81 protein-coding genes and 1 pseudogene (1 of these 82 running past the window's edge) are annotated in these 90,859 nt (G+C 61.0%); 37 read left to right on the top strand and 45 right to left on the bottom strand.

Translation table 11 applies throughout. The features are described 5' to 3' along the window. Positions 1-128 precede the first annotated feature (128 nt). The 5 genes from N1078_RS05365 to N1078_RS05345 all read right to left on the bottom strand — a co-directional run bounded on the left by N1078_RS05365 (position 129) and on the right by N1078_RS05345 (position 3,928). Complete coding sequence (locus tag N1078_RS05365) at positions 129-1,472, bottom strand: DUF1329 domain-containing protein (RefSeq protein ID WP_274087166.1); 1,344 nt, start codon at positions 1,470-1,472, stop codon at positions 129-131. 180 nt (positions 1,473-1,652) lie between these two features. Beyond that, positions 1,653-2,372, bottom strand: a complete 720-nt coding sequence (trmB, locus tag N1078_RS05360; RefSeq protein WP_274087165.1) for a tRNA (guanosine(46)-N7)-methyltransferase TrmB — start codon at positions 2,370-2,372, stop codon at positions 1,653-1,655. A gap of 20 nt (positions 2,373-2,392) precedes the next feature. Beyond that, positions 2,393-3,187, bottom strand: coding sequence for a thiazole synthase (locus N1078_RS05355; protein ID WP_274087164.1), 795 nt, complete (start codon positions 3,185-3,187; stop codon positions 2,393-2,395). Between the two features lie 52 nt (positions 3,188-3,239). Next, the gene (gene thiS, locus N1078_RS05350; RefSeq protein WP_274087163.1) at positions 3,240-3,440 is read right to left on the bottom strand and encodes a sulfur carrier protein ThiS; all 201 of its coding nucleotides are present in this window, start codon (positions 3,438-3,440) and stop codon (positions 3,240-3,242) included. Positions 3,441-3,541: 101 nt separating this feature from the next. Continuing rightward, positions 3,542-3,928 carry a DUF423 domain-containing protein gene (locus N1078_RS05345; protein ID WP_274087162.1) on the bottom strand — a complete coding sequence of 129 codons (387 nt, stop codon included), beginning with the start codon at positions 3,926-3,928 and terminating at the stop codon, positions 3,542-3,544. A 67-nt stretch (positions 3,929-3,995) separates the two neighbouring features. Here N1078_RS05345 and mtgA point away from each other — a divergent pair, with 67 nt between their 5' ends. After that, a complete protein-coding gene (mtgA, locus tag N1078_RS05340; RefSeq protein WP_274087176.1) occupies positions 3,996-4,736 on the top strand; it encodes a monofunctional biosynthetic peptidoglycan transglycosylase in 741 nt (246 codons plus the stop codon). Here the strand turns inward: mtgA and N1078_RS05335 are convergent, their stop codons facing one another. The 5 genes from N1078_RS05335 to ftsY form a co-directional block, all read right to left on the bottom strand. Next, positions 4,737-5,348 (bottom strand): hypothetical protein, encoded by a 612-nt coding sequence (locus N1078_RS05335; protein ID WP_274087161.1) that lies wholly within the window; start codon positions 5,346-5,348, stop codon positions 4,737-4,739. It lies immediately after the preceding gene. Between the two features lie 135 nt (positions 5,349-5,483). Next, on the bottom strand, positions 5,484-6,338 hold the full coding sequence (gene rpoH / locus N1078_RS05330) for an RNA polymerase sigma factor RpoH (protein WP_274087160.1): 855 nt from the start codon (positions 6,336-6,338) through the stop codon (positions 5,484-5,486). 113 nt (positions 6,339-6,451) lie between these two features. Beyond that, the gene (ftsX, locus tag N1078_RS05325) at positions 6,452-7,468 is read right to left on the bottom strand and encodes a permease-like cell division protein FtsX (protein ID WP_274087159.1); all 1,017 of its coding nucleotides are present in this window, start codon (positions 7,466-7,468) and stop codon (positions 6,452-6,454) included. Beyond that, positions 7,465-8,133 carry a cell division ATP-binding protein FtsE gene (gene ftsE, locus N1078_RS05320; protein WP_274087158.1) on the bottom strand — a complete coding sequence of 223 codons (669 nt, stop codon included), beginning with the start codon at positions 8,131-8,133 and terminating at the stop codon, positions 7,465-7,467. Before ftsE ends, ftsX begins: the two co-directional genes overlap by 4 nt. A 1-nt stretch (position 8,134) precedes the next feature. Next, positions 8,135-9,574, bottom strand: a complete 1,440-nt coding sequence (gene ftsY, locus N1078_RS05315) for a signal recognition particle-docking protein FtsY (RefSeq protein WP_274087157.1) — start codon at positions 9,572-9,574, stop codon at positions 8,135-8,137. 205 nt (positions 9,575-9,779) lie between these two features. Between ftsY and N1078_RS05310 the strand changes: the two genes are divergently transcribed. The 4 genes from N1078_RS05310 to N1078_RS05295 all read left to right on the top strand — a co-directional run bounded on the left by N1078_RS05310 (position 9,780) and on the right by N1078_RS05295 (position 14,369). Further along, positions 9,780-11,135, top strand: coding sequence for a M16 family metallopeptidase (locus tag N1078_RS05310; protein ID WP_274087156.1), 1,356 nt, complete (start codon positions 9,780-9,782; stop codon positions 11,133-11,135). Continuing rightward, positions 11,128-12,609 (top strand): M16 family metallopeptidase, encoded by a 1,482-nt coding sequence (locus N1078_RS05305; protein WP_274087155.1) that lies wholly within the window; start codon positions 11,128-11,130, stop codon positions 12,607-12,609. Before N1078_RS05310 ends, N1078_RS05305 begins: the two co-directional genes overlap by 8 nt. Next, positions 12,609-13,214: a 16S rRNA (guanine(966)-N(2))-methyltransferase RsmD gene (rsmD, locus tag N1078_RS05300; protein WP_274087154.1), complete on the top strand. Its 606-nt coding sequence runs from the start codon at positions 12,609-12,611 to the stop codon at positions 13,212-13,214. Before N1078_RS05305 ends, rsmD begins: the two co-directional genes overlap by 1 nt. Before the next feature lie 159 nt (positions 13,215-13,373). Beyond that, positions 13,374-14,369, top strand: coding sequence for a hydrolase (locus N1078_RS05295; protein ID WP_274087153.1), 996 nt, complete (start codon positions 13,374-13,376; stop codon positions 14,367-14,369). A gap of 176 nt (positions 14,370-14,545) precedes the next feature. On the opposite strand, the gene N1078_RS05290 is transcribed toward N1078_RS05295, so the two are convergent. Beyond that, complete coding sequence (locus tag N1078_RS05290; RefSeq protein WP_274087152.1) at positions 14,546-15,205, bottom strand: TetR/AcrR family transcriptional regulator; 660 nt, start codon at positions 15,203-15,205, stop codon at positions 14,546-14,548. 233 nt (positions 15,206-15,438) lie between these two features. Between N1078_RS05290 and N1078_RS05285 the strand changes: the two genes are divergently transcribed. The 7 genes from N1078_RS05285 (at position 15,439) to N1078_RS05255 (ending at position 22,461) form a co-directional block, all read left to right on the top strand. After that, on the top strand, positions 15,439-16,881 hold the full coding sequence (locus N1078_RS05285) for a coniferyl aldehyde dehydrogenase (RefSeq protein WP_274087175.1): 1,443 nt from the start codon (positions 15,439-15,441) through the stop codon (positions 16,879-16,881). Positions 16,882-16,945: 64 nt separating this feature from the next. Next, the gene (locus N1078_RS05280; RefSeq protein WP_274087151.1) at positions 16,946-17,494 is read left to right on the top strand and encodes a twin-arginine translocation pathway signal protein; all 549 of its coding nucleotides are present in this window, start codon (positions 16,946-16,948) and stop codon (positions 17,492-17,494) included. Positions 17,495-17,584: 90 nt separating this feature from the next. Continuing rightward, the gene (locus tag N1078_RS05275; RefSeq protein WP_274087150.1) at positions 17,585-19,180 is read left to right on the top strand and encodes a GMC family oxidoreductase; all 1,596 of its coding nucleotides are present in this window, start codon (positions 17,585-17,587) and stop codon (positions 19,178-19,180) included. Positions 19,181-19,302: 122 nt separating this feature from the next. After that, positions 19,303-19,782: a pantetheine-phosphate adenylyltransferase gene (gene coaD / locus N1078_RS05270; RefSeq protein WP_274087149.1), complete on the top strand. Its 480-nt coding sequence runs from the start codon at positions 19,303-19,305 to the stop codon at positions 19,780-19,782. A 113-nt stretch (positions 19,783-19,895) separates the two neighbouring features. Beyond that, positions 19,896-20,147 (top strand): YfhL family 4Fe-4S dicluster ferredoxin, encoded by a 252-nt coding sequence (locus N1078_RS05265; RefSeq protein WP_136663464.1) that lies wholly within the window; start codon positions 19,896-19,898, stop codon positions 20,145-20,147. Continuing rightward, positions 20,144-21,856 carry a gamma-glutamyltransferase gene (ggt, locus tag N1078_RS05260; protein ID WP_274087148.1) on the top strand — a complete coding sequence of 571 codons (1,713 nt, stop codon included), beginning with the start codon at positions 20,144-20,146 and terminating at the stop codon, positions 21,854-21,856. The genes N1078_RS05265 and ggt overlap by 4 nt, the downstream gene beginning before the upstream one ends. 293 nt (positions 21,857-22,149) lie before the next feature. Continuing rightward, entirely contained in the window at positions 22,150-22,461 is a 312-nt protein-coding gene (locus N1078_RS05255) for a TRL-like family protein (RefSeq protein ID WP_274087147.1), read from the top strand. A 70-nt stretch (positions 22,462-22,531) separates the two neighbouring features. On the opposite strand, the gene N1078_RS05250 is transcribed toward N1078_RS05255, so the two are convergent. From N1078_RS05250 to N1078_RS05235, 4 genes are all read right to left on the bottom strand, one after another. Then, on the bottom strand, positions 22,532-22,870 hold the full coding sequence (locus N1078_RS05250; RefSeq protein WP_274087146.1) for a multidrug transporter: 339 nt from the start codon (positions 22,868-22,870) through the stop codon (positions 22,532-22,534). A gap of 76 nt (positions 22,871-22,946) precedes the next feature. Beyond that, a complete protein-coding gene (locus N1078_RS05245) occupies positions 22,947-23,525 on the bottom strand; it encodes a lysophospholipid acyltransferase family protein (RefSeq protein ID WP_274087145.1) in 579 nt (192 codons plus the stop codon). A gap of 85 nt (positions 23,526-23,610) precedes the next feature. Continuing rightward, a complete protein-coding gene (mutM, locus tag N1078_RS05240) occupies positions 23,611-24,423 on the bottom strand; it encodes a bifunctional DNA-formamidopyrimidine glycosylase/DNA-(apurinic or apyrimidinic site) lyase (protein ID WP_274087144.1) in 813 nt (270 codons plus the stop codon). Positions 24,424-24,495: 72 nt separating this feature from the next. After that, complete coding sequence (locus tag N1078_RS05235) at positions 24,496-25,308, bottom strand: HDOD domain-containing protein (protein ID WP_274087174.1); 813 nt, start codon at positions 25,306-25,308, stop codon at positions 24,496-24,498. 236 nt (positions 25,309-25,544) lie between these two features. Between N1078_RS05235 and N1078_RS05230 the strand changes: the two genes are divergently transcribed. From N1078_RS05230 to N1078_RS05200, 7 genes are all read left to right on the top strand, one after another. Then, positions 25,545-26,741: a class I SAM-dependent rRNA methyltransferase gene (locus N1078_RS05230; RefSeq protein ID WP_274087143.1), complete on the top strand. Its 1,197-nt coding sequence runs from the start codon at positions 25,545-25,547 to the stop codon at positions 26,739-26,741. 315 nt (positions 26,742-27,056) lie between these two features. Continuing rightward, entirely contained in the window at positions 27,057-28,172 is a 1,116-nt protein-coding gene (locus N1078_RS05225) for an ABC transporter ATP-binding protein (RefSeq protein ID WP_274087142.1), read from the top strand. A gap of 26 nt (positions 28,173-28,198) precedes the next feature. Then, entirely contained in the window at positions 28,199-29,272 is a 1,074-nt protein-coding gene (locus tag N1078_RS05220) for an ABC transporter substrate-binding protein (RefSeq protein ID WP_274087141.1), read from the top strand. A gap of 65 nt (positions 29,273-29,337) precedes the next feature. Next, positions 29,338-30,570 (top strand): ABC transporter permease, encoded by a 1,233-nt coding sequence (locus tag N1078_RS05215; RefSeq protein ID WP_274087140.1) that lies wholly within the window; start codon positions 29,338-29,340, stop codon positions 30,568-30,570. Positions 30,571-30,576: 6 nt separating this feature from the next. Beyond that, entirely contained in the window at positions 30,577-31,434 is an 858-nt protein-coding gene (locus tag N1078_RS05210) for an ABC transporter permease (protein WP_274087139.1), read from the top strand. A gap of 250 nt (positions 31,435-31,684) precedes the next feature. After that, complete coding sequence (gene ilvD / locus N1078_RS05205) at positions 31,685-33,532, top strand: dihydroxy-acid dehydratase (protein WP_274087138.1); 1,848 nt, start codon at positions 31,685-31,687, stop codon at positions 33,530-33,532. 140 nt (positions 33,533-33,672) lie between these two features. Next, positions 33,673-35,040: a nucleobase:cation symporter-2 family protein gene (locus tag N1078_RS05200; protein ID WP_274087137.1), complete on the top strand. Its 1,368-nt coding sequence runs from the start codon at positions 33,673-33,675 to the stop codon at positions 35,038-35,040. An 81-nt stretch (positions 35,041-35,121) separates the two neighbouring features. Here the strand turns inward: N1078_RS05200 and N1078_RS05195 are convergent, their stop codons facing one another. Then, complete coding sequence (locus N1078_RS05195) at positions 35,122-35,634, bottom strand: dihydrofolate reductase (RefSeq protein WP_443218086.1); 513 nt, start codon at positions 35,632-35,634, stop codon at positions 35,122-35,124. 57 nt (positions 35,635-35,691) lie between these two features. Beyond that, a complete protein-coding gene (locus N1078_RS05190; RefSeq protein WP_274087136.1) occupies positions 35,692-36,858 on the bottom strand; it encodes a GGDEF domain-containing protein in 1,167 nt (388 codons plus the stop codon). A 171-nt stretch (positions 36,859-37,029) separates the two neighbouring features. Between N1078_RS05190 and N1078_RS05185 the strand changes: the two genes are divergently transcribed. After that, on the top strand, positions 37,030-38,424 hold the full coding sequence (locus N1078_RS05185; RefSeq protein ID WP_274087135.1) for a DUF2868 domain-containing protein: 1,395 nt from the start codon (positions 37,030-37,032) through the stop codon (positions 38,422-38,424). Then, the gene (locus N1078_RS05180) at positions 38,417-39,793 is read left to right on the top strand and encodes a DUF3482 domain-containing protein (RefSeq protein ID WP_274087134.1); all 1,377 of its coding nucleotides are present in this window, start codon (positions 38,417-38,419) and stop codon (positions 39,791-39,793) included. Before N1078_RS05185 ends, N1078_RS05180 begins: the two co-directional genes overlap by 8 nt. 10 nt (positions 39,794-39,803) lie before the next feature. Here N1078_RS05180 and N1078_RS05175 read toward each other — a convergent pair whose 3' ends face one another. From N1078_RS05175 to N1078_RS05160, 4 genes are all read right to left on the bottom strand, one after another. After that, complete coding sequence (locus N1078_RS05175; protein WP_274087133.1) at positions 39,804-40,871, bottom strand: transporter substrate-binding domain-containing protein; 1,068 nt, start codon at positions 40,869-40,871, stop codon at positions 39,804-39,806. 61 nt (positions 40,872-40,932) lie between these two features. Further along, complete coding sequence (locus N1078_RS05170) at positions 40,933-41,727, bottom strand: thymidylate synthase (RefSeq protein WP_274087132.1); 795 nt, start codon at positions 41,725-41,727, stop codon at positions 40,933-40,935. Then, the gene (lgt, locus tag N1078_RS05165) at positions 41,727-42,527 is read right to left on the bottom strand and encodes a prolipoprotein diacylglyceryl transferase (protein WP_274087131.1); all 801 of its coding nucleotides are present in this window, start codon (positions 42,525-42,527) and stop codon (positions 41,727-41,729) included. Before lgt ends, N1078_RS05170 begins: the two co-directional genes overlap by 1 nt. A gap of 9 nt (positions 42,528-42,536) precedes the next feature. Beyond that, positions 42,537-43,319, bottom strand: a complete 783-nt coding sequence (locus N1078_RS05160) for a sulfite exporter TauE/SafE family protein (RefSeq protein WP_274087130.1) — start codon at positions 43,317-43,319, stop codon at positions 42,537-42,539. A 121-nt stretch (positions 43,320-43,440) separates the two neighbouring features. Between N1078_RS05160 and N1078_RS05155 the strand changes: the two genes are divergently transcribed. Together N1078_RS05155 and N1078_RS05150 are read left to right on the top strand one after the other, a co-directional pair. After that, complete coding sequence (locus tag N1078_RS05155) at positions 43,441-43,809, top strand: hypothetical protein (protein WP_274087129.1); 369 nt, start codon at positions 43,441-43,443, stop codon at positions 43,807-43,809. A 3-nt stretch (positions 43,810-43,812) separates the two neighbouring features. Continuing rightward, positions 43,813-44,559, top strand: a complete 747-nt coding sequence (locus tag N1078_RS05150; protein WP_274087128.1) for an NRDE family protein — start codon at positions 43,813-43,815, stop codon at positions 44,557-44,559. Between the two features lie 24 nt (positions 44,560-44,583). On the opposite strand, the gene ptsP is transcribed toward N1078_RS05150, so the two are convergent. Continuing rightward, on the bottom strand, positions 44,584-46,863 hold the full coding sequence (gene ptsP / locus N1078_RS05145; RefSeq protein WP_274087127.1) for a phosphoenolpyruvate--protein phosphotransferase: 2,280 nt from the start codon (positions 46,861-46,863) through the stop codon (positions 44,584-44,586). An 18-nt stretch (positions 46,864-46,881) separates the two neighbouring features. Next, positions 46,882-47,361, bottom strand: a complete 480-nt coding sequence (locus tag N1078_RS05140; RefSeq protein WP_274087126.1) for an RNA pyrophosphohydrolase — start codon at positions 47,359-47,361, stop codon at positions 46,882-46,884. Between the two features lie 143 nt (positions 47,362-47,504). Here N1078_RS05140 and N1078_RS05135 point away from each other — a divergent pair, with 143 nt between their 5' ends. After that, positions 47,505-48,158 carry an HAD family hydrolase gene (locus tag N1078_RS05135; RefSeq protein ID WP_274087125.1) on the top strand — a complete coding sequence of 218 codons (654 nt, stop codon included), beginning with the start codon at positions 47,505-47,507 and terminating at the stop codon, positions 48,156-48,158. 104 nt (positions 48,159-48,262) lie between these two features. Here N1078_RS05135 and N1078_RS05130 read toward each other — a convergent pair whose 3' ends face one another. Beyond that, entirely contained in the window at positions 48,263-48,703 is a 441-nt protein-coding gene (locus N1078_RS05130; protein WP_274087124.1) for a DUF2269 family protein, read from the bottom strand. An 18-nt stretch (positions 48,704-48,721) separates the two neighbouring features. After that, on the bottom strand, positions 48,722-50,236 hold the full coding sequence (gene ilvA, locus N1078_RS05125) for a threonine ammonia-lyase, biosynthetic (protein ID WP_411912022.1): 1,515 nt from the start codon (positions 50,234-50,236) through the stop codon (positions 48,722-48,724). Positions 50,237-50,389: 153 nt separating this feature from the next. Between ilvA and rpiA the strand changes: the two genes are divergently transcribed. Together rpiA and N1078_RS05115 are read left to right on the top strand one after the other, a co-directional pair. Beyond that, on the top strand, positions 50,390-51,067 hold the full coding sequence (gene rpiA / locus N1078_RS05120; RefSeq protein WP_274087122.1) for a ribose-5-phosphate isomerase RpiA: 678 nt from the start codon (positions 50,390-50,392) through the stop codon (positions 51,065-51,067). A 204-nt stretch (positions 51,068-51,271) separates the two neighbouring features. Then, on the top strand, positions 51,272-53,056 hold the full coding sequence (locus N1078_RS05115; protein WP_274087121.1) for a GspE/PulE family protein: 1,785 nt from the start codon (positions 51,272-51,274) through the stop codon (positions 53,054-53,056). A gap of 16 nt (positions 53,057-53,072) precedes the next feature. Here the strand turns inward: N1078_RS05115 and N1078_RS05110 are convergent, their stop codons facing one another. After that, a complete protein-coding gene (locus tag N1078_RS05110) occupies positions 53,073-53,792 on the bottom strand; it encodes a murein L,D-transpeptidase catalytic domain family protein (protein ID WP_443218085.1) in 720 nt (239 codons plus the stop codon). 106 nt (positions 53,793-53,898) lie between these two features. Between N1078_RS05110 and N1078_RS05105 the strand changes: the two genes are divergently transcribed. From N1078_RS05105 to N1078_RS05095, 3 genes are all read left to right on the top strand, one after another. Continuing rightward, positions 53,899-55,473 (top strand): L,D-transpeptidase family protein, encoded by a 1,575-nt coding sequence (locus N1078_RS05105; RefSeq protein ID WP_274087119.1) that lies wholly within the window; start codon positions 53,899-53,901, stop codon positions 55,471-55,473. Between the two features lie 115 nt (positions 55,474-55,588). Continuing rightward, positions 55,589-56,509: an SPFH domain-containing protein gene (locus N1078_RS05100; protein ID WP_274087118.1), complete on the top strand. Its 921-nt coding sequence runs from the start codon at positions 55,589-55,591 to the stop codon at positions 56,507-56,509. 3 nt (positions 56,510-56,512) lie between these two features. Next, positions 56,513-56,968, top strand: a complete 456-nt coding sequence (locus N1078_RS05095) for an NfeD family protein (RefSeq protein ID WP_274087117.1) — start codon at positions 56,513-56,515, stop codon at positions 56,966-56,968. Positions 56,969-57,018: 50 nt separating this feature from the next. Here the strand turns inward: N1078_RS05095 and N1078_RS05090 are convergent, their stop codons facing one another. From N1078_RS05090 to N1078_RS05045, 10 genes and pseudogenes are all read right to left on the bottom strand, one after another. Beyond that, positions 57,019-57,924, bottom strand: a complete 906-nt coding sequence (locus tag N1078_RS05090; RefSeq protein WP_274087116.1) for an amino acid ABC transporter substrate-binding protein — start codon at positions 57,922-57,924, stop codon at positions 57,019-57,021. A gap of 35 nt (positions 57,925-57,959) precedes the next feature. Next, positions 57,960-59,288, bottom strand: a complete 1,329-nt coding sequence (gene potE, locus N1078_RS05085; RefSeq protein ID WP_274087115.1) for a putrescine-ornithine antiporter — start codon at positions 59,286-59,288, stop codon at positions 57,960-57,962. 82 nt (positions 59,289-59,370) lie between these two features. After that, complete coding sequence (locus N1078_RS05080; RefSeq protein WP_274087114.1) at positions 59,371-61,671, bottom strand: Orn/Lys/Arg decarboxylase N-terminal domain-containing protein; 2,301 nt, start codon at positions 61,669-61,671, stop codon at positions 59,371-59,373. Between the two features lie 78 nt (positions 61,672-61,749). Further along, on the bottom strand, positions 61,750-63,636 hold the full coding sequence (locus N1078_RS05075; RefSeq protein WP_274087113.1) for an arginine decarboxylase: 1,887 nt from the start codon (positions 63,634-63,636) through the stop codon (positions 61,750-61,752). A 43-nt stretch (positions 63,637-63,679) separates the two neighbouring features. Beyond that, positions 63,680-63,976 (bottom strand): annotated as a pseudogene (locus N1078_RS05070) (Orn/Lys/Arg decarboxylase N-terminal domain-containing protein); the annotation flags it as partial. 396 nt (positions 63,977-64,372) lie between these two features. Continuing rightward, entirely contained in the window at positions 64,373-64,762 is a 390-nt protein-coding gene (gene gcvH, locus N1078_RS05065) for a glycine cleavage system protein GcvH (protein WP_274087112.1), read from the bottom strand. A gap of 142 nt (positions 64,763-64,904) precedes the next feature. Beyond that, positions 64,905-65,987 carry a glycine cleavage system aminomethyltransferase GcvT gene (gene gcvT, locus N1078_RS05060; RefSeq protein WP_274087111.1) on the bottom strand — a complete coding sequence of 361 codons (1,083 nt, stop codon included), beginning with the start codon at positions 65,985-65,987 and terminating at the stop codon, positions 64,905-64,907. Between the two features lie 193 nt (positions 65,988-66,180). Next, complete coding sequence (locus tag N1078_RS05055; protein ID WP_274087110.1) at positions 66,181-67,797, bottom strand: ABC transporter permease; 1,617 nt, start codon at positions 67,795-67,797, stop codon at positions 66,181-66,183. Positions 67,798-67,893: 96 nt separating this feature from the next. Further along, the gene (locus tag N1078_RS05050; RefSeq protein ID WP_274087109.1) at positions 67,894-68,895 is read right to left on the bottom strand and encodes an extracellular solute-binding protein; all 1,002 of its coding nucleotides are present in this window, start codon (positions 68,893-68,895) and stop codon (positions 67,894-67,896) included. 179 nt (positions 68,896-69,074) lie between these two features. After that, positions 69,075-70,724, bottom strand: a complete 1,650-nt coding sequence (locus tag N1078_RS05045; protein WP_274087108.1) for an acyl-CoA synthetase — start codon at positions 70,722-70,724, stop codon at positions 69,075-69,077. 242 nt (positions 70,725-70,966) lie between these two features. Here N1078_RS05045 and N1078_RS05040 point away from each other — a divergent pair, with 242 nt between their 5' ends. Beyond that, on the top strand, positions 70,967-72,877 hold the full coding sequence (locus tag N1078_RS05040) for a beta-ketoacyl synthase (protein WP_274087107.1): 1,911 nt from the start codon (positions 70,967-70,969) through the stop codon (positions 72,875-72,877). A gap of 121 nt (positions 72,878-72,998) precedes the next feature. Here N1078_RS05040 and cysQ read toward each other — a convergent pair whose 3' ends face one another. Beyond that, positions 72,999-73,820, bottom strand: coding sequence for a 3'(2'),5'-bisphosphate nucleotidase CysQ (gene cysQ / locus N1078_RS05035; protein ID WP_274087106.1), 822 nt, complete (start codon positions 73,818-73,820; stop codon positions 72,999-73,001). Next, a complete protein-coding gene (nudE, locus tag N1078_RS05030; RefSeq protein ID WP_274087105.1) occupies positions 73,817-74,383 on the bottom strand; it encodes an ADP compounds hydrolase NudE in 567 nt (188 codons plus the stop codon). The genes cysQ and nudE overlap by 4 nt, the downstream gene beginning before the upstream one ends. 1,102 nt (positions 74,384-75,485) lie before the next feature. On the opposite strand from nudE, the gene ltrA reads away from it, so the two are divergent. Continuing rightward, positions 75,486-77,225 carry a group II intron reverse transcriptase/maturase gene (gene ltrA / locus N1078_RS05025; RefSeq protein ID WP_274087104.1) on the top strand — a complete coding sequence of 580 codons (1,740 nt, stop codon included), beginning with the start codon at positions 75,486-75,488 and terminating at the stop codon, positions 77,223-77,225. Positions 77,226-77,435: 210 nt separating this feature from the next. Then, positions 77,436-78,098: a GMP/IMP nucleotidase gene (gene yrfG / locus N1078_RS05020; protein WP_274087103.1), complete on the top strand. Its 663-nt coding sequence runs from the start codon at positions 77,436-77,438 to the stop codon at positions 78,096-78,098. A 45-nt stretch (positions 78,099-78,143) separates the two neighbouring features. Here the strand turns inward: yrfG and lysM are convergent, their stop codons facing one another. After that, positions 78,144-78,581, bottom strand: coding sequence for a peptidoglycan-binding protein LysM (gene lysM, locus N1078_RS05015; protein WP_160013665.1), 438 nt, complete (start codon positions 78,579-78,581; stop codon positions 78,144-78,146). 165 nt (positions 78,582-78,746) lie between these two features. On the opposite strand from lysM, the gene N1078_RS05010 reads away from it, so the two are divergent. The 4 genes from N1078_RS05010 (at position 78,747) to N1078_RS04995 (ending at position 83,522) form a co-directional block, all read left to right on the top strand. Continuing rightward, on the top strand, positions 78,747-79,640 hold the full coding sequence (locus N1078_RS05010) for a LysR family transcriptional regulator (protein ID WP_274087102.1): 894 nt from the start codon (positions 78,747-78,749) through the stop codon (positions 79,638-79,640). A gap of 175 nt (positions 79,641-79,815) precedes the next feature. Next, positions 79,816-80,610 carry a formate dehydrogenase accessory sulfurtransferase FdhD gene (fdhD, locus tag N1078_RS05005; protein ID WP_274087101.1) on the top strand — a complete coding sequence of 265 codons (795 nt, stop codon included), beginning with the start codon at positions 79,816-79,818 and terminating at the stop codon, positions 80,608-80,610. Continuing rightward, positions 80,607-82,928, top strand: a complete 2,322-nt coding sequence (locus tag N1078_RS05000) for an FdhF/YdeP family oxidoreductase (protein ID WP_274087100.1) — start codon at positions 80,607-80,609, stop codon at positions 82,926-82,928. Before fdhD ends, N1078_RS05000 begins: the two co-directional genes overlap by 4 nt. A gap of 147 nt (positions 82,929-83,075) precedes the next feature. Beyond that, positions 83,076-83,522 (top strand): glycine zipper domain-containing protein, encoded by a 447-nt coding sequence (locus tag N1078_RS04995; protein WP_274087099.1) that lies wholly within the window; start codon positions 83,076-83,078, stop codon positions 83,520-83,522. Between the two features lie 108 nt (positions 83,523-83,630). Here N1078_RS04995 and N1078_RS04990 read toward each other — a convergent pair whose 3' ends face one another. From N1078_RS04990 to N1078_RS04975, 4 genes are all read right to left on the bottom strand, one after another. After that, a complete protein-coding gene (locus N1078_RS04990; protein WP_274087098.1) occupies positions 83,631-84,074 on the bottom strand; it encodes an acyl-CoA thioesterase in 444 nt (147 codons plus the stop codon). Positions 84,075-84,234: 160 nt separating this feature from the next. Beyond that, a complete protein-coding gene (locus N1078_RS04985; protein ID WP_274087097.1) occupies positions 84,235-85,398 on the bottom strand; it encodes an iron-containing alcohol dehydrogenase in 1,164 nt (387 codons plus the stop codon). Between the two features lie 55 nt (positions 85,399-85,453). Continuing rightward, complete coding sequence (locus N1078_RS04980) at positions 85,454-87,214, bottom strand: acyl-CoA dehydrogenase C-terminal domain-containing protein (RefSeq protein ID WP_274087096.1); 1,761 nt, start codon at positions 87,212-87,214, stop codon at positions 85,454-85,456. After that, a complete protein-coding gene (locus N1078_RS04975; protein WP_274087095.1) occupies positions 87,211-88,449 on the bottom strand; it encodes a 3-hydroxyacyl-CoA dehydrogenase in 1,239 nt (412 codons plus the stop codon). The genes N1078_RS04980 and N1078_RS04975 overlap by 4 nt, the downstream gene beginning before the upstream one ends. 120 nt (positions 88,450-88,569) lie before the next feature. On the opposite strand from N1078_RS04975, the gene N1078_RS04970 reads away from it, so the two are divergent. Then, positions 88,570-89,472 (top strand): LysR family transcriptional regulator, encoded by a 903-nt coding sequence (locus N1078_RS04970; RefSeq protein WP_274087094.1) that lies wholly within the window; start codon positions 88,570-88,572, stop codon positions 89,470-89,472. Positions 89,473-89,573: 101 nt separating this feature from the next. Here the strand turns inward: N1078_RS04970 and N1078_RS04965 are convergent, their stop codons facing one another. Beyond that, the gene (locus N1078_RS04965; protein WP_274087093.1) at positions 89,574-89,744 is read right to left on the bottom strand and encodes a hypothetical protein; all 171 of its coding nucleotides are present in this window, start codon (positions 89,742-89,744) and stop codon (positions 89,574-89,576) included. 176 nt (positions 89,745-89,920) lie between these two features. After that, on the bottom strand, positions 89,921-90,859 hold the 3' portion of the coding sequence (locus tag N1078_RS04960) for a flavin-containing monooxygenase (protein WP_274087092.1). The gene runs 552 nt beyond the window's last position; only the last 939 of its 1,491 coding nucleotides appear in the window; its start codon lies off the right edge, out of view; its stop codon occupies positions 89,921-89,923.

Here is a 90,859-nt window from a genome sequence, read left to right as displayed (position 1 = left end):
TCCAAGTCGCCAGGCTCACCACCACAGTGAACCCGACAGCGCCAGTCACGGCGCTACGCGCCATGCCTGGCGCACCATAAAAAAGCCGCCCAACAAGGGCGGCTTTGCGCTATTGCCAGGGCGTCGGCTCAGTTGCCTTCGCGGCGCAGCGCTTGTGGGGTGAAATCGCGCGGCGTCAGCTTGGCGTTGAAGTTGTACATCGGCTCGTTGTTATCCATGCCGTCGACGAAGTAACGCTCGCCTTTGAAGTCGTAGATGGTTTCCAAGGTGCTGCCGAACATCGGCACGTCGTAGTAGCTGATCGGGTGGCTTTCCTGCACGCCACTCAGCTCACCGCTCTTGTCATACAAATCGACGGCAAGCACCTGCCAGCTGTCCTCGTCGATATAGAAACGACGCTTGGCGTACGGATGGCTGAAGCCTTTACGCAGCTGGGCGTCAACTATCCACACGCGGTGCAACTCGTAACGCAACAGGTCAGGGTTAACGGTGTTGCGCCGCAGGATATTGTCGTAAGGGATGCCCTTCTGGTGGACGGCATAGCTGTTGTACGGCACCAGTTTTTCTTGCTTGCCGACCAGCGTCCACTCGTAGCGATCCGGCGCACCGTTGTAGGCATCGACCACGTCGGCAGTGGCCATGCCGTTGGTGTCAGGCTGCAGGGTGTCATAGGCCAGCATCGGCAAGCGGCGCACGCGGCGCTCGCCACGGTTGAAGCGCCAGGCTTTACGGATCGCCAGCACCTGATCGAGGGTTTCCTGCACCACCAGTGCCGAGCCAGACAGCTTGGCCGGCGCGACCACCTTGTACTTGTAGTAGAACAGGGTGTTATCCAGGTCCTGTGGCGTGACGCCTTCACGACCGTAGAGGAAGTAAATATCACGCTCCAGCTTGAGCAGGTTGTAAGCACCGTTGGACAGCACGGCCGCCTGGTTGGTGACAAAGCTGATCTGGTCGCCACGGTAACGCATGATGTGGTTCCAGATGGCTTCCTGGCCGGTTTTCGGCAGCGGGAAAGGAATCCCGGCCGCCACACCATCGACCCCATTACCGCCGGAAATCAGCTCAGCAGCCTGCGCGTTGAAGCGCGTGGCGTCATAGATGCGTTGCGGTGCGGCGGCACTGCGATGGGTCGGAAACACCCGCAGGAAGTACTCGGGGTTCTTTTCCAGTAATACCTGCAAGCCTGCCGGCAGCAGCGCCTGATATTGCGCCAGGTTCTGGCTGTTGACCTGGTACAGCACGGGGTCGCTGCTGAAAGGATCAGGGTGATGCATGCCCGGCTGATAGTTGGCTGGCGGCTGCGCCACGCCACCGTTCCAGGCCGGAATAGTGCCGGCGGCATTACCCGCGCGCTCACCGCCCAGCGGGGTCAGGTCCTGGCCCAGACGGGTGGCCTGGGCACTGTCGACCTTGGCCTGTGCCTGCAGCGTGCAGGCTGCCAGTAGCAGAATTGTAAATACTCTCAACACAGCGATCTCCTCGCAGCCTGGCCAGTGGCAGGGCTGCTGTTGTTATGGCTCGGGCAATCCTGCCCAGGTGTATGTGCTGTTTTAGTGAGGAGCCGTCCTGGCGAATGTCGGATTATTCCGATCTAGTGCAATCATCCTTGGCTTATGGTCTTGCAGCGCTGGCGCTCCAGCGCGGGGGCATCAGCTGATGCGTTGGAACTTCAAATCCCACACGCCATGCCCGAGGCGCTCGCCGCGGCGTTCGAATTTTGTGGTCGGGCGCTCTGTCGGGCGCGGCACATACTGGCCATCTTCAGCCAGGTTCTGATAGCCGGGGGCGGCACTCATCACCTCGAGCATGTATTCGGCATAGGGCTGCCAATCGGTGGCCATGTGCAACACACCGCCGACCTTGAGCTTTTGCCGCACCAGCTCAGCAAACGCCGGCTGAACGATCCGACGCTTGTTATGTTTGGCCTTGTGCCATGGGTCCGGAAAGAACAGCAGCACGCGGTCAAGGCTGGCATCGGCCACACAGTCACGCAGCACTTCCATGGCATCGCAGCTGTATACGCGCATGTTGTCGAGGTTCTGCGTCATCAGGCCGTTGAGCAGCGCACCAACGCCGGGGCGGTGCACCTCGACCCCGATAAAGTCCTGCTCGGGCGCAGCAGCGGCCATTTCCAGGGTCGAGTGGCCCATGCCAAAGCCGATCTCAAAGGTGCGTGGTGCACTGCGACCGAACACCTGATCAAAGTCGCGCAGGCCATCCTCCAGTTGCAGGCCGAATTTCGGCCAGCCTTGATCAAGGCCACGCTGCTGACCTTCAGTCATGCGCCCGGCACGCATCACGAAACTTTTGATCGCGCGATGCTTGGAGGTGTCTGCAGCCGGCTCGGGCTGTTGTGGCAAATCAGTCATGCTGTGCTCTTAGGATGCGTTTACTTGATCAGGCCACCCAGCGGCGACGAGGCGCTGGCATAGAGTTTCTTCGGCATGCGTCCGGCCAGATAGGCCATACGTCCGGCGATGATGGCGTGCTTCATCGCCTCGCCCATCAAAATTGGGTGCTGTGCATTGGCAATCGCGCTGTTCATCAATACCGCCTCGCAGCCCAGCTCCATGGCAATGGCCGCATCCGAAGCCGTGCCCACGCCGGCATCAACCAGCACCGGCACCGTGGCCTCTTCGAGGATGATGCGCAGGTTGTACGGGTTGCAGATGCCCAGACCGGTGCCGATCAAACCGGCTAGCGGCATCACCGCGATGCAGCCCATGGCCGCCAGTTCGCGGGCAATGATCGGGTCATCGCTGGTGTAGACCATTACGTCGAAACCATCCTTGACCAGCACTTCGGCGGCCTTGAGGGTTTCGATCACGTTAGGGAACAGGGTCTTCTGGTCGGCCAGCACTTCCAGCTTGACCAGCTTGTGGCCGTCGAGCAGTTCGCGGGCCAGGCGGCAGGTGCGCACCGCTTCAACGGCGTCGTAGCAACCGGCAGTGTTCGGCAGGATGGTGTAGCGCTCGGGGCTGATCACATCCAGCAGGTTCGGCTCGCCCGGGTTCTGCCCGATATTGGTACGGCGCACCGCCACGGTAACGATCTCGGCACCCGAGGCTTCAATGGCCAGACGGGTTTCTTCGAGGTCTTTGTACTTGCCGGTCCCGACCAGCAGGCGCGATTGGTAGGTACGGCCCGCCAGGGTGAAAGGCTTGTCGTTAGGAACGTGGCTCATGGGTAATCCTCTTGAAGTGGGTGGGTAGTCATCAGGCAGCTGGCTAGCGGCCTCAACCACCACCAATGGCATGCACCACTTCAACCTGATCACCTTCACGCAGGGCGGTGGTGAGGTGCTGGCTGCGCGGCACGATATCCAGATTGAGCTCTACCGCGACGCGGCGGCCGGCCAGATCCAGACGCTCGATCAACCCACCGACGGTTGCGCCGTCGGGCAATTCGAATGGTTCACCGTTTAACAGAATACGCATGACGGCTCGCTCCCAACGGGAAAAGGGCCGGCATTCTAGCCTGATCACCGGCGTTGACCAAGGCTAAAGGCGGCTGCCCGTCACGCTTTCTGACTTACGGGTCAGCGCTCACCGCGCCCCGGCAGCTGCCAGGCAGCAACACCCAGACACGCCCAACCGGAGAGAAATGCTACGCCGCCCAAGGGGGTAACCATGCCCAACGCACTGATACCACTCAAGGTCAGCGCATAAAGGCTGCCAGAGAACAGCAGGGTACCGAGAGCAAATAAGCTGCCCGCACAGCTGACCAGGCGCGACGGGCGCAGCAAGGCCAGCAGGCCGACGCCAAACAGCGCCAAGGCGTGCACTAACTGATACTGCGTGCCTGTCTGGAACACCGCGAGGTACGCTGGCGTCAGCTGACTCTTCAAGCCATGCGCCGCAAAAGCGCCCAGGGCTACACCGGTAAAGCCGGTACACGCAGACAGTAATAACCACAGACGCGCCATGCATCACTCCAGCGATAAAGACAAGGCTGGCTATAATGGCCGGCAAATTCGTCCTGGCCAAGCACGCATGGTTCGCTCCCTCTTCCGCCGACTGCTCAAACTCCTGCTCTGGTTGATGATCGCCTCGGTATTGCTGGTGCTATTGCTGCGCTGGGTGCCACCACCCGGCACCGCCCTGATGGTCGAGCGCAAGGTCGAGTCCTGGCTCAACGATCAGCCCATCGACCTGCAGCGCAGCTGGCGGCCCTGGAGTGAACTGCCGGATGACCTGAAGATGGCGGTGATCGCCGGCGAGGACCAAAAGTTTGCCGAGCACTGGGGCTTCGACATCGCCGCCATCCAGGCCGCGTTGGCGCACAATCAGCAAGGCGGCTCACTGCGTGGCGCCAGCACCCTCAGCCAACAAGTGGCGAAAAACCTGTTCCTCTGGTCCGGCCGCAGTTGGCTGCGCAAGGGCATCGAGGTGTGGTTCACCGGGTTGGTCGAACTGCTTTGGCCAAAGCAGCGGATTCTTGAGGTGTATCTTAATAGCGTTGAATGGGGTGACGGGGTATTCGGTGCCGAGGCCGCGGCGCGGCATCACTTCAACATCGGTGCCCCTTATCTGTCACGCCAGCAGGCCAGCTTGCTCGCCGCAGTACTGCCCAACCCGCGCGAATGGAGCGCTGGCCGACCCAGCGCCCACGTCAGCCGCCGCGCCAGCTGGATTCGCCAACAAATGCGCCAGCTGGGCGGCAACCATTACCTCAATCGCTTACAACCAAACCGTCCCGACTGGTTACGTGAGTGGCTCCCCAGCGGGTTCTAACTAACGCTGCTTGAGTAGATGGCGCGGTACGGCGTAGAGAAAATACAGCTCGCCATCCTGCAGGTGCGCGGTCATGCCCAACTCGGGATAGACCCAAGCCTGCCCCTCGGCCAGCTCCAGCGTCAGGCGCGGCTGGCCGATACTGGCCGCTAGCCGCGCTGCATCCAGCGGCGCAGGCGGCAACAGGGTCAGCGCAATAATCGGCCGATTGGCCAAGGACACCAGCAGCTGACTGCCCAGTGGCTGCGCCTTATCCGTCGGTTTTAGCCCAGCGGCCGCCAGCAAGCTCTCGCGCTCAGCGTCCTCAAGCCCCACCTCCGCCTCCAGCGACCAGGCTTCATTGCCATCCTGCAACTCACCGCGATAGAGCAGGCGCGCACCATCCAGGTTGGGCTGCAGCCACAGCTCGCCCTCGAGAGCATCACGCAGGTGCACCACGCTCAGCCGATCATCGGCCAGGGGCGTCAGCACCTCGGTTTGCCATTGCGCCAGCCAGGGCAAAGGTTGCGCGGCCGGCTGCGGACGCATCAGCCATGCGCCCCAGGCAAAGAACATGGCTGCAACGACAGTAACGATCAGCCAGTGCAACGGCCGCAATGGGGGGAATTTCATTGAGTTTTCCTTGACCATAAAAAATCGCCGGGAGCGATTTTTAACGTCGCATAGCGACGGCCCGAAGGGTGGCCGCCAGGGATGGCAGGCCATAAAAAAGCCGCACCTAGGTGCGGCTTTTGACAGTAGCGCGATTTACGCGGCGATCGAACCCTTGAGCTTGTTCATCGCGTTTTTTTCCAGCTGACGAATGCGCTCGGCCGACACGTTGTACTTGGCCGCCAAGTCATGCAGCGTGGCCTTCTCTTCAGCCAGCCAGCGCTGGTAAAGGATGTCACGGCTGCGCTCGTCCAAGCCTTCCAGCGCTTCGTGCAGATTGGCACTTGAGCTGTCGGTCCAGTCGGAGTCCTCCAACTGCCGCGCCGGGTCGTAGCGGTTATCTTCCAGGTAATTAGCCGGCGACTTGAACGCGCTTTCGTCATCCGCCTCGGCAGCCGGATCGAAGGCCATGTCATGCCCAGTCAGGCGGCTTTCCATCTCGCGTACTTCGCGCGGTTCCACGCCCAGGCTTTCGGCCACGGCATGCACTTCATCGTTGTTCAGCCAGGCCAAACGCTTCTTCTGGCTGCGCAGGTTGAAGAACAGCTTGCGCTGCGCCTTGGTGGTGGCAACTTTGACAATGCGCCAGTTGCGCAGGATGAATTCGTGAATCTCGGCGCGGATCCAGTGCACGGCGAACGACACCAGGCGCACACCCATTTCCGGGTTGAAGCGCTTGACCGCCTTCATCAGGCCAACGTTACCTTCCTGAATCAGGTCAGCCTGGGCCAAGCCGTAACCGGAGTAGCTGCGGGCGATGTGCACCACAAAGCGCAGGTGCGCCAAAACCATTTGCCGGGCGGCTTCAAGGTCTTGGTTGTAGAAGAGATTTTCCGCCAGCTCACGCTCCTGCTCGGGGGTCAACAGCGGGATGCCGTTTACCGCATGCACGTAAGCCTCCAGGTTGGCACCCGGAACCAGAGCATGAACAGGTTGCATAGAAGTGGACATTTGGATCCTCCTACTTACGAAATCGTGTGGCAGTCTAGCACCGCTCAATAAGACGTTGGGCCTATCTACAAGTTCCCTTACACATAGTCAATATCAAGCAAAACAATAACTTACTACCTTGGAGCCAGCTCGTTCAAGTGCCTTGCTACAGCCAGCCAGGCGCCAATATAGCCCAACAGTACCGCGCCGAGCAGTAGGGATAGACCATCGGCCATCGGCACGCCATCCAGAGCGAAGTCGCTGCCGTACAAACCCGCCAGACGCACCACGGCGTCGTTCAGCCAGCCCAGGCCATAAGCCAGCAGCAACCACGCCAGCAGCCCAGCGCCTAAACCGTAGAGCGTACCCATATAAAGAAAGGGCCGACGCACATAGCTGTCGGTACCGCCGACCAGCTTGATCACTTCGATCTCGGTGCGGCGATTTTCGATATGCAGACGAATGGTATTGCCGATCACCAGCAGCAGCGCCAGAACCAACAGCAGGGTCAAACCGAAGACAAAACGTTCGCCCAGCTTAAGCATCGCGCTCAACCGCTCGACCCAGAGCAGATCCAACTGCGCTTGCTGCACGCGCGGCAACTCGGCCAGACGCAAGCGCAAGGCCTCCAGGGCAACTTTGTCGACTTCCTGCGGGGTGACCACAATCACCCCCGGCAGCGGGTTATCCGGTAGCTCTTTCAGCGCCTCGCCCAACCCCGACTGTTGCTGAAACTCGGCAAGTGCCTGCTCACGGCTGATCCACTCCGCTTCCGCCACATCATCCATCTCGGCGATTTGCTCGCGTAGCGCCTGCCCCTGAGACTCAGTGGCATCAATCTGTAAAAACAGGGAAATCTGCGCCGCACGTTGCCAGGACACACCCAAGCGCTCGACGTTATCCAGCAGCAAAGCCAGGCCCATGGGCAGGCTCAAGGCTACGGCCATGACCAGACAGGTGAAGAAGCTGCCAATCGGCTGTTTGCCCAGCCGGCGCAGGCTGTCGACCAGGCTGGCGCGGTGGCTTTCCAGCCAGGCATGTAACTGATGGGAAAAGCTCGGGCCGTCATCCGGGGTTGGCGGCTCGGTCTTTTTCGCCGCCGCGCCAACGCGCTGCGCCGGTTGCGGCGGTGGCATACGGGTGGCGCTCATGCCGCCTCCCCGTCGCCGATCAGGCGGCCGCGTTGCAGGGTCAACATACGGTGGCGCATGCGGGCAATCAGCGCCAAATCGTGACTGGCAATCAGCACCGTGGTACCCAGGCGGTTGATGTCTTCAAACACACCCATGATCTCGGCCGCAAGACGCGGGTCAAGGTTGCCGGTGGGTTCGTCCGCCAACAACAAGGCCGGACGGTGAACCACCGCGCGAGCAATACCGACACGCTGCTGCTGACCGGTGGACAGGTCGCCGGGGAATTGCTCGGCTTTGTCCGCCAGCGATACGCGCTCCAGGGCGGTGCGCACACGGCTGCCGATTTCGTCCTTGGACAAGCCCAGAATCTGCAAAGGCAGCGCTACGTTGTCGAACACACTGCGATCGAAGAGCAATTGGTGATTCTGGAACACCACACCAATCTGCCGGCGCAGAAAGGGAATCTGCGCATTGGTGATATGCGACAAATCCTGCCCGGCCAGCAGCAATTTGCCGCTACTTGGCCGTTCCATCGCCAGCAGCAGGCGCAGCAAGGTACTTTTGCCCGCGCCGGAGTGGCCAGTGACGAACAAAAACTCGCCACGGCGCACATGGAAACTTAGTTCGTGCAGCCCGACGTGGCCGTTGGGGTAGCGTTTACCGACCTGCTCGAATTTGATCATCCTATTTCTCCGCGAACAGCGCCTGAACGAAGGCTTCGGCCTCGAAGGTACGCAGGTCGTCGATGCCCTCGCCGACGCCGATATAGCGAATCGGCAGGGCGAACTGCTTGGCTAGGGCGAAAATCACCCCGCCCTTGGCGGTGCCGTCCAGTTTGGTCAGGGCCAGGCCGGTGAGGCTGACGGTCTGGTTGAACTGCTTGGCCTGATTGATCGCGTTCTGCCCAGTGCCGGCATCCAGCACCAGCAATACCTCGTGCGGCGCGGTGTCATCCAGTTTGCCGATCACCCGGCGCACCTTCTTCAACTCTTCCATCAGGTTATCTTTGGTGTGCAGACGCCCAGCGGTGTCGGCAATCAGTACATCCATCCCGCGCGATTTCGCCGCTTGCACAGCATCAAAGATCACCGAGGCCGAGTCAGCGCCGGTGTGCTGGGCGATCACCGCGATCTGGTTGCGCTCGCCCCACACCTGCAGCTGCTCGACAGCTGCAGCGCGGAAGGTGTCGCCAGCGGCCAGCATGACCTTCTTGCCATCCTGCTGGAGTTTTTTCGCCAGTTTGCCGATGGTGGTGGTCTTACCCGCACCATTCACGCCGACCACCAGAATCACGTAGGGCTGCTTGCTGCTGTCGATCTTCAGCGGCTGCTCGACCGGTTTGAGCAGCGTGGTCAACTCTTCCTGCAAGGCTTTATAGAGCGCGCCACTGTCGGCCAGCTCCTTGCGTGCCACGCGCTTGGTCAGGTTCTGCACAATCGCGGTGGTGGCCTCGACGCCAACGTCGGCGGTTAGCAGGCGGGTTTCGATGTCTTCCAGCAGGTCATCGTCGATGACTTTCTTGCCAAGGAACAGGCTGGCCATGCCTTCGCCGAGGCTGGCACTGGTTTTCGACAAGCCTTGCTTGAGGCGCTCAAGGAAACCGGCACGGTTTTCTTCCGGGTTCTTGGCTGCCACCTCGACCTTGACCGGCTCAACCACCGGGACCTGAACCGGGGCTGGTGGCTCAACGATCGGCTCAACCACCACCGGCGGCTCAACATGGGCATGCAGCACTTCGCTGCCGGCATTGATACGGAAGCGTGACGGCCGTGGCACCGGGCTCGCCTCGCCGGCTTCAGGCTGTGCCGCTACGGCAGGCGCGACCTGCTCAACCGGAGCAACCGGAGCAACCGGAGCAACCGGAGCAGGCTGTGGCTCAGCCACTGGCGTGTCGAGTGGTTTTACCGCGGGCACTGGCGCGTCGTTGACGGGCTCAGCCGGTGCAGGGGCGGCAACCTCGGGAGCAACCGGAGTAGCCGGTTGTTCGCTAACCGGTGCGGGTTGCGGTGCCGGGCTGGCCGGCGCTTGCGGCTTTTTACGCAGCCAGCCGAACAGGTCTTTCTTCTCCGCTGGCTTGGCGCCAGAAGGAGCGGGGGTCTTCTTGTCGTCGTTGGAACCAAACATGGAGGACGGCTATCTCAAAGGAGCGACGCGCGCAGCAACAGGCTCTGAAGGCATTACTCACGCAGCATTAAAAGCTGAAGAGTGTACGCAGTAACAATCAGATGCCTGAGTAGGCGTGGTCGTCAGTAAAACGGATGCGTATCCTAGCACCTCCGCGCCCGCCGACGCTAAGACCAAGCGGGCCCGTCCGACAGGTCGAGAATCTATGTCAATAATTGCCCAACGCACTGCCGCTTTATTGCTGGGCGTGCTCTGTACGCCGCTGCTGGCCTTTGCCGCCGCGCCGCAACCCACCCATGAATTCAGCCTGGATAACGGCCTCAAGGTCATCGTGCGCGAAGATCATCGCGCCCCGGTGGTGGTCTCCCAGCTCTGGTACAAGGTCGGCTCCAGCTACGAGACGCCCGGCCAGACCGGCTTGTCCCATGCCCTCGAACACATGATGTTCAAGGGCAGCCGCAAGCTCGGCCCCGGCGAAGCCTCACGCATCCTGCGTGAACTGGGCGCAGAGGAAAACGCCTTCACCAGCGACGATTACACCGCCTATTACCAAGTGCTGGCCCGCGACCGGCTGGCCATCGCCCTGGAGCTGGAAGCCGACCGTCTGGCCAGCCTCAAGCTGCCGGCCGACGAGTTCGCCAAAGAAATCGAGGTCATCAAGGAAGAGCGCCGCCTGCGCACCGACGACAAGCCGTCGAGCCTGGCCTACGAGCGCTTCAAGGCCATGGCCTACCCCGCCAGCGGTTATCACACGCCGACCATCGGCTGGATGGCCGACCTTGAGCGCATGACCGTCGAGGAGCTGCGCGCCTGGTACGAAGCCTGGTACGCGCCAAACAACGCCACCCTAGTGGTGGTGGGCGACGTCAGCGTCGCCGAGGTGAAAATCCTCGCCGAACGCTATTTCGGCGCCATCCCCAAGCGCACCGTGCCCACCGCCAAGGCGCCGCGTGAACTGGCCGCGCCGGGCGAACGACGCATCACCCTGCACCTGAAAACCCAGCTGCCGAGCCTGATGATGGGCTTCAACGTACCGGGCCTGGCCACCGCCGAACAGCCGCGTCAGGTGCACGCCCTGCGCCTCGCCGCCGCCCTGCTCGATGGCGGCTACAGCGCTCGCCTGCCGACCCGCCTAGAAAGAGGTGAGGAACTGGTATCCGGCGCGTCTGCCTGGTACGACGGCTTCTCCCGCGGCGACAGCCTGTTCATTCTTTCCGCCACGCCCAACGTGCAGACCGGTAAGACCCTGGAGCAAGTGGAAGCCGGCCTGTGGCGTGAGCTGGAGGATTTGAAGAACACCCCACCGAGCGCCGAGGAACTGGCCCGCGTAAGGGCGCAAGTGATTGCTGGGCTGGTCTACGAGCGCGACTCCATCACCAGCCAGGCCACCGCCATTGGCCAGCTGGAAACCGTCGGCCTGTCGTGGAAACTGATCGATCAGGAGCTGGCTGAACTGGAAGCCGTCACCCCAGCCGACATCCAACAAGCCGCCAGCACCTTCTTTACCCGCGACCGCCTAAGCGTCGCCCATGTTCTACCTGAGGAGAAGGGCAATGAGTGAGCGCAACGGCCTACGTTACGGCCTGCTCGGCCTGGCGCTACTGATATTGCTGGCGCTGCTGGCCCTGGTGATCAACCGCCCGGATAGCAGCCCAACACCCGCTGCGGCCGTCGAGTCGGACAGCATTGAGTCCCTGGCTGCGCTGGGTGACCAGGCGCCAAGTCGCCGCGACCTGAACATCCAGACCTGGCAAACCGCCGAAGGCGCCAAGGTGCTGTTCGTTGAAGCCCGCGAGCTGCCGATGTTCGACCTGCAACTGACCTTTGCCGCCGGCAGCAGCCATGACGACGGCATCGCCGGCTTGGCCATGCTGACCAATGCCATGCTAAACGAAGGCGTACCGGGTAAGGATGTTGGCGCGATTGCCGCAGGCTTCGAAAACCTCGGCGCCAACTTTGGCAACGGTGCTTACCGCGACATGGCCATTACCAGCTTGCGCAGCCTCAGCGCTGCGGACAAACGCGAACCGGCCATGCAGCTGTTCAATCAGGTCATCGGCCAGCCGACCTTCCCCGAAGACTCGCTGGCGCGGATCAAGAACCAGCTACTGGCTGGCTTCGAATACCAGAAGCAGAACCCCGGCAAACTGGCCAGCCTGGCACTGTTCGAGCGGCTGTACGGCACGCACCCTTACGCGCATCCCAGCGACGGCAATGCCGAGTCGATTCCGGCGATCAGCCGTGAACAGCTGCAAGCCTTCCACGCCAAAGCCTACACCGCCAATAACGCGATCATCGCGCTGGTTGGTGACCTCTCGCGCAGTGATGCCGAAGCTCTAGCCAATGCGGTGTCCGCCGCCCTGCCAGAAGGCCCGGCGCTGCCACGCATCGCCCAACCGCAAGAACCCAAGGCCGGCCTGCAGCACATCGAGTTCCCCTCGAACCAGACCCACCTGATGATCGCCCAGCTCGGCATCGACCGCCGCGATCCGGACTACGCCGCGCTTTACCTGGGTAACCAGGTATTCGGCGGCGGTGGTTTCGGCACGCGCCTGATGACCGAAGTGCGCGAGAAACGCGGCCTGACCTACGGCGTCTACTCAGGCTTCAGCGCCATGCAGGCGCGCGGCCCATTTATGATCAACCTGCAGACCCGCGCCGAACTCAGCGATGGCACCCTGCAACTGGTCAAAAGCATGTTGGCCGACTTTATCGCCAATGGCCCGACCGCCGACGAGCTGAACAACGCCAAGCGCGAGCTGGCCGGCAGCTTCCCGCTGTCCACCGCCAGTAACGCCGCCATCGTCGGCCAGCTGGGTTCGATGGGGTTCTACGACTTGCCGCTGAGCTACCTGGAAGACTTTATGCGCGACGTGCAGGCGCTGGACGTGGCGCAGGTCAAAACGGCCATGGCCAGACACCTCGACCCAGAAGCCCTGGTGATCGTCACCGCTGGCCCGACGGTCGCGCAAAAAGAACTGCCGCCGCCCACCGACACCCCCGCCGAGCAACCTTCAGCAGTACCGGAGCATTAATGAGCAAGCGACCCAAGCCGCCGAAAGCCAACCCCGCCCATAGTGGCGATGGCCAGCTGCGCATCATCGGCGGGCGATGGCGCTCGCGCCAGTTCAACTTCCCCATGGCTGCCGGGCTGCGGCCAACGCCGAACCGGGTGCGCGAGACCCTGTTCAACTGGCTGGCGCCCTACGTTGAAGGGGCCAAGGTGCTCGACCTGTTCGCCGGTAGCGGCGCGCTGTTCCTCGAAGCGCTGTCGCGCGGTGCCGGCAGCGCCCTGGCGCTGGACCTTAACCCAGCCGCCATCAACAGCCTGCGCAGCCACCTGCATACGCTGAACTGCGACAACGGCCAACTGCAACAGATCAATGCCCTGCTCTTCCTGCAAAACCCGGCTACGGCGCCGTTTGACCTGGTATTCCTCGACCCGCCGTTCAACCAGGACCTGTTGCTTCCGGCCTGCCAGGCCCTTGAAAACAACGGCTGGCTGGCCGCAGATGCCTGGGTCTATACCGAGAGCGAAAACGCCCCGTCCAGCCTCGGCATGCCCGGCAACTGGCGCTTACACCGCGAACAAAAGGCCGGGCAGGTGTATTACGCACTGTGGCAGCGCACCGCCGCCTAGCGCTTTTGTAGGGTGGGTTAGCCTACAGCGCAACCCACCTGGCTCTAGACCACGCGGCATAGCCGCCTTGGTCGGCTATGCCATTCAGCCGCTGCATTTAGCTTCCGTTTCACCGCCTCAAGCCCTAGCCTGAGGGCTTACCCGCCTGATACCGCAACCATGAAAACGTCCTTCAAACCTGCTTGGTGGCTGCCCGGCCCGCACCTGCAAACGCTGTGGAACCCGATGTGTCGCCAACCCGCGAAACTGGCGCGCACACGCGAACGGTTATGGCTGGAGGATGGCGACTTTCTCGATCTGGACTGGCACGGCCCACATGAAGCCAGCACCCCGCGGGTGTTGGTGCTGCATGGCCTGACCGGCTCATCCGACTCGCTGTATGTGCTGGGCTTGCAGCAGCAACTGGCAGCTCAGGGCTGGGCCAGCGTGGCGCTGAACTGGCGCGGCTGCTCAGGCGAGCCGAACCTGCTGGCCCGTGGTTATCACTCCGGCGCCAGTGAGGATTTGGCGGAAACCGTGCGTCACCTGCGCGCCCAGCGGCCGATGGCGCCGCTGTATGCGGTGGGTTATTCGCTAGGCGGCAATGTGCTGCTCAAATATCTGGGGGAAACCGGCGCCGACAGCCAGTTGCAGGGCGCAGCGGCAGTCTCGGTGCCGTTTCGTCTGGATCAGTGCGCTGACCGCATCGGCATGGGCTTTTCTCGGGTCTACCAAAGCCACTTTATGCGCGAGATGGTCGCCTACGTGAAAGACAAGCAGCGCCTGTTCGCTCACCAAGGCATGAGTGATCGCCTGTCCACCCTGGAGAAGCTCGGCCCGTTGGACAATATGCGCACTTTCTGGGACTTCGACGGCCGCATCACCGCACCGCTGCATGGCTACGCCGATGCCGAGGACTACTACCGCCGCGCGTCCAGCCGCTACTTCCTTGGCCGGATCGAGACGCCCACGCTGATTATCCAGGCCGCCGACGACCCCTTCGTATTTGCCCATAGCCTGCCGGAAGTAACTGAACTGTCGCCGAGCATCCAGTTCGAGCTACACGCCCACGGCGGCCACGTCGGTTTTGTCGAAGGCAGCCTGGGTAAGCCGGGTTATTACCTGGAGCGACGCATTCCGCAGTGGCTGACCGCACAGGCGGCCAAGCCACTGTAGGGTGGGTTAGCCACGCAGGAAGCCAGCCCCGACAAGCGAAGCGGGTTTGGCGCGCGGCGTAACCCACCAGGCGCAATCCCAGCCACCGCGATGGTGGGTTACACCGCGCGCAAAGGCAGCAGTATCAAAATAGATCGTGGCAATGCGCGGCTAACCCACCCTACGCCAGTTGCAACTCAGCTTACCTGTTCAAGCGGCACATGCAGCTTGGAGTACAACGCCTCCACAGCCTCACGTGCTTGCGGGGCGGTGTAGCCGCCTTCCAGCGCCAGCACCTGATAGATGCCACGGCGCAGCATGTCCTCACTGAGGTCGCCTGGGTTACCGCGTGTGGTGCAGAGGAAGCGCACCCAGGAGGTCATGATGATCCAGCTATTAAGGGTTAACGCTTCGATCTGCGACGCATCCATCAGCAAGATGCCGGCCTCGACAAAGCCCTGATAAATCCCCTGCGCCTGCGCCAAGCAGCGCTGGGCAAATTGCCGGTAGCGCTCAGCCAACGCCGCATCGCTTTCCAGCAAATGCTCAAGGTCGCGGTGCAAAAACCGGTAATGCCACATGGCCGCGAGCAGCGCCTCCAGGTAGAAGGTCTTGTCCTGCACGGTTAGCGCCCGACCTTCCGGACGACGCAGGAAGATATCCACCTGGCTTTCATACAGGGCGAACAGTTCGGCGATGATCGCCTGCTTATTGCGGAAGTGGTAATACAGATTGCCCGGTGAAATCCCTAGGTGCGCCGCGATGTGGTTCGTGCTGACGCTGCGCTCGCCCTGAGCGTTAAACAGCGCCAGGCTCTCTTGAATGATGCGTTCGCGGGTTTTAAGTGGGGCTGACATAACGGCTCGTTCTCAATTCAAAGCCCGGCAAAAGTACACGTTCAACCGCACAAAGAGCTACCCAGCGCCGAGCCAGATCAAGCACTTACACGCCACTGGAATGCGCCAACCGGTTGATCGTGTCCTGCGATTTGACAGATTAGAGCAATTGCTCTAAAAATCCAGCATCCCTTTTCCGCAGTGGTCTCAGTCATCTGATGCACTGCATTGCCGGAACGCCAAGGAGCAGCATGATGGTCGCCGACGTCTCTTACCTCGAACAAAGCCTGCACAACAGCCAACAGCAGATCAGCCAGCTGGAGAGCAGCTTTACCCGTCAGCGCCAGGCATACAACGCCAACCCAATGCCCTCGGCGGAGCAACGCATGCAGTGGCTCAACGCGCTGCGCGAGCTGCTCAGCAACGAGCGGGACGCGTTGATCAGCGCCATCAGCCAGGACTTCAGCAACCGCAGCGCCGATGAAACCCTGCTCGCCGAGCTGATGCCCAGCCTGCATGGAATCCACTACGCGACCAAACGCATCAAAAAATGGATGAAACCGTCACGGCGCAGCGTCGGCATGCAATTTATGCCCGCTGCCGCCAAGGTGATCTATCAACCGCTGGGCGTGGTTGGGGTGATCGTGCCGTGGAACTACCCGCTGTTTCTCGCCGTCGGCCCGCTGGTAGGTGCGCTGTCGGCCGGTAACCGGGTGATGATCAAGATGAGCGAGTCGACCCCGGCCACCTCGCAACTGGTCAAGGATCTGCTGGCCAAGGTCTTCCCCGAGGATCTGGTCACCGTGGTACTGGGTGAGGCGGAAGTGGGCATGGCCTTCTCCAAACTGCCGTTCGACCACCTGCTGTTCACCGGTGCCACCAGCATCGGCAAACACGTGATGCGCGCCGCCGCCGACAACCTCACGCCGGTCACGCTGGAGTTGGGCGGCAAGTCGCCGGCCATTGTCTCCGCCGACGTACCGCTGAGTGACGCCGCCGAACGCATCGCCTTCGGCAAGACCATGAACGCCGGTCAAACCTGCGTCGCCCCGGATTATGTGCTGGTGCCGAAGGACCGCGTGGATGGCTTTGTAGAGGCTTACCGCCACGCGGTGCAAAGCTTCTTCCCGACGCTGGCGGACAACCCGGACTACACCGCCATCATCAACGAGCGCCAGCATCAGCGCCTCAACAGCTACCTGCAGGACGCCGAAAGCAGGGGCGCGACTGTTATCTCGCTGTACCCAGAAGCCCAGGGCCGGCGCATGCCACAGGCCGTACTGCTGAATGTGACGGATGAAATGAAGGTGATGCAGGACGAGATCTTCGGCCCGCTGCTGCCGATCATCCCGTACGACAAGCTGGAAGACGCCTTTGCCTATATCAACCAGCGCGACCGGCCGCTGGCGCTGTACTACTTCGGTTACGACAAGGGCGAGCAGCAACGTGTCCTGCACGAAACCCATTCGGGCGGCGTATGCATCAACGACACCCTGCTGCACGTGGCCCAGGACGATATGCCGTTCGGCGGCGTCGGCCCGTCCGGCATGGGCCATTACCACGGCCATGAAGGCTTCCTCACCTTCAGCAAGGCCAAGGGGGTGTTTATCAAGCAGCGCTTTAACGCCGCCAAAACGATCTACCCACCCTATGGCAAAACCCTGCAAAAACTGATCTATAAGCTGTTCGTACGCTGACCTGATCCGGGCGGGCTCAGTCGCACTGCGCCCGCCCACAGCCTGATTCGGTGATAACAATAAAATGCACACCACCCGCACACTTGAAGCACCTAACCTGTCACGCCGCAGCCTGCTCAAGGTGGGCCTACTGGGCACCGCCCTGCTCGGCACGGCGGGCCTGACCGCCACCCTCAGCGGCTGCTCGGCCAGCACACCAAAAGCCGGTTTTGCGGTGCTGCGCGAAACCGACCTGCCCTTCCTGCAGGCGCTGATCCCGGTGCTGCTCGCGGGCGCGGTGCCCCAAGCGCAGATGCCGCAGGCCATCAGCGGCACCCTGGAGAACCTCGACTACAGCCTCAATCACCTATCGCCCGAACTGCTCAAGCTGACCGTGCAGCTGTTCGATGTGCTGGCCCTGCCCATCACCCGCGGCCCACTGACCGGGGTTTGGGGCAGTTGGCAGAACGCCTCGGCCGCCGATATACAGGCGTTTCTTGAGCGCTGGCAAAACAGCTCGCTGGCGCTGCTGCAAATGGGCCACGCCTCGCTGTTGCAGTTAGTCATGATGAGTTGGTACAGCCGCGCCGAGTCGTGGGCGCACTGCGGCTACCCCGGCCCGCCAACTGTTTGACCTCGACCTACTGCGCCTCGGCCAGGCCGCGAGATCGTCAATAAGCGGAACCACTGGACGCTAATAAGAATTCGCCTGAGAGCACCTCAAATGCCCGTACCCGATAGTTTCAAAGAAGGCCTGGCCCGTGGCTGGAAGACCTACAACGGTTCGCAGCTAGACAACGACCTAACCCTCGAAGCGGACGTCGCCATCGTCGGCAGCGGCGCGGGCGGCGGCACTTCGGCTGAAATACTCAGCGCTGCCGGCTTCAAGGTGCTGCTGATCGAAGAAGGCCCGCTGAAAACCAGTGACGACTTCAAGATGCTCGAAGACAAGGCCTATGCTGAGCTGTACCAGGAAGGTATCGGGCGCATGAGCAAGGATGGCGCGATCACCATCATGCAAGGCCGTGCAGTCGGTGGCACCACCCTGATCAACTGGACCTCAAGTTTTCGCACGCCCACGCCGACCCTGGAACACTGGGCCAAGGAGCATGGCGTCCAAGGCCACAGCGCCGAAGACATGGCGCCCTGGTTTGCGCAGATGGAACAACGCCTGGGCGTCGCCCCCTGGGCCGTGCCGCCGAACGCCAACAACGCAGTGATCAGCAGCGGCTGTGAAAAGCTCGCCTATGAATGGCAGGTCATTCCGCGCAATGTGCGCGGCTGCTGGAACCTCGGCTACTGCGGCATGGGCTGCCCAACCAACGCCAAGCAGTCGATGCTGGTTACCACCATCCCGGCGACCCTGGATAAAGGCGGCGAGCTGCTCTACCTGGCGCGCGCCGAACGTTTGCTGCTGGATGGCGACACAGTCACGGGCATCGAATGCCTGGGCATGGACGCGCGCAGTGTCGCGCCCAATGGCCGCCGCATTACCGTTAAGGCCAAGCACTACGTGCTGTCAGGCGGTGGTATCAATACGCCGGGCATTCTCTTGCGCTCGGGTGCTCCCGACCCGCATCAGCGCACCGGCAAACGCACCTATCTGCACCTGGTGAACTTCTCTGCTGCGCAGTTCGAACAGGTGATTAATCCGTTCTATGGCGCGCCGCAGTCAATCTATTCCGACCACTTCCAGTGGGATGACGGCGCAGCAGGGCGCCTCTCCTACAAGCTCGAAGTGCCACCGCTGCAACCCGCCATCACCGCCACGATGCTGGGGCGCTTTGGCATCGACAATGCCATGCGCATGGATCAGCTGCCCCACACCAACGTGATGCTGGCGTTGATGCGCGATGGTTTTCACCCAGACAGCGCCGAAGGCAAAGTTGAGTTGCGCGGCGATGGTAGCCCGGTGCTCGACTACCAGATGACCGATTACACCTGGGACGGCATACGCCGCGCCTTCCATACCATGGCCGACATCCAGTTTGCCGCAGGGGCCAAAGCGGTGCTGCCGCTGCACGCCGATGCCGGCTATGTGAAGACCCTGGCGGAGGCGAAAAGCCTGATCGACAGCCTTAGCCTTGAGCTGTATCGCACGCGCCTGGGCAGCGCCCACGTGATGGGCGGTTGTGCCATGGGTGAAGACCCACAAAAGGCGGTGACCGATAGCCTTGGTCGCCATCACCAACTGAGTAACCTGTCGATCCATGACGGCTCGTTGTTCCCCACCAGTATCGGCGCCAACCCACAGCTGTCGATCTACGGCCTGACCGCCAAACTCGCGACAAAACTCGCCGAACGCCTCAAGCACGCCTGATAACAGGGTATTCACGGGCCATTCTGCGCCCGTGAATCACGGCGATCCGCCGTGCCCGACTTGGCCACGGTGAAGCGCTGCGCTACCATCCGTCTCCCCAACGAACCCGCCAGGACGTCACGATGAATCGAGTGTTATACCCAGGCACCTTCGACCCCATCACCAAGGGGCACGGCGACTTGGTCGAGCGCGCGGCACGGCTGTTCGACAGCGTGATCATTGCAGTCGCCGCCAGCCCGAAGAAGAACCCGCTGTTCAGCCTGGAACAACGCGTCGAACTGGCCCGGGAAGTGACCAAGCACCTGCCCAACGTTGAAGTAGTGGGTTTCTCAACCCTGCTGGCGCACTTCGCCAAGGAACAGGGCGCGAATGTATTTCTGCGCGGCCTGCGCGCGGTGTCCGACTTCGAATACGAGTTCCAACTGGCCAATATGAACCGCCAGCTGGCCCCTGACGTGGAAAGCCTGTTCCTAACCCCGTCAGAAAAGTACTCGTTTATCTCCTCAACCCTGGTGCGTGAGATCGCCACGCTGGGCGGCGACATCTCCAACTTCGTGCACCCGGCGGTGGCCGCTGCGCTGACTGAACGCTTCAAGCGCTGAGCCATTACCGCAAGGCCGCGTGCATGCGCGGCCATGATGCGGCACAATTTGCGCCAACGTCTTTCTGTACACATCTAGGCTGCGCCACCGGTTTGCAGCGGGAGTGGTTACACATGTCACTGATCATCACCGACGACTGCATCAACTGCGACGTCTGCGAACCCGAGTGCCCTAACGCGGCCATTTCCCAGGGCGAAGAAATCTACGAAATCGACCCCAACCTGTGTACGGAATGCGTCGGCCATTACGATGAACCGCAATGCCAGCAGGTCTGTCCGGTCGATTGCATCCCGCTCGATGAGAACAATGTCGAGAGCAAGGATGATTTGATGCAGAAGTACCTGATCATTACCGGTAAAGCATGAGCACCGGCCGCCTGATCCGCGGCCATCTCCCCTGGCGCGCCCTGTTCGGTGCGCTTGCCCTACTCTGCGCCCTTGAACTGCATGCCGCCGCACTGCCCGAGCGCATTGCGGTTGCCACGGCGCACCCCGCCGCTACCGTCGCGGGCCAGGAAACCCTGGCACTGGGCGGCAATGCCTTCGATGCGGCCGTCGCCATCAGCGCCGCTCTCGCGGTAGTCGAGCCCTACGGCTCAGGGCTGGGCGGCGGCGGTTTCTTTTTATTGCGCGAAGCCGGCGCATCACCCACCTATCGCTTCCTTGATGCCCGCGAGCGTGCGCCACTGGCGGCCCATGCCGACCTTTATAAAGTCGATGGTGAAGTCCACAAACAGCTGTCGCTGAACGGCGCACTGGCGGCTGCCATTCCCGGCTTGCCGGCGGCGTTGGTGCAACTGGCAGAGCGTTTCGGCCGCCTACCACTGCGTGACTCGCTGGCCCCGGCTATTCGCCTGGCCCGCAGCGGTGTCAGTATCGACCGGGTTTACCGTGAGCGCGCGGGCTGGCGCCTTGAGGCCATGCGCAGTGATGCAGAAACCGCGCGGCTGTTCCTCGAAAAAGGCGACATACCGGAACAATTCAGCCTACTGCGCCAACCCGAACTGGCCCTGACACTGGAGCAACTGGCCGCACAGGGTCATCAAGGCTTTTACGGCGGCAAGGTCGCCGAAACACTCGTCCAGGCGGTACAGGCGGCAGGTGGCATCTGGTCGCTCAAAGACTTGGCCGAGTACCGTATCGTTGAGCGCCAGCCGTTGCGCGTCCAGCTTGATCAAGGCCGCGAGCTGATCAGCGCACCGCCACCGTCAGCGGGCGGCATTGCCTTGGGGCAAAGCCTGCTGATGCTGCAGCAACTGCCCTGGCAGCAGGTCGATGCCGTGCAGCGCACCCACCTCGTGGTCGAGACCTTGCGCCGTGCTTACCGCGACCGAGGCCTGCTCGGCGATCCCGACTTTGTGAACAACCCAGCCGCCCAACTGCTTGCACCTGACTACCTAAAGCAGCTGACCAGCAGCATCGACCCGCAACACGCCACACCAAGCGACAGCCTGCCACCGAGCAGAGCCTGGAAAGAAGGTGATCACACCACCCACTTCACCGTACTCGACACCGAGGGCAATGCCGTCGCCGCCACACTGTCGGTCAACCTGCCCTTCGGCGCCGCCTTTACCGTGCCCGGCACCGGCGTATTGCTGAACAACGAAATGGATGACTTTGCCGCCGACATACAAGGCAGTAACGCCTACGGCCTGAGCGGTAGCCAGGCCAACAGCATTGCCGCCGGCAAACGGCCCCTGTCGAGCATGAGCCCGAGCTTTATCGAAAGCCCTGAGGATTTCGCCAGCTTCGGCACGCCAGGCGGCAGCCGGATTCCCAGCATGGTGCTGCTGGCGATGCTCGAGTACCTAGATCAACAACCCATCGACCGCTGGCCCAGTGTCGCGCGCTACCACCATCAGTTCCGCCCAGACCTGATCGAGCACGAGCCAGACACATTCAGCGCAGCACAACGCGCGGCGCTAAACGCACTGGGGCATCAATTGAAATCGACGGAGCGGCAGTACGGGAATCAGCAGGTGCTGTTCTGGGACAAACAAGGCGGGAGGGTTGAGGCGGCCAGTGACCCGAGAGGTATCGGTGCGGCGGTAGTCAAACCAGCCGTACCGCAGTAATTCGCTTACTGCTGGCGTTCACTTAAATCACACCTGGCCGCCAGCCCGAATCGGTAGCCAGGCGTGGTCAAGGCTATTAAAAATATTCACCATATTTAAAAAACGCATATATCCACCTCAAAAATATAGAGACAGCATTAAACCAAACGTTTCACAGACGGTACGTGTGTGGGACACGCATCAAAATAGGCTAGCGCACGAGTATAAATAATCGCTGATTTTTTGAGCGTGATAATATTGCCAACGGCGATCAGGAGATCGCTCTTTATTTTAATAACATGCAAGGACAAAACATGAAAATTAAAGCTCTTTTCTTAGCTTTCGGGGTTCTAGCGCTAAACGGCTGCGCTGTTGTCTCATCCCCGGTTGGCTCAGCACTGTTTACCGATGTAAGTGCTCCAGTTTCAGCTACAAATGCAACTGATGCCAGCAGAGTAGGTAAAAGCTGCGCAAGCAACATACTAGGCTTGGTGGCTACTGGCGAAGCTTCAATTGAAGCAGCTAAACGTGCCGGTGGGGTCACAACTGTTAGTAGTGTTGATGGTTACAGCACAAACGTTCTGTTCCTCTATGCGCGTTATTGCACTGTCGTTAAAGGTCAATAATCACCCGTATGTCTAAATAATCAAAAAGGCCGCTCAACATGAGCGGCCTTTTTGATTATTTACAGGGCGGTTAATGTGAGCTATCGGCAGAGCTGGTACACCCAAGACACCGAGCAAAAGCCTCCCTTCCAGGCTCAAGCACAAGAGCCTCGGCACTTTCATCAATATTACCGCCCAAGGCAGTAAACGGCAGACTAACAACAAAGGCCACAGCACCAATAGCGGTAGCACCGATCAGCAGTGGTCGAGCAATCAGCAGATCACCCAGCATCGAAAATGCCCCAGGTGCGTTAGCCGTATACAGGGGGTCCCCGCTGGTATTCTGCTGCGCTGCCTCAGCATGGGCTGGCAGCGCCAGCAGGCCAGTGGTCAGCGCCAGAGCAGCAGCGGTTGAGCGGAACAGTTTCATGGGGCGATCCTTCAGTGTTTAGGAGGCAGTGAGACTAACTATAACAGCGCATTGGTAATTGTCAGCGTGACGCCCGTCAATCCCCATAAAAGGCATATTCAGGTTTTTTCGGGATAAAGGGCCGGTAAAACGCCAGGATCGCATTGAGATCAGCAGTTTCGTCACCCGTCGGCATAAACGTCGGCCCGATAAACACACGCCGATTCTGATAGTCCAGCGCACCCAGCACGATCGGCACGCCGGCTCCCAGGGCAATGTGATAGAAGCCCATTTTCCAGCGCTCAACCTTCTTGCGCGTGCCTTCAGGCGAGAGCACCAACATAAAATGCTCATGTTCGCTAAAGGCCTGTATCGCCTGCTCGACGGTATTGCCCTGGCGCTCACGACGGATAGCAATACCACCCCACGCACGCATCAGCGCGCCAAAGGGCCAGCGGAAAATCGTGTGCTTACCGAACCAGCGGGCATTCAGGCGCAGCACAAATTTCACTGCGATAAAAATCACGAAGTCCCAGTTGGAGGTGTGGTGCGCGCCGATGACGACAAACTTGTCGAGTTTCGGCAGTTGGCCTTCGATACGCCAACCCATCAATTTCAGCGCCACGCGGCCCACCCATTCGGCCAGCCGGTTGCGGGGCAGATAGTTACCGGACATCAATACCTCGGTCTTTCTTATTGTTATGCGCTCAGCGCCTGCCAGTTGCGGCCGAGTAGTAAAATCTCAACGCGCAGCAAATACTTTAGCGTTGGCAGCGCGGGCAATACACGCTAGCGCGCTGGCCCAGCTTAACCTCGCGCAGGGTACTGCCGCAGTGCTTGCAGAACTCACCGCCACGGCCATACACAAACAGTTCTTGCTGGAAATACCCCGGCTGACCATCGCCGCCAACGAAGTCGCGCAGGGTGGTGCCGCCGCGCTCAATGGCGTGAGCGAGGATGCGTTTTATTTCAACCGCCAACTTTAGGTAGCGCGCCCGCGACACGGAGCCGGCTTCGCGACGCGGATCGATGCCCGCCGCAAACAGCGCCTCCGAGGCATAGATATTACCCACGCCGACCACCACCGCGTTGTCCATGATAAAGGGCTTAACCGCCATGGCCCGGCCACGCGACTGCTGAAACAACCGCTCGCCATCAAACAACTCGGTCAAGGGCTCTGGCCCTAGCTTGCTCAACAGCACATGGCTCAATGGGTCGGCACTCCAAAGCAGTGCACCGAAACGCCGAGGGTCGGTGTAGCGTAAGGCCAGGCCAGACTCCAGCTCGATATCTACATGCTCATGCTTGGCCGCCGGCAGGCCGCACTCGACCAGGCGCAGGCTGCCAGACATGCCCAGATGGCTTATTAGGCTGCCGGTTTCGGCCTTGATCAGCAGGTACTTGGCGCGCCGCTCGACGCATTCGATACGCTGCCCGGACAGCTGGATATCCAGGTCCTCGGGGATCGGCCAGCGCAGCCGGCGCTCGCGCACGATCACCCGGCTAACGCGCTGACCTTCAAGGTAGGGCGCAATGCCGCGGCGGGTGGTTTCTACTTCTGGAAGTTCTGGCATAGCGAGTCATCAGCTGAGCAATTGGAGCGGGCGTCTACCTTATCAGCAATGCCCCGAAAACGACGCCACAGGCTAGCGCGCGCCGAGGTCGCGAATGCTCTCGCGCAGGTTCTCGAAGTCATACTCCGACAGCCCGACATACTCCAGCACCAGCTGCTCAATGCTTTGCCATTCATGGTCCTCAGCCTGATTGCCAAGCACCCGATGGCTGGCACAGATGTGCTCCGCCATCTTCAGGATCGCCAGCAGGGTTTTCAGCGGTGCATCGCGGCTGGCGTCTTCGCTAAAAATCGCCAGCGCGTTGTGGTGGCTGGCAATTGCCTCGCACAGGTGCAGCGGCAGGTTCCACGACTTGGCAGTGAAGTAGCCAACTACTGCATGGTTGGTATTCAGCAGACGGTTTTCGGTATCCACCACCCGACGCTCATCGGTAGCACTGGCATAAGCTTCTTCCAGCACGCTCATGTAATGGGGGAACCGCTTGAGCATCAGCGGGATGCCGCAATTGTGAAACAGGCCCAGGGCGTAGGCCTCATCCGGCGAGTGGTAACCGATGCGCTTGGCCAGACTCAGACACGTCACAGCCACATCCTGAGCGGTGTCCCAGAAGCGGTTGAGGGTGACGATAGCCTCATCCGTCAGTTCGCCACGAATCGACTGCGCATTGATCAGGTTGATCACCGTATTGCAGCCCAACAAGTTGACCGCCTGCTGGATCGAGGCGATGCGGTTGGCCAGGCCGAAGAACGGCGAGTTCACCAGCTTTAGCAGCGCGCCAGACAACCCCGGGTCTTGGCTAATCAGCTTGGCGATGGCGCGTAGATCCGGATCGGGCATCACTTGTTCCATCTGCAAATCCACCATGATCTGCGGCTGCGGCGGCACGCTGATGCCTTGCAGTACTTGCCGGATATAGTCGGCGGAGAGCTCTTGAGACATGACAGGGAAAACCGGAATGAGAGGTGTGCCACAGTTTAGCGACTCCCCCAACACTTCCACAGTCGCGTTTTGTAACCGCCGCGACGCTAGGGTTTGTTGACCTTTCAGCGCGACCGCAGCGGAAACGCCAACAGAGCGGGATGAACCGGCTATAATTCCGCTCTTTTTTCGGAGTCCCCAGCATGTCCCTGCCCAGCCTGCGCCTGAAAGCCAACGCCGACCGACGCCTGCGCGCCGGCCACCTGTGGGTCTACAGCAACGAAATCGACGTCACCGCCACACCACTGAGCGGCTTTGTGGCCGGCGACCAGGCCATCCTCGAAGCGGCCGGCGGTAAAGCGCTGGGCGTCGTGGCGATGAGCCCGAACAACCTGATCTGTGCGCGCCTGCTGTCGCGTGACCTCAAGCATGTGCTGGACAAATCCCTGTTGGTGCACCGCCTCAACGTGGCCCTGTCACTGCGCGAGCGCCTGTTCGACAAGCCCTGCTACCGTTTGGTATTCGGCGACTCCGACCTGCTGCCGGGTCTGGTGGTCGACCGTTTCTTCGACATTCTGGTGGTGCAGCTGGCCTCAGCGACCATGGAGCGGCATAAAGAAGATGTGCTCGCTGCGCTGATTCAGGTGTGCAAGCCTAGCGGCATCCTGCTCAAGAACGACTCTGCCGCGCGCGACGCCGAAGGCTTGCCGCGTTACGTGGAAACGCCATTTGGCGTGGTCCCGGAGTGGGTCGCGCTGGAAGAGAACGGCGTGAAGTTTGAAGCCCCGGTCATTGAAGGGCAGAAAACCGGCTGGTTCTACGACCACCGCATGAACCGCGCACGCCTGGCGCCCTACGTCAAAGGCAAGCGCGTACTCGACCTGTTCAGCTACATCGGCGGCTGGGGTGTGCAAGCGGCAGCCTTTGGCGCAAGCGACGTAATGTGCGTGGACGCCTCCGGCTTCGCCCTCGACGGGGTTGAGCGCAACGCCGCGCTGAACGGCCTGACCGATAAAGTTGCCTGTGTTGAAGGCGATGTCTTCGAAGCTCTGAAACAACTCAAGGCGTCAGAAGAGCGCTTCGACGTGATCGTTGCCGACCCGCCCGCCTTTATCAAACGCAAGAAAGACCAGAAAAACGGCGAAGGCGCCTACCGCCGCCTCAACGAGCAAGCCATGCGCCTGCTCAATAAGGACGGCATCCTGATCAGCGCCAGCTGCTCCATGCACCTGGAAGAGGACAACCTGCAAAACATCCTGCTGACCAGCGCGCGCCACCTGGACCGCAACATCCAACTGCTCGAACGCGGCGCCCAAGGCCCGGACCATCCGGTGCACCCGGCGATTGCCGAAACCCGCTACATCAAAAGCCTCACCGTGCGCCTGCTGCCCAACAGCTAAATGCCGCCGCACGTGCACCGATATATCAATCACGCCTAAGCGTGCGCACCTGCCGAGTGCATCTCGGCAGGTGCTTCCTTCTACCCCGCACTGTTACCACTCCCCACACCTGCCTGGCGCAACCGCGCCACTGCGCTAGGCTCAAACCCCAGTACTGCTGTGATTACGATGCCCTGCAGCAGTACTGGCACAGTGCTTGCGTTGCTTGAATACTCAAACACGTTGCCCGCCGCATCAACACCGTGGCCAACGGACTCAAGCATTCAGCTAATGGCCAAAAGCCGTTAGCTATTACGCACACAATTGGGGAGGGGTATGGCTGACCTAGCGGGGGACAAACCGTTCCTGCAATTCACCAACGTGAAAAAGACTTATGACCACAAGAACCTGGTGGTCAAGGATTTCAATCTGGACGTGGCCAAGGGCGAATTTATCACCCTGCTCGGCCCTTCCGGCTCTGGCAAAACCACTTGCCTGATGATGCTCGCGGGCTTCGAAGACGTGACCAGCGGCGAGATTTTGATCAATGGGCGCTCGGTCACCAGCATCGCACCTTACCAGCGCAATATCGGCATGGTGTTCCAGCAGTACGCCCTGTTCCCGCACATGACCCTGCGCGAAAACCTTGCCTACCCACTGAAGATCCGTAAACAGCCCAAAGACGTGATTCGCGCCAAGGTCGATGAATACCTGTCGCTGGTCGAGCTGCTGGATTTCGGCAATCGCTTCCCAGGGCAACTCTCCGGCGGTCAACGCCAGCGGGTGGCCCTGGCCCGCGCGCTGATCTTCGCCCCAGACATCGTGTTGATGGACGAACCGCTTGGCGCCCTCGACAAAAAACTGCGCGAGCAGATGCAGTTCGAGATCAAGCGTCTGCACGATCAGCTCGGTTTCACCGTGATCTACGTGACCCACGACCAGACCGAAGCCCTGACCATGAGCGACCGCATCGCCGTGTTCAACAACGGCATCGTTCAGCAATGCGCTGCGCCCCATGTGCTTTACGAACGACCGGCCAACCTGTTCGTCGCCGACTTTATTGGCGAGAGCAACAAGCTCAAGGGCGTGATCGAAGCCGTCAGCGAGGACAGCGTTCAAGTGCGCCTGGACGCCGGTGGTTTGGTCAGCGCGCTAAAAGCCAACTGCACGGAAGTCGGCCTGCCCACCACCGTGTCGATTCGCCCGGAGAAGCTCAGCTTTACCGAGCGCCTTGGCGGCACCGGCAATCAGGTCATGGCACGGTTCGTCACCCGCCACTATGTCGGCGAGTACATCCGCTATCACTTCATCACCGCCGACGGCACCGAGCTGGTGGTTAAGAACATGAATGACAGCAGCGCCCCGCAACTCAGCGCCAAGGAAGAAGTCGCCCTGGCCTGGCAGCCACAAGACAGCCAGGCCCTGGATCGCCCCGTCGTCACGACACCCTGAATGATAAGAAGCAATGGAGCTCAGCAATGGCTAGAACACTGACCACCCGCTTTTCCACCTTCGCCCTCGCAGCAGCACTGGGTACGGCAAGTTTCGCCGCCAGCGCCGAGGAAACCCTGACCGTCGTATCCTGGGGCGGTGCCTATGGCGCAGCCCAGCAAAAGCATGTGATTGATCCGTTCCAGAAAGACACCGGCAACAAGGTACTGTTCGAGGATTACACCGGCGGCGTGGCGGAGATCAAAGCCCAGGTCGAATCAGGCAATATCCAGTGGGACGTAGTCGACTTTGAAGTGATCGACCTCGAACGCGCCTGCTCTGAAGGCTTACTGGAAACCATCCCGCGCGACATTCTGCCAGCCGGTATCGATGGTGTTCCTGCCGCTAAGGACTTTATCCCCGAAGCACTGGCCAGTGAGTGCGCGGTTGGCAACATCGTCTGGTCGGTGGTGTTCGCCTACAACGAGAAAACCATCGGTGGCACCAAGGCTGCCAGCATCAACGACTTCTTCGACACGGCGAAGATTCCTGGCAAGCGCGCCCTGCGCAAACGTCCACAAGTGAACATGGAATGGGCCCTGCTGGCTGACGGCGTAGCGCCGGCCGACGTTTACGAGGTGCTCTCCACACCAGAAGGCCAGGCCCGCGCCTTTGCCAAACTGGACACCATTAAGCAAGACATCGTCTGGTTCGATTCCTGGTCGCAAGCCCCGCAGCTGCTCAACGATGGTGGCGCCGTGCTGGTGCAGTCGGCCAACGGGCGCTTCTATGACGCCATCCGCCAGGAGAAAAAACCTTTCGTGATCGTCTGGGACGGTCACGTCTACGACCTCGACGCCTGGGCCATCGTCAAAGGCTCGAAGAAGAAAGACCTCGCGCTGAAGTTCATTGCCTACGCCACCGGTTCCAAGCCACTGGCCGGCATGCCAGATGTGGCCTACGGCCCGACCCGCAAGTCGTCCATGCCGCTGGCCGACCAGAGCGCCGCACCGCACCTGCCGACCGCGCACCTAGACAAAGGCATCCAGGCCGGCTCGGACTTCTGGGCAGACTACGGTGAATCACTCGGTGAGAAATTTAACGAGTGGCTGTTGAAGTAATGCCTCGGACACCTCGCGTCGCATCGGCGCGGGGTGTCGCTTTCAGGTTGTAAAGGAGTTAACGCTTGTCCTCACTCACCCGCACCGAAGCCAGCCAAGCCGCCAGCGCCCGCAACAAGAAACGCCTCACGGCCTTTCTATTTGTCGTGCCGTTGCTGATCTTCATCCTGCTGAGTTTTGTTGCACCGATTGCCAGCATGCTCTGGCGCAGTGTCCATCACCCCACGGTGGCCACCCTGATTCCGCTGACCCTGAGCGAGCTGCAACGCTGGGATGGCAAAACGGTTCCTGATCAACAAACCCTGAGCGTCTTTGCCCAAGAGCTGCACGACCTGGCCAAAGTGCGCCAGTCCGGCAAACTCGCCGAAGAGTTCAACCGCGCCTCTGCGGGCATGTCCAGTGTGGTCAAATCCACCGCCCGTAAAGTTTCGCGCCTGGATAGCGAGCAATTGACGCAGCAAGGCGCCGAAATCCTGCTCAAATCCAACCGCAAGTGGAGCAAGCCGGAAATCTGGTACGCCATCCAGCGCGCAGGCAAACCCTACACCTACGATTACTACCTGACTGCGCTCGACCTTGAGCTCGACCAAGAGCACGGAATTCAGGTGCGCGAAGACACGCAGATCTATCTGCAGCTCTACAGCAAGACTCTGAGCATGGCGCTGGTCATCACTCTGTTCTGCGCCCTGCTTGGCTACCCGCTGGCCTACTACCTGGCTCGCCTGCCGGAAAACCGCGCCAACTTGTTGTTGGTGCTGGTGCTGTTGCCGTTCTGGACCTCGCTGCTAGTGCGCACCACCGCGTGGATCGCACTGCTACAGACCAACGGGGTGATCAACTCCTTCCTGCTCGGCGTCGGCGTGATCGGTGAGCCGATTGAAATGCTCTACACCTCGTTCGCCACTGTGGTGGCAATGACCCATATCCTGCTGCCGTTCATGATTCTGCCGCTGTACAGCGTGATGCGCGGCATCGACCCCAGCTACCTGCGTGCAGCGCTGTCGCTGGGCGCGCGACCGATACCGGCCTTCGCCCGCATCTATTTCCCGATGACCCTGCCGGGGCTGAGCGCCGGAGCGCTGCTGGTGTTCATCATCTCGGTGGGTTACTACATCACCCCGGCGCTGGTCGGCGGCACCGACGGGCAGATGATCAGCAACATCATTGCCTTCCATATGCAGCGTTCGAACAACTGGGAACTGGCCGCCGCGCTGGGGTCCTTACTGCTTGCGCTGATCCTGCTGCTGTACTGGCTCTACGACCGCTTCGTCGGTGCCAGCAATATCAAACTGGGATGAGCTGATATGTCGAAGATTCCCGCCTATTACGGTTTTTGGTATCACCTGGGTAGCTGGCTATTAAAGACCAGCTCCTGGCTGGTATTGCTGTTTTTGATCATGCCGATCCTGGTGATCATCCCGCTGTCATTCAACGTCGAGCCCTTCTTCAGCTTTACCGAAGGCATGCTCACCTTCCAACCCGAGGCCTATTCGCTGCGCTGGTACAGCGCCATTTTCAGCGATGACAAATGGCTGCTGGCAATCAAGAACAGCTTTATCATCGGTTTCTTCTCCACCCTGCTGGCCACCGTGCTCGGCACCTGCGCCGCCGTGGGCCTGGCGCGCGACGATATGCCAATGCGCCGCCTGATTACCGCGCTGCTGCTGTCGCCGATGATCGTGCCGCTGATCATCACCGCCGCCGGGATGTTCTTCTTCTATTCGGACCTTGGCCTGGCCGGTAACTACCTGGGCATCATCATCGCCCACGCCGCCCTCGGCACACCGTTTGTGATCATCACCGTCACTGCCACCCTGACGGGCTTCGACTACAGCCTGGCCCGCGCAGCTCTGAATCTGGGCGCCACGCCACTGCGGGTGTTCTTCGACATCATAATGCCGCTGATTCGCCCAGGGGTGATCTCTGGCGCGCTGTTCGCCTTTATCACCTCGTTCGATGAAGTGGTGGTGATCCTGTTTATGGCCGGGCCGCAGCAACGCACCATTCCCCGGCAAATGTTCTCGGGCTTGCGCGAGCAGATCAACCCGAGCATCCTGGCCATCGCCACCCTGCTGATCCTGATGTCGATTGTGCTGCTGATCACCATCGAGCTGCTGCGCCGCCGCGCCACCCGCATGCGCGGTATCGAGCAGATTGAATAAGCACCCCGCGCTTTCGCCTCACGCCGCCTGGGATTAGAATCGCCACTCTCCTGCCACATCCCAGGCGGACTTGTAGCCCGGCCACGCCAGCGCCCACACCGCGCCAAGCAGCGCCCCAGCCCAGCAGATGCTCACTCGCGTTTGCCTTGGGCCTGAACCCGGCTCAACATACGCACCAACAGCCCGTTGCCAGCACAGCACTAGTGTCTGTGAACGCGTAACCTGATTAGCCTTTGCAGGATTTATCGCCATGCCTGACTACCGCTCAAAGACCTCCACCCACGGCCGCAACATGGCCGGCGCCCGCGCCCTGTGGCGTGCTACCGGGATGAAGGACGAAGACTTCAAAAAGCCGATCATTGCCGTTGCCAACTCCTTCACCCAGTTCGTACCCGGCCACGTGCACCTCAAAGACATGGGGCAACTGGTTGCTCGCGAAATCGAGCGGGCCGGCGGCGTGGCCAAAGAATTCAACACCATCGCCGTCGATGACGGCATCGCCATGGGCCACGACGGCATGCTGTATTCGCTGCCGAGCCGCGAGATCATCGCCGACTCCGTCGAGTACATGGTCAACGCTCACTGTGCCGACGCCATTGTTTGCATCAGCAACTGCGACAAAATCACCCCCGGCATGCTGATGGCTGCTTTGCGCCTGAACATCCCAGTGATCTTTGTCTCTGGCGGGCCGATGGAAGCCGGCAAAACCAAGCTGGCCAGCCATGGCCTGGACCTGGTCGATGCCATGGTGATCGCCGCTGACGAGAGCGCCAGCGATGAGAAGGTCGCTGAATACGAGCGCAGCGCATGCCCGACCTGCGGCAGCTGCTCCGGCATGTTTACCGCCAACTCGATGAACTGCCTGATGGAAGCCCTGGGCCTGGCCCTGCCGGGTAACGGTTCGACCCTGGCCACTCACAGCGACCGCGAGCAGCTGTTCCTGCAGGCCGGCCGCACCGTGGTTGAGCTGTGCAAACGCTACTACGGCGAGGGCGACGAGTCGGTGCTGCCGCGCAATATTGCCAACTTCAAGGCGTTCGAGAATGCCATGAGCCTGGACATCGCCATGGGCGGTTCGACCAACACCATCCTGCACCTGCTGGCCGCCGCCCAGGAAGCCGAGATCGACTTCGACCTGCGCGACATCGACCGCCTTTCGCGCAAAGTGCCGCAGCTGTGCAAGGTTGCGCCAAACATCCAGAAGTACCATATGGAAGACGTCCACCGCGCCGGCGGCATCTTCAGCATCCTCGGCTCGCTGGCCCGTGGCGGCCTGCTGCACACCGACCTGCCGACCGTACACAGCCGCAGCATGGAAGAAGCCATCGCAAAATGGGACATTACCCAGACTGACGATGAAGCCGTGCACACCTTCTTCCGCGCAGGCCCAGCCGGCATCCCGACGCAGACCGCATTCAGCCAGAGCACCCGCTGGGAAACCCTCGACGACGACCGTGAGAACGGTTGCATCCGCAGCGTCGAGCACGCGTACTCGCAGGAAGGTGGCCTGGCCGTGCTGTACGGCAACATCGCCCTCGACGGTTGCGTGGTGAAAACCGCCGGTGTTGATGAGTCGATCCACGTCTTCGAAGGCAACGCGAAAATCTTCGAGAGCCAGGACAGCGCAGTGCGCGGCATCCTCGCCGACGAAGTAAAAGCAGGCGACATTGTCATCATCCGCTACGAAGGCCCGAAAGGCGGCCCGGGCATGCAGGAAATGCTCTACCCGACCTCCTACCTGAAATCCAAAGGCTTGGGCAAAGCCTGTGCCCTGCTCACCGACGGCCGTTTCTCCGGCGGCACCTCGGGCCTGTCCATCGGCCACGCTTCGCCAGAAGCCGCCGCAGGCGGTGCCATCGGTTTGGTGCGCGAGGGTGACAAAATCCTGATCAACATCCACGAGCGCACCATCAACCTGCTGGTCAGCGACGAAGAAATCGCCCATCGCCGCCACGAGCAGGACAAAAAAGGCTGGAAGCCGGTGGAACAGCGTCCGCGCAAAGTCACCACGGCGCTCAAGGCCTACGCCCTGCTCGCCACCAGCGCCGACAAAGGCGCGGTACGCGACAAAGCGCTGCTGGAGAAACTGGTGCCCTAAGCCCCAGCCCAACAAAAACCCGGCCTTTGCGCCGGGTTTTTTATGAACTGTAACCCACCACGACCGCGCTATTAGCAGCCAGCGCTGGGCGTGACGGGTATTGCTCAGTAGAATCGCGCTCTTTTTTCCGGAGCACCACCATGAGCGCACTCGACAAGCCGCCCGTCACCGACGAACTGGTGTTCGGCCTGGAAGACCGTCCCAAGCCCCTGATCAGCCTGCTGGCGGCCTTGCAGCATCTGCTGGCGATCATCGTACCGATCGTCACCCCGGGCCTGTTGATCTGCCAGGCGCTCGGCGTGTCGGCGCGCGACACCAACCTGATCGTCTCGATGTCGCTGGTGATTTCCGGCATCGCCACCTTTGTTCAGTGCAAACGCTTTGGCCCCTTCGGTGCCGGATTGCTGATCGTGCAGGGCACCAGTTTCAATTTTGTCGGCCCGCTGATTGCTGGTGGCGCATTGATGGTGCAGCAAGGCACGCCCGTGGAGGCCGTGATGGCGGCGATCTTCGGCGTGGTGATCGCCGGCTCGTTTGTCGAAATGGGCGTGTCGCGCATCCTGCCCTTCGTCAAACGGCTGATCTCGCCACTGGTCACCGGCATCGTGGTGCTGATGATTGGCCTGACCCTGATTAAAGTGGGCTTGATCAGCATGGGCGGCGGCTTCTCGGCGATGGCCGACGGCACCTTTGCCAACGCTGAAAACCTGATGCTGTCCGGCGTGGTGCTGGGTGTAATCGTGGTGCTCAACCGTATTCCACTGGTGTGGATGCGCAGCTGCGCCATCGTTATCGCCCTGGCGGTCGGCTATGCCCTGGCCGGCTACCTCGGTCGCCTGGACTTCACCGGCATGCACGAGGCCGAGCTGTTCCAGGTGCCGATGCCACTGCATTTTGGCCTGAGCTTTTCCTGGAGCCTGTTCATCCCCATGCTGGTGATCTACCTGGTGACTTCGCTGGAAGCGATTGGCGATGTCACCGCCACCAGCAAAATCTCCCGCCAGCCGGTCGAAGGCCCGCTGTGGATGCAGCGGATCAAGGGCGGCGTACTGGTCAACGGGGCCAACTCGTTGCTGGCCGGGCTGTTCAACACCTTCCCCAGCTCGGTGTTTGCCCAGAACAACGGGGTTATTCAGCTGACCGGCATCGCCAGCCGCCACATCGGTCTGTGGATTGCAGCGATGCTGGTGATTCTCGGTCTGTTCCCCAGCGTCGCCGGGGTGATTCAAGCCGTGCCAGAGCCGGTACTGGGTGGCGCCGCACTGGTGATGTTCGGCGCAGTCGCTGCCGCAGGGATCAACATCATTGCCGGCGTGCAACTGGATCGCCGCGCCCTGCTGATCATCTCGGTGTCCCTGGCCCTCGGCCTGGGGGTGTCGCAGGTGCCGGAATTCCTCGCACACATGCCAGCAGCCCTGCGCAATGTTCTGGAGTCCGGCGTGGCCACCGGCGGTATCTGTGCGCTGCTGATGAACTGGTTTTTGCCTGAACGCAAAGCGAACGTCTAAACCGATCGCCTAACGCAAAACGCCACCTACACAGGTGACGTTTTACTTTCTAGCTTGGGGAGCAGCCGTTGGGCTTGTGCGCTAGGCGCGCTGCCACGTCTCGAAGACATAGGCCGGGGTTTCAGCCGTCGCAGCATGGGCAGCCTGTTCGCTGAGTTGCCACTGCGTCGGGCTTAGCTCAGGGAAATAGGCATCGCCCTCCGGGCTGAGCGCAACTCGCGTCAGGTACAACCGCGCGGCCTGAGCCAAGCCCAGCTCATACAGTTGCGCGCCGCCGATCAGCATCAGTTCATCGGCAGCATTGGCGCGGGCCCAGACCTCGGCACGCTCGATAGCAGCCTCCAGGCTGGCGAACACTTCCGCCCCCTCCAGTTGCAAGCCGGGCTGGCGGCTGACCACTAGGTTGAGGCGGCCCGGCAGCGGCCGGCCGAGTGAGTCCCAGGTTTTGCGACCCATGATGATCGGCTTACCCAGGGTCAGGGCTTTGAAGTGTTTGAGGTCCGCTGGCAAGTGCCAGGGCAATTGGTTATCGCGGCCGATCACGCGGTTTTCCGCGAGGGCCGCAATCAGGCAGAGGGGCAGGGAATTTTTCATAGCGGCGAGAATACCGCCTGCACGGCGATCATTGAAGCCTTGCCTGCGTTCACCCGCCTACCGCTTGCCCACCACACGGTTACGCCCCTGCTCCTTGGCCAGATAGAGGGCGACATCCGCCAAACGCAGGGCATCCGCCAAACTCTGGTGCGGCTGCGGCGTCAGGTAGGCCAGGCCGATACTGAGCGTGACCACCCCAGCGGCATCCGAATGGGCATGGCTCAGCGCCAGCGCCTCGGTCGCATGGCAGATGTCCTGCAAAATGGCCAGCAACTGCTCTTCACCCAGGCCATACCAAACCCCGACAAACTCCTCGCCCCCATAACGCGCAGCACAGTCCAACGGCCGCCGGGCATGCTCGCCGATCACTCGGGCGACTTGACGCAGCGCCTCATCACCGGCGGCGTGGCCGTAGTGATCGTTGTAGCGCTTGAAGAAGTCGATATCCATCATCACCACGCCCAGCGCCTGCTTTTCTCGCTGTGCCTGACGCCAGCTGCGTTCGGCGCGCTCGGTGAAGGCACGGCGGTTGAGCAGCCCGGTCAGAAAGTCCTTCTCGGCCAGGTCCTGCAGCAAGCCATGGGCAAGGAAATTCTGCCGGGTGGCGTATTCCAGCGAGTAACAGCCCACCGAACCGATGACATTGGCCAACGCCAGGAACAGGGCATTGCTCACCAGCCATTCACCGGTCAAACCAACACTCAGCTCCACCATCAGGTAAACAAAAAAGGTCAGCCAGCCGCACAGCACGGCGGTGCTAAAACGCAATCCGGTGAGGAAATAGAAGAACACCGTGACCAGGATGATGCCTTCATAAGGCAGGGCGAAGTTGTGATAGCGCGCCAAGCCGATAATGGCCGCCACCGCCAGCCCGCAGAGCAACGCCACAGTACCGCCAATCAGCTGCAGATGATCACGTAGACCACGCCGATAGGTCGCCAGCCAGGCCAGTAACAGCAGCGGTTGAATCACCCCCAGGCGCAGCGCCAGGACTTGACCGCGCAACGGGTCGGGCATGTTGATCGCATCCAGCAGCACAAACAGCAGTGCCAGCAGCGTCGCCACCAGCAGTGCCCAGCGCATACGGCGCAGGAACACATTGGCGTGATAACGCTTGAACGCCTGCTCCAACTCGCCGTCAAAACTCAGCGACCGAAAGCCCTGCTGATGCTGACGCAGGTACGGTGAATCCTCATTAACCCACTCCAGGTGCGGTAACTTCACGATGGCACTCGCTTTTTATTGTTATTCATCCATGGGGCCATCACCGGGACAGACCACCACTATGCTTGCACCAGCCTAGCTGGACTGGCCGCCTGCGTACACGCGCACAACTGTGCCATACACCAGCGGCTGAGGTTATCCTCTGTTTACCACTCGCCAACGGAACATCGCGTGCGCCCACTCGATACCCCCACACCCAGCCGCCTGCAGCGCCTCTGGCTCAGCGAAACCATCCGCCTGCGTGAAGCGCATGCCGGGCCACTGGAAGACAGCGAGGCCAATCGCCGTGCACAGGCCCAGGGCGGCACGCTCAGCGAACGCATCCAAACCCGCGCCTGGCTGCTGGGCGAACGCGACGGCCAGGTATCAGCGCTGCAGCATTGGTTGCATGGCGCGCGCCTGGCCGGGCTGCTGCTGTTACTGCTGGCCATCCTCAGTGGCAGCGGCCTGGCAGTGGCGGCCTTGGGTGACGGTTTGCGCCCGGTCAATGTGTTCTGGGCCCTGGGCAGCCTGCTTGGGCTCAACCTAATCCTGCTACTCGGCTGGGCGATGGGTCTGCTGCTGAGCCGTGACAGTGCCGGCGCACTCGGGCATCTGTGGTTGTGGCTGAGTGCCAAGCTCGCCCGCGATGCGCAGGCGGCGCAGCTGGCACCGGCATTACTGCTGATGCTGCAACGCCAACGCCTAAGCCGCTGGGGCCTGGGCATTCTGGTGCACGGCTTCTGGCTGCTGACCCTGCTCACTGCGCTGCTAACCCTGCTGGTCTTACTGGCCACTCGGCGTTACGGCTTTGTTTGGGAAAGTACTCTGCTCGGCGGCGACAGTTTTATCGCCCTCACCCAAGCCCTCGGCAGCCTGCCGGCGCTGCTCGGTTTCAGCCTGCCAGATGCCGAGCTGATCCGCGCCAGCGGTGACAGCCCGCTGGCCAATGAAAGCGCGCGGCTGAGCTGGGCCAGTTGGCTGGTCGGCGTACTGGTGGTGTACGGTCTGCTGCCGCGCCTGGGATTGTTGTTGTTTTGTCTGTGGCGCTGGCGACGTGGCTGCGCCGCACTGCGCCTGGATCTCAACTTGCCCGGTTACAGCCTGCTGCGTGAGCGCCTGCAACCGAGCAGCGAACGCCTCGGCGTGTGTGATGCCGCGCCCACGCAGCTGCATCAGCCCCAGGCCGGCCATCATCTATTTGACAGTCAGGGCGCACTGCTCGTGGGCGTCGAGCTGGACCCACAACGCAGTTGGCCCCCCGCACTGCCCAAAAGCATTGGCCAGGCCGGCGTGATCGACAGCCGCGAACAACGCAAACAGCTGCTCGAGCAACTCAGCCGCTTTCCTCCGGCACGCCTGCTGATTGCCTGTGACCCGCGCCGTTCACCAGACCGCGGCAGCCTAGCGCTGCTCGGCGAGCTGGCGCGCACAGCAGGTAGTACGCGTATCTGGCTGCTGCCGCCGGCGCCGGGTGAAACCCTCGACAGCGCCCGTTTGGGCGATTGGCACCGCGCACTGGAGCACCTGCAACTGCCGCATAGCGACAGCCTGCCGCTCAGCTGGCTGGAGCATGGCCATGACTAAACCGCTGAAACTGGCCGTGGTTGGCCACACCAATGTTGGCAAAACCTCGTTGCTGCGCACCCTGACCCGCGACGTCGGCTTCGGCGAAGTCTCGCATCGCCCCAGCACGACCCAGCATGTCGAAGGCGCGCGCCTGTCAGTAGACGGCCAAGCGTTGCTGGAGCTATACGACACGCCGGGCCTGGAAGATGCCATCGCCCTGCTCGATTATCTGGAGCGCCTGGATCGCCCCAGCGAACGCCTGGACGGCCCCGCACGACTGACGCGTTTTCTCGATGGCAGCGAAGCACGTCAACGCTTCGAACAGGAAGCCAAGGTGCTGCGACAACTGCTCGCCTCCGACGCCGGCCTGTATGTGATCGACGCCCGCGAGCCAGTTCTGGCCAAATACCGCGACGAGTTGGCTGTGCTGAGCATGTGCGGCCGGCCACTGTTACCGGTGCTGAATTTCGTCAGCAGCCACCAACACCGCGAGCAGGACTGGCGCGATGCCTTGGCACGCCTGGGCCTGCATGCACTGGTGTGCTTCGACAGCGTAGCGCCGCCGCTGGATGGCGAACGCCGCCTGTACGACAGCCTCGCCCTGCTGCTGGAAAAAGCCCGGCCGCAACTGCAACGGCTGATCGATGACCACCAGACGCAACGGCAACTGCGCCGCAGCTGCGGCGCACGGCTGATCGCGGAATTGCTCCTCGATTGCGCGGCCTGCCGCCGCAGCGTGGCGGTGCACGGCCAGCAGGAACAAGAAGCGATCCGTGACCTGCACCAGAGCATTCGCCAGCGCGAGCAAGGTTGCGTGGAGGCTCTACTGCGCCTGTATGGCTTCCGTAAGGATGATGCCAAGGCCGCCGACCTGCCCTTGCTCGACGGCCGCTGGGGCGACGATCTGTTTAATCCAGAAACCCTCAAGCAGCTTGGCGTCAAAGTCGGCGGCGGTATGGCGGCAGGCGCGGCCACCGGCGTGGGTGTTGATCTGCTGGTCGGCGGTATCACCCTGGGCGCCGCGGCGGCTCTCGGCGCGCTGATCGGCGGCAGCGCACAGACCTTACGCAACTACGGCTCACGGCTGAAAGGCAAACTCAAAGGTCAGCGCGAACTGAGCGTGGACGATGCCGTGCTGCGTCTGCTCGCCCTGCGCCAGCAAGTACTCCTGCAAGCACTGGAAGCCCGCGGCCATGCAGCCGTCGAGGCCATCAACCTGGCCGCGCCGCAGGACGCCAGCTGGCGCGAAGGCAAGCTGCCGGAGGCCCTGCACAAAGCCCGCGCTCACCCCGAATGGTCATCGCTCAACCCTGGCGCCGAACTTCAGCAGAGCGAGCGGGAAATACAACTCAACACACTGGCCGCCACGCTGCTAAACAGCCAATAGCAGCCCTGGCTCAGGGCTCGCCCAGATACAGCCGCTGAACCTGACGCCACTCGTCTTCGCCGAGGGCGCGCAACAGCTCCAGGTTGATGGGTTCGCGGTAGGGGCTGCCACTGGCCAGCGCAAACGCGTAGGACTGGTTCTCGAACGTACCGGGCAGCAAACGCAGGCCGCCTTGATTCAGCTCGCCATTGCGGTACTGCATGATCGGCAAGTCATACACCACCGCCTCCGCTTCGCCCTGCTGGACCGCCTGCATAGCAGTCATCAGGTTGGGGTAATTGCTGTGGCGAATGCGCTGGCTCTCCAAATAGAGCGCGCCGGAGGTGTTGTCGACACTGGCCACATGGGCACGGCGCAAGTCTTCCGGCCCCTGAATGCCACCCTGCAGGTTGCCCACAGTCAGCATGCTGGCAACCGCAGCGGTGAAGGTCGACACCATGATCAAACCGGCAAACATCCACACCAGCCCGACCAAACGCCCGCCTAGGGTGACCGGCGCTTTATCGCCATAGCCGACGGTGGTCATGGTGACGGCTGCCCACCAGAAACTGGAGCCCAGGCCTTGCACCGGGGTAGCGCCAAACTGCTCCTGGTTATTGCGCCGCTCAAACAGCCAGAGCAACGCCCCAACCAACAGCAACAACACGGCCAAACCAGCGATCAGGCTGAGAAACTGCCAAGACAACAGCCCTCTGAGTGCCATCCAGCCACTTTTGTCGCCATCAAGCTGTACGCCAATGGCCAGGCCGGTGCGATAAAAAGGGTGGGTGAAGTCGAAGCGCTCTTCACGCTCGGCGGTCATGGTTAGCGCGCCAACCACCACGTCCAACTGGTCCTCTTCCAGGCTCGGCAGCAGGCGCTCGAACGGCATGGGCAGCAGTTCGAAACGGTAGCCCGCAGCGCTGGCTACCGTACGCCACAAATCGATACTGATGCCGCGCCAGCTGCCATCCGGCTCTTTGATCACGAATGGTGGCACCTCGCTGATGCCCACCCGCAGGACCGGTTCATTTGGCTCAGCGGCCGCTGCATTGAAACCCAGCAGCATCAACCACAAGGCGATCAGAACTCTCGGCATGCGTTGTTCCCCCAACTGAAAGACACCTCAGGGTAACAAATACAACCGTCTCAGCCCGTGATCAGACCGCCACCGGCGCACTGATGTGCGGATGCGCCTGGTAACCCAGCAGTTCGAAGTCCTCGAATTTGAAGGCCAGAATGTCCTTCACCTCGGGGTTGATCTTCATGGTCGGCAGCGGCAGCGGCTCGCGGCTCAGCTGCAGGTCGGTCTGCTCGATATGGTTGGCATACAGGTGGCAGTCGCCGCCGGTCCAGATAAAGTCACCGGGCAGCAAGCCGCAGACCTGAGCGACCATCAGGGTCAGCAAGGCATAGCTGGCGATGTTGAACGGCACCCCCAAGAAGATGTCTGCCGAGCGCTGATACAGCTGGCAGCTGAGCTTGCCGTCGGCCACATAGAACTGGAACAGCGCGTGGCACGGCGGCAGCGCCATCTGCTCGACCAGCGCCGGGTTCCAGGCCGAAACGATCAAGCGGCGCGAGTCCGGATTCGTCTTGATCATCTCGATCAGCTTGCTGATCTGGTCGATCGACTCACCGTTCGGCGCCGGCCAGCTGCGCCACTGATAACCGTAGACCGGGCCGAGGTCGCCGTTTTCGTCGGCCCACTCGTCCCAGATACGTACACCGTTGTCCTTCAGGTACTTGATGTTGGTGTCGCCCTGGAGGAACCACAGCAGCTCGTGGATGATCGATTTCAGGTGGCACTTCTTGGTGGTCACCAGCGGGAAGCCATCGGCCAGGTTAAAGCGCATCTGATGGGCAAAAATGCTGTAGGTGCCGGTGCCGGTGCGGTCACTCTTGAAGGTGCCGGTCTCGCGCACCAAGCGCATTAAGTCGAGGTACTGTTTCATTACACGGCCTCCTGTGCAGCCTGACGTTTGTAGGCATAGGCAATCAGACCTAGGCCGCCGAGCACCATCGGTACGCAGAGCACCTGGCCCATGGTCAGCCAGCCGCCAGCCAGGTAGCCAAGCTGGGCATCCGGCACGCGGACAAATTCGACGATAAAGCGGAAGATCCCGTAGCACATGGCGAACATGCCAGAGACCGCCATGGTCGGCCGCGGTTTGCGCGAGTAGAACCAGAGGATGGCAAACAGCGCCACGCCTTCCAGGGCGAACTGGTACAGCTGCGAGGGATGACGCGCCAGTTGCTGTGGATCGGTAGGGAAGACCATCGCCCATGGCAAGTCGGTCGCTTTGCCCCACAGCTCGGCATTAATGAAGTTACCGATGCGCCCCGCCCCGAGGCCGATCGGCACCAACGGCGCGATAAAGTCCATCAGTTCGAAGAAGCTCTTGTTGTTGCGCTTGCCGAACCACCAGGTCGCCAGCATCACGCCGATCAGGCCACCGTGGAACGACATACCGCCTTCCCAGATGCGCAGCATGCGCACCGGTTCGGCGATATAGGCCGCCAAGTCGTAGAACAGCACGTAGCCCAAGCGCCCACCAAAAATCACTCCCATGGCCACCCAAAACACCAGATCCGAGAGCTTTTCCTTGCTCCAGCTTGAGTCGAAGCGCTCCAACCGGCGCGAAGCCAGCAGCCACGCACCGCCAATCCCGACCAGGTACATCAGGCCGTACCAATGAATTTTTAGCGGGCCCAGGGCCAGTGCAACAGGGTCGATCTGCGGGTAAGGCAGCATTTCAATTCCTCAAATCAAAAAACTCAGGCCCACGCTGAACAACAGCAGAGCAAACAGACGCTTAAGCAGGCGCGGCGACAGCTTGTGCGCCAAGCGGGCACCCACGCGGGCAAAGAACATGCTGGGGATGGCAATCCCGACCAGCGCTGGCAGGTAAACAAACCCCAGGCTCCACTCCGGCAGCTCAGGTTTATCCCAGCCCAGCCAGATAAAGCTCAGGGCGCTGGCTACGGCAATCGGCAGGCCACAGGCTGAAGAGGTCGCCACGGCTTTCTGCATGGGCACGCTGCGCCAGGTCAGGAACGGCACGCTGAGTGAACCACCACCGATGCCAAAAATCGCCGACGCCCAGCCAATCACCACGCCCGCCAGGGTCAAGCCCGGCTTGCCTGGGACCGTACGGCTGGGGTTGGGTTTCAGCTCCAAGGCCATCTGTATGGCAATGATGATCGCGAATACGCCGATGATCTTCTGCAGCATTGGCCCCTGGATGGCCGCTGCGGTCATCGCGCCAATGGCGGCGCCGAACAAAATGCCCAGGGTCATCCAGGCAAACACCGGCCACAGCACCGCACCTTTACGCTGGTGTTCGAGCACCGAATTGATCGACGTGAAGATAATCGTCGCCAGCGACGTGCCGACCGCCAAGTGCGTCAAGACCGCCGCATCGAACCCCTGCGCGGCAAAACTCAACACCAGTACCGGCACGATAATGATGCCGCCACCCACGCCGAATAAACCGGCCAGGGTTCCAGCAGCAGCCCCCAAAACTAAATACAGCAACAGTTCCATCAGCACCCCCGCAAACAATCCCGCATGGTAACGGATGCACAGGGCCGGACTCTACTTCGGGCGATGGATGTCCTCGTGGGCTTTGCGTACAGTGCCAGAACTCTCTAAGGAATAGAGCACTGTGCGCCCGACCCTGTACCTCAAGTTGAGCTGTAACCAGATGCACCTGACGCACCTGCAAAGTGGCCGCGAGCTGCACCTGCAAGCCGATCCGCCGTTCAGCAGTCAACGCTTGCTGGTGGCGGATTTTGCCGCGGCCGAGCACCTGCTGCAGCGCGCTCTTGCTGAACTGCTGCCCAAGCGTTTCTTGCGCCTGAGCGTGCCACCACAGTTGCTGATCCAACCACTGGAGCGCCTGGAAGGTGGCCTGTCGCAGGTCGAGGAGCGCATTTTACTGGAGCTTGGCCTGGGGTGCGGTGCGCGCAAGGTACGCCTGTACATGGGCCCTGAGCTGGATAGCGCCGGGGTACTGGCGAAATTGAGGAGTTAAGCCATGTGCCTGATTGTTCTGGCGTGGCGACCCGGTCATGCCCAGCCGCTGCTGGTCGCGGCCAACCGTGATGAGTTTTATGCCAGGCCGAGCCAGCCACTGGCCGAGTGGCCCGAGGCGCCAGGGGTGTTTGCCGGGCGTGACGTGCAAGCCGGTGGTACCTGGCTGGGGGTTGGCCCGAACGGACGCTTTGCTGCCATCACCAACATTCGCAACCTGAGCCTGCCCCAGGGCGCACGCTCGCGGGGCGAGCTGCCGCTGGCCTTTCTGGGCGGCGAGCTGAATACCGCCGACTTCCTTCAGCACCTGAAGGCGCAGAGTTCGAACTACAGCGGTTTCAATCTGCTGCTGGGTGATAGCCAGCAGCTCTGGCATTTCAACTCCCAAGAGCAGCGCGCCACTGCATTGGCTGAAGGCGTGCACGGGGTTTCGAATGCCGACCTAAACACGCCCTGGCCCAAGCTGCTGCGAACTAAACACGCGTTGCAACGCGAACTGCCGGCGCCATACCCGCAGCGCCTGTTCAGCCTGCTGGCAGACCCAACCCAAGCCGCAGACACCGAGCTGCCCCAAACCGGTATCGGCCTGACGAGCGAACGCCTGCTGTCCAGCGCCTTTATTGCCAGCCCGGCTTACGGCACACGGGCCAGCACGGTATTGATCGTCAATGCCGACGGCAGCCGCCAGTTGCTGGAGCGTAGTTTTGGGGTTAATGGGGCGTATCTGGGCGAGGTGGCGCTGAGCTGCTGATCGACATCAGCAGCACCGGGCCTGTTAGGCCTGAATATCCGAGGCCGGATTGATCATGCGGCCCAGGCCGAGGTTGCGCAGGGCCAGTTGCAAGGTGCTGTGGATCACCTGCGGGCTGTCGATGCTCATCACCTGACTGAGCAATTCCTGCGCCTTGCCCATGCTGATCTGCCGCAGCAGCCATTTCACCTTGGGCAGGTTGGTGGCGTTCATCGACAGGCCATCAAAGCCCATGGCCATCAGCAATACCGCCGCCGCCGGGTCGCCGGCCATCTCGCCGCAAATGGTCACGGGTTTGCCTTCGGCATGCCCGCCCGCCACCACGATCTGCAACGCTTGCAGCACGGCGGGGTGGAGGAAGTCATAGAGGTCGGCCACCCGCGGATTGTTACGGTCCACGGCTAGCAAATACTGGGTCAGGTCGTTGGAGCCGACCGAGAGGAAGTCGACCTGACGCGCCAACTCGCGCACCTGATAAACCGCCGCAGGAATCTCGATCATCACGCCGATGGGCGGCAGCGGCACGTCGGTGCCTTCATCGCGCACCTCGCCCCAGGCGCGGTGAATCAAGTGCAGCGCCTCTTCTAGCTCCTGAATGCCGGAAATCATCGGCAGCAGGATGCGCAGGTTGTTCAAGCCTTCGCTGGCCTTGAGCATGGCGCGGGTCTGCACCAGAAAGATTTCTGGGTGATCGAGGGTCACGCGGATGCCGCGCCAACCGAGGAAGGGGTTGTCTTCCTTGATCGGAAAATAGCTAAGCGCCTTGTCGCCGCCGATATCCAGGCTGCGCATGGTCACCGGCAGCGGATGGAAGGCCACCAACTGCTCGCGGTAAATCGCCAGCTGCTCCTTCTCGCTGGGGAAACGCTCCTTGATCATAAACGGCACTTCGGTGCGATACAGGCCAACACCTTCAGCCCCGCGCTCTTGCGCGCGCTTCACATCGGCGAGCAGGCCGGTGTTGACCCACAGCGGCATACGGTGGCCGTCGAGGGTTTCGCAGGGCAAGGCGCGCAATGCATCCAGGCCCTGAGCCAGCTGGCGTTCTTCCTCAACCACTTCGGCGTATTGCTTGCGCAATATTTCACTGGGGTTGGTGAAGACCTCACCGTGGTAGCCGTCGACGATCAGCTGAATGCCATCGATCTTCGAATACGGCAGGTCAACCGCACCCATCACAGTGGGGATACCCATGGCGCGGGCGAAAATCGCCACATGCGAGTTACCCGAACCCTGCACCGACACCAGGCCGACCAGCTTGCCTTCCGGCACCTCGCCGAGCATCGCCGGCGACAGCTCTTCGCTGACCAGGATGCAGTTGTCTGGGTACACCAGGGTTTGCTGCCGCGCCTGCTGCAAATAGGCGAGCAAGCGCCGGCCGAGGTCTTTGACATCACTGGCGCGCTCGCGCAAGTAAGCGTCGTCCATCAACTCGAAACGGTTGATGTGCTCGCCAACCACCTGACGCAGTGCGCCCTGGGCCCATTGACCAGTACGAATGACCTTGACCACCTCGTTACCCAGGGCGGCGTCTTCCAGCATCATCAGGTAGACATCGAACAGTGCGCGCTCTTCCGGGCGCAGCTGAGTAGCCATCTTCGCCGACAGCGCGCGCATGTCGCTGCGCACGCCTTCCAGGGCGTTATTGAACAGGGTCAGCTCGGCCGCGATGTCGTCGACGGATTTGTCTGGCACCACATCCAGGTCGGCCGGTGGCAGCACCACCACTGCCGTACCCACAGCGGCACCGGGTGATCCCGGCACACCCACGAACTTGGCCTCCTGAATGCCCTTACCCTGACGCCCCAGGCCGCGGATTGAGCCGGTGGCCTCAGCGTGGGCGATAACCCCGGCAAGCTGCGCACTCATGGTGACCAGGAAGGCTTCTTCGCCCTCATCAAACTGTCGGCGTTCTTTTTGCTGCACGACCAATACACCCATCACCCGACGGTGGTGGATGATCGGCGAGCCGAGGAAGGAGGCGTAACGCTCTTCGCCGGTTTCAGCAAAGTAGCGGTAGCGCGGGTGTTCAGAAGCATGTTCGAGGTTGAGTGGCTCTTCGCGGGTGCCGACCAAGCCGACCAGGCCCTCGTTGGGCGCCATGCTGACCTTGCCGATGGCTTTCTTGTTCAAGCCCTCGGTGGCCATCAGCACAAAGCGATTGGTTTCCGGGTCCAGCAGGTAGACCGAGCAGACTTGGCTGCCCATGGCTTCGCGCACTCGCTGCACGATAATGCCCAGCGCCGCCTTGAGGTCCTTGGCGGCATTTACTTCCTGGACAATCTTGCGCAGCGTATTGAGCATGTTTGGCTCTAGCCTGTGTCAGTCCCGCGCCAAGAGGCGTGGGGCGAGTTCTTTTAAGGCGCGACGGTAAACCTCGCGCTTGAAGGTGACCACCTGGCCCAATGGGTACCAGTAACTGACCCAACGCCAACCGTCGAATTCCGGTTTGCCGGTCAGGTCCATGCGCACACGGTCTTCTGCACCGGTTAGGCGCAGGAGAAACCACTTCTGTTTCTGCCCGATGCACAGCGGCTGGCTGTGCGTGCGCACCAAACGCTGCGGCAAACGATAACGCAACCAGCCCCGGGTGCAGGCGAGAATTTTCACATCCTGCTGCTCTAGGCCGACTTCTTCGTTCAATTCGCGGTACAACGCGTCTTCCGGCGACTCATGGTCATTAATCCCGCCTTGCGGGAACTGCCAAGCGTCCTGGTTTATCCGACGCGCCCACAGCACCTGGCCGTCATCATTGGTCAGAATGATGCCGACATTAGGGCGAAAACCATCAGAGTCGATCACGGCGCACAACCTCGTAAACGCATGTTTTGGCATTGTTCCACAAAGGCCGTCGCAGCAGCAACGCGAGCGGGTCGCGTAATGGGAATGACCTTTAAAAGCCGTTATCCTCAGCCCTCTCAGACCTTTGCGAAGATAGGTGCCCTGTGCGTTTGGCTTTATTCGATCTCGACAACACCCTACTCGGCGGCGACAGCGATCACGCCTGGGGCGATTATCTGTGTGAGCGCGGCATCCTCGACGGGATTGCCTACAAGGCGCGCAATGATGAGTTCTACCAGGATTACCTGGCCGGCCGCCTGAACATCACCGACTACCTGAATTTCAGCCTGGAAATCCTCGGCCGCACGGAAATGGCGCAACTTGAGCAGTGGCACCGCGAATTTATGCATGATTGCGTTGAGCCGATCATTCTCGCCAAAGGCGAAGCCCTGCTCGCCGAGCACCGCGAAGCCGGCGACAAGCTGCTGATCATCACCGCCACCAACCGCTTCGTCACTGCGCCAATTGCCGCGCGCCTGGGTGTCGACACCCTGCTCGCCACTGAGTGTGAAATGGCCGACGGCCGCTACACCGGTCGCACCACTGACGTGCCATGTTTTCAGGATGGCAAAGTCACTCGCCTCAACCGCTGGCTCGGCGAAACCGGCTTGAGCTTGCACGACAGCTATTTTTACAGCGACTCGCTGAACGACCTGCCACTGCTGGAACAGGTCAGCCATCCGTTTGCCGTCGACCCCGACCCGAAGCTGCGCGCCGAAGCCGAACAGCGCGGCTGGCCGGTTATCTCACTGCGCTGAATCTTGCAGATGATGGGGATCGCCGAGTTCAACCCATCCTAAGACCCAACTAAAACGCCGCCTAATCAGGCGGCGTTTTTATGAACGGTGCATTCGGAGCCTGATCAAGCCGGCTTAGCGCCCATCAGCCCCATAATCACCAGCAGCAAGAGCACGATCAGCCCCGCATAGACCGCGCACATACGCAGCAATCCAACTGACGCCGCACGCTCAGCCAACGCCTGCCAGGCCGCCAGACGGCCATTGAGCAGCAGGCCAACCAGCACCAGCACGCCAAACAGCACACTGCTGGCCAGCAACCAGGTTTGCCCCAGCGGGAAGCCCGCCAGATTGACCATCCACCAGCCACTGACCGGCAAGCTCAGGGCCAGCAGACCGAATACCGGTAGGCTGATCAGCCGGGTGCGCTTGAGCTTGCGCTGAAGCACCAGCGCATCACCGCCCTTCGCCGCTTTCCAGAGCATAAATACATGCGCCAGAACACCGAGCAACAACAGCACGCCGGGCGCACTGTGGAGAATTTTCAGCAGTTGGTAATGTTCCATCGATTCAGCTCCTGCCGATTAACCTAAAAAGAGTTTGTACGCCGGGTTGTCGCTCTCATCCCAGTAGCGGTAACCGATAGCGTCAAGCGCCGCCGGTAACAGGTGACGCTCGTCACTGGGAACCTGCAGGCCTGCCACCACGCGGCCATCGGCTGCACCATGGTTGCGATAGTGGAACATCGAGATGTTCCAGCGACCACCAAGCTTTTGTAAGAAATTAAACAGTGCACCTGGGCGCTCAGGGAACTCGAAGCGCAATACACATTCATCCGGCACCGCTGCGGCGTGGCCGCCGACCATATGGCGGATATGCAGCTTGGCCAGTTCGTTATCGGTCAGGTCCAGCACCGGGAAGCCTTGATCACGCAGGCCCTGCACCAGGGCTGCACGCGGATCGTTGTCCGGATGAGTCTGCACGCCAACAAAAATGTGCGCCTCTTTGTCCTGATGAAAACGGTAGTTGAACTCGGTGATCTGGCGCTTGCCGATGGCCTCGCAAAACGCCTTAAAGCTGCCCGGATGCTCAGGGATGGTCACGGCAATGATCGCTTCGCGCTTCTCACCCAGCTCGGCACGTTCGGCCACGTGACGCAGGCGGTCGAAGTTGACGTTAGCGCCGGAGTCGATACCGACCAATACCTGATCACGGCAGCCTTCACGCTCCACGTACTTCTTAATCCCGGCCACACTCAGCGCGCCGGCAGGTTCGGTGATCGAGCGGGTATCGTCGTAGATGTCCTTAATTGCGGCGCAGATCTCGTCAGTGCTGACGGTGATCACCTCATCGACATGGTCCTTGCACACATCGAAGGTGTGCTGGCCAATTTGCGCCACGGCCACGCCGTCAGCAAACAACCCAACTTGCGGCAACACCACCCGCTCACCAGCGGCCATGGCCGCCTGCAGGCAGTTGGAGTCATCCGGTTCGACGCCGATGATCTTGATTTCCGGGCGCAGGTATTTCACATAGGCGGCGATCCCAGCGATCAGCCCGCCGCCACCGACGGGGACGAAGATCGCATCCAGCTTGCCGGGTTGCTGACGGAGAATTTCCATGGCGATGGTGCCCTGGCCGGCGATGGTGTGCGGGTCATCATAGGGGTGGATATAGATGTAGCCCTTCTCATCCACCAGCTTCAGCGAATAGGCCAGCGCTTCGGGGAAGCTGTCGCCGTGCAACACCACTTTGCCGCCGCGCGAGCGCACGCCCTGCACCTTGATCTCCGGGGTGGTCTTGGGCATCACAATCGTGGCTTTAACCCCCAGCACCTTGGCGGCCAGCGCCAGGCCCTGAGCATGGTTGCCCGCCGATGCGGTGACCACGCCACGCGCCTGCTCCTCACTCGAAAGCTGCGCCAGCTTGTTGTAAGCGCCACGAATCTTGAACGAGTACACCGGCTGCAGGTCTTCGCGCTTGAGCAAAATCTGGTTACCCAGACGCTCGGAAAGCTGGTTAGCGGCGTGCAGCGGGGTTTCCACCGCCACGTCGTAGACGCGCGAGGTGAGGATCTTTTTAACGTACTGTTCGAGCATGGCGTGATCGCAGGCGGCTTTTCGGGGAGTCCGCGAGTCTACCCCAGGGCCACGCCGCACGACCACACAACACCGGGGATTTCCCGGCCGCCAGCTCACTGGCGGCACAGGCGCGCTATAATTTCGCCCCCTCACTCCCACGCCAGGTGCCCCATGCTCAATCAAGATCAACTCAAGCAAGCCGTCGCCCAGGCTGCCGTCGACTTTATTCTGCCCAAGCTCGACGCCAAGAGTGTGATCGGCGTCGGCACGGGTTCCACCGCCAACTGCTTTATCGACGCCCTGGCCAAACACAAAATGGAATTCGACGGTGCCGTGGCCAGCTCCGAAGCCACCGCCGCACGCCTCAAAGGCCACGGTATTCCGGTGTATGAGCTGAACAGCGTTAGCGATCTGGAATTTTATGTCGACGGCGCCGATGAGAGCGACGAGCACCTCAACCTGATCAAGGGCGGCGGCGCAGCCCTGACCCGCGAGAAGATCGTCGCCGCCGTGGCGCAAACCTTTATCTGCATCGCAGACGCCAGCAAACTGGTGCCAGTACTGGGGGCCTTCCCGCTGCCGGTGGAAGTCATCCCGATGGCGCGCAGCTATGTGGCCCGCCAGCTGGTCAAGCTCGGTGGCGACCCTGTGTACCGTGAGGGCGTGGTGACCGACAACGGCAATATCATCCTCGACGTGTTCAACCTGTCGATCACCAACCCGGCCGAGCTGGAAAGCCAGATCAACGCCATCGTCGGTGTGGTCACCAATGGTCTGTTTGCCGCACGCCCGGCCGATCTGCTGCTGCTCGGCACCGCCGAAGGGGTCAAAACCCTCAAACGCGCCTAACCGCTCGCCAACCGCCGGCGGCGGTAAAACAAGCTCGGCAGGCCACTTGTGGCTCACGCACTCAGGCGCGACTCGGAGGGCGAGACGTTAACCAAGCCGTGACTCGATATGAGCACGCGAAAATGGATTAAGTCGGCAGACAGTCCGTCTACTTGGCGTCATGCTGCCGACATTGCTTAGTGACCAGGATTGCCAGGGAGTTTTATGTCCGTATTCGTCTCGTCCGCCCATGATCGCCAACTGGAACTCGCCGACCTGTTGCGTGAGCTGGTCGCCCAAGGCCGGACCCATCAGGACAGTGCCGAACAATGCCTGGCAATCCGCCGCAGCTCGGTGAATAACCAGCTACACCCGCTCGAGTTTCTTGCCGCCCAACAGCTCGATGACCTCAAACATCCGGGTAAAAAACTCGAACTGGAAGGGCTGTCTAGCTGGCTGGCAGAGCAATGCGGGCAACCCTTTCTGCGCATCGACCCGCTAAAAATCGATGTCGCCGCCATTACCCCCTTGATGTCCTACGCCTTCGCCCAGCGCCACAAGATTCTCGCCGTAGCGGTGGATAGCGACAGCGTCACCATCGCCAGCAGCCAACCCCTGGTGCACAGCTGGGAAGCCAACCTGACCCATGTACTCAAGCGCCCGATCAAGCGCGTGGTGGCCAGCCCTGCGGATATTCAGCGCTTTACCGTGGAGTTTTACCGCCTAGCCAAGTCGGTCAGCGGTGCCTCGGCCGGCGACACGAAGATCAGCGGCAGCGGAAACTTTGAGCAACTGCTGAACCTCGGCGCCCAGGATCAGGAGCCCGACGCCAACGACGCGCATATCGTCAATATCGTCGACTGGCTGTTCCAGTACGCCTTTACCCAGCGCGCTAGTGATATTCATATCGAACCGCGCCGCGAGCAGGGCAGCGTGCGCTTTCGCATCGACGGCGTGCTGCACACCGTCTATCAATTCCCGCCACAGGTGACTATGGCCATCGTCAGCCGCCTGAAAAGCCTCGGGCGGATGAACGTAGCGGAAAAACGCAAACCGCAAGATGGCCGGGTCAAAACCAAAACCCCAGACGGCGGTGAAGTCGAGCTGCGCCTGTCGACCATGCCCACGGCATTTGGCGAAAAAATGGTCATGCGGATTTTCGACCCCGAAGTGCTGCTTAAGAGCTTCGATCAGCTGGGCTTTTCCGCCGATGACCTGAGGCGCTGGCAAGGCATGACCGGCCAGCCCAATGGCATCATCCTGGTCACCGGCCCCACTGGTTCAGGCAAAACTACCACGCTGTACACCACGCTCAAGCAACTGGCGACTCAGGAAGTCAACGTGTGCACCATCGAAGACCCAATCGAGATGATCGAAGGCGCCTTCAACCAGATGCAGGTGCAACACAATATCGACCTGACCTTTGCCAGCGGCGTGCGCGCGCTGATGCGTCAAGATCCAGACATCATCATGGTCGGCGAAATCCGCGACCTGGAAACCGCCGAAATGGCCATTCAAGCGGCGCTGACCGGCCACCTGGTGCTGTCGACCCTGCACACCAACGACGCACCCAGCGCCATTACCCGCCTGCTGGAACTGGGCGTGCCGCACTACCTGCTCAAGGCCACCCTGCTCGGCGTGATGGCCCAGCGCCTGGTACGCACCCTGTGCCCGCATTGCAAGGCACCGCAGGAGCTGGATGAAGAAGACTGGCAAAGCCTGACCAAACCCTGGAGTGCACCGATGCCGACTCAGGCCTGCCGCGCCGTGGGCTGCCTGGAGTGCCGCGACACGGGCTACCGTGGCCGCGCCGGGGTGTATGAAATCATGCTGATCAATGATGCGATGAAGCCACTGATCACCGCCGACACAGACCTGATTGCCCTACGCCGACATGCCTTCAAGGAGGGCATGCGCAGCCTGCGCCTGTCTGGCGCGCAGAAGGTCGCTGCCGGCCTGACCACTATCGAGGAAGTGCTGCGGGTCACTCCGCAGAGTGAGCAAAAATAGCCTCACCCCGCGAGCTTCAGCTGCGCGGCAAACGCTGCTGGCGGGCCTGGGTACTTGCCACCCGCTGGGGCTTGCAGTCCAGATACGCTGAACCCTGCAACCAGCGCTGATTGGAATGCCAGGCGAAGAGAAACTGCCCGCCCTTGAGCTGGTCGACCACCATGCGCGCCACTTCGGGGCGCACCGCCGGGCAACCCAGGCTACGGCCAATGCGCCCCTGGCTCTGCACCAGGCGCGGGCTGACATAGTTCGCCCCGTGAATGACGATGGCGCGCTCACGGGCCAAGTCATTCAGCCCCGGTTCCAGGCCATCCATGCGTAAGGAATAGCCGTGCTTACCGCGGTAGCTTTCGGCGGTACGAAACAGCCCGAGGCTGGTCTGGTTACTGCCCAGGCGATTCGAGAAGCTCTTGGCGAAGTTCTCCCCCGACTGGCGGCCATGGGCAACAAAATCGCGCAGCAAGAGGCGCTTGCGTTGCAGATCGAAGATCCACAGACGGCGTTCGGTGGAGGGGCGCGAATAATCGATCACGGCGAGGCGCCGAGCCGGTTCAGCGCCATGATTGACCGCACACTGCATTGCCGCCAGGGCATGCCGCAACGCCTGCTGGTTAAGCCCTGGGGCAATCCGCGCGAGATCCCTGAGCTGTCCATCCTGCTCCGCCGCCATTGCCGACAGCGGCATGCAAACCAACCAAAACCCCACAAGGCAGAACCTGCCAAGACGTCCAAACATAATCGCACTTACCTCCAGGACCTAAGTCCTGTAACAAGATCCAGCCATGACGCGCCTATACTGGCTGCGACAAACCCGCATTTAGGCCAAGGACTGGAGCAGTAGATTGTTCAAAAAACGCACACTCTACCTGAGCGCCGCCCTGCTCACCCTGCCACTGGTCGCGAATGCCGCCGATACGCCTTTCGCCACCAGCGCCGATCTGCGGCCAATTCTGGATGAGTTAAGGCAACACTGCAGCGCATTACCAGCAAGCCTAGACGAGAACGCTCAGCGCCAGTTGCAGGCTTTCTATGCTCAACGCGACGGTCAACGCGCCTGGCAAAGCAGTGAACAACGGCTGCAATTGCACGAACAGCTGACGCAGCTGGCTGATGACGGCCTACAGCCCAGCGAATATGAGCTACCCAACTGGATCGAGGAACAGCGCGACTGCGTAGACGTACTGACCAGCCACAGTTACTTGCAAGCCTTGCTGCACCTGCGCCGGGGTCGTTTGCTGCAGCAGCACCTCGAACCTCTGTGGCAGGCCCCTGGGCAGACTAATCCAGACCCAAATATGGCGACCTTGTCGCTGGCCCTGCTGCACCTGCAAGCCCCCGCAGCGGCCTTTGCCAGCGCGCGGCCGGCCACCGTGCAATACCAACAACTGCGCAGCGCCTATGCACAGCAACGCCTGCAACCGCTCACCCCATGGGTAACATTGCCCAGCGGCCCACTGCTCAAGCCCGAGCGCCAGGATGCGCGGCTGCCGGCACTGCGCGCACGGCTGTTCGCTCAGGGTTATCTGGCGACACCAGGCGAAACATTGGGCAACGTTTATGACGGGGCCACCCAGTTAGCCCTGGAGCATTTCCAGCGCGACCATGGCCTTAACCCAGACGGCATACTCGGCCCCGCCAGCCTGACGGAGCTGAATATCAGCGCGCAGAGTCGCCGCGAGCAGCTGCGCGCCAATCTCGAACGCCTGCGCTGGCTGGCCGAGGACATGCGCGGCGCTGAAGTGCTGATCAATGTGGCGGCGGGCGAGCTTCAGGTAGTGCGGGACAACCAGCTGCTCTGGCGCAGCCGCACCCAAGTCGGCCGCGCCGAACGGCAAACCCCGCTGCTCGCCTCACGTATTGAGCGGCTAACGCTCAACCCGACCTGGACCGTGCCGCCGACCATCCTGCGCGAAGACAAACTGCCGGCCATTCGCGATGACATCAGCTACCTCGAACGCCACCAGATGAGCGTACTCGACCACGCCGGCAACCTACTCGACCCCCACACTATCGACTGGGAGCGGCCCGGGGCGATTCTCCTGCGCCAGTCGGCCGGCAGCCACAACCCGCTGGGCCGGGTTGTACTGCGCTTCGCCAACCCGTTCGCGGTGTACCTGCACGACACCCCCAGCCAGCATCTATTCAGCAAAGCACCGCGCGCCTTCAGTTCCGGCTGCGTGCGGGTTGAAGCCGTCGACAGCCTGCTCGCCTGGCTGCTCACGCCGGATGAACTAAAAACGGTACAAGCGCGCATCGTCAGCGGTGACACCCAGCAGTACCGCCTGCAACATCCAGCGCCATTACTGATCGCCTACTGGACAGCAGAAGCCAGCGCCGATGGTGCCCTGCACTATTACCCGGATATCTATGGGCGCGACGGCTTCCTGATCAAGGCCCTGGCTCAGCCTGTGCCCTGATCGCCATATACGCGGGTTGATCGGCGCACCTTGCAACAGCATCGACAGCCGCGTCGGCAGCAACTGTGCTTAGATAACTCATCAGCAATACTCATTCAGCAAGGAGCTACACCACATGGAAATCGGCAGCGTCATTTTTCTGCTTGTCGGCCTCGCCGTCGCCATCGTCTTTATGGGCTTCAAGGTTGTCCCACAGGGCTCCGAATGGACGGTCGAGCGCTTCGGTCGCTACACCAACACCCTCAAGCCGGGTTTGAACATCATTGTGCCGATCATGGACAAGATTGGCCGCAAGCTTAACGTGATGGAAAACGTGCTGGATATTCCGCCACAGGAAGTGATCACCGCCGATAACGCCACCGTGCAGATCGACGCGATTTGCTTCTTTCAGATCATCAACGCGGCCCAGGCGGCCTACGAGGTGAACAACCTCGAACATGCCATTCGCAACCTGGTGATGACCAACATTCGTACCGTGCTGGGCTCCATGGAGCTGGACGCCATGCTCGGCCAGCGCGACGCGATCAACGAACGCCTGCTGCGCACCGTCGATGAAGCCACCGCGCCCTGGGGCATCAAAATCACCCGCATCGAAATCAAAGACATCAGCCCACCCGCCGACCTGATGGCCGCCATGTCGGGGCAGATGAAAGCCGAGCGGATCAAACGTGCGCAAATTCTTGAAGCCGAAGGCATGCGCCAGGCCGCCATCCTCACCGCAGAAGGACAGAAACAGGGCGACATCCTCAAGGCCGAAGGCCAGCGCCAAGCCGCCTTCCTCGAAGCCGAAGCGCGCGAGCGAGCCGCCCAGGCAGAAGCAGAAGCCACACGCATGGTGTCCGAAGCCATTGCCAGCGGTAACGTGCAGGCGGTCAACTATTTCGTCGCGCAAAAATACATCGAAACCCTTGGCCAACTGGCCAGCGCCAACAACAGCAAAGTCATTTTGATGCCGCTGGAGGCCAGCCAGGTCATCGGCGCAGTGGGCGGGATTGGGGAAATCGTCAAAGCCACCTTCGGTGAGAACAAGGGTTAAGCCATGTGGGACTTTTTACAGCACCTGTCGTACTGGAACTGGCTGGCCTTCGGCACGTTGCTGCTGATTCTCGAAGTGTTCGGTGCGGGCGGTTATTTGCTGTGGATCGGCTTGGCGGCAGCCAGCGTCGGCCTGCTGACGTTTATTTTCCCAGGCCTACCCTGGGCTGCGCAGTTCATCCTGTTCGGCCTGCTTTCAGTGCTCACGGCGGTGTTCTGGTGGCATCGCCAGCGCAGCGCCAGCAAGCCATCTGACCAGCCAGGGCTAAACCAGCGCGGCAGCGAATTCGTCGGTCGTACCTTCGCCCTGCATGAGGCGATCAGCGGCGGACGCGGCAAGATCAAGGCTGGTGATAGCCTATGGCTGGTGACCGGCCCGGACATGCCGGCAGGCATGCCAGTGCGCGTGGTGGGACAAAACGGGGTGGTGTTGCGGGTCGAGGCCGAGCAATCCGTCTAATAACTGACCCGGCACTGGCGGACAACGCCAGATGCCGGGCCTGTTACCGCTTACTGAGGTAATGCGTAAGCCTTAAACAGCGCCTGGACCATTTCGCCTGGTTCACCGAAGTAGCGGCGGTAAATCTGCTCCAGTTCGCCCGAGCGCTGCGCCGTACTCAGTGCGGTATCAACCAGCAAGCGGAAGTCCTCATCACCGCGCGGAAGGGCCATCGCGACCGGCGCATATTCGTAGATGCGCTCCAGCACCTGCATGGCGCTGGCGTCATCGCGCCTGGCCAGGTAGGTCTTCAGCAGCATGCGCTCGGAGAAGAAGGCATCGGCCTTGCCTTCGGCCACCAGTTGCACACCCTCCTCCTGACTGCCAACGGTCAGCACTGTAGCCACCACACCCAGCATGCGTTGCTGCCTGTTAATCCAGGCTTCTGTCGCTTCCCCCTGCTTAACCACATAGGTGTGGTTGGCCAAGCCACGATTGAGCGTGGCACGCCAGGTCGGTCCGCTGTGCGCCACCTCGCCGTTGAGTACGTTGACGAGGGTCTCAGGCGCATCCTTACGCACCAAGGCCGCCAACCCGGCGGTGTAAATGGGCAACGAGAAACTGACACGCTTGCGCTGAGTGAGGCTCTCCACCGTGGGCGAGCAGAGCAGATCGAGTGAGCCGTCACGCACTGCAGTCAGCCCTTGCGCCTCCTTCACGGGCTGAAAGCGCACCTGCAGGGCTGGCAGGTTCAGCTCGGTTTTGATCTGTTCGGCCACCTTCTGGCACAGCTCAATGGCATAACCACTGACCTTACCGTCATGCAGGCTACTGAAGGGGGCAATATCGTCGATATAGCCGAGATTAAGGGTGTTACTGCGTTCTATGCGCTGCAAGGTATCGGCATGGGCCAAAGGCGAAACCGCCAAGAGGCAGGCCAGCAGCAGGTTGAACGGATTACACGGGTGTACATTCATATCCATATCCCCAGATTAAAAGGGTTTAGCGGCCGTTACGCCTTACCGGGCGTGGATTGCTCAGCAACAAAGCGTTTGGCGATAAAGCCGTACAGCAGGTAGCCCAGCGCCAGTACCAGCATCGCGCCAAACACGGCGTCCTTGCCCGAGGCGTACAGGGCGTAGAAGCAATAGACCATGGCCACCATCAGCACTATCAGGTTACGCGTGTACACCGCCGCACTGACCCGCGCCTTGTACATGATCACCAGCAAGCCGGAGAGCGCGGTGACATAGGGGATCAGGTTAGTGACGGCCGCCAGGTTGACCAGTTTGCTGAACTGCTCGCTGGCATTAGGGGAAATGGTCGAGAGGGCCAACAAAGTTTGCAGCACCCCGCACACGATCATGCCAATCACCGGTGCGTTAGACGCCGTGACCTTGCCGAACAGTTTGAGGAACATGCCCTGATCGGCCGTGACCTTGGCCGTTTGCGCCAGGGTGAATTGCCAGCCCAGCAGCGAGCCAATACAGGCCATTACGGCCAGGCCCATGATGATGTTGCCGATAAAGGGGTTGAACATCTGCGCATAGACGTAGGCAAACGGTGCGCTGGAATTGGCCAGTTCGGCGTTGGGCACAATGCCCTGAATCACCGTGGTCGATAGCACATACACCACCGCCGCACCCAGGGTGCCGAACAGACAGGCCAGCGGTACGTTACGCTCGGGGTTTTCCACCGCATCAGAGTTCTGCGCCGCGGATTCCATGCCCAAAAAAGCCCACAGGGTCAGCGGAATACTCTGTGCGATAGCATCGCTGATCACCAGGTTATGCGGGTTCCAGGCCTCCTTAAACACCTGGGTATCAAACCAGAACCAGCCGATTACGCTTAGCCCAGCCACCGGAATGATCACGCCCCAAACGGTTATGGCGCCGATCTTGCCGGTGATATTGGGGCCGCCAAAGTTGGCCACCGTGGTCAGCCAGATCAACCCTACCGTGCCGACAAACAGCGGAATCGCTCCAGTGCCGAGCCAGGGGAAAAACGGCGTAAGGTAGCCCACTGCTGAAATGCCGATGGCCACGTTGCCGATGGCCAGCGAAAGAAAATACAAAAACGAACACAGGAAGAACGCCGACTTACCATGCGCCTCCTCGGTATAAGCCGACATGCCGCCCGAGCGTGGACAGTAGATGCCGCACTGGGCAAAACAGTAGGCGATGGCCATGGAGCCGGCTGCGGTGATGATCCATGACAACAGCGATACAGCCCCAAGTTGGGCCATGCTCGACGGCAGCATGATGATGCCGGAGCCCATCATGTTGACCGCCACCAGTGTGGTAAGCCCTACCAGGCTCATCTTCTTGCTTGACTCAGCCATCGACCTCTCCTTGTACCTTTCGAAGCACTGTCCCTGCGCTCAACAACGCGCAGCATGTTGCGAACGCAGGGATGGCTAAGCGTTACTGTTTGACGACATAGATCATGTAGGTGAGCCCGCCGAGGCTGTCGCGCTCGATCTCGACGCCATGGTTGTCATGCTCAAAGCCTGGGAAGTGACTGTCGAACAGCTCCATTGCCAGCAGGTAGTCGATGATGGCCTGTTTGTCGGCGCCGGCTTTCTCGCCCGGCATCATCAGCGGGATACCCGGCGGATACGGCACGACCTGCACAGCCACGGTGCGATCGAGCATGTCGCGCACGGCAATCTGTTCGATCTCGCCTTTCACCAACCTGGCGAAGGTTTGCCGTGGCGAAGCCATAACGTCCGGCAACAGGTTGAAGGCCGCGTCCATGTTATGCAGCAACTGCGAGGCCAACATATCCTCGTGCATGGCAGTGGCCAGATCCTTAAGCCCCATACCGGCATAGCGCTCGCTGTGGTTGGCGACCAGGTCGGGCATTACCCGCTCCAGCGCGGTGTTGTCGTCATAGTGCGTCTTGAACTCCATCAAGCCGGCCACCAGGGAGCCCCACTTACCCTTGGTCACGCCCAGGCTAAACAGCAGCAGGATCGAATAGGGTTCGGTCTTCTCTACCACGATGCCGCGGCTGGCGAGGAACGAGGACACCAGCGGCGCCGGAATGCCGCTGGCCTGCATATCACCTTCCAGAGACTGCCCCGGGGTGAGTACGGTGACCTTGATCGGATCGAGCATGCAGTAATCGCTACCTAGGTCACCAAAGCCATGCCAGCTGGCGGTTGGCTTGAGCACCCAGGCATCACCGTTACGCAGCGCCTGCGGGTCGAGTTCAGCAAAAGGCACGCCGTTTACTTCGTCCGGCTGCCACACGCCAAACCACCAATCCTGCGCATTGCGCTTGCGCACCTCATTGCCCAAACGAACCATGGCCTGGCGGAAGGAGATGGCCTCGCCAATCGACTCATCGGTGAGGTACTCGCCGGCATCGTCCATCATCTTCGCCGATACGTCGGTAGAGGCAATGATGCTGTACTGCGGCGAAGTCGAGGTGTGCATCATAAAGGCTTCGTTAAACAGCGCCGGTTTGATCGGAACCTTGCCCGAACGAATGTGGATCATCGATGCCTGCGACAGGGCCGCCAGCAACTTGTGGGTCGAGTGGGTGACGGTCACGGTGGCGTCATCGGCATGCCGCTCGCCACGGTGCATGCCATAGCGCCCTTCATACAACGGGTTGAACCGTGCATAGGCGTACCAGGCTTCGTCGTAATGAATGCGGTCGACGCTACGGCTCAGCTCGCGGGTGGTGGTCTGCACGTTGTAGCAGAGGCCGTCGTAGGTCGAGTTGGTCAGCACCGCCAATACCGGGCGTGCTTGTTTATCGACCATCAACGGGCTTTCAGCGATTTTCTGTGCCACCGCCTCGGGAGTCATTTCGCTGCTGGGCACCGGTCCGATCAGGCCACGGGCATTGCGCCGCGGGCGCAGGTACAGCGGCACGGCACCGGACATGTTCAGCGCATAGTTCAGCGACTTGTGGCAGTTACGGTCGACCAGTACGGCGTCGCCATCGGTAACGGCTGAATGCAGGACGATTTCGTTACTGGCCGAACTTCCCCCGACGGAGAAAAACGTGAAATCGGCACCGAACACCCGTGCGGCATTTTTCTCCGCGGCGGCGATTGGCCCGGTGTGATCATTCAACGAGCCCAGCTCACCGACCGATACGCTCAGGTCAGAGCGCAGCATCTGCTCGCCATAGAAATCGAGAAAGCTACGCCCCACTGCGGTCTTCATAAAAGCGGTGCCGCCGGTATGGCCCGGGGTGTGCCAGGAGTACTCGTGGGTGTCGGCGAAATTAACCAGCGCACCGAAAAATGGCGGCAGGATGCTATCAAGATAACGCCGCGCAGCCGCTTCAATGCGCCCTGCAACAAAGGTCGGGCTGTCTTCCGGCTGCCAGATAAAACCGTCGATATGCTCAATGATCTCCAACGGCACCTGGCTGTGATGGGCCTGACTCATACCCAACATGATGGGCAGTTGCGCGGTGCGCTGACGAATCAGCTGAATCAGGCTAAACGCCTGACCCGGGTTGGCTTCGCAGGCGCCCCAACCGAGGATTACACAGCAGTACGCCGGGTTGGCGCGGAAGGCGATCTCGGCGTCACCCAGGGAGCTGACGCGCTCTACGTCAAGGCCATGCTGCTGAAGCGCCAGCGCAACGCCCTCCGCACTGCGCAAGACGATGCTGTCTGGATTCTGCTGGGTGTTGACCACAATCAATACGGGGTAGCGCTGCGCCAAGAATGCCGGCAAAGGCACTTTGGTCTGAGTCATGATGTACTCCTTGTAACGAAACGACTGTCTCACTCAGCGAGTGCGCAGCATGGCGCGCCATGCCTCACAGCTGAATCCCTATTTAAGGCACCAGAAGTGGTAGTCGCCGTCTTTGTGTACGGCGCCTTCCACTTCTTTCTCAAAGCCGGGAAAGTTATTCCCCCAGTCCTGCAACGCCTGGATATAACGAACCCAAGGGCCATCCAACGCACCCAGATTCTCGCCCGGCATCACAATCGGAATCCCCGGCGGATAGGGCATGATGCCAACCCCTGTGACCCGACCAGCGGCCTGACTGAGCGGCAACAACTCCGCCTCGCCGGCCTGCAAGGCCTGAAACGCCTCGCGCGGGGGTTTCTCGATCAGCGGTAGATTGCCGAAGGCGTCAGCCTGCAGGGCGTCCATGCGGCTACTGCGCATGTACTCGAACATCTCGTTGCTGAGGTCACGCAAGCCCATGCCGCGATAACGCTCAGGCGCTTGGGCCACAAGATCGGGCAGCACCCGCTCCAGCGCAGCGTTGTTGTCGTAGTGGCGCTTGAAGGCCAGCAGCACATTGATCAACGTGCCCCACTTGCCCTTGGTCACACCGATGCTGAACAGGCACAGCACCATGAAGTCAGTGATGCGTGACGGCACAATATTGTTGCGATAGAGGAAGGCCCCAAGAACGGGAGCCGGAATGCCCTCCGCCAGCAGATCACCATCCGTGCCCATCCCCGGCACCATGATGCCGACCTTGATTGGGTCGAGCATGCACCAGCCCTTTTCCAGCCCGGCGAAACCGTGCCATTCGGCGCCTGGTTCAAGCTCCCAGCAGCCGGGGTCTGAGGCTAGTTGCTCGGCGTCGGCGTCGGCAAAATCAACCCGTTTGCCTGTCTGCCTGTCAGTGACCTGCGGTGCGTTCCACGGCTGGAAGAACCAGTCGCCACGACCGGCAAATTCGCGGTGCGTACGGGCCAGGGCCTGACGGAAATCCACCGCCTCACGAATCGAGTCCTGGGTCAGGCTAAGGCCGCCCTTGCCGTCCATCATCGCCGCGCCGACCTCGTTAGAAGCAAACAACGCATACATCGGCGAGGTACTGGCCTGGATCACAAAGGACTCGTTGAAGCGGCTGTGCTCAACCGGGTTGCGACCATTGCGAATATGGATAAACGAGGACTGCGACAACGCCGCCAAGAGTTTGTGAGTGGAGTGTGTGGCAAACACCGTGGGGGCGTCGGGCTGATGCTGAGCCGGATCGCCACGCATGGCGTAGCGCCCTTGGTACAGCGGATTGAAGCGGGCATAACCGTACCAGGCCTCGTCGAAATGGATGCGATCGCTGCTCTGCGCCAACAGCCCTTCAGCGCGCTCGGCGTGCAGGCACATGCCGTCGTAGGTGCAGTTAGTGACCACCGCATACACCGGCTTGCTGCTTTTGGCCTGGGATTTTAGGGGATAGCTAGCGATAGCCGCCGCGATACGCTGCTGATCAAACTGGCTCGGCAGCAAGGGCCCGATAATCCCGTAGCGATTACGCGTGGGCGTCATATACAGCGGCAGACCGCCAGTGAGCACCAAGCCTTGCTCAATCGATTTGTGGCAGTTGCGATCACACAAGGCGTATTGGTTTTCGCCCACACACGCCATAAAGATTGCACGGTTGGAGCCGGAGGTGCCGTTGAGTACCGAATAGCTGGCATGGGAGCCGAATATCCGCGCCACATAGGCCTCGGAGTCACCCACAGGGCCGCTATGGTCGAGCACCGAACCGAGATTACCGCGCTCGATACCGCTGTCGGCGCGGAACAGGTTCTCGCCGAAGAAGTCGAAGAACACCCGCCCCACTGGCGATTTGGTAAAGGCGATACCCCCCTGATGACCCGGAGCGGCCCATGAATGCTCTTCTTTCAGGGTGTAGCGGATCAGCGCATCGGTGAAGGGCGGCAGCAGGTGTTCCAGGTCGCTGGATCGCCGCAACAACTCGCCCAACGATAAACGGCGCCGTGTCCTCAAGCATCCAGACAAACTCGTCCGCCAGCTCCATGGCCTCCACCGTGATGCTTTTTTTCGCATCACGGTCGGCCATCAGAAACACCGGTACATTTTCGTTACGCTGGCGAATGCTACGGAGCAGCTCAAGCGCCTGGGCGTGAGTTGTGGCGTCGTTCTTACCCAGGGTCCAATCGACACAAATGCAATGCAGGGCCGCATCGGAAATCACTGCGGCAAGCCCATCCTCGTAGGACGTGGCCTTGACCAGTTCGGTGTTGCGGCTGTGGAACTCGTCCACCAACTCAGTCAGCACCCGGCCGCGCATGCTGTTGGGACTACCCAGGTCGTCATCGACCATCAGCACGCGCATTTTCAATTGTTTATTCGTGCGTCCAATCATCAAACCGCCTCCTTCATCTTTTGCCAGAAACGCGGCAGCAATGCCCCTATACACCCTGGAAACCATTCAAGGCGGCAAAGCCCAGCACACAGAAGCTGAAACACAGATATCTAGCCAAGCCTTTACTATGGGCTGGGCGAGTAACCATCTTGTGACATGAGTCATCAGACTAGTCAGTTTTAGTGGAAACGCTAACTTTCGACTCGGCCGTACAAGCCGGGCAAACGGGCGGCTGTAACCGCTTTAAGCGCCCACTAAATTTGGCTCCAGAAACGACAAAGCCCCGCTAGGCGGGGCTTTTTTTCAACTAAACGCGAGGGCTTAGGCGTCGCTGTCAGCCGTTGCTTTATAGGCAGCGGCATCTAGCAGCTTATCCAGCTCACCAGCATCGCTTGGTTTGAGCTTGAAGAACCAGCTGCCGTAAGGGTCGCTGTTAACGCTTTCCGGGCTGTCGGACAGGCCATCGTTAATCGCGATGACTTCACCAGAAACCGGCGCGTAGATGTCGGAGGCGGCCTTGACCGATTCCACCACACCCGCTTCCTGACCGGCATTCAGGGTTTTACCGACTTCCGGCAGCTCGATAAACACCACATCACCCAAGGCTTCTTGAGCGTGATCAGAAATACCGACGGTAACGCTGCCATCGGCTTCCAGGCGCGCCCACTCATGGCTGGCGGCGTAACGCAGATCGGCGGGGATAGTGCTCATGTGTCGTTCCTCATCTGGCATGACGGCGACCACGCCGTCATGGAAATTTAGCAGGCCTTGGCCATACCGAAAGAAAGTCTTTAAAAACCTAGCGAAGCGCAGCCGCGCAGACGCTCTCGACCATCCGTGGCCAAATCAGGGGTTAGATCAGGGCTTTACCGTTACGCACAAAGCTCGGCTTGACCACCCGCACCGGGTACCACTTACCGCGAATTTCCACCTCGGCACGCTCACTGGTCGCCGCCGGCACGCGGGCCAAGGCGATCGATTTACCCAGGGTTGGCGAAAAGCTGCCGCTGGTGATTTCGCCCTCGCCAATCCCTTCAACCCGCACCACTTGATGGGCACGCAGCACGCCGCGCTCTTCCAGCACCAGGCCAACCAGCTTGGCGCTAACGCCCTCAACCTTTTGCTTGAGCAGCGCACTACGGCCGATAAAGCCACGGCTGGCGGGCTCCCAGGCGATGGTCCAGGCCATGTTGGCTACCAGCGGCGTCACGCTTTCGTCCATGTCCTGGCCGTACAGGTTCAGCCCGGCTTCCAGGCGCAGGGTGTCGCGCGCACCGAGGCCAATCGGCGAAATACCCGCCCCGACCAGGTCATTGAGAAAGGCCACCACTTGCTCAGCCGGCAAGATGATTTCCAACCCGTCCTCGCCGGTGTAACCAGTGCGGGCGATAAACCAGTCGCCGTCCGGCTGACCTTCAAAAGGCTTGAGGCTCTGGATCAGGTTGGCGCGGGATGACGTGACCAGCTCGGCGGTCTTGCTGCGCGCATGCGGCCCTTGGATCGCCAACATGGCCAGCTCGCTGCGCTCTTGTAGCTGCACATCGAAGTCGACGCTCTGCAGGCGCATCCAGGCCAGGTCCTTATCGCGGGTTGAGGCATTGCTCACCACGCGGTAACCAAAGTCCATCAGGTAGACCAGCAAGTCATCCACCACCCCGCCTTGCTCATTGAGCATGGGGCTGTAGAGGGCCTTGCCGATGCTTTGCAGGCGCTCGATATCATTCGCCAGCAGGTGTTGCAGGTAGGCCTTGGCCTGGCTGCCGCTGACATCCACCACGGTCATGTGCGACACATCGAAGACCCCACAGTCGCGACGCACCTCGTGGTGCTCCTCGACCTGCGAGCCATAGTGCAACGGCATGTCCCAACCGCCGAAGTCGACCATCTTGGCACCCAACGCGAGGTGCAAGTCGTAGAGCGGTGTGCGCTGTCCCATAAGTATCTCCTTGTGGGCTGGGCAGTGCAGCGGCAACCCGGCAGGCCCCTAAAAAAGGGCACCAACACAGGCTATAAAAGGCTGGGCCGCTGCGAATGGCGCGCATTGTAGCCGCAACACCCGAGGAGGTCATCTGGGTCTTGGCTGTACTGAAGGCGCCTGGCGGGTTACGCCGCTACCCGACTAAGCCACCCTAGCCTAAGCGCCGCGCCGAGCGACGGATCAGCAGAATGACCGGCAGCAGACCCACCACAACCAGGGTCAGCGCCGGCAGCGCCGCACGCGCCCACTCGCCTTCACTGGTCATCTCAAACACCCGTACCGACAGGGTGTCCCAGCCAAAGGGTCGCATCAGCAGCGTGGCGGGCATTTCCTTGAGCACATCAACAAACACCAGCAGCGCCGCCGACAACGCACCCGGCACCAGCAAGGGCAGGTACACCTTGAAGAACAAGCCGAAGCCGCCAACCCCCAGGCTGCGCGAGGCCTCAGGCAGCGACGGACGAATGCGCGCCAGGCTGTTTTCCAGAGGTCCATAGGCCACCGCCATAAAGCGGATCAAGTAGGCCAGCAACAGGGCCGAGAGGCTGCCCAGCAACACCGGCTTGCCCGCGCCACCGAGCCAGCTGGACAGCGGAATCACCAATTCGCGATCGAGATAACTGAACGCCAGCATGATCGCCACCGCCAGCATCGAGCCGGGCAATGCATAGCCTAGGTTGGCCAAACCAACGGTTGAGCGCATCAGCCGAGTCGGTGCCAAACGCCGAGCGAAAGCCAGTAGCAGCGCCACGCTCACCGTGATCAATGCCGCCAGCGCGCCTAAGTAAAGGGTGTGCAGAATCAAGGCACTGTAGCGTTCATCCAGATCGAAGCGCCCGCGCTGCCAAAACCAGACAACCAGCTGCAACACCGGAATAACAAAGCCACAGGCGAACACCAGGCCACACCAGGCGCTGGCCGCGAGCGCCTTACCGCCATGCAGGTGATAGAGCGCTTTACCGCGCGGGCGCTCATTCGTCGGGCGCACGGCACCACGTGCACGGCGCTCGCCATACAACACCAGCATCACCGCCAGCAGCAGCAGGCTGGCCAGCTGAGTGGCACTGGTCAGGCTGTAAAAGCCATACCAGGTCTTATAGATGGCGGTGGTAAAGGTATCGAAATTAAACACCGATACCGCGCCGAAATCCGCCAGGGTTTCCATAATCGCCAGGGCCAGACCGGCACCAATGGCAGGACGCGCCATCGGCAAGGCAACCCGCCAGAAGGCGCGCCAAGGGCTCAGGCCGAGCACCCGCGCGGCTTCCATCAACCCCTTGCCCTGAGCCAGGAAGGCATTGCGCGCCAGCAGGTAAACGTAGGGATAGAACACCAGCACCAGCACGATGATCACCCCGCCAGTGGAACGCACCCGCGGGAAGCGCACAGCACTGCCAAACCACTCGCGCAGCAGACTTTGCAACGGCCCAGAAAAATCCAGCAAGCCGACAAACACAAACGCCAGCACATAGGCGGGAATGGCAAACGGCAACATCAGCGCCCAGTCCAGCCAGCGGCGCCCCGGAAACTCGCACAGGCTGGTGAGCCAGGCCAGGCTGACGCCGAGCAGCGTCACCCCAACGCCTACCCCCAGCACCAATACCAGGGTATTACCGAGCAGCCGTGGCAGCTGGGTTTGCCACAGGTGTGCCCAGATTTTCTGGTCAATCTCATGCCAGCTGAACAGCAGCACGCTCAACGGCAGCAGTACCAGCAAAGCAACGGCAAAAGCGATGGGATACCAACGGCGCTGGGCGGGATGGGCCACGCAAAATCCTCGAACAGGTTACTCGACAGCTAAAACACAACGCCCCGGGCTAAGCCGGGGCGTCGAGTATAACTGCAGCGTTACGCTGAAACTGAATCAGTTCCAGCCGGCGCGATCCATCAGCATGATGGCTTCTGCCTGGCGCTTACCGGCGACTTCAACCGGGATCGCATCAGCCTTGAAACTGCCCCAGGCCTGCACTTCCTCGGAAGCGGGCACTTTCGGGTTAGCTGGGAACTCCTGATTGATGCCGGCGAACAGGGCTTGGGCTTCTTCGGTGGTCATCCACTCCAGCAGTTTTTGCGCCGCGTCGGCATGTGGTGCGTACTTGGTAATGCCGGCACCGGCGAGGTTGACGTGCACGCCACGGTCATTCTGGTTAGGCCAGAATGGCTTCACTTTCAGATCCGGCTGTTGCTGGTGCAAGCGCCCGTAGTAATAGGTGTTGGTGATGCCGACATCGCACTGGCCCGCATCAATGGCCTGCAGCAACGCTGTGTCATCGGCGAACACGTCGGTGGCGAGGTTATTGACCCAACCTTTGACGATTTCTTCGGTTTTCTCTGCACCGTGAGTTTCGATCAGGGTGGCCGTCAGCGACTGGTTGTAAACCTTCTTGCTGGTACGCAGGCACAGACGGCCCTCCCAGTTCGCGTCGGCCAGGGCTTCATAGGTCGACAACTCGCTCGGCTGAACCCGCTCGGTGGAGTAGAAGATGGTCCGCGCACGCAGCGACAGGCCGGTCCAGGCACCTGTAGAAGAACGGTACTGCGGTGGGATATTGGCTTCGATCAGCGGCGAGGTAACCGGCTGCAGAATGCCCATCTGCTCGGCCTGCCAGAGGTTGCCGGCATCCACGGTGAGCAGCATGTCGGCTGGGGTGTTTTCACCTTCGGCTTTCAGGCGCGCCATCAGCGGCGCTTCCTTGTCGGTGATGAACTTGACCGGCACACCGGTCTTGGCCGTGTAGGCGTCAAACACCGGCTTGATCAGCTCGTCGATACGCGAGGAGTAAACCACCACTTCATCAGCGGCCTGCACGGTTCCGGCTAACGCCGTGAGAGAAAGTGCGGCTAACAGACGCTTACTAACCTGCATATAGACTGCCTCTTGGTATAGACGAGTTAAGTTGCCAAATAGTAGTGAATGGCATTTAGTTTCTCAACTCGTTATCCGTTTAAACCTGTAACAAGCGCCTTCAAGCCCTCCTCCGGTCGCGAGGGCTTGAAGCGCTGAGGCAAAAGCCATGTTTAACGCAGCGAAACGCCGGCAGGTTTTCAGGCCACCGCTTGTTGCTCGGCGAGGGCCTTGGCCTGTTCACGCAACACAAACTTCTGCACTTTGCCGGTGCTGGTTTTCGGCAGGCTGGTAAACACCACACAACCCGGCACTTTGAAGCGCGCCAGACGCTGCTGACAAAAGGCGACCACCTCTTCGGTCGTCAGCTCGGCACCTGGTTTGAGGGTGACGAAGGCGCAAGGTGTCTCGCCCCATTTGGCATGAGCCATGGCCACCACGGCGGCCTCAAGGATCAGCGGATGGCGGTACAGCACATCTTCTACCTCGATGGAGGAGATATTCTCACCACCAGAGATGATGATGTCTTTGCTGCGGTCCTTGATCTCCACATAGCCATCGGCGTGCCACACCGCCAGGTCGCCCGAGTGGAACCAGCCACCGGCAAAAGCCTCAGCGGTGGCCGATGGGTTCTTCAGGTAACCCTTCATCACCACGTTGCCGCGCATCATGATCTCGCCGATGGTCTGACCGTCTTTCGGCACTGGCTGCAGGGTATCGGGATCCGCCACCATCAGGCCATCAAGCAAGGGCGCACGCACGCCTTGGCGAGATTTCAGCCGCGCGCGTTGCTCCGGAGTTTCGCTGTCCCACTCGTTTTTCCACTCGCAGGCCACGCTGGGGCCGTAGGTTTCGGTCAGGCCATAAACGTGGGTGACACGAAACTCCAGGGCTTCCATGGCTTCGATTACCGCAGCGGGTGGTGCAGCACCCGCGGTCAGTACTTTGACCGGCTGAGTTTTCAGCGCCTTCAGCTCATCACAGGCGTTGGCCAGCATATTCAGTACGATCGGCGCGCCGCAGAAATGGTCGACGCCATGCTCGGCAATCGCCGGATAAATCGCTTCGGCGCGCACATGGCGCAGGCACACATTGACCCCGACATAGGCGGCCAGCGCCCAGGGGAAGCACCAGCCGTTGCAATGGAACATCGGCAGCGTCCACAGGTACACCGGGAAGCGGCTCATGTCCCAGCACATGGCATTGGACAGCGCATTGAGGTGCGCACCGCGGTGGTGATACACCACGCCCTTCGGGTTGCCGGTGGTGCCGGAGGTGTAGTTGAGCGAGATCGCTTGCCACTCGTCTGCCGGCATTTGCCAGGCATAGTCCGGGTCGCCTTCGGCCAGCAGCGCCTCGTAATCCAACTGACCGATAAGCAGGCCGTCGGCGTATTCCGGGTCATCAATACCAATCACCAGCGGCGGTTGCGGCAAATGGCCGACCACACGCTGGGCCAGCTCGCCGAACTCCTTGTCCACCAGCAGCACCTTGGCCTCGCCGTGCTGCAGGATAAAGGCGATGGCTTCGGCATCCAGACGGGTATTGATGGCATTCAGCACAGCGCCGCACATCGGCACGCCAAAATGCGCTTCGAACATCGCCGGGCCGTTCGGCGCGATGACGGCAACGGTATCGCCCAAGCCAATACCGCGCTGGGCCAGGGCCGAGGCTAAACGAATACTGCGGGTGTAGGTTTCACCCCAGGTTTGGCGCAGACTGCCATTGATCAGCGCCAAGCGCTGCGGGTACACGCTGGCGGCGCGCTCAAGAAAGCCCAATGGGCTGAGCGCCTGAAAATTTGCCGCATCGCGCGGCATGCCGTATTCGTAAGGATTGACGCTGTGCATTGTTGTTCTCCAGCAGGACCTTGGGCTGGAGAAACCATAGCAGCGGTAAGGTTTTAAGGATGCGCTACCTTGGTCGAAACCGTGACTTGCAAGTCAGTAACCACGTCACCATAGGCACCCGTTCAGCCATGCTGGGCGCTAAAGCGCGGAGCAATCCCCGTCGCAGAGCGTGCCAGCAGCATGACAAGCAGCCATAGCCTTATCTCCGCTTGTCCGCCGTCATCTTTTCAAGGAGTTATCGAGTGACCTCACGTTTACCTGTGATCGTTGGTTTTGGTGGCTATAACGCGGCCGGGCGCAGCTCCTTCCACCATGGTTTCCGCCGCACCGTGCTGGAATGCATGGACACGCCAGCACGCCAGCAAACCCTGGCTGGCCTGGCGGTGATGATGAAACTGGTCAAGGTAGTCGACGGCGGCTATCAGGATGACGCCGGCAACCCACTCAGCCTGGCCGAAATCGACAAGCGCTTCGCCGAGCAGATTCTCGCCTCGACCCTGGTGCGACGCATCGAGAAGCAGCACCTGGACCCCGACGCCGCGCACTGGCAAAAGACCATCGACATCAGCGCCACCGCGGGCCAGCCGCTGAGCTTTATCACCCTGCGTAAACACCTGCCGGACCCGCTGCCGTCGGATTGGGCGGTGGACGAATTGAACGCCACTGAAGTGCTGGTCACTCTGCATGACAACTGCGAGTTCAAGGTCGACAGTTACCGCGCCCTGCCGGTGAAATCCGCCGGCCAGCTGCCCACCGGCTTCGAGCCGAGCGAGCTGTACAACGCGCGCTTCCACCCGCGTGGCCTGGCCATGACCATCGTCGGCGTTACCGATGCCCTGCGCGCCACCGGTATTGAGTGGCAGACCATCATGCAGCGCGTGGCGCCAGACGAAGTTGCCGTGTTTGCCGGCAGCGTCATGAGCCAGCTCGATGAAAACGGTTTCGGCGGCCTGATGCAGTCACGCCTCAAGGGCGGCCGGGTTACCGCTAAACAGCTGGCGCTGGGCCTCAACACCATGCCGGCGGACTTTATCAACGCCTATGTATTGGGCAGCGTCGGCAGCACCGGCAGCGTCACCGGCGCGTGCGCCACCTTCCTCTATAACCTGCAAAAAGGCATCGAACTGATCAGTTCGGGCAAGGCGCGGGTGGCCATCGTCGGCAACAGCGAAGCGCCGATCACTCAGGAATGCATCGAGGGTTACGGCGCCATGGGCGCCCTGGCGACCGAGGATGGCCTGCGCCAGATCGAGGGCAAAGATCAGGCCGACTTCCGCCGCGCCAGCCGCCCGTTTGGCGAGAACTGCGGCTTCACCCTGGCCGAAGCCTGCCAGTTCGTGGTGCTGATGGACGATGAGCTGGCTCTGGAGCTGGGCGCCGACATCCATGGCGCCGTGCCGGATGTGTTTATCAACGCCGATGGCTTCAAAAAATCCATCTCTGCGCCCGGTCCGGGCAACTACCTGACCGTGGCCAAGGCCGTGGCCAGCGCCGTGCAACTGCTCGGTATCGATGCGGTGCGTGAGCGCAGCTTTGTGCATGCCCACGGTTCCAGCACGCCGGCTAACCGGGTGACCGAATCGGTCATCCTCGACCGCATTGCCAGCGCCTTTGCTATTGAGCAGTGGCCAGTCACCGCCGTTAAAGCCTTTGTTGGTCACTCCCTGGCCACCGCCAGTGGCGATCAGGTGATCTCCGCCCTGGGCAGCTTCAAGTACGGCATCATTCCGGGGATCAAGACCATCGATGCAGTGGCCGAGGACGTGCACCAGCAGCATTTGAGCTTTGCCACCACCGACCGTACGCGTGCGCCCGAACAGCTGGACATGTGCTTTATCAACTCCAAGGGTTTTGGCGGCAACAACGCCAGCGCCCTGCTGCTGGCACCGCATGTAGCCGAGCGGATGTTGCGCAAGCGTCATGGCGAGGCGGCGTTTAGCGCCTACCTGCAACGCCGCGAGGCCACTCGCGCGGCCGCCCAGGCCTATGATGCGCAAGCACTGCTGGGCGATTTGGGGATTATCTACAACTTCGGTAACGACCTGATCGACGACCAGCAGATTGACATCAATCCGCAGCAGATCACGGTGCCGGGCTTTGCCCAGCCACTGGTGTTCAAGAAGGACGAACGCTACGGCGATATGCTCGATTAAGCGTCAGTGATGGGTTACGCCTGCGGCTAACCCATCCTACGGGCTGCACATGTCGCGCCGCGATTTGTAGGAGGGGCTTTAGCAGCGATTGCAACCTGCCACGTAACGGCAGATTCGCTGCTTAATCCAGCGCGCGGGCCAACTGAATCAGCTCGGCGCGCCAGGCAGCGGCCGCTGGCAGGGCCAGAAAATACGGATTGAGCAAGGACTCGCGCGCTTCATAAGTCAACGCCTCGCCTTTGAGCGTCAGCACCTCGCCGCCCGCCCCTTCCAGCACACCCTGCGCCGCTGCCGTGTCCCACTGCGAGGTCGGTGCCAGGCGCGGGTAGCAATCGGCGTTACCCTCGGCCAACTGGCAGAACTTCAACGAACTGCCAACGCTGGCCAGTTGCAGATCACCGAAACGCTCACTCAAACCTGCCAGCAACGCCTCTTGCGCCGGGCTGGAATGACGGCGGCTGGCCACCAAGGTAAAGGCCTCCTGCGGGGCCAGACGCACACTGATAGCCTCGCTTTCGCCCGCCGCATTGGCGCGCCACGCACCCAGGCCAGCACCGCCGTAATAGCACTGGCCGGTGGCCGGAATACCGACCACACCAAACACCACGCGCCCTTGCTCGATCAACGCGACGTTGACGGTGAACTCCTCGCTGCCGGCAATAAACTCCTTGGTGCCATCCAGCGGATCGACCAGCCACCAGCGGCTCCATTGCCCGCGTTCGCTCAAGGCAATATCCGCGGCCTCCTCGGAAAGCACGGGAATATCCGGCGCCAGCGCCAGCAGGCCATCGTTAAGGATGTGGTGCGCGGCCATATCGGCAGCGGTGACCGGCGAGGCATCGGCTTTCTCATTCACCGTGACATCGGCGCGCCAGAATGGCAGCGTCGCCGCGCCAGCCTGGCGCACCAGCTCAATCACCGCCGGAATCAGAGGGTGGCTCATGGTTTAAAGCTCCCACGCTGGGTCAACACATCGCGGGCCAGGTACAACGCCGCCAAAGCACGCCCCTCAGTGAATTGCGGCTGCTGGATCAGGCTCGACAGCTCACGCAGATTGGCTTTATCGACGCGCATCGGCTCCGGCTCATCACCGGGCAAACGCTCTTCATAAAGGTCCCAGGCCAGTACCACCTGAATCTTCTGGCTCATATAGCCTGGCGACAGGCTCAGCTCAGCCAGATGCTCAAGCTTGCGCGCGCCAAACCCGGCTTCTTCCTTAAGCTCGCGGTTGGCCGCGTCCAGCACATCCTCACCCGGCTCAATCAAGCCTTTGGGCAACGACAGCTGATAGTCATCGGTGCCACCGCAATACTCCTCGACCAGCAGAGCATGCTCGGCATCCGCCATCGCCACGATCATCACCGCGCCATAGCCTGCGCCCTTGCCCACCAGCCGTTCATAGGTGCGCTCCACGCCGTTGCTGAAGCGCAACTGCAACTCCTCAACGCGGAACAGGCGGCTGCTGGCGACAATTTCGCGAGCGAGTACGGTGGGTTTCTGGCGCATGGGGCGGCTCCTGGGCAGGACATAGCGGGTTATCATAACGCGGCTTGTGCGACACGATGACGTGTCGTGCTTGGTCTGGCCACTGCGCCTTGGCACCAAAACCCTTTGTATCAAAGGGTTGAAGCCTGAAAAAGCAGTCAATGCAGCTGGGCTTTCCAGCACTATTCCGGTTGATGGCGCGCTTGCGTTTCTGTTGATCGGTTAAAGAAATGTGCCATTTTGGGTCCAAAAGGACATTGAAATCGGCGCAATTAGAGCCTCAGGTAGCTTTCCGGCCAGACTGGATTGTTACTAAATATGTCAAACCCATAGGGGAAGTCTGCCCCTTGGGCACTTCCTTTCTGGCGCTTGGCTATTAAGGCCCCTCGCCACCGTCGAGAGACGTAGGAGGTGCATTGACCAAGCACGGAACGCTAGTTCCGAATCACATTGCTCAACTCTGATTGTTCATGGAGTAACGAGCCTGATGTGTATCCATCAGTTCACTAGATCGGCATGCGCCGGGGTCCAACCCTGGGGTGTGAAGCCCGATTAACAATGTCTCTTCTTTCGCGAGAAACACGCTCCGGTGACGGCGCGCGTGATATGTCCGAATTGCACGGACGTATGGAGGCTAGTGACCTAACCCGCATGGCTAACACATGTGAATCGTCGACCGAACCCTCGTAACTATGGATGGGCCTACGGCAATTATTGGCCTCAGCCAAAATGGCAACGCAGTTGGTCGTCCCTGTGAGCTGAAGGGGCGCGATACCTAAAAACTGCCGGGGGAAAGACGAAGCCTACACGGGGAATTGATGTGACTCGGAGAACGTGGCAATCCCGACCATTCGCCTTGCTGGTTAAACAGGCAAGGCAGGCAAACCGCAAGGGCGCTGATGAATGTGGGGAATAGGAGGATGCAAAAAGCGAACGGCTGCCTGTAATGGGTGGCATACCGATTGAAACATTATCAGCAGAGGCAACTCTGGCTGACATGCATCTGGTTTACGAGCGCATGACTAACCGCTGATTCCAGCGAAAACAAAGCAACCCTAGGGGTGGATTACTGCCCCTAGGGGAGTAGTCCGTCCTGAATGTCGCATGACCTCGGGAGGACTGTATGAAAACGCAACCAGAACTACTGGTTACGGCTGCGCCCTCCAGCACAGCACTGAATTGGCATGATCTCGATTGGGCCATCATTCAGCGCTCTGTTCGGAAAACGCAGCTAAAGATTGCGCAGGCAACACTGGAAGGTAACTGGCGCAAGGTTAAACGCCTGCAACGGATGCTGACCCACTCGTTTTATGGCCGCTGTTTGGCTGTAAGGCGAGTCACGGAAAATCGGGGTCGCAAGACGCCGGGAGTCGACGGAGAAACTTGGGGGTCGCCCCAGGCCAAACTCCGTGCCGTGGGAAGTCTGTCGAAACAACGAGGTTATCGGCCCAAACCGCTACGGCGAGTATGGATACCGAAACCAGGTAAGCAGGAGAAACGCCCGCTGGGCATCCCGACGATGTTGGATCGGGCCATGCAGGCATTATTTCTTCAAGCGCTAGAACCTGTTGTGGAAAGCACCAGCGATCCGAAAAGTTTTGGCTTCAGGCCTGACCGATCGACCGCTGACGCAATGGTTGAACTGTTCCACCTGCTGGCACCTTCCTATGGGCCTGCGTGGGTTATGGAAGGGGACATCAAAGGGTTCTTCGACAATATCAACCATGAGTGGCTGTGCCAAAACGTCTGCATGGACAGGACGGTGCTGCGCAAATGGTTGAAAGCCGGGGTAGTCGACCGGAGACAACTCATGGCCACGAAGGCCGGGACGCCACAGGGCGGAATCATTTCGCCCTGTTTGGCTAATGCCACTTTGAATGGCCTCGAAACTCAACTCAAAGCCTATTTAGCCAAGAAACTTGGGATAGGGGCTGCCAGGAAAAGAAGAGTTCACGTGGTGCGCTATGCGGATGATTTCGTGATTTTGGCTGACTCGAAAGAGTTCCTAGAGATCGAGATCAAGTCCTGGGTAGAGCAATTTCTGTCTGCACGAGGGGTTGCGCTGTCTCAGGAAAAAACCCGGATAACCAGCATCACGACCGGATTTGATTTTCTCGGGTGGCATTTCAGGAAATATGTACCGAAATCGCCTCACAGGAAGGCCAAGCTGCTGATCAAACCATCAAAGAAGAACGCTTCGGCGTTTTATCGGAAGGTGCGTGAGATCATCAAAAACAGCGGAGCCATGACGCAGGAAGCGTTGATCGGTCAACTGAACCCGGTACTGAAAGGGTGGGCGCAATACCACTCACCAGTCGTGGCAAAGCAAATCTTCAGCCGGCTGGATCATCTGATCCACTGGCGACTATGGAGATGGGCGAAACGAAGGCATCCAAGAAAGTCCGCCGAATGGATTAGGAAGCGATACTTCCAATCAATAGGTAGTCGGAACTGGGTGTTTGCGTACCCCTTTAAGAATGGCAAGGGAGAAAAGCAACATCGTCAGCTATACACGCTGGCGGACACCGCAATCGTGCGCCACAAGCGTCTGCCGGGTGATTATCATCCTTATGATGCTCAGCACGAGTTGAAGTGGGAGGCGCTGAGAGTTCAACGGATGCAGCATAAGCTGCGTTACCGGGGACAGATACTCAGCATCTTTCGCAGACAGCGAGGGCTCTGCGCCCATTGCGGGCAAGCGATCAGCAAGGAAACCGGTTGGCACGACCACCACGTCATCAGACGGGTGGACGGTGGATCGGACAATCTGAGCAATCGTGCGCTGCTTCACCCCAACTGCCATGCGCTGGCACACAGCCAGCAACTTAAAGTGGCTCTGCGATATAGCGGCTTGAAGTATTAAGGTCGCACGTAAATAGTTGCCGGCCAGCCTACGCTGGCTTTATGTAAGCTTGAGCCGTATGCGGGGAAACTCGCACGTACGGTTCTTAGGGGGCCCCGGATCAGTAATGATCCGGGGCTACCCGACTTCCTATTATCTGCGTAGGAGATTGCGCGATCACGACGCCCACGGCGCAAATCGCGCCCCTGCGCATCAGCCTGAAGACCTCGCATGCCCGCCTTGCCCTGGAACACCATCGACACCGTCCTGCTGGATATGGACGGCACCCTGCTCGACCTGCACTTCGACAACCACTTCTGGTTGCAGCACCTGCCGCAGCGTTATGCCGAGCACCATGGCATCAGCCGTGCGCTTGCCGATGCCGAATTGCTGCCGCTGTTTCGCGAGCACGCCGGGACGTTGAACTGGTATTGCACGGATTTCTGGACCCGCGAGCTCAAGCTGTCGATCCGCGACCTTAAGCGTGAAGTGGCGCACCTGATCGCCCTGCGCCCAGACGCCGACACCTTCATTAAGGCCCTGCGCCAAGCCGGCAAGCAGGTGGTGATGATCACCAACGCGCACCGCGATTCACTGTCGTTGAAGCTCGAACGCATCGAACTGGCGCCCTACTTCGACCGGCTGATCAGCTCCCACGACTATGGCTTCCCCAAGGAAGATCAGCAGTTCTGGCACGCCCTGCAGCAGGACATCAGCTTCGAGCCGGCTCGCAGCCTGTTTATCGATGACAGCCTGCCGATCCTGCGCAGCGCCGGGCGCTTTGGCATCGGCCACCTGCTCGCCGTACGCCAACCCGATAGCCAGGCGGGACCGAAGGACACCGAGGAATTTGCTGCCGTGGAGGATTACCGGGAGTTGTTGCAGGGGCTGTAACCGCATCGGGCGGCCATTGCAGCCGCCCGACAAGTAAGTCGTTTATTACTCAGGAATACGCAACACCTGGCCCGGATAGATCTTGTCCGGGTGGCTGAGCATCGGTTTGTTGGCCTCAAATATTTTCGGGTAGGCATTGGCGTTACCGTATTCGGCCTTGGCAATCGCGCTCAGGGTGTCGCCCTTCTTCACCGTGACAAAGCGCGCCGCCGGGGCCGGCGTGGCCACGCTGATATGGTCTTCCACTTCGGCCACACCGGCGACGTTACCCAGGGCCAGCAGGATTTTCTCCTTCTCTTCCTGACTGGCCACTTCACCACGGGCGATAACTTTCTCACCTTCGACGCTGACCTGAATATTCGGGTTACCCAGCCCCACTTTGGCAACGTGCGCCGTCAGCGATTCGGCCGCCTGGGCTTCCTGACCGACCAGTGATTCCCAGAGTTTCGTACCAGCTTCTTTGACAAAGGCAAACAGACTCATAAGGCGTCCTCTTGTTCCTTGGAAAGTGGCCGGGCAACGCTGCCCGGAGCCCGAAGTCTAGACCCGGATTCGTGACAACGGCGCTGGCGTTGCAGGGCCGATTCAGCGTCAGATACCCATCAGGCGCCTGCTAGAATCGCCAGACTCAGGGTTTAAGGACACATCGTGGATATCAAACAGCTGAAGTTCCTTATCGCCCTGGATGAAACCCGTCACTTCGGCCAGGCAGCCGCCCGTTGCCATATCACCCAGCCGACCCTGTCGATGCGCCTGCGCCAGCTGGAAGACGAGCTGGGCCTGGAACTGGTGCGTCGTGGTCAGCGCTTCGAGGGGTTCAGCGCCGAAGGCGAGCGTATTCTGGCCTGGGCGCGCAGCCTGATGGCCGCGCATGACGGCCTGTATGCGGAAGCGGCCGCCTGCCGTGGCCAGCTGGTCGGCACCTTGCGTCTGGGTGTGGTGCCGCTGGCCGGCTTCGATCCGATGCGCCTGGTGCAGTTTTTCGCTGAGCAGCATGCTGGGCTGCGCTTCCAGCTGTTTGCCCTGAGCAGCGAGCAGATCCTCGAACGCCTCGGGCGTAATCAGCTCGACCTCGGCCTGTCCTACCTCGACCGCTTGGACCGCGAGCACTTTGACAGCCTGGAGCTGGCCGAAACGCGTATGGGCCTGCTGTACGACCGCCGGCACTTCCAGTTCACCCGACCGGCCCTACGCTGGGAGAGTCTGATCGAGCTGCCGCTGGGCCTGCTCTCGGCGGGCATGCACTTTCGCCAGTCGATTGATCACAGCTTCCGTTCGCGTGGCCTGACGCCCAGCCCACGGCTGGAAACCGATGCCGTGCACCAGTTGCTGCAAGCCGTCAGCGCTGGCCTGTGCTGCGCGATCATGCCACTCAACAGCGGCCTGGCGGAGTTCACCGAACACCTGGCGCTGACGCCCATCGAGGACGCCCACACGCTCGCACCACTGGGCTTGATCCTGCGCCGCAGCGCGCCGCGCTCGGCCCTGGCCGAAGCCTGTTTTGCCGAAGCGCAGCACTTTTTGCCACCCGCAACCGCCTGAAAGACCGATGCTTGAGCATTGATAGAGCGTATCGATCACTCCATCGGCGACAGCGATTAGACGCCCACACCCGAGCGGCCTAGGCTGACAGAGATACTTTGTCGCCGGGAAGCTCTGCCCATGCCACGCCACGCTCCACTCAGCGCTCAGCGCTCAGCAAGCGAATGCCACGCCAGTGCCTGCGCCCACCTACAGCTATGTCGAACTGGCAAACGAACCGCTGGAAGGCGCGGCCGCACTGGCCAGCGAGACCGCCCTGGCGATCAGCTACAACGGCATCAGCCACAGCGTGATGATGGTTTCGCCCAGCGATCTAGAAGACTTTATCTATGGCTTCAGCCTGAGCGCCGGCCTGATCGATTCGCTCGATGACATCTACGACATCAGCCTCCAGCAGCACGACAGCGCCATCAGCGCCGACGTGCAGGTCAGTAACCGCGCTTTCTGGTCGCTCAAGCAGCAGCGCCGTACCTTAGCCGGTAACAGCGGCTGCGGCCTGTGCGGGGTCGAAGCGCTAGAGCAGGCGCTGCCGCAGCTGCAAAACCTACCGTCTAGCCCACTGCCCGCCCCGGCTCACCTGCAGGGCCTGCGTCAGCGCATTCAAACAGCACAAACCATGGCCCGTCACAGCGGCGCCGTGCACGCGGCATTGTTTGTCGATGCTCAAGGGCAGATCCGCCTGTGCCGCGAAGACATCGGCCGGCATAACGCCCTCGACAAGCTGCTCGGAGCCCTGCACCGCGACGGTCAAGACCTGCGCCAGGGCTTTGCCGTGGTCACCAGCCGCTGCAGCCTGGAGCTGATTCACAAAGCACTGCGCGCCGGTATCGGCACCCTGGTCAGCCTGTCGGCACCGACCAGCCTGAGCGTGCAATGGGCACGTCAGCACAACCTCAATCTGATCCATATTCCCCAGCAGAGCGCACCACGGGTGTACAGCCCGGCAGCGCCCGGAGCCAAACAGCCATGAGCCTGCAACCGATCAAGCCACGTTATCAACCTTACAAAGGTGCCGCTGCCGGCTGGGGCGCGCTGCGCAGCGTCACGCACTTCTGGCTGGACAGTAAGCAGCCGTTCAAAAACCTCCGTGCCCTGCTCAAGACCAATCAGCACGGCGGTTTCGACTGCCCCGGCTGCGCCTGGGGCGACTCGCCGGAAGACGGCCACATCAAGTTTTGTGAGAACGGCGCCAAGGCGGTCAACTGGGAAGCCACCAAACGCCGTGTGGATACGGCCTTCTTCGCCCGTTACAGCGTCAGCCAGCTGCGTGAGCAGAGCGATTACTGGCTCGAATACCAGGGCCGCCTGACCGAACCAATGCGCTATGACGCCGCCAGCGATCACTACCAACCGATCAGCTGGGACGCCGCCTTCGCCCTGATCGCCGAGCACCTGAAGGGGCTGGAAAGCCCTAACCAGGCTGAGTTCTATACCTCCGGCCGGGCCAGCAACGAAGCGGCTTATCTGTATCAACTGTTTGTCCGCGCCTTTGGCAGCAACAACTTCCCTGACTGCTCAAACATGTGCCACGAAGCCAGCGGCGTGGCCCTCGGCCAGAGCGTGGGTGTGGGCAAGGGCAGCGTGACCTTTGCCGACTTTGAACACAGCGATGCGATCTTCGTGCTCGGGCAAAACCCCGGCACCAACCACCCGCGCATGCTCGAACCGCTGCGTGAGGCAGTCAAACGTGGCGCCCAGGTGGTGTGTTTTAACCCGTTAAAAGAGCGCGGACTGGAGCGTTTTCAGCATCCGCAGCATGCCCTGGAAATGCTCACCAACGGCTCCGAACCGTTGAATACCGCATTCTTCCGCCCAGCCCTGGGCGGTGATTTAGCCGCCCTGCGCGGCATGGCCAAATTCCTCCTGCAGTGGCACCGCGAAGCGCTGGCCAACGGCGAGCCGGCGGTTTTCGACCTGGCGTTTATTGCCGAACACACCGACGGCGTGGATGACTACCTGGCGCTGCTGGATGCCAGCAGCTGGGAGTCGCTGGTCGAGCAGTCCGGCCTGACCCTGGATGATTTGCAGCACGCGGCCCTGCTCTACCGCCGCGCCGAGCGGGTGATCATCTGCTGGGCCATGGGCATCACCCAGCACCACAACTCGGTGGCGACCATCCAGGAAATCGTCAACCTGCAGCTGCTGCGCGGCAACCTCGGGCGGCCCGGCGCCGGCCTGTGCCCGGTGCGCGGCCACAGCAACGTGCAGGGCGACCGCACCATGGGCATCAATGAGCGCCCGCCGGCAGCATTTCTCGACGCACTGGAGCAGCGCTTTCAGTTCCAGGTCCCGCGCGCGCAGGGTCACAACACGGTTGAAGCGATCAACGCCATGCTCGATGGCCACGCCAAGGTGTTTATCGGCCTGGGCGGTAACTTCGCCCAAGCCACCCCGGATAGCCCGCGCAGCCATGTAGCACTGAGCCGTTGCGCACTGACCGTGCAAATCAGCACCAAGCTCAACCGCAGCCACCTGACCACCGGCACGGATGCACTGATTCTGCCGTGCCTAGGCCGCACCGACATCGACCACCAGGCGGATGGCCCACAAGCCGTGACCGTGGAAGACTCATTCAGCATGATCCACGCCTCCTATGGCCAGCTCGAACCGCTGTCGGCGCAGATGCGTTCGGAGCCGGCGATCATTGCCGGTATCGCCAAAGCCACGCTGGGTAACCATCCCGTCGAGTGGGACACGCTGATTGCCGATTACAGCCGCATCCGCGAGCTGATTGCCGACACCATTCCCGGCTTTAGCGACTTCAACCAGCGCGTGCAGCACCCTGGCGGCTTTTACCTAGGCAACGCGGCCGGCGAACGCCGCTGGCTGACCGCCAACCACAAGGCCAACTTCAAAGCCAACCCACTGCCCACCGACCTGCTGCCACCACAGGTACGCAACACCGGGCAAACGCCGGACCTGATCCTGCAAACCCTGCGCTCCCACGACCAGTACAACACCACCATTTATGGCCTGGATGATCGCTACCGTGGGGTCAAAGGCCAGCGCCAGGTGCTGTTCGTCAATGAAGCCGACATCCTGCGCCTGGGCTTTCAGCCGGGGCAGAAGGTCGACATTCAGTCCATTTGGGATGACGGCATCGAGCGCAAGGTCGTTGGTTTCACCCTGTTGGCCTTCGACATTCCCGCCGGCCAGGCGGCGGCGTACTACCCGGAGGCCAATCCATTGGTGCCGCTGCAGAGCTTTGGCGCGGGTAGTTTCACCCCAACTTCGAAGTACGTGGCGATCCGTTTGCAGGCGCATCACGCCGAGGCGCGCATTATTTAATCTCGGCTTGTGTGGCGGCGATCACAGCGGCGACCAACGGCAGGGAATTTTTTCCTGCAATTGACTCTAAGACTGGGAGCGAACACTTCACCCTTTAAAACCAAAGGCTTAGATCCGCATCCCACTGACATCAAGAAGGTCTGCCGTATGCGTACATTATGTTCTGCGCTGATATTCAGCGCCTTGGTCTGCCCCCTGGCCATGGCTGGCGATACCGGCAAGGTCGCCATCGGCAGCGGCCTTGGCGGAGTCTTAGGTAATGTAATTGGCCAACAGGTTGGCGGCAGCACCGGCGCTGCGATTGGCGCGGGCCTGGGTGGCGCAGCCGGCGGCGTGGTAACCGCGCGCGACGGCAACAAGACTGAAGCCGCACTGGGCGGCGGGCTGGGTGCCGCCGGTGGCTCGGTACTGGGTAATACGGTCGGCGGTAGCACCGGCTCACTCATCGGTGCAGGCCTGGGCGGCGCAGCCGGTGGCGCGCTGGCCAATGAATACGCCGGCGGTAGTAATGGTGACCGTCGTCACGATCGCGGCCATTACCACGACCACAAACACAAGAAACATAAAAAGCATAGAAAACACAGGCACCACTGAGTCGCCCGTGTAGACAGCAAAAAGCCGCTCACCAGCGGCTTTTTTTGTTTGTACAGGAAGCGCCGAGCGCCCCCCTGCTTTAACGCAGCGGCCGTGTAAAAGCGCTGCCTATGCAGCCGCCTCTACCAACAACAGCGTCAGCGCCGCGCGCAGGGTCTCGGGAATACTCAGCGGGCGGTTGCTGCTGCGATCGACAAAAACGTGCACGAAACGCCCCGCCGCACAGGCCTCATCCTCGCCGTCCTTGAACACCGCCAGCTCGTACTGCACCGAGCTGTTGCCCAGTTTGCCAACGCGCAGGCCGATCTCGATACGCTCGGGAAAAGCGATAGAGGCGAAATAATCGCAGCTGGAGCTGACCACAAAGCCGACCACAGCGCCGCTATGAATATCCAGGCCGCCGACCTCGATCAGGTAGGTGTTCACCGCACTGTCGAAGAAGCTGTAGTAGGTGACATTGTTTACATGGCCGTAGACATCATTGTCATGCCAGCGCGTGGTGATCGGCTGGAAGTGCCGGTAATCGCTACGCAAGTGTTGGGGTTGGCTCATCGGGAATCCTTGTAGTTAGCGGGAAGCACAGCGCCCATGCTTTTGTAGGAACGGCTGGGCGGCACTCCGGCTTGCCCGCGATTTTACGTGGCACCTCGACCGCCAATGGCGGCCAAGGCCGCTCCTATAAGTCGAGATCGCTTACAGATACCAGACAGCCTTAATAAGCCACCTGATAGATGGCCAGTGCATGGGCCTCGGTCATCTCGCGCGGGTTATTCACCAGCAGGCGTTGCTGCAACATCGCATCGCGGGCCAGGGTCGGCAGCATATCCTGCGGCACACCGGCATCACGCAGGCAGGTGGGCAGGCCGCTGCGCACGCTGAAGTCGGCCAAGGCGGCAATCAACTGCTCGGTCTGCTGCAGCGCACTGCCAGCACGCAGGGCATCACCCAACACCAGCGGCGCCAGCTCGGCATACAGCGGCGCGGCCACGCTGGCGTTAAAGCCCAGCACATGCGGCAGCACCAGTGCGTTACTCAGGCCGTGGGGAATATGAAAGTGCCCGCCCAGCGGATACGCCAGCGCATGCACCGCCGCCACCGGCGCGTTGGCAAACGCCTGCCCGGCCAGGCAGGAGCCGAGCAGCATGGCCTGACGCGCCTCGCGGTTAGCGCCGTTGTGCACCACTTCATCCAGATTACCCGCCAACAGGCGCAGCGCCTCTCGGGCCAGCAAGTCGGACAGCGGGTTCTTCTTCAGCGCGCTGGTGTAGGCCTCAATCGCGTGGACCATGGCATCGATACCGGTGGCCGCTGTCACCGCCGGCGGCAGACCGAGGGTCAGCTCAGCATCCAATACGGCCACCTCGGGCAATAGCAACGGTGAGACCACGCCCATCTTGGTGGTTGCCCCGGTGGTGATAATGGAAATCGGCGTGACCTCCGAACCGGTGCCGGCGGTGGTCGGCACGAGAATCAGCGGCAGGCGCGGCCCCCGAGCATTGCCGACGCCGTACATCTGCGCCAATGCCTGACTGCACTCAGGGTGCGCCAAGAGCGCCACCAGCTTGGCCACATCCATCGAGCTGCCGCCCCCAAAGCCGACAATCAACTGCGCCTTGAGCGCCTTGGCCTGCTCCACTGCCGCCAGCAGGATGGCTTCGGGCGGGTCAGCCACCACCTGATCGAACACCTCAACACTCACATCCGCCGCGGCAAAACCGGGCAATACCTCGTCGAGCAAACCCAGCTTGCTGATGCCGGGATCAGTGACGATCAGCACTCGCTGCGCACCGCGCTCTCGGCACAGTTCGGCCAAGCGCCGCGACGCGCCGATTTCGCAGAGGATCTGCGCAGTGGTGGCAAAGCTAAAGGGCAGCATGGGGCGTCCTCTTGTTGTAATAAGTTACGGGCGTCTTGAACTCAGCCTACGCGCTTTAGAACGCAAAGCTCGCCTCATCCATCGCCATCAAACAGGCCGCCCCGCCGAGCAGCGCCTCGCGATGGGCGCTGGCACGCGGCAGAACTCTACGCAGATAAAAATCGGCCGCCTGCAGCTTAGCCTGGTAAAAGGCCGCCTCGCCGGTACCCGCCTCCAATGCATCTTGCGCCCGCGCTGCAGCCTGCAGCCAGAAGCCAGCCAGCAACACATAGGCCGAATACTGGAGGAAATCCACCGACACCGCGCCAATCTCCTGCACATCGCGCTGGCTGGCGGCAATCACCGCGCTGCTCAGCTCGCGCCATTCGCACAGACGCGCCTGCACGCTTTTGGCCAACGCCGCCAGCGGCGGTCGGCCGGCCTGGGCGTCGCACAGCTCGCTGAATTCAGCCTGCAGCGCCGACAGTTCGGCACCACCGTCGCCGAGCACCTTGCGGCGGATATAGTCCAGCGCCTGAATGCCGTTGGTGCCCTCATACAACTGGGTAATACGGCTATCGCGCATCAGTTGCTCGATGCCCCACTCGCGGATAAAACCGTGACCGCCGTACACCTGCACGGCGTGGCTGGCGACTTCCTGGCCCATGTCGGTAAAGAAGGCTTTGACGATCGGGATCAGTAGTGCCGCGCGCTTGCTGGCGGCCTTGCGTGCGGCGGCGTCCGGGTGAGCGTGTTCCAGATCAAGCTGGCGCGCGCAGTAAACCGCGAGCATACGACTGCCTTCGACCAGGCTCTTCTGCGTCAGCAGCATGCGCCGCACATCAGGGTGAACGATAATCGGGTCGGCCGCCTTGCCCGGCTCGGCCGGACCACTCAGGGCACGCGACTGCAGGCGCTCGCGGGCATAACGTAGCGCGCCCTGGAAGGCCGCTTCGCCAATGCCTAGCCCCTGCAAACCGACCTGAAAGCGTGCGTCGTTCATCATGGTGAACATGCAGGCCAGGCCCTGGTTGGCTTCGCCAATCAGCCAGCCTGTGGCGCCGTCGAAGTTCATCACGCAGGTGGACGCGCCCTTGATGCCCATCTTGTGCTCGATGGCCCCACAGGACAGCGCGTTGCGCGCGCCCGGCGTGCCGTCGACAGCGGCGATAAATTTCGGCACCAGCAGCAGGCTGATACCCTTCACCCCGGCTGGCGCATCCGGCAGACGCGCCAGCACCAAATGAATGATGTTTTCCGAAAGGTCCTGCTCGCCGCCGCTGATAAAAATCTTGCTGCCGCTGACCTTGAAGCTGCCGTCGGCTTGCCGCTCGGCCTTGGTACGCAGCAAAGCCAGGTCGGTGCCGGCCCATTGGCCACTAACCAGCTTATGCAGGTAAGTGTCTTTCAGCGTTTCGCTGCCATGTTTGTACAGCGCCAGCACCGCACCCTCGGTCAGCCCGGAATACACGCGGAACGACAGCGAAGCGCCCATCAGCATCTCGTGGAAGTTGCACGCGAGCATCTGCGGCAGTGCCTGGCCACCGTACTCGCTCGGCCCGGTCATGCTCGCCCAGCCGTTATCAACGTATTGCTGATAGGCCTCGGCAAAACCGTCCGGGGTGCTCACCTGGCCATCACTCAGCTGACAACCCTGTTCGTCGCTGTTGCGATTCAACGGCGCCACCACCTCGGCGGTGTAACGCGCGCCCTCTTCCAGCACGCCGTCGATCAGCTCGCGGTCGAGACCGTTACCGAGCAGCTCGCAGTGACTGCTGATATCGAACAGCTCATGCAACACAAAGCGCATATCGCGCAGTGGGGCTTGATAGCTCATAAGCGGCCCTCCTGAACATCAGCAAAGCGCTGGCCGCTGGCCGCCAGTTGCTCGATCAAGCGCGCCGGCAACCAGTGCTCACCGAACGCGGCCTGCAGCGTCTTCAAGCGGTCATGAATAGCCGCCACACCCTGGCTGTCGGCCCAACTCATCGGCCCCCCCTTGTCGGCCGGGAAGCCGTAGCCGTTGAGGTAGACCAGATCGATGTCGTGACTGTTGGCCGCAATATTCTCTTCGAGGATTTTCGCGCCCTCGTTGACCAGCGCCAGCAGGCAACGCTCGAGAATTTCCTTAGGGCCTATCTCGCGGCGGACGAAGCCCAGTTGCTCGGACACCTGCAGCACCAAGGCATCTACCTCGGGGTCGTGCTCGGCCTGGCGACTGCCTTCGGCGTAGCGGTAATAACCCATGCGCGCCTTTTGCCCGAAACGGCCAAGGCCGCACAGACGGTTATCCACCTGCACCGCCGGATCATCCTGGCCCTTGCCGGCCAGTTCACGGGCGCGCCATTCCAGGTCGATGCCGACCACATCGTACATGCGGAACGGGCCCATGGCGAAACCGAAGCCCTGCAACGCAGCGTCCACCTGATGCGGATAGGCGCCTTCGAGCAGCAGCATGCGCGCCTCGCGCACATAGGTGTGCAGCATGCGGTTGCCGATAAAACCGTCGCAGTTACCGGCCGCCACAGTCACTTTGCCAATACGCTGACCCAGCTCGACGGCGGCCTCCAGCACGGCCTTGGCGGTTTTCTCGCCCCGGACGATTTCCAGCAATTTCATAATGTGCGCCGGGCTGAAGAAGTGCAGGCCCAAGACCTGTTCGGGGCGTTTGGTCACAGCGGCAATCGCATCGATATCCAGCGCCGAGGTGTTACTGGCGAGGATCGCGCTCGGCTTCAGGGTGGCATCGAGGGTACGGAAGATCTGCTGCTTGAGTTCGAGGTTCTCGTACACCGCCTCAATCACCAGGTCAGCATCCGCCAGCGCGGCGTACTCGCTCACCGGGGTGACGCAGGCCAGGCGCGCGGCCGACTGTTCGGCGCTGATCCGCCCGAGCTTGAGGTTATGCGCATTGGTCTCGGCCACCACGGCCATGGCCTGTTCGAGCATCTGCGGGTTGTTGTCCAGCCACAGCACCTGAAGACCGGCGTTGGCCAGGCTCATGACAATACCGCGGCCCATGGTTCCGGCGCCGATCACGGCGACCTGCTGAATGCTGACTACCTTGCTCATGGCCAATCCTCTTAGTGGCGGTGACAGAAAACCCGCACGGGCGAAATAAATTCGTCTGCCACCATAGGCAAGGCGTTACTATTTTTGAAATTTAGTCTTGTGATAAGTCGTATTCAGTAGATGAATATCTCAACCTTCGATCTCAACCTGCTGCGCGTGTTCGATGCCTTGATGCGCGAGCAGAATGTCTCCCGCGCCGCCGAACGCCTGTCGCTCAGTCAGCCAGCGGTAAGTAATGCCCTGAGTCGCCTGCGCGAACTGCTCGATGACCCGCTGTTAGTACGGGTTGGCCGCAGCATGCAACCGACACCGCGCGCCCAGGCACTGGAAACCCCGATACGCGCCGCGCTGCAGCAGATCGAGCAGAGCCTCAACGCCGGCGAGGTGTTCGACCCGGCCAGCAGCCGTCAGCACTTCAATATTGCGGTCACTGATTACGTCGAATTGATCTGCATGCCGCGCTTACTGGAGCAGCTCAGCCAGCAAGCCCCCGGCATGCGCATCGACATTCGCCACCTGACGCCAAACCTACCGGCCGAAGCGCTGGATAAAGGTGAGCTGGACGTGGTGGTGGGCCGCTTTGAGGAGATTCCCGCGCGCTTTTCTCGCCAGCACTGGATGAGCGAAACCCTGCAACTGGCGGTGCGCCGTGATCATCCGTTGGCGGCCGGCCCCATGGATCTACCGACCTTTCTGCAACTGCGCCACCTGTGGGTGCACGGCGGCCAGACCCGCGGCATGGTGGACCAATGGTTGGGCGAACAGGGCTTGTGTCGGGAGATCCTCTACAGCACGCCCAACTACCTGCAGGCCGCGCATGTGGTTGCCAGTAGCGAACTGGCCGCGGTGCTGCCGACGCAACTGGCCCGCCACTTTGCCGGCCTGTTGCCGTTGCAGTTGTTCGAGCTGCCGTTCGCCCTCGGCCCGTTTCACCTGGAGATCATCAGCTTGGCCCAACGCCAGCGCGACCCGGCGCTGCATTGGTTGATCGAACAGATCAGCTCCATTGCCCAGCCTCACTGAGCTATCTGTAGCGTAATAACGCCGGCGCAAAGTAATGCCTAGAAAAAAGGCCGCTGCCGATCAGCGATGATCAACAGCGGCCCGAGAAACCTTAGCCAAGTCTAGAACGTACCATCACCAATCAGCATGCCGTGCATGACCCTGTAGCTCTTGCGGCCGGACTGCAGTGTCAACGGATTACGCCCGGCAATTACCCAGCCCTTGGCCAGCAGCTGGTCTATATGGGCCCGCAGCTCAGGTAGATAGCGCTGCTCTTGTTGAAGCGATTCCATTCCACTCATCCTCTAAAGGCGTCATCTGCAACAACCCGGCACGCCCGGCTATTCATCCATTAACACGGTCGAAACAATAGCGGCCTAATGCCAGTAATAGAAGCGATATTAGGCCACATTCCTGTAGGCATATCGCACCACCAAACTATGGCGTCTGGCTTACACAGTTATAGAGTCTAGACCGCTGTGGCGCTGGCATTGGCTGGATCGACCTGCGGTGAACTAAACGCCAGATAATCGTCTTCCACCTTGCCATAGCGCAGCAGCGCCAAATCCAGCAGGTAGTTCTGGTAGAGCTTCCAGGGTGCGCGGTCGCCCTGGCTGGGAATCTTACCGGCCGCACGCTGGATATAGCCCGAGGCCAGGTCGAGAAACGGCGCTTCCTTGACCTGCCGCGCCGGGTCGCGCGGTGTGCACTGGCGCATACCGGTGGCGTCCATGTGGTTGATCAGGCGGCAGTAATACTCGCTGGAAAGGTCCGCCTTGAGCGTCCAGCTGGCGTTGGTGTAACCCAGTACCACCGCCACATTCGGCAGATCGCGCAGCATGATGCCGCGATAGCCCATGCTCTCGGCTGCCTCAAAGGGCACACCATCCACCGCCACCTGCATGCCGCCAAACAGCTGCAACTCCAGCCCCGTGGCACTGATGATCACATCCGCTGGCAGTTCCTCACCGGTTTTCAGGCGGATGCCCTTGGCGGTCAGGCCATCAATGCGCTCGGTCACTACCGAGGCTTTGCCTTCGCGCAGCGCCGTGAACAAGTCACCATTGGGTACGACACACACCCGCTCATCCCAAGGTTTGTAGCGCGGGCTGAAATGGCGCATGTCGACATCCGCACCGAGCTGGCGCTTAGCCAGCCCCAGCAGCAACTTGCGCACCAGGCTGGGCCAGACTTTGGCGAGGCTGTAAAACGCCATCTGCATGGCCACATTGCGCGTGCGAGCCAGCCGGTACACCCAGGTTTGCGGTAGAAAGCGGCGCAGGAAAGCGGCAAGCGGATCGCCCTGCGGCAGGCTCACCACATAGCTCGGCGAGCGTTGCAGCATGGTCACGTGCTTGGCCTTGTCGGTCATCGCCGGGACTAGGGTGACGGCCGTTGCACCGCTGCC

Origin of the sequence: Pseudomonas sp. MIL19 (genome assembly GCF_028680365.1) — a bacterium.
GTDB lineage: Bacteria > Pseudomonadota > Gammaproteobacteria > Pseudomonadales > Pseudomonadaceae > Aquipseudomonas > Aquipseudomonas spirodelae.
This window is presented reverse-complemented; position numbering and strand designations above follow the sequence as displayed.

Excerpts from the sequence above, each read along its gene's own strand:
- trmB (WP_274087165.1), bottom strand. The coding sequence starts at position 2,372 with ATGACTGATTTGCCACAACAGCCCGAGCCGGCTGCAGACACCTCCAAG.
- N1078_RS05355 (WP_274087164.1), bottom strand. The coding sequence starts at position 3,187 with ATGAGCCACGTTCCTAACGACAAGCCTTTCACCCTGGCGGGCCGTACC.
- thiS (WP_274087163.1), bottom strand. The coding sequence starts at position 3,440 with ATGCGTATTCTGTTAAACGGTGAACCATTCGAATTGCCCGACGGCGCA.
- N1078_RS05345 (WP_274087162.1), bottom strand. The coding sequence starts at position 3,928 with ATGGCGCGTCTGTGGTTATTACTGTCTGCGTGTACCGGCTTTACCGGT.
- mtgA (WP_274087176.1), top strand. The coding sequence starts at position 3,996 with ATGGTTCGCTCCCTCTTCCGCCGACTGCTCAAACTCCTGCTCTGGTTG.
- N1078_RS05335 (WP_274087161.1), bottom strand. The coding sequence starts at position 5,348 with ATGAAATTCCCCCCATTGCGGCCGTTGCACTGGCTGATCGTTACTGTC.
- rpoH (WP_274087160.1), bottom strand. The coding sequence starts at position 6,338 with ATGTCCACTTCTATGCAACCTGTTCATGCTCTGGTTCCGGGTGCCAAC.
- ftsX (WP_274087159.1), bottom strand. The coding sequence starts at position 7,468 with ATGAGCGCCACCCGTATGCCACCGCCGCAACCGGCGCAGCGCGTTGGC.
- ftsE (WP_274087158.1), bottom strand. The coding sequence starts at position 8,133 with ATGATCAAATTCGAGCAGGTCGGTAAACGCTACCCCAACGGCCACGTC.
- ftsY (WP_274087157.1), bottom strand. The coding sequence starts at position 9,574 with ATGTTTGGTTCCAACGACGACAAGAAGACCCCCGCTCCTTCTGGCGCC.
- N1078_RS05310 (WP_274087156.1), top strand. The coding sequence starts at position 9,780 with ATGTCAATAATTGCCCAACGCACTGCCGCTTTATTGCTGGGCGTGCTC.
- N1078_RS05305 (WP_274087155.1), top strand. The coding sequence starts at position 11,128 with ATGAGTGAGCGCAACGGCCTACGTTACGGCCTGCTCGGCCTGGCGCTA.
- rsmD (WP_274087154.1), top strand. The coding sequence starts at position 12,609 with ATGAGCAAGCGACCCAAGCCGCCGAAAGCCAACCCCGCCCATAGTGGC.
- N1078_RS05295 (WP_274087153.1), top strand. The coding sequence starts at position 13,374 with ATGAAAACGTCCTTCAAACCTGCTTGGTGGCTGCCCGGCCCGCACCTG.
- N1078_RS05290 (WP_274087152.1), bottom strand. The coding sequence starts at position 15,205 with ATGTCAGCCCCACTTAAAACCCGCGAACGCATCATTCAAGAGAGCCTG.
- N1078_RS05285 (WP_274087175.1), top strand. The coding sequence starts at position 15,439 with ATGGTCGCCGACGTCTCTTACCTCGAACAAAGCCTGCACAACAGCCAA.
- N1078_RS05280 (WP_274087151.1), top strand. The coding sequence starts at position 16,946 with ATGCACACCACCCGCACACTTGAAGCACCTAACCTGTCACGCCGCAGC.
- N1078_RS05275 (WP_274087150.1), top strand. The coding sequence starts at position 17,585 with ATGCCCGTACCCGATAGTTTCAAAGAAGGCCTGGCCCGTGGCTGGAAG.
- coaD (WP_274087149.1), top strand. The coding sequence starts at position 19,303 with ATGAATCGAGTGTTATACCCAGGCACCTTCGACCCCATCACCAAGGGG.
- N1078_RS05265 (WP_136663464.1), top strand. The coding sequence starts at position 19,896 with ATGTCACTGATCATCACCGACGACTGCATCAACTGCGACGTCTGCGAA.
- ggt (WP_274087148.1), top strand. The coding sequence starts at position 20,144 with ATGAGCACCGGCCGCCTGATCCGCGGCCATCTCCCCTGGCGCGCCCTG.
- N1078_RS05255 (WP_274087147.1), top strand. The coding sequence starts at position 22,150 with ATGAAAATTAAAGCTCTTTTCTTAGCTTTCGGGGTTCTAGCGCTAAAC.
- N1078_RS05250 (WP_274087146.1), bottom strand. The coding sequence starts at position 22,870 with ATGAAACTGTTCCGCTCAACCGCTGCTGCTCTGGCGCTGACCACTGGC.
- N1078_RS05245 (WP_274087145.1), bottom strand. The coding sequence starts at position 23,525 with ATGTCCGGTAACTATCTGCCCCGCAACCGGCTGGCCGAATGGGTGGGC.
- mutM (WP_274087144.1), bottom strand. The coding sequence starts at position 24,423 with ATGCCAGAACTTCCAGAAGTAGAAACCACCCGCCGCGGCATTGCGCCC.
- N1078_RS05230 (WP_274087143.1), top strand. The coding sequence starts at position 25,545 with ATGTCCCTGCCCAGCCTGCGCCTGAAAGCCAACGCCGACCGACGCCTG.
- N1078_RS05225 (WP_274087142.1), top strand. The coding sequence starts at position 27,057 with ATGGCTGACCTAGCGGGGGACAAACCGTTCCTGCAATTCACCAACGTG.
- N1078_RS05220 (WP_274087141.1), top strand. The coding sequence starts at position 28,199 with ATGGCTAGAACACTGACCACCCGCTTTTCCACCTTCGCCCTCGCAGCA.
- N1078_RS05210 (WP_274087139.1), top strand. The coding sequence starts at position 30,577 with ATGTCGAAGATTCCCGCCTATTACGGTTTTTGGTATCACCTGGGTAGC.
- ilvD (WP_274087138.1), top strand. The coding sequence starts at position 31,685 with ATGCCTGACTACCGCTCAAAGACCTCCACCCACGGCCGCAACATGGCC.
- N1078_RS05200 (WP_274087137.1), top strand. The coding sequence starts at position 33,673 with ATGAGCGCACTCGACAAGCCGCCCGTCACCGACGAACTGGTGTTCGGC.
- N1078_RS05195 (WP_443218086.1), bottom strand. The coding sequence starts at position 35,634 with ATGAAAAATTCCCTGCCCCTCTGCCTGATTGCGGCCCTCGCGGAAAAC.
- N1078_RS05180 (WP_274087134.1), top strand. The coding sequence starts at position 38,417 with ATGACTAAACCGCTGAAACTGGCCGTGGTTGGCCACACCAATGTTGGC.
- N1078_RS05175 (WP_274087133.1), bottom strand. The coding sequence starts at position 40,871 with ATGCCGAGAGTTCTGATCGCCTTGTGGTTGATGCTGCTGGGTTTCAAT.
- N1078_RS05170 (WP_274087132.1), bottom strand. The coding sequence starts at position 41,727 with ATGAAACAGTACCTCGACTTAATGCGCTTGGTGCGCGAGACCGGCACC.
- lgt (WP_274087131.1), bottom strand. The coding sequence starts at position 42,527 with ATGCTGCCTTACCCGCAGATCGACCCTGTTGCACTGGCCCTGGGCCCG.
- N1078_RS05160 (WP_274087130.1), bottom strand. The coding sequence starts at position 43,319 with ATGGAACTGTTGCTGTATTTAGTTTTGGGGGCTGCTGCTGGAACCCTG.
- N1078_RS05150 (WP_274087128.1), top strand. The coding sequence starts at position 43,813 with ATGTGCCTGATTGTTCTGGCGTGGCGACCCGGTCATGCCCAGCCGCTG.
- ptsP (WP_274087127.1), bottom strand. The coding sequence starts at position 46,863 with ATGCTCAATACGCTGCGCAAGATTGTCCAGGAAGTAAATGCCGCCAAG.
- N1078_RS05130 (WP_274087124.1), bottom strand. The coding sequence starts at position 48,703 with ATGGAACATTACCAACTGCTGAAAATTCTCCACAGTGCGCCCGGCGTG.
- ilvA (WP_411912022.1), bottom strand. The coding sequence starts at position 50,236 with ATGCTCGAACAGTACGTTAAAAAGATCCTCACCTCGCGCGTCTACGAC.
- rpiA (WP_274087122.1), top strand. The coding sequence starts at position 50,390 with ATGCTCAATCAAGATCAACTCAAGCAAGCCGTCGCCCAGGCTGCCGTC.
- N1078_RS05115 (WP_274087121.1), top strand. The coding sequence starts at position 51,272 with ATGTCCGTATTCGTCTCGTCCGCCCATGATCGCCAACTGGAACTCGCC.
- N1078_RS05110 (WP_443218085.1), bottom strand. The coding sequence starts at position 53,792 with ATGTTTGGACGTCTTGGCAGGTTCTGCCTTGTGGGGTTTTGGTTGGTT.
- N1078_RS05100 (WP_274087118.1), top strand. The coding sequence starts at position 55,589 with ATGGAAATCGGCAGCGTCATTTTTCTGCTTGTCGGCCTCGCCGTCGCC.
- N1078_RS05095 (WP_274087117.1), top strand. The coding sequence starts at position 56,513 with ATGTGGGACTTTTTACAGCACCTGTCGTACTGGAACTGGCTGGCCTTC.
- N1078_RS05090 (WP_274087116.1), bottom strand. The coding sequence starts at position 57,924 with ATGAATGTACACCCGTGTAATCCGTTCAACCTGCTGCTGGCCTGCCTC.
- potE (WP_274087115.1), bottom strand. The coding sequence starts at position 59,288 with ATGGCTGAGTCAAGCAAGAAGATGAGCCTGGTAGGGCTTACCACACTG.
- N1078_RS05080 (WP_274087114.1), bottom strand. The coding sequence starts at position 61,671 with ATGACTCAGACCAAAGTGCCTTTGCCGGCATTCTTGGCGCAGCGCTAC.
- gcvH (WP_274087112.1), bottom strand. The coding sequence starts at position 64,762 with ATGAGCACTATCCCCGCCGATCTGCGTTACGCCGCCAGCCATGAGTGG.
- gcvT (WP_274087111.1), bottom strand. The coding sequence starts at position 65,987 with ATGGGACAGCGCACACCGCTCTACGACTTGCACCTCGCGTTGGGTGCC.
- N1078_RS05050 (WP_274087109.1), bottom strand. The coding sequence starts at position 68,895 with ATGCAGGTTAGTAAGCGTCTGTTAGCCGCACTTTCTCTCACGGCGTTA.
- N1078_RS05045 (WP_274087108.1), bottom strand. The coding sequence starts at position 70,724 with ATGCACAGCGTCAATCCTTACGAATACGGCATGCCGCGCGATGCGGCA.
- cysQ (WP_274087106.1), bottom strand. The coding sequence starts at position 73,820 with ATGAGCCACCCTCTGATTCCGGCGGTGATTGAGCTGGTGCGCCAGGCT.
- nudE (WP_274087105.1), bottom strand. The coding sequence starts at position 74,383 with ATGCGCCAGAAACCCACCGTACTCGCTCGCGAAATTGTCGCCAGCAGC.
- ltrA (WP_274087104.1), top strand. The coding sequence starts at position 75,486 with ATGAAAACGCAACCAGAACTACTGGTTACGGCTGCGCCCTCCAGCACA.
- yrfG (WP_274087103.1), top strand. The coding sequence starts at position 77,436 with ATGCCCGCCTTGCCCTGGAACACCATCGACACCGTCCTGCTGGATATG.
- lysM (WP_160013665.1), bottom strand. The coding sequence starts at position 78,581 with ATGAGTCTGTTTGCCTTTGTCAAAGAAGCTGGTACGAAACTCTGGGAA.
- N1078_RS05000 (WP_274087100.1), top strand. The coding sequence starts at position 80,607 with ATGAGCCTGCAACCGATCAAGCCACGTTATCAACCTTACAAAGGTGCC.
- N1078_RS04995 (WP_274087099.1), top strand. The coding sequence starts at position 83,076 with ATGCGTACATTATGTTCTGCGCTGATATTCAGCGCCTTGGTCTGCCCC.
- N1078_RS04990 (WP_274087098.1), bottom strand. The coding sequence starts at position 84,074 with ATGAGCCAACCCCAACACTTGCGTAGCGATTACCGGCACTTCCAGCCG.
- N1078_RS04985 (WP_274087097.1), bottom strand. The coding sequence starts at position 85,398 with ATGCTGCCCTTTAGCTTTGCCACCACTGCGCAGATCCTCTGCGAAATC.
- N1078_RS04980 (WP_274087096.1), bottom strand. The coding sequence starts at position 87,214 with ATGAGCTATCAAGCCCCACTGCGCGATATGCGCTTTGTGTTGCATGAG.
- N1078_RS04975 (WP_274087095.1), bottom strand. The coding sequence starts at position 88,449 with ATGAGCAAGGTAGTCAGCATTCAGCAGGTCGCCGTGATCGGCGCCGGA.
- N1078_RS04970 (WP_274087094.1), top strand. The coding sequence starts at position 88,570 with ATGAATATCTCAACCTTCGATCTCAACCTGCTGCGCGTGTTCGATGCC.
- N1078_RS04965 (WP_274087093.1), bottom strand. The coding sequence starts at position 89,744 with ATGGAATCGCTTCAACAAGAGCAGCGCTATCTACCTGAGCTGCGGGCC.